The 115343-nt window shown below is 35.9% G+C and carries 98 protein-coding genes, 1 tRNA gene, 2 rRNA genes, 10 pseudogenes and 2 riboswitches (1 of these 113 running past the window's edge); of the genes and pseudogenes, 20 read left to right on the top strand and 91 right to left on the bottom strand.

Annotation, left to right across the window (positions count from 1 at the left end; translation table 11 throughout):
* Nucleotides 1–144 precede the first annotated feature (144 nt).
* From CALKRO_RS14055 to CALKRO_RS13220, 10 genes and pseudogenes are all read right to left on the bottom strand, one after another.
* Entirely contained in the window at nucleotides 145–189 is a 45-nt protein-coding gene (locus CALKRO_RS14055; RefSeq protein WP_083789258.1) for a helix-turn-helix domain-containing protein, read from the bottom strand.
* On the bottom strand, nucleotides 183–590 hold the full coding sequence (gene tnpA / locus CALKRO_RS02000) for an IS200/IS605 family transposase (protein WP_013429453.1): 408 nt from the start codon (nucleotides 588–590) through the stop codon (nucleotides 183–185). Before tnpA ends, CALKRO_RS14055 begins: the two co-directional genes overlap by 7 nt.
* Nucleotides 591–833: 243 nt before the next feature.
* A complete protein-coding gene (locus CALKRO_RS13980) occupies nucleotides 834–968 on the bottom strand; it encodes a type II toxin-antitoxin system RelE family toxin (RefSeq protein ID WP_272940829.1) in 135 nt (44 codons plus the stop codon).
* A gap of 3 nt (nucleotides 969–971) precedes the next feature.
* Nucleotides 972–1337 (bottom strand): type II toxin-antitoxin system Phd/YefM family antitoxin, encoded by a 366-nt coding sequence (locus CALKRO_RS01990; RefSeq protein ID WP_013429452.1) that lies wholly within the window; start codon nucleotides 1335–1337, stop codon nucleotides 972–974.
* A 163-nt stretch (nucleotides 1338–1500) separates the two neighbouring features.
* On the bottom strand, nucleotides 1501–2898 hold the full coding sequence (cysS, locus tag CALKRO_RS01985; RefSeq protein ID WP_013429451.1) for a cysteine--tRNA ligase: 1398 nt from the start codon (nucleotides 2896–2898) through the stop codon (nucleotides 1501–1503).
* Entirely contained in the window at nucleotides 2855–3559 is a 705-nt protein-coding gene (gene epsC / locus CALKRO_RS01980) for a serine O-acetyltransferase EpsC (RefSeq protein ID WP_013429450.1), read from the bottom strand. Before epsC ends, cysS begins: the two co-directional genes overlap by 44 nt.
* Before the next feature lie 41 nt (nucleotides 3560–3600).
* A complete protein-coding gene (gene gltX, locus CALKRO_RS01975; protein ID WP_013429449.1) occupies nucleotides 3601–5058 on the bottom strand; it encodes a glutamate--tRNA ligase in 1458 nt (485 codons plus the stop codon).
* A 168-nt stretch (nucleotides 5059–5226) separates the two neighbouring features.
* Nucleotides 5227–5361: a hypothetical protein gene (locus CALKRO_RS13975; protein WP_272940828.1), complete on the bottom strand. Its 135-nt coding sequence runs from the start codon at nucleotides 5359–5361 to the stop codon at nucleotides 5227–5229.
* Nucleotides 5362–5640: 279 nt separating this feature from the next.
* Nucleotides 5641–6564: an Rpn family recombination-promoting nuclease/putative transposase gene (locus tag CALKRO_RS01970; RefSeq protein ID WP_013429448.1), complete on the bottom strand. Its 924-nt coding sequence runs from the start codon at nucleotides 6562–6564 to the stop codon at nucleotides 5641–5643.
* 133 nt (nucleotides 6565–6697) lie between these two features.
* A pseudogene (locus CALKRO_RS13220) lies at nucleotides 6698–7102 on the bottom strand (UPF0236 family transposase-like protein); the annotation flags it as partial.
* A gap of 574 nt (nucleotides 7103–7676) precedes the next feature.
* Here CALKRO_RS13220 and CALKRO_RS14135 point away from each other — a divergent pair.
* Both CALKRO_RS14135 and CALKRO_RS14130 read left to right on the top strand, forming a co-directional pair.
* A complete protein-coding gene (locus CALKRO_RS14135) occupies nucleotides 7677–7949 on the top strand; it encodes a transposase (protein ID WP_408605133.1) in 273 nt (90 codons plus the stop codon).
* 311 nt (nucleotides 7950–8260) lie between these two features.
* Nucleotides 8261–8383 (top strand): hypothetical protein, encoded by a 123-nt coding sequence (locus CALKRO_RS14130; protein WP_408605132.1) that lies wholly within the window; start codon nucleotides 8261–8263, stop codon nucleotides 8381–8383.
* A 14-nt stretch (nucleotides 8384–8397) separates the two neighbouring features.
* Here CALKRO_RS14130 and CALKRO_RS01955 read toward each other — a convergent pair whose 3' ends face one another.
* From CALKRO_RS01955 to CALKRO_RS01940, 4 genes are all read right to left on the bottom strand, one after another.
* Nucleotides 8398–8616 carry a hypothetical protein gene (locus CALKRO_RS01955; RefSeq protein ID WP_041741510.1) on the bottom strand — a complete coding sequence of 73 codons (219 nt, stop codon included), beginning with the start codon at nucleotides 8614–8616 and terminating at the stop codon, nucleotides 8398–8400.
* Between the two features lie 146 nt (nucleotides 8617–8762).
* Nucleotides 8763–9800, bottom strand: coding sequence for a substrate-binding domain-containing protein (locus tag CALKRO_RS01950; protein ID WP_013429445.1), 1038 nt, complete (start codon nucleotides 9798–9800; stop codon nucleotides 8763–8765).
* 115 nt (nucleotides 9801–9915) lie between these two features.
* Nucleotides 9916–10902 (bottom strand): ABC transporter permease, encoded by a 987-nt coding sequence (locus CALKRO_RS01945; protein WP_013429444.1) that lies wholly within the window; start codon nucleotides 10900–10902, stop codon nucleotides 9916–9918.
* Nucleotides 10903–10939: 37 nt separating this feature from the next.
* On the bottom strand, nucleotides 10940–12439 hold the full coding sequence (locus CALKRO_RS01940; RefSeq protein WP_013429443.1) for a sugar ABC transporter ATP-binding protein: 1500 nt from the start codon (nucleotides 12437–12439) through the stop codon (nucleotides 10940–10942).
* 289 nt (nucleotides 12440–12728) lie between these two features.
* Between CALKRO_RS01940 and CALKRO_RS01935 the strand changes: the two genes are divergently transcribed.
* Together CALKRO_RS01935 and CALKRO_RS01930 are read left to right on the top strand one after the other, a co-directional pair.
* Nucleotides 12729–13508: a DeoR/GlpR family DNA-binding transcription regulator gene (locus CALKRO_RS01935; RefSeq protein ID WP_013429442.1), complete on the top strand. Its 780-nt coding sequence runs from the start codon at nucleotides 12729–12731 to the stop codon at nucleotides 13506–13508.
* 7 nt (nucleotides 13509–13515) lie between these two features.
* Entirely contained in the window at nucleotides 13516–15003 is a 1488-nt protein-coding gene (locus CALKRO_RS01930) for a sugar ABC transporter ATP-binding protein (protein WP_013429441.1), read from the top strand.
* 41 nt (nucleotides 15004–15044) lie between these two features.
* On the opposite strand, the gene CALKRO_RS01925 is transcribed toward CALKRO_RS01930, so the two are convergent.
* The 25 genes from CALKRO_RS01925 to CALKRO_RS13790 form a co-directional block, all read right to left on the bottom strand.
* Nucleotides 15045–15392, bottom strand: coding sequence for a hypothetical protein (locus CALKRO_RS01925; protein WP_011915850.1), 348 nt, complete (start codon nucleotides 15390–15392; stop codon nucleotides 15045–15047).
* A gap of 20 nt (nucleotides 15393–15412) precedes the next feature.
* A complete protein-coding gene (locus CALKRO_RS01920) occupies nucleotides 15413–15841 on the bottom strand; it encodes a DUF3794 domain-containing protein (protein ID WP_013429440.1) in 429 nt (142 codons plus the stop codon).
* A 131-nt stretch (nucleotides 15842–15972) separates the two neighbouring features.
* Nucleotides 15973–16272 (bottom strand): hypothetical protein, encoded by a 300-nt coding sequence (locus CALKRO_RS01915; protein WP_013429439.1) that lies wholly within the window; start codon nucleotides 16270–16272, stop codon nucleotides 15973–15975.
* A 282-nt stretch (nucleotides 16273–16554) separates the two neighbouring features.
* Entirely contained in the window at nucleotides 16555–17055 is a 501-nt protein-coding gene (locus CALKRO_RS01910; RefSeq protein ID WP_041741508.1) for a VanZ family protein, read from the bottom strand.
* A gap of 131 nt (nucleotides 17056–17186) precedes the next feature.
* Nucleotides 17187–17891, bottom strand: a complete 705-nt coding sequence (locus CALKRO_RS01905; protein ID WP_013429436.1) for a phosphocholine cytidylyltransferase family protein — start codon at nucleotides 17889–17891, stop codon at nucleotides 17187–17189.
* A 1-nt stretch (nucleotide 17892) separates the two neighbouring features.
* A complete protein-coding gene (locus CALKRO_RS01900) occupies nucleotides 17893–18951 on the bottom strand; it encodes an iron-containing alcohol dehydrogenase family protein (protein WP_013429435.1) in 1059 nt (352 codons plus the stop codon).
* A gap of 73 nt (nucleotides 18952–19024) precedes the next feature.
* A complete protein-coding gene (locus tag CALKRO_RS01895; RefSeq protein WP_041741872.1) occupies nucleotides 19025–20188 on the bottom strand; it encodes a CDP-glycerol glycerophosphotransferase family protein in 1164 nt (387 codons plus the stop codon).
* Nucleotides 20189–20199: 11 nt separating this feature from the next.
* The gene (locus CALKRO_RS01890; RefSeq protein ID WP_013429433.1) at nucleotides 20200–21606 is read right to left on the bottom strand and encodes a hypothetical protein; all 1407 of its coding nucleotides are present in this window, start codon (nucleotides 21604–21606) and stop codon (nucleotides 20200–20202) included.
* A gap of 327 nt (nucleotides 21607–21933) precedes the next feature.
* Nucleotides 21934–22662, bottom strand: a complete 729-nt coding sequence (locus CALKRO_RS01880; RefSeq protein ID WP_013429432.1) for a sugar-binding protein — start codon at nucleotides 22660–22662, stop codon at nucleotides 21934–21936.
* Nucleotides 22663–23129: 467 nt separating this feature from the next.
* Nucleotides 23130–23345, bottom strand: a complete 216-nt coding sequence (locus tag CALKRO_RS01870; protein WP_148222748.1) for a hypothetical protein — start codon at nucleotides 23343–23345, stop codon at nucleotides 23130–23132.
* Nucleotides 23346–23480: 135 nt separating this feature from the next.
* The gene (locus CALKRO_RS01865; RefSeq protein ID WP_013429429.1) at nucleotides 23481–23756 is read right to left on the bottom strand and encodes a hypothetical protein; all 276 of its coding nucleotides are present in this window, start codon (nucleotides 23754–23756) and stop codon (nucleotides 23481–23483) included.
* A 503-nt stretch (nucleotides 23757–24259) separates the two neighbouring features.
* Nucleotides 24260–25438 carry a glycosyltransferase gene (locus CALKRO_RS01860; protein WP_041741500.1) on the bottom strand — a complete coding sequence of 393 codons (1179 nt, stop codon included), beginning with the start codon at nucleotides 25436–25438 and terminating at the stop codon, nucleotides 24260–24262.
* 452 nt (nucleotides 25439–25890) lie between these two features.
* Nucleotides 25891–26994: a glycosyltransferase family 4 protein gene (locus CALKRO_RS01855; protein ID WP_013429426.1), complete on the bottom strand. Its 1104-nt coding sequence runs from the start codon at nucleotides 26992–26994 to the stop codon at nucleotides 25891–25893.
* 191 nt (nucleotides 26995–27185) lie between these two features.
* Complete coding sequence (locus tag CALKRO_RS01850; protein ID WP_013429425.1) at nucleotides 27186–27935, bottom strand: WecB/TagA/CpsF family glycosyltransferase; 750 nt, start codon at nucleotides 27933–27935, stop codon at nucleotides 27186–27188.
* Nucleotides 27936–27966: 31 nt separating this feature from the next.
* Nucleotides 27967–29352: a sugar transferase gene (locus CALKRO_RS13215; RefSeq protein WP_013429424.1), complete on the bottom strand. Its 1386-nt coding sequence runs from the start codon at nucleotides 29350–29352 to the stop codon at nucleotides 27967–27969.
* Between the two features lie 16 nt (nucleotides 29353–29368).
* A complete protein-coding gene (gene fcl, locus CALKRO_RS01840) occupies nucleotides 29369–30298 on the bottom strand; it encodes a GDP-L-fucose synthase (RefSeq protein WP_013429423.1) in 930 nt (309 codons plus the stop codon).
* A gap of 13 nt (nucleotides 30299–30311) precedes the next feature.
* Nucleotides 30312–31400, bottom strand: coding sequence for a GDP-mannose 4,6-dehydratase (gene gmd / locus CALKRO_RS01835; RefSeq protein WP_013429422.1), 1089 nt, complete (start codon nucleotides 31398–31400; stop codon nucleotides 30312–30314).
* Between the two features lie 25 nt (nucleotides 31401–31425).
* Complete coding sequence (locus CALKRO_RS01830; protein WP_013429421.1) at nucleotides 31426–32088, bottom strand: hypothetical protein; 663 nt, start codon at nucleotides 32086–32088, stop codon at nucleotides 31426–31428.
* A gap of 79 nt (nucleotides 32089–32167) precedes the next feature.
* Nucleotides 32168–34549, bottom strand: coding sequence for an S-layer homology domain-containing protein (locus CALKRO_RS01825; protein WP_013429420.1), 2382 nt, complete (start codon nucleotides 34547–34549; stop codon nucleotides 32168–32170).
* The gene (locus CALKRO_RS01820; RefSeq protein ID WP_013429419.1) at nucleotides 34549–35307 is read right to left on the bottom strand and encodes a tyrosine-protein phosphatase; all 759 of its coding nucleotides are present in this window, start codon (nucleotides 35305–35307) and stop codon (nucleotides 34549–34551) included. The genes CALKRO_RS01825 and CALKRO_RS01820 overlap by 1 nt, the downstream gene beginning before the upstream one ends.
* The gene (locus CALKRO_RS01815; RefSeq protein WP_013429418.1) at nucleotides 35270–36043 is read right to left on the bottom strand and encodes a CpsD/CapB family tyrosine-protein kinase; all 774 of its coding nucleotides are present in this window, start codon (nucleotides 36041–36043) and stop codon (nucleotides 35270–35272) included. The genes CALKRO_RS01820 and CALKRO_RS01815 overlap by 38 nt, the downstream gene beginning before the upstream one ends.
* On the bottom strand, nucleotides 36044–36730 hold the full coding sequence (locus tag CALKRO_RS01810) for a YveK family protein (protein ID WP_013429417.1): 687 nt from the start codon (nucleotides 36728–36730) through the stop codon (nucleotides 36044–36046).
* A 203-nt stretch (nucleotides 36731–36933) separates the two neighbouring features.
* Nucleotides 36934–38157, bottom strand: coding sequence for a glutamate 2,3-aminomutase (gene eam, locus CALKRO_RS01805; protein ID WP_013429416.1), 1224 nt, complete (start codon nucleotides 38155–38157; stop codon nucleotides 36934–36936).
* A gap of 136 nt (nucleotides 38158–38293) precedes the next feature.
* A riboswitch (cyclic di-AMP (ydaO/yuaA leader) is annotated at nucleotides 38294–38441 on the bottom strand.
* Nucleotides 38442–38483: 42 nt separating this feature from the next.
* The gene (locus tag CALKRO_RS14050; protein WP_307189288.1) at nucleotides 38484–38618 is read right to left on the bottom strand and encodes a type II toxin-antitoxin system RelE family toxin; all 135 of its coding nucleotides are present in this window, start codon (nucleotides 38616–38618) and stop codon (nucleotides 38484–38486) included.
* A gap of 75 nt (nucleotides 38619–38693) precedes the next feature.
* A complete protein-coding gene (locus CALKRO_RS13790) occupies nucleotides 38694–38882 on the bottom strand; it encodes a hypothetical protein (RefSeq protein WP_237699113.1) in 189 nt (62 codons plus the stop codon).
* 304 nt (nucleotides 38883–39186) lie between these two features.
* Between CALKRO_RS13790 and mntA the strand changes: the two genes are divergently transcribed.
* The 3 genes from mntA to CALKRO_RS01785 are packed head-to-tail and all read left to right on the top strand — an operon-like array spanning nucleotide 39187 to nucleotide 41108.
* Nucleotides 39187–39618 (top strand): type VII toxin-antitoxin system MntA family adenylyltransferase antitoxin, encoded by a 432-nt coding sequence (mntA, locus tag CALKRO_RS01795; protein ID WP_013429414.1) that lies wholly within the window; start codon nucleotides 39187–39189, stop codon nucleotides 39616–39618.
* Nucleotides 39602–40036, top strand: coding sequence for a type VII toxin-antitoxin system HepT family RNase toxin (hepT, locus tag CALKRO_RS01790; protein WP_013429413.1), 435 nt, complete (start codon nucleotides 39602–39604; stop codon nucleotides 40034–40036). The genes mntA and hepT overlap by 17 nt, the downstream gene beginning before the upstream one ends.
* A gap of 4 nt (nucleotides 40037–40040) precedes the next feature.
* Nucleotides 40041–41108, top strand: a complete 1068-nt coding sequence (locus CALKRO_RS01785) for a DUF1646 family protein (RefSeq protein ID WP_013429412.1) — start codon at nucleotides 40041–40043, stop codon at nucleotides 41106–41108.
* Nucleotides 41109–41201: 93 nt separating this feature from the next.
* On the opposite strand, the gene CALKRO_RS01780 is transcribed toward CALKRO_RS01785, so the two are convergent.
* The 6 genes from CALKRO_RS01780 to CALKRO_RS01755 form a co-directional block, all read right to left on the bottom strand.
* Nucleotides 41202–41411, bottom strand: a complete 210-nt coding sequence (locus CALKRO_RS01780) for a heavy-metal-associated domain-containing protein (protein WP_013429411.1) — start codon at nucleotides 41409–41411, stop codon at nucleotides 41202–41204.
* A gap of 39 nt (nucleotides 41412–41450) precedes the next feature.
* The gene (locus CALKRO_RS01775) at nucleotides 41451–43931 is read right to left on the bottom strand and encodes a heavy metal translocating P-type ATPase (RefSeq protein WP_041741865.1); all 2481 of its coding nucleotides are present in this window, start codon (nucleotides 43929–43931) and stop codon (nucleotides 41451–41453) included.
* 133 nt (nucleotides 43932–44064) lie between these two features.
* On the bottom strand, nucleotides 44065–44484 hold the full coding sequence (locus CALKRO_RS01770) for a DUF134 domain-containing protein (protein WP_013429409.1): 420 nt from the start codon (nucleotides 44482–44484) through the stop codon (nucleotides 44065–44067).
* Nucleotides 44485–44673: 189 nt separating this feature from the next.
* Nucleotides 44674–45072 (bottom strand): NifB/NifX family molybdenum-iron cluster-binding protein, encoded by a 399-nt coding sequence (locus CALKRO_RS01765; protein WP_013429408.1) that lies wholly within the window; start codon nucleotides 45070–45072, stop codon nucleotides 44674–44676.
* A 184-nt stretch (nucleotides 45073–45256) separates the two neighbouring features.
* Nucleotides 45257–45490: a DUF5320 family protein gene (locus tag CALKRO_RS01760; protein WP_013429407.1), complete on the bottom strand. Its 234-nt coding sequence runs from the start codon at nucleotides 45488–45490 to the stop codon at nucleotides 45257–45259.
* A 138-nt stretch (nucleotides 45491–45628) separates the two neighbouring features.
* Complete coding sequence (locus tag CALKRO_RS01755; RefSeq protein WP_041741497.1) at nucleotides 45629–46417, bottom strand: Mrp/NBP35 family ATP-binding protein; 789 nt, start codon at nucleotides 46415–46417, stop codon at nucleotides 45629–45631.
* Nucleotides 46418–46567: 150 nt separating this feature from the next.
* On the opposite strand from CALKRO_RS01755, the gene CALKRO_RS01750 reads away from it, so the two are divergent.
* On the top strand, nucleotides 46568–46939 hold the full coding sequence (locus tag CALKRO_RS01750; RefSeq protein ID WP_013429405.1) for a CBS domain-containing protein: 372 nt from the start codon (nucleotides 46568–46570) through the stop codon (nucleotides 46937–46939).
* Between the two features lie 72 nt (nucleotides 46940–47011).
* Nucleotides 47012–47776, top strand: coding sequence for a tRNA (adenine-N1)-methyltransferase (locus CALKRO_RS01745; protein WP_013429404.1), 765 nt, complete (start codon nucleotides 47012–47014; stop codon nucleotides 47774–47776).
* Between the two features lie 98 nt (nucleotides 47777–47874).
* On the opposite strand, the pseudogene CALKRO_RS01740 reads toward CALKRO_RS01745, so the two are convergent.
* Nucleotides 47875–48057, bottom strand: a pseudogene (locus CALKRO_RS01740) (Rpn family recombination-promoting nuclease/putative transposase); the annotation flags it as partial.
* A gap of 285 nt (nucleotides 48058–48342) precedes the next feature.
* On the opposite strand from CALKRO_RS01740, the gene CALKRO_RS01735 reads away from it, so the two are divergent.
* Nucleotides 48343–49683: a glycoside hydrolase family 28 protein gene (locus CALKRO_RS01735; protein ID WP_013429402.1), complete on the top strand. Its 1341-nt coding sequence runs from the start codon at nucleotides 48343–48345 to the stop codon at nucleotides 49681–49683.
* Between the two features lie 47 nt (nucleotides 49684–49730).
* The gene (locus CALKRO_RS01730) at nucleotides 49731–50306 is read left to right on the top strand and encodes a Uma2 family endonuclease (protein ID WP_041741493.1); all 576 of its coding nucleotides are present in this window, start codon (nucleotides 49731–49733) and stop codon (nucleotides 50304–50306) included.
* Between the two features lie 125 nt (nucleotides 50307–50431).
* Here CALKRO_RS01730 and CALKRO_RS01725 read toward each other — a convergent pair.
* The 21 genes and pseudogenes from CALKRO_RS01725 to CALKRO_RS01630 all read right to left on the bottom strand — a co-directional run bounded on the left by CALKRO_RS01725 (nucleotide 50432) and on the right by CALKRO_RS01630 (nucleotide 79717).
* A pseudogene (locus CALKRO_RS01725) lies at nucleotides 50432–51388 on the bottom strand (Rpn family recombination-promoting nuclease/putative transposase).
* Nucleotides 51389–51540: 152 nt separating this feature from the next.
* A complete protein-coding gene (locus CALKRO_RS01720; RefSeq protein WP_013429400.1) occupies nucleotides 51541–54768 on the bottom strand; it encodes an S-layer homology domain-containing protein in 3228 nt (1075 codons plus the stop codon).
* Between the two features lie 20 nt (nucleotides 54769–54788).
* Entirely contained in the window at nucleotides 54789–55967 is a 1179-nt protein-coding gene (locus tag CALKRO_RS01715; protein WP_013429399.1) for an ABC transporter permease, read from the bottom strand.
* Nucleotides 55968–55970: 3 nt separating this feature from the next.
* Nucleotides 55971–56648: an ABC transporter ATP-binding protein gene (locus CALKRO_RS01710; RefSeq protein WP_013429398.1), complete on the bottom strand. Its 678-nt coding sequence runs from the start codon at nucleotides 56646–56648 to the stop codon at nucleotides 55971–55973.
* A 25-nt stretch (nucleotides 56649–56673) separates the two neighbouring features.
* Nucleotides 56674–58665: an efflux RND transporter periplasmic adaptor subunit gene (locus CALKRO_RS01705; RefSeq protein ID WP_013429397.1), complete on the bottom strand. Its 1992-nt coding sequence runs from the start codon at nucleotides 58663–58665 to the stop codon at nucleotides 56674–56676.
* 33 nt (nucleotides 58666–58698) lie between these two features.
* Nucleotides 58699–59517 (bottom strand): annotated as a pseudogene (locus CALKRO_RS01700) (hypothetical protein).
* 403 nt (nucleotides 59518–59920) lie between these two features.
* Nucleotides 59921–60243, bottom strand: a pseudogene (locus tag CALKRO_RS01695) (transposase family protein); the annotation flags it as partial.
* A gap of 320 nt (nucleotides 60244–60563) precedes the next feature.
* Nucleotides 60564–63617, bottom strand: coding sequence for an S-layer homology domain-containing protein (locus tag CALKRO_RS01690; protein ID WP_013429394.1), 3054 nt, complete (start codon nucleotides 63615–63617; stop codon nucleotides 60564–60566).
* A 160-nt stretch (nucleotides 63618–63777) separates the two neighbouring features.
* On the bottom strand, nucleotides 63778–65919 hold the full coding sequence (locus tag CALKRO_RS01685) for a methyl-accepting chemotaxis protein (protein ID WP_013429393.1): 2142 nt from the start codon (nucleotides 65917–65919) through the stop codon (nucleotides 63778–63780).
* 232 nt (nucleotides 65920–66151) lie between these two features.
* Entirely contained in the window at nucleotides 66152–67288 is a 1137-nt protein-coding gene (locus CALKRO_RS01680; protein WP_013429392.1) for a sodium ion-translocating decarboxylase subunit beta, read from the bottom strand.
* An 18-nt stretch (nucleotides 67289–67306) separates the two neighbouring features.
* The gene (locus CALKRO_RS01675; RefSeq protein ID WP_013429391.1) at nucleotides 67307–67657 is read right to left on the bottom strand and encodes a biotin/lipoyl-containing protein; all 351 of its coding nucleotides are present in this window, start codon (nucleotides 67655–67657) and stop codon (nucleotides 67307–67309) included.
* A 29-nt stretch (nucleotides 67658–67686) separates the two neighbouring features.
* The gene (locus CALKRO_RS01670) at nucleotides 67687–68043 is read right to left on the bottom strand and encodes an OadG family protein (protein WP_013429390.1); all 357 of its coding nucleotides are present in this window, start codon (nucleotides 68041–68043) and stop codon (nucleotides 67687–67689) included.
* A gap of 31 nt (nucleotides 68044–68074) precedes the next feature.
* A complete protein-coding gene (locus CALKRO_RS01665) occupies nucleotides 68075–69466 on the bottom strand; it encodes an oxaloacetate decarboxylase subunit alpha (RefSeq protein WP_013429389.1) in 1392 nt (463 codons plus the stop codon).
* A 338-nt stretch (nucleotides 69467–69804) separates the two neighbouring features.
* Nucleotides 69805–70782: an Rpn family recombination-promoting nuclease/putative transposase gene (locus CALKRO_RS01660; RefSeq protein ID WP_013429388.1), complete on the bottom strand. Its 978-nt coding sequence runs from the start codon at nucleotides 70780–70782 to the stop codon at nucleotides 69805–69807.
* A 142-nt stretch (nucleotides 70783–70924) separates the two neighbouring features.
* Nucleotides 70925–72454 carry a methyl-accepting chemotaxis protein gene (locus CALKRO_RS01655; protein WP_013429387.1) on the bottom strand — a complete coding sequence of 510 codons (1530 nt, stop codon included), beginning with the start codon at nucleotides 72452–72454 and terminating at the stop codon, nucleotides 70925–70927.
* 141 nt (nucleotides 72455–72595) lie between these two features.
* Nucleotides 72596–72709 (bottom strand): annotated as a pseudogene (locus tag CALKRO_RS13465) (Rpn family recombination-promoting nuclease/putative transposase); the annotation flags it as partial.
* 98 nt (nucleotides 72710–72807) lie between these two features.
* Nucleotides 72808–74901: a methyl-accepting chemotaxis protein gene (locus CALKRO_RS01650; RefSeq protein ID WP_013429386.1), complete on the bottom strand. Its 2094-nt coding sequence runs from the start codon at nucleotides 74899–74901 to the stop codon at nucleotides 72808–72810.
* 91 nt (nucleotides 74902–74992) lie between these two features.
* Nucleotides 74993–75844 (bottom strand): carbohydrate ABC transporter permease, encoded by an 852-nt coding sequence (locus CALKRO_RS01645; protein ID WP_013429385.1) that lies wholly within the window; start codon nucleotides 75842–75844, stop codon nucleotides 74993–74995.
* A 9-nt stretch (nucleotides 75845–75853) separates the two neighbouring features.
* Nucleotides 75854–77137, bottom strand: coding sequence for a carbohydrate ABC transporter permease (locus CALKRO_RS01640; protein WP_013429384.1), 1284 nt, complete (start codon nucleotides 77135–77137; stop codon nucleotides 75854–75856).
* A gap of 74 nt (nucleotides 77138–77211) precedes the next feature.
* On the bottom strand, nucleotides 77212–78489 hold the full coding sequence (locus CALKRO_RS01635) for an ABC transporter substrate-binding protein (protein WP_013429383.1): 1278 nt from the start codon (nucleotides 78487–78489) through the stop codon (nucleotides 77212–77214).
* Nucleotides 78490–78709: 220 nt separating this feature from the next.
* Entirely contained in the window at nucleotides 78710–79717 is a 1008-nt protein-coding gene (locus CALKRO_RS01630; RefSeq protein WP_013429382.1) for a LacI family DNA-binding transcriptional regulator, read from the bottom strand.
* Between the two features lie 363 nt (nucleotides 79718–80080).
* On the opposite strand from CALKRO_RS01630, the gene murC reads away from it, so the two are divergent.
* Nucleotides 80081–81448 carry a UDP-N-acetylmuramate--L-alanine ligase gene (gene murC / locus CALKRO_RS01625; RefSeq protein WP_013429381.1) on the top strand — a complete coding sequence of 456 codons (1368 nt, stop codon included), beginning with the start codon at nucleotides 80081–80083 and terminating at the stop codon, nucleotides 81446–81448.
* 50 nt (nucleotides 81449–81498) lie between these two features.
* Here the strand turns inward: murC and CALKRO_RS01620 are convergent, their stop codons facing one another.
* Together CALKRO_RS01620 and CALKRO_RS01615 are read right to left on the bottom strand one after the other, a co-directional pair.
* The gene (locus tag CALKRO_RS01620) at nucleotides 81499–83034 is read right to left on the bottom strand and encodes a DUF3794 and LysM peptidoglycan-binding domain-containing protein (RefSeq protein WP_013429380.1); all 1536 of its coding nucleotides are present in this window, start codon (nucleotides 83032–83034) and stop codon (nucleotides 81499–81501) included.
* Nucleotides 83035–83227: 193 nt separating this feature from the next.
* Nucleotides 83228–83500: a Veg family protein gene (locus CALKRO_RS01615; protein ID WP_013429379.1), complete on the bottom strand. Its 273-nt coding sequence runs from the start codon at nucleotides 83498–83500 to the stop codon at nucleotides 83228–83230.
* 360 nt (nucleotides 83501–83860) lie between these two features.
* On the opposite strand from CALKRO_RS01615, the gene CALKRO_RS01610 reads away from it, so the two are divergent.
* Nucleotides 83861–83953 (top strand) — tRNA-Ser (locus CALKRO_RS01610).
* Between the two features lie 149 nt (nucleotides 83954–84102).
* On the opposite strand, the gene CALKRO_RS01605 is transcribed toward CALKRO_RS01610, so the two are convergent.
* On the bottom strand, nucleotides 84103–84711 hold the full coding sequence (locus tag CALKRO_RS01605) for a hypothetical protein (RefSeq protein WP_237699112.1): 609 nt from the start codon (nucleotides 84709–84711) through the stop codon (nucleotides 84103–84105).
* 609 nt (nucleotides 84712–85320) lie between these two features.
* Here CALKRO_RS01605 and CALKRO_RS13205 point away from each other — a divergent pair.
* Entirely contained in the window at nucleotides 85321–85608 is a 288-nt protein-coding gene (locus tag CALKRO_RS13205) for a transposase (RefSeq protein WP_083789238.1), read from the top strand.
* Between the two features lie 448 nt (nucleotides 85609–86056).
* Here CALKRO_RS13205 and CALKRO_RS01595 read toward each other — a convergent pair whose 3' ends face one another.
* The 9 genes and pseudogenes from CALKRO_RS01595 to CALKRO_RS01555 all read right to left on the bottom strand — a co-directional run bounded on the left by CALKRO_RS01595 (nucleotide 86057) and on the right by CALKRO_RS01555 (nucleotide 93869).
* On the bottom strand, nucleotides 86057–87313 hold the full coding sequence (locus CALKRO_RS01595; RefSeq protein ID WP_013429378.1) for an Athe_2463 domain-containing protein: 1257 nt from the start codon (nucleotides 87311–87313) through the stop codon (nucleotides 86057–86059).
* Nucleotides 87314–87331: 18 nt separating this feature from the next.
* Nucleotides 87332–88948: a hypothetical protein gene (locus tag CALKRO_RS01590; RefSeq protein ID WP_013429377.1), complete on the bottom strand. Its 1617-nt coding sequence runs from the start codon at nucleotides 88946–88948 to the stop codon at nucleotides 87332–87334.
* A 666-nt stretch (nucleotides 88949–89614) separates the two neighbouring features.
* Nucleotides 89615–89838, bottom strand: a pseudogene (locus CALKRO_RS01585) (type II toxin-antitoxin system HicA family toxin).
* Nucleotides 89839–90039, bottom strand: coding sequence for a type II toxin-antitoxin system HicB family antitoxin (locus CALKRO_RS01580; RefSeq protein ID WP_013429376.1), 201 nt, complete (start codon nucleotides 90037–90039; stop codon nucleotides 89839–89841).
* A 117-nt stretch (nucleotides 90040–90156) separates the two neighbouring features.
* The gene (locus CALKRO_RS01575) at nucleotides 90157–91572 is read right to left on the bottom strand and encodes an RRXRR domain-containing protein (RefSeq protein ID WP_013429375.1); all 1416 of its coding nucleotides are present in this window, start codon (nucleotides 91570–91572) and stop codon (nucleotides 90157–90159) included.
* Nucleotides 91573–91834: 262 nt separating this feature from the next.
* A complete protein-coding gene (locus CALKRO_RS01570; RefSeq protein ID WP_013429374.1) occupies nucleotides 91835–92065 on the bottom strand; it encodes a type II toxin-antitoxin system MqsA family antitoxin in 231 nt (76 codons plus the stop codon).
* Entirely contained in the window at nucleotides 92062–92382 is a 321-nt protein-coding gene (locus tag CALKRO_RS01565; RefSeq protein WP_013429373.1) for a DUF4258 domain-containing protein, read from the bottom strand. Before CALKRO_RS01565 ends, CALKRO_RS01570 begins: the two co-directional genes overlap by 4 nt.
* A 283-nt stretch (nucleotides 92383–92665) precedes the next feature.
* Nucleotides 92666–93054, bottom strand: a pseudogene (locus CALKRO_RS01560) (UPF0236 family transposase-like protein); the annotation flags it as partial.
* Between the two features lie 221 nt (nucleotides 93055–93275).
* Nucleotides 93276–93869, bottom strand: a complete 594-nt coding sequence (locus CALKRO_RS01555; RefSeq protein WP_013429371.1) for a class I SAM-dependent methyltransferase — start codon at nucleotides 93867–93869, stop codon at nucleotides 93276–93278.
* Between the two features lie 412 nt (nucleotides 93870–94281).
* On the opposite strand from CALKRO_RS01555, the gene CALKRO_RS13970 reads away from it, so the two are divergent.
* From CALKRO_RS13970 to metE, 5 genes and pseudogenes are all read left to right on the top strand, one after another.
* Nucleotides 94282–94728 carry a S8 family serine peptidase gene (locus tag CALKRO_RS13970; protein WP_272940827.1) on the top strand — a complete coding sequence of 149 codons (447 nt, stop codon included), beginning with the start codon at nucleotides 94282–94284 and terminating at the stop codon, nucleotides 94726–94728.
* Nucleotides 94729–94783: 55 nt separating this feature from the next.
* Nucleotides 94784–95287: a S8 family serine peptidase gene (locus CALKRO_RS13965; protein ID WP_272940826.1), complete on the top strand. Its 504-nt coding sequence runs from the start codon at nucleotides 94784–94786 to the stop codon at nucleotides 95285–95287.
* Nucleotides 95253–95806: pseudogene (locus tag CALKRO_RS01545) on the top strand (hypothetical protein); the annotation flags it as partial. The gene CALKRO_RS13965 and the pseudogene CALKRO_RS01545, both read left to right, overlap by 35 nt.
* Nucleotides 95807–95921: 115 nt before the next feature.
* A pseudogene (locus CALKRO_RS01540) lies at nucleotides 95922–96866 on the top strand (transposase).
* A gap of 279 nt (nucleotides 96867–97145) precedes the next feature.
* Nucleotides 97146–97369, top strand: a riboswitch (cobalamin riboswitch).
* 256 nt (nucleotides 97370–97625) lie between these two features.
* Nucleotides 97626–99899 (top strand): 5-methyltetrahydropteroyltriglutamate--homocysteine S-methyltransferase, encoded by a 2274-nt coding sequence (metE, locus tag CALKRO_RS01530; RefSeq protein WP_013429370.1) that lies wholly within the window; start codon nucleotides 97626–97628, stop codon nucleotides 99897–99899.
* A gap of 70 nt (nucleotides 99900–99969) precedes the next feature.
* Here the strand turns inward: metE and CALKRO_RS01525 are convergent, their stop codons facing one another.
* The 10 genes from CALKRO_RS01525 to CALKRO_RS01480 form a co-directional block, all read right to left on the bottom strand.
* Nucleotides 99970–101478, bottom strand: coding sequence for a response regulator transcription factor (locus CALKRO_RS01525; RefSeq protein WP_013429369.1), 1509 nt, complete (start codon nucleotides 101476–101478; stop codon nucleotides 99970–99972).
* Nucleotides 101453–103243, bottom strand: a complete 1791-nt coding sequence (locus CALKRO_RS01520) for a sensor histidine kinase (RefSeq protein ID WP_041741489.1) — start codon at nucleotides 103241–103243, stop codon at nucleotides 101453–101455. The genes CALKRO_RS01525 and CALKRO_RS01520 overlap by 26 nt, the downstream gene beginning before the upstream one ends.
* 60 nt (nucleotides 103244–103303) lie before the next feature.
* Nucleotides 103304–104206, bottom strand: a complete 903-nt coding sequence (locus CALKRO_RS01515; RefSeq protein ID WP_013429367.1) for a carbohydrate ABC transporter permease — start codon at nucleotides 104204–104206, stop codon at nucleotides 103304–103306.
* A 29-nt stretch (nucleotides 104207–104235) separates the two neighbouring features.
* A complete protein-coding gene (locus CALKRO_RS01510) occupies nucleotides 104236–105162 on the bottom strand; it encodes an ABC transporter permease (RefSeq protein ID WP_013429366.1) in 927 nt (308 codons plus the stop codon).
* Nucleotides 105163–105273: 111 nt separating this feature from the next.
* The gene (locus CALKRO_RS01505) at nucleotides 105274–106920 is read right to left on the bottom strand and encodes an ABC transporter substrate-binding protein (RefSeq protein WP_013429365.1); all 1647 of its coding nucleotides are present in this window, start codon (nucleotides 106918–106920) and stop codon (nucleotides 105274–105276) included.
* 255 nt (nucleotides 106921–107175) lie between these two features.
* Nucleotides 107176–108162 (bottom strand): glycoside hydrolase family 130 protein, encoded by a 987-nt coding sequence (locus tag CALKRO_RS01500; RefSeq protein ID WP_013429364.1) that lies wholly within the window; start codon nucleotides 108160–108162, stop codon nucleotides 107176–107178.
* Between the two features lie 72 nt (nucleotides 108163–108234).
* Nucleotides 108235–109242, bottom strand: coding sequence for a substrate-binding domain-containing protein (locus tag CALKRO_RS01495; protein WP_013429363.1), 1008 nt, complete (start codon nucleotides 109240–109242; stop codon nucleotides 108235–108237).
* A 103-nt stretch (nucleotides 109243–109345) separates the two neighbouring features.
* Nucleotides 109346–109978 carry an AGE family epimerase/isomerase gene (locus tag CALKRO_RS01490; RefSeq protein ID WP_013429362.1) on the bottom strand — a complete coding sequence of 211 codons (633 nt, stop codon included), beginning with the start codon at nucleotides 109976–109978 and terminating at the stop codon, nucleotides 109346–109348.
* Nucleotides 109979–110153: 175 nt separating this feature from the next.
* The gene (locus CALKRO_RS01485) at nucleotides 110154–110798 is read right to left on the bottom strand and encodes a ThuA domain-containing protein (protein WP_013429361.1); all 645 of its coding nucleotides are present in this window, start codon (nucleotides 110796–110798) and stop codon (nucleotides 110154–110156) included.
* 33 nt (nucleotides 110799–110831) lie between these two features.
* Nucleotides 110832–111287 carry a VOC family protein gene (locus tag CALKRO_RS01480; RefSeq protein WP_013429360.1) on the bottom strand — a complete coding sequence of 152 codons (456 nt, stop codon included), beginning with the start codon at nucleotides 111285–111287 and terminating at the stop codon, nucleotides 110832–110834.
* 266 nt (nucleotides 111288–111553) lie between these two features.
* Between CALKRO_RS01480 and CALKRO_RS01475 the strand changes: the two genes are divergently transcribed.
* On the top strand, nucleotides 111554–112501 hold the full coding sequence (locus tag CALKRO_RS01475; RefSeq protein ID WP_013429359.1) for an AAA family ATPase: 948 nt from the start codon (nucleotides 111554–111556) through the stop codon (nucleotides 112499–112501).
* A gap of 45 nt (nucleotides 112502–112546) precedes the next feature.
* Here the strand turns inward: CALKRO_RS01475 and rrf are convergent.
* Together rrf and CALKRO_RS01465 are read right to left on the bottom strand one after the other, a co-directional pair.
* Nucleotides 112547–112663, bottom strand: a 5S ribosomal RNA gene (gene rrf, locus CALKRO_RS01470).
* 73 nt (nucleotides 112664–112736) lie between these two features.
* Nucleotides 112737–115343 (bottom strand): 23S ribosomal RNA (locus CALKRO_RS01465) (it continues 365 nt past the right edge of the window).

The raw sequence follows: 115343 nt of genomic DNA, 5'->3' as shown, positions 1-115343 counted from the left end.
AAATTCTTTCTCTTCTAATTTACCAAATCAATTTCAAACCACAATACCTTTAAAAAATACTAAAAAATGATACACCAGATTTGCTCATATTATGCCAAATGAGATAAATCTGCAACATCCAAAAGTTTTTTCAAAGAATTCTTCCTATGCTTTAGTAGGATATATTCGATATTTATATGCCTTCAGCATTTTCTTTTCTCACCTTGACTTTCAATGTATTTTCTAATTACTTCAACTGGTGCACCACCACTTGTCAGCAAACAATAACTTCTTGACCAAAAATATTCCTTCCATAGTTTTTGCTTAATTTCAGCAAATTCCTTTTTTATAAGTCTTGAAGAAGCACTTTTATAAGCATTTATAAACTTGGAAAGTGATGTTGTAGGAGTTGCATTGAACAAAATATGCACATGGTCTTTATCATGATTCCATTCAAGAAGGGATATGTTGTAATTAGGTTGAATGTATTCAAAGATTTCTCTTAATCTTTTTGAAATTCTCTCATCTATTACATCCCTTCTATATTTTGTTACTAAAATCAAGTGGTAGTAGAGAAGAAACACTGAATGTTTATTAGTATCAAATTTCATTATTATCACCAGTTCTATTATATACCAAACCAAATTGTCATCAACCGCAATTCATCTTCACCTTATAGAAAATGGAGACTTCTTACAGAATATTTATTAAAACTTGGTAATATCAGCGTAAATCTTCATCTTCTAAATTTTTAAAGCTCTTTGTAAACAAATCTTTACCATACTTTTTCTTTTACTTTTCTGCCACCTTATAGCAATATTTACCATCTCTTGGCAACACTGCAACAAAATTCATTACTTTCTTTGATAGAATAAGTGAGAATGTGGATTTTTGCTAACTTTCCATATACCAGCCAAGACTATTTTCTGAGTTTGTTTATCAAGTTTAAAAAGTTCTTTTTTAGCTTCTGGCAAAAAGTTACTTGCCACATTTTATTCTATCTCCACCGATTCTGCTAACTTATCAATTTCTTCAAGTGTAAAGCCAGCTTCTTCAACCACTTGTTCGAAAGTAGAACAATCTTCTTGTTTTAAATTTTCAGTTCTTTTGAGGGCCAGAAGCAGGAGCTTATAGTCCTCATGTGCCTGTATAAGTTGGTCATATAAATCAATAGGTATTATAACTGCCTGTGGCTTGTTGTTTTTGATAACGAGAAAATTCTTTTTCTTTTTAGCAACTTCATCAATAATTTTTGAAGCTCTGCCTCTTGAAAGTTCACTTATCGAAATCATATGCGAAACCAATTCTTTCAAGTTGGAGAATTTCATTTGTTGAGTACTTAATTTGACTTCCGACATTTTAATACTACCCTTCATCGCTCTTCTATTTGAAATTAGACATGAAGTACACATGAATTTCAATAAAAAGTTAATGAAAATTTTCATGATTTTTTAAGATAATACTTTAAAAAAATAGACCGCCAGAGCTAAGATATTTGATATACTGGCAGCCTTTTTTGTTTTATTTTATCCTCTCAATCTTTGTGCCTTGGGGTGTGTCCAAAACTATATAGCCTAAACTCCTTAGATCATCTCGTATCCTGTCCGCTTCAAGAAAGTTTTTAGCTTTTCTTGCCTCGTTTCTCTTTTCAACAAGCTCTAAAATCTCTGGTGGAATTTCATCCTTTTTCTCTTCATATTGCTCTAAGATTCCTAAAATGCTGCAAAGCTCTTTTAAAGTGTCTCTTGCCAAAATCAGTACATCTTTTGAGCACGTATTTGAATGTGTATTTATTTCTCTTACCATCTCAAAAAGATATCCTGTTGCCTCGGCAGTGTTGAGGTCATCTTCCATTGCATCTATAAATTTTGCTTTTAGCTCTTTTAAGACAGCTTTAAGTGTACTGTCGCTACTATTTGACGTTGTTCCGTTTTTAATCAAATATTCAAGGTTTTCATAACATGTGTAGATTCTCTTCAGCGCGCTTTCTGCCTGTTCAATCAAATCAATAGAAAAGTTCAGAGGCTTTCTATAGTGAGCCTGAAGCATGAAAAGTCTCAGAGCCTCTGGATGATACTTTTCTATGATCTCACGCACAGTAAAGAAATTCCCAAGCGACTTTGACATCTTTTCATTGTTTATATTCACATACCCATTGTGAAGCCAAAAACGTGCAAAAGGTTTCCCTGTTGAAGCCTCGCTCTGGGCAATCTCATTTTCATGATGAGGAAAAATCAAATCCTGTCCGCCTGCATGAATGTCAATAGTCTGCCCAAGGTATTTCATTGCCATAACAGAACACTCTATATGCCAGCCGGGTCTTCCCTCACCCCAAGGTGAACTCCATGCTGGCTCACCTTCTTTTTTAGCCTTCCACAGGGCAAAATCAAGCGGGTCTTCTTTCTTTTCGTTCGGGTCAACGCGCGCGCCAGCCATCAGCTCTTCAATGTTCTTGTGAGAAAGCTTTCCATACTCGGCAAATTTTCTTGTTCTAAAATACACATCACCATCAACCACATATGCATAACCTTTATCAATCAGCGTTTGTATCAGGGCTATCATATCTTCTATCTCTTCTGTTGCCCTTGGATTTTTGGTTGCTCGCTTGACATTTAATCTGTCTGCATCTTTGTAATACTCTTGTATGAATCTCTCAGCAAGTTCAAATACGGTTACACCTTCTTTGTTTGCTCTGTTTATCATCTTATCTTCTACATCTGTAAAGTTCTGAATGTAGATAACCTCATATCCTTTGTACTCAAAATAACGCCTTAAAGTATCAAACACAATCAAAGGCCTTGCATTGCCGATGTGGATAAAATCATAAACAGTTGGACCGCAAACATACATCTTTACTTTGCCTTCTTCTAAGGGTTCAAACTCCTCTTTTGTCATTGTCAGAGTGTTGTAAAGCTTCATACTCTTTTAATCTCCTTTCATACTCGGCAAGTTTTTTCTCCAAAGCCTCTATCTTGGCCTCAAGCCTGCAAATCTGCATTGCAAGCGGGTCGGGAAATCTTACTTGGTCAAGCTGTTCTTCAACAGTTGGCTTTTCCTTTTTCTCCTTTCTGACAACTCTTCCTGGTACCCCAACTACTGTTGAGTTGTCTTCAACCTCACGAAGAACAACTGCATTTGCACCGATTTTCGTATTATCCCCCACCTTAAAGGGTCCTAAAACCTTAGCACCAGCACCAATTAAGACGTTGTTTCCAATTGTTGGATGACGCTTACCTTTTTCTTTACCTGTTCCACCTAATGTAACGCCCTGGTAAATTAAAACATCGTCGCCAATCTCAGCTGTCTCACCAATGACAACACCCATGCCATGGTCTATAAATACCCTTCGACCAATCTTGGCACCGGGATGTATCTCAATACCAGTTTTGTGCCTTGCACGCTGGGAAATCCACCTTGCAATGAAGTACATCCTGCGGTTGTAAAACCAGTGAGCTATTCTGTGATATATAATAGCCCACAGGCTTGGATACAAAAGAGTTTCCAGCCTGCTCTTGCAAGCCGGGTCCTTTTCCATGATAACATCCATCTCTTCTTTAATCATCTTGAAAAATCTAAACATACTCTCAAAAACTCCTTTACAAACCTATAAAAATTCTTAATTTAATTATACCACGTTTTGAAGAATTCCAATCGTTTTAGTATGTTTTCTTTCCCCACAATCTCAATTATCTCAACAAGCTCAGGACCGTGTGTTTTGCCAGTCAAAACAACTCTTATCGGCATAAACAGATTTTTGCCCTTGTAACCTGTCTCTTTTTGAATCTCTTTGAAAAGTAGCTTAATAGCTTCTGGAGTCAATTCATTCATCTGCCTTATCTTATTTTCGAATACATTAATTAAATCCTTCACATGATCCCACTTTAAGACCTCTTTTGCTTCATCTTCTTCTATTTTTATTTCATTATTGAAAAATACATCAACTCTGTCTTTGATCTGAGATAGATAATCCAGTCCTTCATACACAGATTTTACTATCTTCTTGAGCCATTCAAATTTGGACTGTGCCTCATCCTCTTTGATATATCCTGCTTCAACAAAGTACGGTATGCACATCTGGGTAAGCTCATCCAATGACTTTAGTTTAATATGCTGAGAGTTTATATAATTTAGCTTATCAATGTCAAATATTGCAGGATTTTTTGAAACTCTTTCTAATGAGAAATTCTCAATTAGATATTCCATGTCAAATATTTCCTTATCTTCTGGTGGTGACCAGCCAAGCAGAGCCAAGAAGTTTATAAGTCCTTCTTTTAAATACCCTTGATCTTTATACTGCTCAACCCAAGTAGAACCGTGGCGCTTTGACATCTTTGTTCTGTCTTTTCCAAGTATGAGCGAAACATGAGCAAACTGCGGAAGTTCAAACCCAAGCGCATTGTAAATTAGAATCTGGCGTGGAGTGTTTGAAAGATGCTCTTCACCCCTTATAACATGCGAAATCTTCATTAAGTGGTCATCTATGACAACCGCAAAGTTGTATGTGGGAATTCCATCAGATTTGACAATTACAAAGTCGCCTATGTCATCACTCAAAAACTCAACATTGCCTCTTACCAAATCATGGACAACTATCTTAACACCTTCTGGCACTTTGAACCTTACAGTTGGTTTTCTCCCCTCCTGCTCAAATCTTCTCTTCTGATCCTCTGTTAGGTTTCTACATTTTCCTGTATACCTTGGCATCTGACCTTTTGATAAAAGCTCTTGTCTTTGAGCCTCAAGCTCCTCTTCTGTGCAGTAACAATAGTATGCGTAGCCTTTTTCAAAAAGAACATCAACATATTTTTTGTAAATATCCACTCTTTCTGTCGACCTATAAGGACCGTAGGGACCCCCTACCTCAACACCTTCATCCCACTCAATCCCAAGCCATCTCAAACTCTCTATTATAACCTTTTCAGACTCAATAGACGATCTTTCTAAATCTGTGTCTTCTATCCTTAATATAAACTTTCCCCCATATCTTTTGGCAAAAAGGTAATTAAAAAGTGCTGTTCTTGCACCGCCTATGTGAAGATGCCCTGTCGGACTTGGTGCAAACCTTGTTCTTACTTCCACTGTATTTCTCAATCCTTTCTTTTTGAGATTTTAAAAACTATTGAAAGGCTATTTATCTTGTTTTGAACGAGCAAAACATCTCTCTTTTTAAAGTATAAACTTTGAAAAATCTGTAGTCAATCCAAAAAATAAGGGCTGAACTTAAAACTCTCCCTTTATTTTGAAATATCATCTCAGATGAGACTCCTCTTTAGACCCTGTAACAAACTTAACTGCCATGTGCCATGCTCTTACCTCTTCAGGCGTATAGTTTTCATGAATGTTTCGATGGTCGTTCTTTTCTTTTATCTTCTCAAATAGCAAATTATATACTTATCTTCTTTGAAGTTTTCTATCATTTCAAAATACACAATATCCAAGGTCCATCCCCCCAAAAAGCCTTTAAAAAGGCTTAAAACTCTTTAAAAAAGCAAAAAACTCCTGCCCGCACGCTTTACGGACAGGAGTTATCAGCCACAAAGTATTTGAACTTCTTGTGGCAATTTAAAGCGAATTTCATCGCCTTAGTATTTAACTTTTCTTCTATAAATTAATTATGCTAAGTTTTGAAAAACAAGCTTTAGGAACTTGTTTTTTTTCAATTTATACCTTCTTTAATTTTTTTATTTCTTCAGGTGTAAGACCCGTATACTTTGAAATAAGCTCTATAGGCTGATTATCTTTTAGCATCTGTTTTGCAATTAATTTCATTGCGCGTTTCATACCTTGTCTCATGCCTTGCTTCATTGCCTCTTTAGCAATTTTTTTCTTTTCTCTCTCAATTCCCTGCTTTATCTTTTCAGCCGTGCTTGAAAACATCTCATCCACCTCCAATCCTGATTTTTTAAACATCTCTTCAGCTTCTTCTTCACTAACACCATAAGACCTTAAAATAACCTCATACAACCAATCAGCTAATTCTTCTCTCTGTTCCCAGTTAAGATGTATTTTCCCTCTTAAATTCAATATCCTATTTAGTACCCTTTCAGGATTATTAGATACTTGGTCAATATACATTGCTATTGCTAGTACGTTTGACGCACTAATTAACTTCTCCTCAGGTATACTTTTGATATCTAAGAATATTATCTTGAAATTTTGTGCGTACTCTGGAAAATCTTCTGCAAATAGGATAATTTCGCTATACTGTTCATTAGGCTTCCAATGACTTATACCATTATACAGCACAATTGGCACAACTACTGGTATTTCACCATTTACTTTGTTCTTGAGCTGAATGAGATGCATATATTCATATAATCTGTGTAAAATTCTCTTGTCCTCTCTACTTTGAAATTCAATAGTCAAACAAAAGAAAGAATCTTTATATTTTATCTTATACACTATGTCTGAGCTTTTCTTTTGCCACTTTTTATTTATCGACTCGGTTGCAATAATCTCTACATCACTTTTTTCTAATCTCTTAAATCTTTCTTCATTTAAAACATTCTGTAAAAACCAAATTAGATTCTCTTTATTAGAAAACAATTTTTTGTATCCTTCATCATACTTTTTATAAGTCTTCATACTTTTCTCCTTTTTGCAAAATCATATTTATTGCAAAAATCAGGCTATTTTTATTATACCTCATTTCAATTATCGATAACAATAAACTTTTGCATCTAGGATAGTGTCAAGAGTTTGTAGGAAAAAATTTTTATTAGAATATACCTGCGTTATAGAAGTTACAACTAATCAAAGACTTTAATGCTCTTTGTAACTGGTTAACTTTACCATTTGCTATAACTGGTATATTATTCCACTTTTCCATACCTTTTCGTACTCTTTTCCCGTTCTTTATAATTCCTTTTGCTATTTCTTTAACTTCTTGCCTTTCTGCCTTCTTGGCTTTTATCTTCTCTAAATATACATTCATAAGTTCAAAACCATTGTATTTTAAACTCAATAACTTTACCATGTTCTCTGCTATATCTTCACTCCATCCTCTTGGTCTTGAACTCATCCTCTTTGCTAATACATGACTTACATGCCCTTCTGCACTACATCCCTTTATATTAACATTCGCTGCTTCTAATATTATATTATCCCAGTGGGGAGTTAAAATAAAATTGTGTCCACTGTATAATTATGTATAATTAGTATTGAAATAATCATCAAGGGGGCTACTTAAAATGAATAAAAACGAAATTTATTGAGCCTGCTAAAAACATGGCTCAAGAAGCAAGTATTAAACAAGTATTAAATATGTATTGCTTCCTGTGATGACTCTATCCGCCAAGCTTCTTTAGCAACTACAAGTAAAACTTGCTCGATTGTTTTATGTTATAGGAAAGATAAGTAACCCTTGCTAAAAATGACAATGACAAAGGCAATGGTTTTTATTGAAGTAAAACTTGCAACACCTGCCCTGTATCTTTAAATCTCTGTCCCTCGCACACGCCCTTAGAATTTCCCACCTTCTATCCTCTTCTTTCCGCTACAAAAGAGTTGATAGTTTGACTGCCTCCCTTCTTATGTCGCAAGTACGTCAATGGTTATTATTGAGCTTTCCCTTCTCAAGACTTTGAAAGCTTTGAATCTTCCATATTCCGAAAATGAAATACTAAAAATCAAAGAAGACCTTAAAAATGAGCTTAAGTTTCTAAAAAAGAGAACTACCAACAAGTGCTTTTGCTCTTATCATCGACGGTTATTCAAAAACGAAGTTAAGGACAATTCTAAAAGCAAAACATGCTACTTGCAATGCCAGCCTCGGTATCGACTCAAGAAAGGTAAAAAAGATATCTTTGGTATTCTGCCCTTTCTTCGGCAAAGAAAATAAGGTTGATTGGATGAAAGTTTTTGACGATTTAATTACAAGAGGTCTTAAAGAAGTTTTAATTGTCACAAGTGATGACTTCCCTGGTATTATAGATGCTGTCAAACTTGCTTACCCTCTTGCTGACCTTTAGCTTGCTTTTGTCCACCTTGAGCGTAATGTCAGAAAACATATGACAAAAGATTTAGCTTTCAGCTTTTAACAAGAGTTTGGATAAAATCAAAATCTCTTCTTCTGATTTCGATGAAGCTGTACTGAAATTTAAAGAACTTTGCGATGGATACCTTTCAAAATATCCTCGATTTTATTGCTGCAATATCAGAAAAAGCAGAGTTTTTTTCTGTTCATATGAAATACCCTGAGGAATTAAGGACGCATATTCTTTGCTACAGAGGCCGCCTTGCGTGTAAACAGCATGATTGAAAAGACAAGAAGTAAATTCAGGTGGATACTTTCAGGGCTTTCATAGTCTTAGAAATTAATATTTACTTAACAAGAAGAGAACTTACGCCGTACAAAATGGAAAAATGGAGCTTTTCAGTGTTAGAAAATGCATCAGTAACATAACCCAACTTTACAACTTACGTTATAAATTGGAAACACAAAATTCTTGACAAGTCTCTAAGTTCAATTGAATATTCCGCTAAATCCTTCTCCCTTTTCACTATCTTCTCTAATCCTTCCTCAAAAGTCTTTAAAAGTTCTTCTATTTTTGATACAATATTTTCAGTCATTTTGCTCCCTCCTTTGGTTTGTTTTTCCTTTTTCTTTTTTATTTTTTTCATCATTATATTCCACATTATTTTTTCTCTTCTACCAAGAGGAGGGAGGTTTTTCCATCAAATGTCCTATAAATATTTTACACTAAGCAAAATAATGGGAGGCTGTTTTGTCTTTAACACAGCCTCCCTTAAACAGACACCAAAACCTTATAATTATGCTAACATTACTTTATCACATTAACCTTATAGAACGCATCAACATTCTGTTTTGTTACAACCATTGTACCTGTGTCGACGTATGGTGGGAGTGGATTTATACCATACTTCTGCCAGTTGTCAACAGGATTTACTATACCATGTTTGAGATAGAACAGGAATGTCATGCCCCAGAATCCCATGTTCCATGTACCTTGCGCGATTGATGCATCAATGATTCCTTGCTTTATGAGGTCAAGTGTTCCTTTGTCAGTGTCAAAGCTTACTATTTTAACCTTGCCAACCTTGTTAGCTTCTTTGATAGCTGTTGCAGCACCAACACCACCAAGAGCGTCTGTGCAGAATATTCCTTTGATATTTGGATGAGCCTGGAGCATAGCAGAAATCTGTCTTGCAGCTTTTGTCTGGTCGTTTTCATCGTTTACAATTGCAACAACTTTAATTCCTGGGAACTCTTTCTTGAGAGTATCAATAAACCCTTGTTTTCTCTGCTCATGGTTGAGCTGTGCAGCAACTGTTGAGATGCCAACCTCGCCTTTGCCACCCAAAAGCTTGCCAAGATATCTTGCAGCCATTGCACCTGCGTTATAGTTTCCAGTTTCCAAAACTGAATATCTGCTTGACTTTGGTGAATCTGCGTCAAATGTTATAACAGGAATTCCTTTCTTAATCGCCTCATCAATTGGGGCTTTTAGAGCGTCAGGGTTTGCACAAGTGACCAAAATTCCAGCTGGTTTTTTAGCAATAACCTGACGAAGAACAGTAACTTCTTGGTTTACATCAAACTGTGGTGCACCTGTGTAGATTGCTTTTACACCGTACAGGTCTGCTGCAGCCTTCATACCTTTAAAGCAACCTTTCCAGTACTCAATACCAGAAACAAATGTCACCATGTAATACTCCTCATTTGGACTTCCTTTTAACTTTGGATTGCCGCTGCTTGCTTGAGTAATGTCCTTTGAGCTTGGAACAAGAGCATAAGCTAAAGACACAATGAGCGCAACCGCCAAAAAGATCGAAAGGTACTTGTAAAAATTCTTCTTCATAGCCTACCAAACCTCCTCAAATATAATTTTTATTTATTTTAACCCCTGTTGCCTACTAACTTTTCTCAATGTAGGCAACAAGAAGCTAAAACCAAACCTTTAATTTTAAAATCTTCTATGATTTTTTCTGATGTGTTAGATAGTCAATTGTCACAGCTGCAATCAAAATTACACCACTTACTAAGTTCTGCCAGTAGACAGAGACGTTCAAAAGCACAAGCGCGTTGTTGATAATACCTACCAGGATTGTACCAAGAATTGCGCCAAGAACTGTTCCTTCACCGCCTGCCAGTGATGCTCCGCCAATGACACATGCTGAAATAGCATTGAGCTCTGAGCCATTTCCAGCTGTTGGTGCAGCAACCGAAAACCTTGAAAGTGTAAATATTCCAGCAATTCCTGCTAAGACTGACATTAAAACATATACAGAAATCTTTACCTTTGGAACATTTATACCAGAAAGCTTTGCTGCATTTTCGTTACTACCAACATAGTACACAAGCCTGAACGGTGCTGACTTTCTCATCAAAAAGTCAAATAGGATTATGAGTATGATAAAAAACAGGATGAAAAATGGAATCCCCAAAACCTTACCCTGACCAAGAAAATCAAAGCCTTTTAAGTTCCCGTAAAGTGAAAGAGGCGAACCTTGAGTCAGAACATACGCAGCACCTCTTGCAATACCCATCATAGCAAGCGTAACAATAAGAGGTGGAATTCCAATTCGCGCTATAAAATATCCATTGAAAAGCCCAATCAGAGCACAGATAACAAGAGCTATAAAAGAACCTATCCAGATGTTCACACCATAGCTAAGATAAAGCCCACCTGCAATGACAGCCGAAAGCCCCAGAACAGAACCAACAGAGAGATCTACCCCGCCTGAGACAAGTACAACTGTCATCCCTATTGCCAAGATACCATCTGCTGCAAGACCTAAAGCTGTTGTTATCAAGTTTTCTGCAGTCAAGAAGTTTGGACTTAGGACCGATATAATAGCGCTTATTACAATTATGATGAAAATCAAAGTAATTTCCCTAAATCCCATCAATTTTTTTAGTAGGCTTTTGTTAGATGATGTATTTAAAGTAGTATTTGACATTTTTAAGATGCTCCTCCTTTCTCGCAATTAAGTTAAATTACTTGTGTGCAGCAAGCTGCATGATGTTCTCTTCTGTGATTTTTTCTCCAGAGAGTTCTCCAGTTATCCTTCCTTCTCTCATGACAAGTACCCTGTCACACATTCCAATTATCTCGGGAAGCTCAGATGAGATTAGAATAATCCCTATTCCGTTTTTTGCAAGCTCTCTTAAAAGACTATGAATTTCTGCCTTTGCACCAACATCTATTCCACGTGTAGGCTCATCCAAAATCAAAATCTTTGGATTTATAGCAAGCCATTTTGCTATCATTACCTTTTGCTGATTCCCACCTGAAAGACTCATAACAAGCTGTACATATGATGAAGTTTTTACATTTAGTTTTTTAACATACTTATCTGCAAGCGAAAGTTCATGATTTTTGTCAATCAAAAGCTTTTTGTAATCATATTTGAGATGTATTGCCGAGACATTGTGCGCAACAGGAAGTTTTAGAAAAAGACCAAACTGTTTTCTGTCTTCTGTAACATAACCGATTTTATGCCTGATAGCATCTTCAAACGAGTTTATCTCAATCCTTTTTCCTTCAAGATAAATTTCCCCACAATGCTTTGGCAAAATTCCGCAGATTGTCTGGGCAAGCTCAGTTCTTCCGCTTCCTACAAGCCCTGCAAAACCTAAAATTTCACCTTCTCTGAGCGAAAATGAAACATTGTAAACCTTGTCAGAGCTAATGTTTTCCACCCTGAAGATCTCTTTGCCAACAAAAGTGCTCTTTGGTGGGTACATCTCTTTGATTTCTCTTCCCACCATCAGGCTTACAACCTGGTCAGGGTTTGTCTCAGACGTATTCAGCGTTTTGATGTATCTGCCATCGCGAAGGACAGTGATTCTGTCTGCAAGCTCAAAAATCTCACGTAGCCTGTGAGAAATGTAAAGAATGCTTATTCCTTTTGCCTTTAAATCTTTTATGATTTTAAAGAGCACTGCTGCATCAGCTTCAGACAAAGCCGATGTTGGCTCATCCAAAATCAAAAGTTTGCAGTTAAATGTAATTGCCTTTGCAATCTCAACAATCTGCTGTTGCGCAACGTTCAAGTTTGCAACCTTGTCAGTTGGCTTTATGTTCACCTCATCAAACAAAGACAAGACCTCTTGCGACATCTTGTTGAGCGTCTTATAATCCACAATCTTTGCTGACTTTTCTGGAAGCCTCCCTATATATATATTCTCAGCAACAGTAAGATGCGGACAGAGCGCAAGCTCCTGGTGAACTATGCTAATGCCAAGATTTTGAGCATCTCTTGGAGACCTGATATTTACCTTCTTGCCCTCAAGGTATATCTCACCTTTGTCTGGAAGAAGGCTTCCTGATATGATATTCATCAAAGTTGACTTTCCAGCACCGTTTTCACCAACTATTGCATGAATTTCAGCTTTGTTTACAGAAAACGAAACATCAGAAAGTGCAACTGTCCCTGGAAAAATCTTTGTAATTCCATGCAGCCTTAAAAGTTCGCTATCAGTGCAGCTTTTCATGCAAATCTCACCTCGCTTTGTTAAAAATTATTGTAGTTTTGTTAAATCTATTTACTCTGATTTATCATTTGCTTTTCTATTTATATATATTCTACACCAAAATCAAAAATCCTTCTTTTTTAATCAAAAAATTTTTATTATTTTGAACGATGTTATCAAAAGTGTTCAGATTGTTGACAGGCTTGATAAAATGTAATACACTGAAGAAAAGAAAACGTATTAAACTTGTTCACATACAACTTTTTCGGTGATATAATTTTCATATAAATTGCAAAAGTGGTGAATATTGATGCTTGTTGCAGAAAGGCTAAAAAAGATAAAGGAAATACTTCTTCAGAAAAAGCACATTGACGTTGCAACACTTGCAGAACTTCTGAGCGTTTCAGAGGTAACAATCAGGCGTGACTTAGACAGGCTTGAGAGCGAAGGATTTTTGATAAAAACTTACGGCGGGGCAATCTTGAAAGAAGAGGCAGCAAAGATTCTATCACCTACAATATCAGAAGACTCTGAAAAAGAAGCAATAGCAAAAGTATGCTCTTACATGATAGAAAGTAATCAGGCGATAATCCTTGCTGGTGGAAATATATTAAGGCTTGTTCCAAAGTATATAAAGGAAAAACAAAACATAATAGTTTTGACAAACGACCTTCTTTTGGCAATAGAGTGTGGAAAGCTTTCCATCCAGACAATTGTGACAGGTGGTTATATTGTTGGAAATACCTTCACCTTGGCAGGGCCTATGCTTGTAAATCCAAATCTTGATATTTTTGTTGACAAGGCATTTATTGAGGTTGACGGAGTGTCTTTAGAGCGCGGTTTTACTGTCAACAATGTTGAGTTTGCAAATGCATATAAGTATTTTAAGTCAATTGCCAAAGAAACAATTATTGTTGCTGACTCCTCTAAGTTTGATAAAATTTCACTTTTTCAGATTGCAAAGGTTGATGAGATCAAAAAGGTTATAAGCGACACAAACGTACCTGATGAGTATAAATCATTTTTCTTTGAAAACGGCACACAGATATTTTGCAGTTTTGACTTTTCTGACCTTGAAAGAGAGGTTTGAAGCTGTTATGTCAATTGTCTTAGAAAATGTATCAAAGAAGTTTGAAGAATTTTATGCCTTAAAGAGAATTAACCTTGAATTTTTTGAGGGCGAAGTGCATGTAATATTAGGTAAAAACGGTTCTGGCAAGACTACTCTAACAAAGCTTATCAACGGAACATACCAGCCATCTGAAGGAAGAGTTATAATAAACGGCAAGGCTTTTTCAAGCCTAAATCCGCTTTTGGCAAAGTCGCTTGGGATTTTCACTGTGCATCAGGAACTTTTATACTTTCCGCACCTTTCTGTTGCAGAAAATATCTTCATTGAAAACAAGCCAAAAAATAGTCTTGGATTTATCAGTACAAAAAAGATGTTAAAACTTTCTTCTGAAATCCTTGCTAAAATGGGTGTTAACATAAATCCAGAGGCAAGTTGCAAAAACCTTGGCACATCTCAGCTTCAGGTGATAGAGATTTGCCGTGCACTTGTGCAAGATGCAAAGGCTATTATATTCGATGAGCCAACAGCCGGCCTTACTTCGTATGAGATAGAAAACCTTTTTAGAATTATCAAGGAGCTAAAGCAAAAAGGAATCATCATTATATTTGTCACAAACATGGTGGAAGAAGCACTCTCTATTGCTGACAGAATAACAATCCTGCGCGACGGCGAGGTTGTGGCATCTGATAAAGTAACAAGCTTTAATCTGAACAGGGCAATTTCCCTCATCTTTGGAAGCGTAAACAGAACATATCCAAAGCTAAAAGTAGAAAAAGGCCCGGTTATTTTTAGCGTCAAAAATTTAACAAAGTCTGGGATAATAGAGGATATATCGTTTGATGTAAGAAGTGGCGAGGTGTATGGAATAGCAGGGCTTGTTGGCTCTGGAAGAAGCTTTTTGGCAAAAGCGCTTTTTGGTGCTGAAAAAGTAGACTCGGGAGAGATTTTTATTAAAGGAAATTTTTTGAAGCTTTCAAGCCCATCCGATGCAATAAAAAATGGCATTGCATTTATGAGCGAAGATAGGATTGGCACAGGACTTTTTAAGACTTTGAACATTGCAGATAACATTATCTCATCTAATATTTGGAATATTGTAAATGGGTTTTTCATTGACTCATCACGTCAAGAGAAGATTGCAAATTTTTTTATAAAGCGGCTTGGGATAAAGCCAAAGGAAATATCTCAAAAGATAGCAACTCTATCTGGTGGTAATCAGCAAAAGGTTTTGATTGCCAAGTGGTTATTTTCCCAATCTTTAGTATTTATTCTTGATGAACCAACAAAGGGTTTGGATTTGGCATCTAAGGTTGAGGTGTATAACATCATCAATGAGCTTGCGCGAATTGGCTGTGCAATCATTTTCATCTCCTCTGAATTTTCAGAGCTAATTGGCATGTGCGACAGAATTTTGGTTTTGAGAGAAGGCAAAAAGGTTCATGAGTTTTCAAAGAAGGAAATGGATTATGATAGAATTTTGAAAAGTGCGATGGGAATTTTAGAAAGCAAATAACAAAAATCTTGATGGTATACCACCACCAAGATTAAAACTTTTCACTCTTCATTGTCATATTGCGGCATAGGATGATAAGGATGAGGTTTTTCTTTCTTTATTATAGTTGCCTTAAACTCTCTTATCATGTCAAGCTTTTTGATTATAATATTTTGCTTTTGAATGAGCTTTTCTAAAATCTCTGCAACAAGCTTTTGAAGACTAAGCAGCTGTGAAAAATCCTCAGCTTTTGGAAGATCATGGCTCGCAACAACTCTTTTTATCTTCTCAGCCTCAGCGTTCATAAGATTTGCAATAGCCATCTCTTCCTTTGCAATAGACTCTAAAATCTCATTTATAATTTCATCTCTTGGCTTTCTGACAAATTCTGGACCACTCAAAGCTATCATCACTCCCTTACTTTAAAAACTTACACTTGGCAGTTAATCAACACTAAAAAGCATCCTTTGATTTTTCTTTTGTCTTCTGCCTCAAGATCAGCCCACTCAATATACATCTTAACATCGCAGCAGCCACAAAAGATTTTGTAACTTTCTTCCAAGCATTTGATGTTTATAAAAGCATCAACATCGTGGCACAAATGTACATTGCGGACAGATTGCTGTGGATTTGCAGCTGTGTACCTCATATTTAAGTTTATTGTACCTGTAACAACTATTTTGTCACCAAGCGGCCCGCAGATTAGCTTGCACTTTTTTCTTGTAATTTGCATCACTACCGACGAAAAATCTTCTATCTCTGGCTTTGACTCTGGAATTTCAAACTCAGCGTTTGTCAGCACTTGTTTATAAACGTGTTTTTTTACATGGTCATACTCATGTGGCTCAATTATCCCCAAGTATGAACAACCTTTTTATTATTTCCATCTTTTTCTATAGACCTTTTTAACATTGTTCTAATGTTGATTTTTGGCAACTTCTCCTATTTTATGATACTAAATTTAGCTAAGTACAGTTGATAGTGCGCTATTTAATGTTGCCCAGATGAAAGGACTGTGCATTTTTCAATTGTTCTTGGGTCAAGAAGTGATACTGTCACGTATTCAATCAGCACGTTGGGTTTCCCAACTAAAACATCGTTTAAAGTAATGCCCAATGTCTGCAGAAGCTGTAATGTGTTTGTGCCAACAGGAATCTTAAGTGGCGCTTCGATAAATGTGCAAAATGGTTCAACTACCTCATACTGGCTGTATCTGTCAAGAGTTGTAAACGTGGGAAATTCAGATACTTTTGCAATCCCTTCGATATTGATAATGTTCTTTAGTATCAACCTATCATCTCTATTTTTATTGTGTTTACATAAGTATAAAATGAAATGGAGCAAAAATGTGTGATAGGAATTTTTAGAAAGAAAAAAGATAATTCTAAAATACTATAAAAAATGAAAGGGGTTTGAAATGTTAAAAGATTTGAAAAATGAGTATAAACTGCTAAACGAAGATGCATAATATGTATTAAAGAAAAATAAAAGGATCAATCCCAGCAATGCCATCGCCCAATTTTTTCAGAGGGTTAAAAAATGGGATTATAATAAGCGTTTTATTGTGGGCAGTTATAATTGTTTTGTTGAAGATTTTGTTTTTAGTGTGTAATATATTTTGAAAATGAATTTGTAAAGTCCAATTCCTATTAAAGCCCCAATACCATCAATTAAAACATCAGTTACTTTTGCCACTCTTCCTGGAACAAATAATTGGTGTATTTCGTCACTTGCGGCATAAAAGAGGCAAAATATTAAAGAAAAAATAAAGGCTTTATAGGCTCTAATTCCACTTATTACAAATGCATTAATAACCAATATGCCCAGCACTAAGTACATTACTACATGGGCATATTTTCTTACAAGGTTGTTGAGTTTATTCATTATATTTTTTCTTGGCTTAATGTAAGTATTCTGTACAATCACCTTTTGTGTTGCTTTAACAATTTGCTTTGTCACACTTTTGCTCAGGTCATTAGACTTTGGGCCTGGCTGTGAGGATAAGGAAAAGATAATGAGCAACCATAAGTGGACTGTTGCCCAAGAAAGAAGTGTAATTATTTTTTTGCTCATATTCATTTTGCCCCTCTGTTTCGGTTAATTTAATTTTTATTACTTTCTAATTTAAGTAATTTTTGCCAAACGAATTTTTTTAAATTACATACTATATGTATAGATATAATGAAAACGGAAATTTATTTTATTTATATAAATATCTCTTCAGCTTTTTTTAAGTCATTAAAATCATCAATTTCTATCCACCTTCCTTTCAAAGGACATGGTGTAAATTTTACCTCTGATAATATTTCGTTAAGTGCCACTTCAGTCCATTGAATTAAATCTTTCTTTATCTCGACGTATTCAATTATTTTATTAAAAAATATTCTCGATCCTTCTGCTGAAAATTTATAAACATCGATAGATACACCATAAGCTTCATTTTTAGGTATCTGTTTACTTATTTCAGTTATTCGCCCCTTATTAAATTTAACCTTCATACTTTCTTCAAAAAACACTCCTTTTTCTACCACAATAGAATCAACATATTGCTCCTTGAGTAGTTCAGCAATTACTGATTCGTCAAAAAAGACATCTCCATTCATGAGCAAAAACTCCTTTCCAGCATAGCTACTTCGTGCTAGATATGCAGAATACATATTATTTGTAGTTTCATATTCATAATTTACAATAACATCTACAAATGGATAGTTTTTATTTAGAGCATTTTTTAACATATCAGCTTTATATCCTGCTACAACCGTAATATCTTTAATACCATTTTGAATTAAATTATCAAGCTGTTTAAAAATAATAGGAACCCCATTTACTTCTACCATACATTTAGGTTTAAAATCTGTTATTGGTCTAAGTCGTGTCCCCATACCAGCTGCAAGAATCAATGCTTTCATTTTACTTTAACACCTCCATAATTTTATAATACACTTCTTCTAGATATTTTTCTGAAAGCTTTATAATATCTAACACTGTAAACCTTTCAGGGCGAGTTAATTTAGCTTTCATCCATGCATCGATAAAAATATCTTTATTAATACCCAACTTATCAGGAGACACATCAACTCCAAAAGTTTTTAGAAAATCAACAATTATTTTATAATCTCTTTTTTGAAAAATACAACTAGCTATACTTCCCAATGCCACTTTTAATCCATGGGGAACATTTATATGACTATAATATTCATCCAATGCATGACTAAACAAATGTTCTGATCCGCTACACGGTCTACTACTCCCTGCTATTTCCATGGCTAATCCACTTAAAACGAATGACTGTGCCAACTGTCTAATGAAGTTTTCATTTTTCAGTTTTTTTTCTGTAGTATAAAGTACTAGATTGAGCGCAGCATCTGAAAGTAAATATGCAAAATCATTTAGTTGTATTCCTTCATATTCACACTGAAGCTTCCAATCGTATAACGCTGTATAATTCGAAACTGTATCTCCTACACCAGCCATTAAAAGATTATCAGGGGCTTCTTTAACAATATTCACGTCAATAATGATTCCGTCTGGTACTTTACATCCAAAACTTTTAGCCCGTCCATTTGTAGTTTTTAACACAGCAATAGGAGATGCAACTCCATCATTACTGAGAATTGTTGGTATACTAATATACTTCTTTTTGCTAACATATGCTGCATATTTTGCCGTATCTAATACTTTACCACCACCAAAACCTATTATCAATTCATAATCTTCTATCAAAATAGTTTTAGCTGCTTCTACCGCAATATCATAAGAACTATCTTTAACAAAGTATAAAGATATGTTTTTTAATTCATCTTTTAATTTTTCGATCACATATTTATACCTATGAAAGTTTCCCTCGGAAGTAAAAAGCATTGTTTTTCTTTTAATTAAATTACCTATTTTTATTTCTAATTCTTTACCTAATCTATTAATTATACTTTCTTCTATTGTTAAAAATATTGGTAAATTAAACAATTGCATTATTAACTACCTCTCATATTTTATAAATAATACTCTTTTAAAATCATGGTCGTTTTTTATGATCTACAGTCCGTTATATATGATTTTTAATTATATTCCATACTCTTTCACAGGATTTATTATCATTATAAACATGAAACAACGTCTTAAAAAGAGTTCTTAGCTCTTTATATGTATCTTTACCAGATAATATATTAACAATTTCATCCTGTAACTCTCTTTGGTTTTTAACTTTTGGTCCTGGAGTCCAAAAATCATAAGGTTTTAATAAAAAACCTCGTTCTTTCTCGTATATATCAATGTCATTACTTATAAACAGTAAAGGTCTGTTCAGAAGAAGATAATCAAAATAAACGCTTGAATAATCTGTTATCAATATATCAGCACTTCCAAGAATCTCATACAAATCTATTGAGTATATCTTTAATACATCTGTCGTCAAAAAAATGAAATAACTGTTGGATATTTTACTTAATTTTTTGATAAATAGTTTTTCTTCAACTGGATGCAATTTGGTAATAAATAGTATATTGTTTTTGGCTAAAAACCTATTAAATTGGTCATAATCAAAATCATCAAAACCAAAAATATTCTTATCTTTTGTAGTTCCTTCAATTCGCTGATTCCCATAATTTACTCTAAATGTAGGCAGATAAAAAACTATCTTATAAGAATCTATAGGTTGTTTTACGATGCTCTGTAACTTTTCTCTTGCATCAGTATTAAAGAGCATATCATTTCTAGGAAATCCTGTTATAACATATTTTGATCCATCTACCCCTACACAAGCATTAAGTAACGTGCTATAAAATTGAGAAGAAGATATAATATAATCATATTCACTAAAATTTTTAACTGATAATTTTTTATGGTTTATCCCTTCTGTCTTATCCATCAGAGTCATAGCTTTTAATGGTATACCATGCCATAATTGAATATAAATTTGCGTTTTTTTAAGTTTTGGATACAAATGTGTTGTAACTACAATATTGGCACTACATACTTCCCTAAAATTTTCAAAAAATACTTTTAAATTCCAAAATGATTTCCATTTTAAGTCATTTTCTGTAAGAAACTTGATATTATTGTATTTTATTGATTTTTTTATAAAATCATATAATGCCTTGGCATTAGAGCCAGAATAAGGTGTTCCATCTATTATCACTATTTTGCCTCTCTCGATTCTTATAAAAACAGCAAAAATACTTTTGAGTAAATTCTTTAGTATAGCTGACATACCCACATAAGTTAACCTCCTCTTGGTATCTTTGCTTCTATTTTTCCTTGTACTTTTAAACTGTAAACATTACCCACTAATATACATAACCAAATAAGATAAATAAATAAATTAAAATACACATACTTAGTACCGTAAGAGTTAAAAGTTTGCAGATATATCAAAAGCAATATACATGAAGCTCTTTGATATAAATCCTTAATGTGACTGATCATAAAAATCAATCCAAAAAGCAGTAAAAGTGAAAAGACATATCCATAAGCACTTCCCAATATTATTGTTGGATTTTCAGGTATAATGTTAACCTTTGCCATCTGCGACAATTCATCAGCAAGCATTGATTGTTTCAAACCATATCCAACAATGAGGTTACTAAAAAAAGAGGTTCTAAAATATTGAATTGCGATAATGCGCGATAATTTTGAATAAACATCATACTTATCTTTAAGAAAGTAAATATATGCACCAATAACAACAAGAAAAATGTAAGGAATGGCTAATAAAATAGTTAATATCTTTTTTTCACTAATCTTTGATAATATGAATAAAGAAACTGTTCCTAAAATTATAGCCAAGAATATTCCTGCTCTACTTATAGAAATTATTGTCATTATAATACCAATTATAACAAACGCAAAATCTTTTCTTTTTCGGGTTATTATAAAAATTGATATTGAAACTAACCCTACAAAAGCATAATTTAACGGGTGCTGAACCAAGCCATAACTTCTAATGTGATTCAGCGAGATAAGCATACTTTTTTTTAACTCAATCAAATCACTCTCAAATATATTCTTGTTTGTTATAAACTCAATAAGGCCTAAGATAAAATTTATTACAATCCCAATTTTCAAAATTCCCAATGAATGTATTATTTCATCAATTCTTAAATTAAGCATAATATACATAATACCTAGGGGAGTAATAAAATTCTCAACTATAATTGCTATACTCCTAAAACCTTCACTCATAATTGACGCCAAAAGTATTATAAAAACAAGAAGAGCATATATACTTAATAATTTCTTATTGCTGTTATATAATTTTGTTTTTGAAAAAAACAGAAAAATTGCAGCATTTAGAATTAGAAGACTAAATAAACTAATTTTAAATATGCCTTTATATTCAGCGCCACTATATGGTGTACCAGTTATAATTTGCTGCGATATAGGAAAAATAGTGATTAAAACTAGCAGAGAAAAATTAAAAATGATGTCTACCCTTTTCATAAAAAAAACGAATATAATGGAAACTAATGCAACTAATACAATTGTTAAAATATTATTCACCCATTCAGAAATAATTATACTGCAATTCATTTTAACATAGGAAAAGTATATTATATAATACATTGTAATAGGTGCCAAGTATAAAATTATGCGTATGGAAGCAATTTTCAATTCTCTTTTTGGTAACATAAAACATACCCATCCCTTCAATAATAGATACATGTTTATAAACTATAATTCTCACAGAACTTCTTGTGAATTTATTTATACTTCGCATATCTTTTCCAATTATAATACCATTGTATATTAACTTACCTGTAATTACTTTACAAAACTTAACAAGAATAAATAATATATCATTTTTGCAATCACGCCAATAATAAATTGTAATTAACTTGCTGAATAAATCAATATGGAAATATAATCGTTCACACCCAAATGTATTAAATTTTATATCGCATATTAGTAAATCAGTCTTATAGAAAAATGGCAAAACGCCTTTCCAAAAACTCATCCTTACGCCTTATCTCTTATATTATTCTTAATAAAGTTTAATTTAATTAATTCAAATTTTTCATAACCAATAATATTTATCACCATATTTCTAATCTTTAATTTTATCTTGTCTTTTAGCGGAAGCCAAGAACCTTGAAAATGATGGATAGTATATGTATTATCTGTGATTATCAATTTGTTTTTTTCAAGATCATAAGGGCAAAACCATTCCTTAGGGTAAATGTGCATATCATGTTCTAAAACCTGGTACTTACCATTCAACTCCAAACCATACTTCTTCATGAGGTTGCTTATTATTTGCGTATTTGTTTTTAATTTATTGGCGTCAAAATCTTGTCCATTATACCATTCTAATAATTCTTTTAAAAATGGATGTCCTTTTTCCGAACCCATAATTCCAGTTACTGCAAAATTATTACTTTCAAACCCAGTAAAAAATCTATGGCAAAGAAATCGGTCCAAGTTTTTCAGGACTTCAACATCTGTATCCATATATATTCCTCCATAATTATATAAACTCCAAATTCTAACATAATCTGATACAAAAGCATATTTTTTCAACTTATATGCTTTTGTTGTGAATTTAGTAATATGTATATCAAAATTTTGTTCGTTCCACTCTATTATTTTATAATCAGGCAAACATATTTTCCACGTATTTATGCACTTTTCAACCAATTTATTTTTTTTTCCGCCGAACCAGCAATAATGAATTATTTTTGGAATCATTCCGAGTATTCAGCTCCTTTCACAACTACAAATTCTTGATAATCTACCTTTTTCACTTTCGAAATTTTTATTCCAGTAACTACTGGAAGTAGCCAAATAAAATGCAAACATAGAGACTATAGAGGCTATTGATTGTTTTTCTAAATAATTATCTAATATTAGCAAGATATATATCAAACTTATCATTAAGGAACATACTTTAAGCATATTTTTCCCTCTCTTATATTTGATTTGCCTAAATCCACTTTGCTGACTTATGTAAAAGATTACAAAGTAAAATATTAGACCAATTATTCCTGTCTCAGCAAACACCGAAACCCATCCTGAAAACGGATAAGATAAAATACCACTGTGGAATCTTTGCATTTTAAAAATATTCATAAATCATCCCTGACAGCTACAGGTAAGCATATTAGATAACTTCACTCTCAATAAAGTTAGGTAATACAAAATTTGAGTCTCCTTTATTACATATAATCTTTGGCAAGAAAATTGACTGCTTTTGACCCGTAAGTTCCTACTCCCAAACCAATCAGATTTCGCGGAAACTTAATACTTTTCAACGCATTAGTCAAGGAGTAATACTTTAAATTTGCCGTGCCATCATACATATACATTTTCAAATTTACATTTACGTAATCTTTAAAATTAGAAATTATCCTGTCATTATAAATGTAAATCACCCCCTCAATAAATACAATAAACAATATTTTCCTGAAAATGCTAATAAGTGTTTATTATTTCTAAGCTGACCGAAAAATAAAGAAATAGGCATACCACAAAAGAAACTATCACGTGCTTAGCATCAGCAATATACGTTAAAAAAACAATACTCCTACATAGATAATTTTTCTAAAAATCGTTATATCCTTATTGAAAAAATAATATAACATACTCGCAATAAAGAAAATACCTGTTGTGCGAGCATCTTCTAATGTTCCTTTATATAAATCACCTAAAAATATGTATTTGTCCTTATATAAAATATAAGTTACATTAATTGGAATAACTTGTAATAGCATCAATTTAGCCATTAAATCAGTGTAATATTTTATCCCTTTGTCTTTAATACTTATATAAACAACTAACGTCAAAATAGGTATCCAAAACGTAATAAAATACGCAATTACCCCCTTTCAACTCGCTCCAAATATTATATTAATTGCCGTTCCTATCATCATATAAGCATAAAAAGCAAATAGCATCTTAACATTGACATTATCTTTGAAATCTTTATTTTTTTGAGGTTTTTTGCAATGAAATATGTAAATATAATGAACTTAAACACATAATAGGGTGTAAACAAGGATAAAATCAATAGGATGCTATCATCAGTTTTGAATTTAATATTCCAAAAAATAAATAAATAGATACAACAAAACTGTTTAAACCAAACTGTATCAATAACGTTAAAATCAAAATGTATATCAACAACTTTATGTCTTGTTTCGAATTACCAACCATATAGTAAGCCTCCATGTGCACAAAACATTATTCTTGTGGCCTTATAAGGGTAATATTGTTTTTTACAGTTTTCCAAAAACATTAAAGCATAAAAGCAAAATACATATTTCTTAACTTTAGAAAAACTCCATTTTCAGCAACTTTTTAAAACATCGTAAACTCTATTGGCAATAGCTGAAGGCGACCGAGCTAAAACCGATTTGATACAGTTCTCTTTATACTTGTCTCTTCCTTCTCTTAATATCTTAACAATAGCTGTTGATATTAAGACTGGATCATATCTTTCTACAACATAGCCGTTGTACCCATCTCTGATTATTTCCTTAACATCTCCAACGTCCACGGTTACTACAGGAACTCCCATGGCTAAAGCTTCAACAACACAGACTGGTGAACCTTCTTTTAAAGATGTTAGCACAAATACATCTGCTTTATTAAGAAAGAAACGAATTTCTTCTCTTTTTAAATACCCTGTAAAAATAACATCATCTTTCAAACCGCGCTCCTCCACATACCTTTCTAGCTTAATTCTTTCTTCACCATCACCACAGAGTATCAATTTCACATTCTTTTTTTCTTCTCTAACCAACTTAAATGAATCAATTAGAAGATTTAAATTCTTCACTGCTGAAAGCCTACCAACAAAGATAATTATTTGGTTAGTCTTTTTAACGAGATTATCTTCCTCACAAAGACAAAATAAACTACTATCATATGGAGACGGGATTACAATATTTTTTTCTTTCGAATACTTTTCCCCTAAATAGCTCTTTAATGCTTTTTGAGAAACCCATATAACTTTTTTACTCTTCGTAATAGCTATTTTAATTATTGTATTGTAAAGAAATGAAAATATGTGAAATCTAAAAATGCTAAATCTTGAAACCTTTAATGTATGTTGAGGTTCCCCATGTACATGATACACAACTACAGTTTTATTATCTCCCAAAAAAGGCAAAATCAACTCAGGACAATGTATATACAAAATATCATACTTTTTTTTCATTATTTCCTTTCTAAATTTTAATAACCCCCAAACCATACGAAACCTAAATGGAATCCTTGTTTTTTCTTTTTCTCTAACTTCTTTAAACACTGGAAAAAAATTGTATTCCTTTTCTCCTATCGATCTTTTTTGCCAATTGCCAACATTTTCATTTAAAGAATGTGTCATCCCTATTAAATCTATCTCTAAATCTTCATATTTCCATTCCTTTAATATACTTGTTAAAAAAGAAACTTCGCCTCCTGGAGGAAAATCTATAAAGTCACATATAGCAATAAGACCTACCTTCTTTCTCAAAAGTTTCATCTCCTTTTGCCCCTTATCTTCATATTGAAATAAACTTCACTTAATTTTTTAATAACACTTAGTCTAACTTAACAATAATTTCTATAAACATTTGATAGCAATCTTAAATTTCCTTATTGAGCAGCTCATTTTTATATCAAGTGTATTACCACATATTTGTTTTTCATTAGTACTACGATATTAGTGAATTCTTTTTTATCTCTAACTATAATAATTACTCGATTCTTTTACAATTTCAGACATTCTCTCAGATTACTTGTCAAAACATATATTACAATTCTAGTAAACTCTAATAAAAACCGCTTCAAAAGTTTTAAAACAAAATTTAGAAAACCCTAGATTTTTCATTCAAATTAATTCTAAAACTTCTTCTGGCAAAGTTACAGACATACACATAACCGTATTTAATGTGCAGTATTTTTTATTATACAAGTACATGTATAATAGCACAACTACACATTATTAATTATTCTATCAAATACCTCTGAAGTTTTTAACGCTGCATTATGCCATGTATACTTTTTTACTAGCTTTGAAGCTTCCTTTTTAATCGACTCTAAATCCACAATATTTTCTTCTACAGCGTAAATGGCTCTAGCTATATCATTTGGATCATGCGGATTGACAAGAACTGCAGCATTTTTATATATCTCTGCCAAACTACTACAGTTTGAGCAAATTACTGGAACATTAAATCTCATAGCCTCCAAAGGTGGTAGCCCAAATCCCTCTATTAAAGGGATAAAAATGAACATCTTTGCATTTTTATAATATCCATTCAACTTAGCATCTGATAAATTGTTAACAAATTTAATATTATTGAAAGCTCTACTATCTATAATCTTATATCTATCAGGATTTTTAACACCACATATTATCAATTTAGTTTTGTTATTATAGTTGTTATAATAAATTTCATATCCTTTTAATAATGTTTTTAAATTTTTATGAGGTAGCTCAGATGTAATAGCAAAAATATAGTCTATTTCACTAACCTCCTCTACTTTTACATTAGTCTCGACTCCATTGTAAATTACATTTATTTTATCCGGATCTACTTTAAATCTGTCAATAATATCATACTTCGAAAATTCAGAAACAGTAATTATTTGATCAGCCGCTTTAACTGCTTGTGTTATTCTCCACCTTACATAATAGTTTTCCATCCTATTAAAGTGGCTTTTAAAATTCTCATGATAATAAAAAGGTATAAGATCATGGATAGTAACACAAACTTTGCAAACTTTAACTAATGGTATACTTCCTTTGGGAGAAAAATATACATCTGCCCCAAGTTTCAACAAATACGCTGGTAATACTATTGTTTCCCACATTATTCTATTAACTAACTTAGTTGGATCAGCTTTAATTATTTTTAAGGTAATATTTTTATATTCAAAGTCATGTAAATTTTTATTGTTACACAAGATAATCACTTCATTATTAACAGATAACATTGGTACCAAATAATTTAATATGTTTTTTGCATAATTATAAATACCTATACTTTTACCTTTTCCTTTAACCAAGGTATAGCAATCAATAACAATTTTCATTTTTCTCACCTAATCTAACCTATGGCGAATATATTAACTTTACAACTTTAAAATAAGTATTTCTACACTTGAAACAACTGCACCAAAATCAGCTTCTTTTTTTGTAATATCCCCGTAGCATCATAAATAGAGCTTTTCTGGCCATCTATAATCCTTATTATATCTCTGACTTTATTAATTTTCCTATAATCTCATCTTGAACCACGAACTAAAGTTTCAGTAACCAAAAGCTTGATAAACTTCAAGTTTGTATATAGATATCTTCTCCACAATCTCCTGGGCTCCTTTATAAGCCTGTACAACCATTCAAGCCCCATTCTTTGCATCCACAACGGAGCTCTTTTAATTTTACCGGCGTGCATATTAAACGCTGCACCAACTCCTATCATCACAGCATTTATCTTTCCTTTATTCTTGCTCATCCAAATTTCCTGCTTTGGACAACCAAGGCTAACGAATAATATCTGTGTCTTGCTTTGATTTATTTCTTCTAAAATCTTTTCTTCCTCTTCTGGTGTGAGGTCCCTAAATGGTGGAGAATAGGAATAAGTAATTTTCAAAGCACTAAACATTTTTTTTAGATTATCTATAAGTGCATTCAAAACATCCTTTTCACTTCCGTAAAGCCCTATCTTCAAATTATTTTCCTGAGCATATTTGCAAATCTCTAACATCATTGATGGTCCATCAAGTCGCTCTTGGTCATGTTCCCCCTTCCTTTTTAGCCACCATACTAATGGCATTCCATCCGGGCATACTATGTCTGCCGAATTTACAGCTTCTTTCACCTTCTCTGATTCAACACACTCAATATTCATATGGACGTTTGCAAAACAAACAACTCTACTCTCATTTTTTCGTGCCCACATACCTATCCTTTCTAATAGTTCTTCTTTACTTATTGAATGCAATTTCATATTGTTAAGCAAATATTCTTTCATAGTATTGATTCACCTTTAAAAAGTATTTACTCTACTTTCCATTCAGTTTTATTATTGCTAAAAAAGTTTTGAATATTAAGTACAAATCCAAAAGCAGATTCTTTTTAGTTATATACTCATAATCCATCTTCATCCACTCATTATACCCAACATCATTTCTATTGTGAGTGGTCTGCCAAATACATGTTAAGCCTGGTTTTACTGAATGTCTTATATGATGTTCAAATTCACAGCCGAGGGCTTCTTTGGTCTCTAAAGGTCTTGGTCCTACTAAGCTCATCTCTCCTTTCAAAACATTTATCAATTGAGGAAGCTCATCAAGATTTAGTTTTCTTAATATCTTTCCTACCCTTGTTATTCTTGGATCGTTAGTTATCTTAAAAACAGGTCCATCCATCTCATTATATTTCATTAATTGATCTTTCATTTTATCTGCATCAGGTATCATAGTTCTAAACTTTATAAGTTTAAATCGCCGACCATTTAGCCCAACACGTTCTTGGACAAAGAATACAGGTCCACCTGGAGAATCAATTTTTATCAATATCGCAATCAATAAAAACAACGGTGCTGTAAGTACGAGAGCTACCAATGATATTAATATATCAAGTACTCGCTTAACAAATACATATGCAAAGCTTGTTTCAACTGTCTTAAATTCAAACACAATATTATTGCCATCAACACTTAATTGAGCCTTTTCAACTCCTATATCATTCTTATAAACAACTCTCAGTTTTCGTCCACTTATTTTACAAATTTCAATAATTTTCTTTAAAAATTCATTATTCAAGTTAAACTCTGACAAGAGAATAACTTCGTCTACTACCGAATATTTGATCAAACGACAAAGATTTTCAATTGCATATGAACAAGAATTTTCATTCTTAGAATTGAGCTCAATCGTAGTTATCTTGTTTTTCTTGTTATAAAAGTTCAACAGATTGCTGTTTTTTATTAATTTGATAGCTTCATTTGTTCCTATAACAACAAAATAATAATCTCTTATTAAAGATTTAAACAAAATATCCTCAATTTTGGTAAGAACAATTTTTAGTGCAACACCAACTAAAAAGTAAATTAGAATAAAAGTGCCGATAACAATTCTACTAAGACCAAGTTTTGCAATAAAATCTATACAAGACACATAGATAAATATAGCTATTGATCTTTTCAACGTATTTAAAACAATCTCTTTTACTCCAATTTTCTTTAAATTCAATTCTTTTGAAACCTTGAGTACTAATATAAACCAAAACAATATAATAAGACCATATGTCAAAAAATATAATTTTTCATTGAAGAAATCAACTTTATTGAACCTAAATCGATAAGCAGCAAAATATGCCAAAGTTAATGCAATAAATCCTGCTAAATTATAAAGTACCTTTCTCCATATTTTCACTTCATCAGGCACTTGAGGTCTCTCCCTTTTATCTATAATTCTCAACATACCATTCATATGTCGACATCAAACCATCATATAAGCTAATCTTTCTCTCCCAACCAAGGCTTTTAAGTCTGCTGATGTCAAGTAGTTTTCTCGGTGTCCCGTCTGGCATGTCAGGATTAAATAATATTTCACCTTTATACCCCGCAATTTCTTTTATCATGTTAGCCAACTCTGCAATAGAGACCTCTTCGCCGCTTCCCACATTTATCCATATCTCATCATCGTAATTCTTCATTAAAAACAAGCACGCATCAGCTAAATCATCGACATGTAAAAACTCCCTCAGTGACTTTCCTGTTCCCCATACTTCAACATAAGGTTTGTTGTTGATTTTAGCTTCATGAAACTTGCGAATCAAAGCAGGTATCACATGTGATGTATGCAAATCAAAATTGTCATTTGGGCCATACAAATTTGTTGGCATACAGCTTATAAAATTTGCTCCATATTGCCTCTTATAATATTGACACAGTTTAAGTCCTGCAATTTTAGCTACTGCATACGCCTCATTTGTAGGTTCTAAATACCCAGAGAGTAAATATTCCTCTTTCATCGGCTGAGGACATTCTCTTGGATAGATGCAAGAGCTTCCTAAGAACAATAATTTTTTTACACCATACTTGTAAGCACTGTGTATCACATTGCACTCAATCATTAAATTCTGATATATAAACTCTGCAGGGTATGTTCTGTTTGCATGAATTCCTCCAACTTTTGCAGCAGCCAGAAAAACATATTCTGGTCTTTCTTTTTCAAAAAATCTTTCAACCTCTTCCTGGCGAGTCAAATCAACTTCTTCTCTGCCTTTCAAAACAAGGTTTGTATAGCCTTCTTTTTGTAGTCTTCTTACTATTGCGGAGCCAACAAGCCCTCTGTGCCCTGCAACAAATATCTTGCTCGACTTTTCCATCTTTTAAGACCCCTCATTCTAAATATGATGGTTGATAAGCATAGCCATTTTCTTTGTTGAAAAGTTCTTTTTCAGCTTCTTTTAAATCGCTTTGCATCATAATTTTTACAAGCTCATCAAATGTAACTGTTGGCTGCCACCCAAGAACCTGCCTTGCTTTTGTTGCATCACCAACTAATATATCAACTTCGGTCGGTCTGAAGTATCTTGGGTCAACTTCGACCAAAACCCTTCCTGTTTTTGCATCTATTCCTTTTTCATTTACTTCTTGTCCAACCCATTCGATATCTATATCAACATACTTGAAAGCTTTCTCCACAAACTCCCTAACACTATGTGTCTCACCTGTAGCAATTACATAATCATCTGGTACGTCATGATTCAATATCATCCACATAGCTCTCACATAGTCTTTTGCATAGCCCCAGTCTCTTTTAGCATCAAGATTGCCTAAATAAAGCTTATCTTGCAATCCATATTTTATCCGAGCAACTGCTCGGGTTATTTTTCTTGTTACAAAAGTTTCACCCCTAATAGGTGATTCATGATTGAACAGTATTCCGTTGCATGCAAATATTCCATACGCTTCACGATAATTTACAGTGATCCAATAAGCATATAGCTTGGCAACAGCATATGGACTTCGTGGATAAAATGGAGTGGTTTCTCTTTGAGGAATCTCTTGTACCTTCCCAAAAAGCTCGCTGGTTGATGCCTGATAGAATCGAGTTTTGTTTTCAAGCTTTAATATTCTAATTGCTTCGAGCAGCCTAAGTGTACCAAGTGCATCTGCGTTTGCAGTATATTCAGGCGATTCAAACGAAACCTTTACATGACTTTGAGCAGCCAAATTATAGATTTCATCAGGCTGAACTTCCTGGATTATTCTTATGAGGTTTGTGGAATCTGTTAAATCACCATAGTGCAGGTAAAAACGTCGGTTCTCAACATGCGGGTCTTCATAAAGATGATCTATTCTTTGGGTATTAATTAATGATGTTCGTCTTTTTATGCCATGAACTTCATAACCTTTTTCAAGCAAAAACTCAGCTAAATATGCACCGTCTTGACCTGTGATGCCAGTAATTAAAGCTCTTTTCATAAAAGAACACCTTCTCTTAAAAGAATCATTTATATTTGAAATATAGCTCCTTCAATCTTTTCTTCTGCTCAGGTGACAATCTCTGCTTCAAAATCATAACCCCTCGTTGTATAGCCTCATTCTTTTTGCCTGATTTGTATAAGCTCACAAGTTCTTTTATCTCAGCCATTGACATAACAGAAAGGACAATCTTAGCAGCTTCTAACTGGTCAGAGGTTGAAATATTCAATTTATCGTGTTTTGGTGAAGAAGATGTTTGCTCTTCATTTTTCGGTGTATCTTTGTTTAAGCTACTTTGGGAACTGTTATTTGTGCTTGAGTTATTTGATAGTTCTTGTTTTTTAGAATCTTGATTGTTAGTCTTGCCTTTAAGCTCATTGTTTCCTGTAGAGGTATTTTTAGTGGGAGCGTTTGAAGCATTGGCTGGTTCGCTGCCACCCTTAGCTTGTTCCAAATCCTTTTTTACTTGGTTTTGCTCATAAACTATACTTTGAACATCTTTGGCAATGTTCTCATCGTTTATTAAACTGCTAAGTTCTTTGTTCAGACTTTTATCATTTAAAAGTTCTTTTACCATCTCAGGTGGCAAAACCGAATTCAAAGCTTTTTCAATTGCTATTGCAAAGAGTACTGCCATTAAAATTAGCGAAATGGCCAATATAAGCAATACTTTTCGCTTTCTTTTCAATCACACCACACCTTTTTAGATACCCTTGAGGTCCCAGCGTCAAGAGACCTCAAGGGTGTTTAATTCTTTTTAAAGAATTTTACTTCATCAAAGCTCTTACAATAACTGTTGCAACCTCAGCCCTTGTTGCGTTAGCCTTTGGTGCAAATGTAGAGCTGCCTCTTCCTTCCATAATTCCATTTTCAACAACAATAGCCACATACTTCTTAGCCCAAGCTGAGATGCTTGAGTCATCCTTGAAGCTAAGCGTTGGTATAGCAGATAGAGAAACTTTTCCTGCTTTGACAAGTGCGAGTGATATCATCTTTGCCATCTCTTCTCTTGTAACTGGTGCGTTTGGTGAAAACTTGGTCTCGCTTCTACCATTGATGATTCCCAAGTTGTACAGAGTTGCAACATATGAATAGAACCAATCTGTAGATTTCACATCCTCAAATTTTGTTACTTCTTGGCCAGTAGTATCAAACTGGAATGTTTCAACAACCATCTTTGCAAACTCTGCTCTTGTAACGTTGTTGTTTGGTCTGAATGTTCCGTCTGGATAGCCATCTGTTATACCCTTTGCAGATATTAGCTGAACATTCTTGTAATACCAAGCATTTGAATCAACATCTGAATATGTCTTGTTATAGCTTCCTACATAGTACGTGCTAAGAGACTTTCTTTCAACTAAAAAGCTATTTATTGTTGATACATATATGCCAGGAACAATCTCTGTTTTGCCATCTGATACTCTATAAACAGCTACTTTTGATTCATCTGAAATTTTATTGTTGAGCTTGAGCAGGAGCACAACTGGCTTATCAAATTTTTCTTGAACATTATCTCCAACAACAATGTTCACATCCACTGCTTTAGAAAGTGCGTTTGATACCTGTTTGGGTATGATTTTAATTTCAAATTTGTCTGCAGTTAAAGTCGATTTCGGAATTACAACGCTTGTATTTTGAGTCTTTATAAGTATATTTGTGACCTTACTATCGCTCTTTATTTTATCGATAGATTCTTTATCAAACATAACAGATATATCCTTGCTTGATATTGCATTAATAGCAATTGAAACACCCGCAAAATTTAATGATTTTTTTACAGTTGAATTAGTAGTTTGAATACCTGATGCGACCTCATTTGCTTTTGATATAGCTAAAGCAATGTCATTCGCACTCACTTTGAATGTCACTTTTGATGTGTCTTCAGTTTTTTGTGGAGTTACTGCAGCTGCCTCATAAGCTTTTAAAAGTAAGCCTGCTGTTTCAAACTTGAGGCTTTCAAGCTGGAGTGACTTTTCAACAGTAGATAGTGATTGCTTCTGAATATTTGACGCAACTGTATTTATAGCATTTGTCAAACCATTCACAATAGATTTAACTTGTGAAACATCAGAAATTTTATCAAGAGCAGTTGCCACTTTCCCTGAAATTTCTTTTAAACTTGACACTGCTTCCTCCGTATTTTTCATAGCTGCCAAAACTGATGCTAATGCATTAACTGCCTCACTTATCTGAGCAGAGTTACCTTGCGCTATTGCTTCATCAAGTTTTTTAGATAAATCTGAAAGTGTTGTTTGCTGGGTTTGCTGGCTTGGCTGCTGAGCTGGCTGAGTTGCTTGCTGTTGTTGCTGGCTGGTTGTAGGTTGGGTTGTTGTTGTACCACCACCTGTGCTTGGTACTACCCCACCACCTGTTGATGGAGCACTTTCTACATACAAAAGCCCGAGTGCTTGAAGTAGCGCTTTTGCACCAAGTTTTTCTGTCGGGTCTGCAATAGAGTTGACTGCATTGACTATTGTTTGAAATGCATTTTTCAAATTAGCTTTGTTCTCTTCCCCAGTAATTTGATTACCTAAAAGCGGATTTAAAAGGCTAAACAAATTGTTGAATCCTGTATCATATACACTGAAATTGCCAGTTGAATCATATTTTATTGGTTTATAACCACCTGGAGTACCATTAAAAAGCATTATTGCCGCATTGATTTTGTTCAGCTGATATTCAGCCTTGTAAACATCTCCACCGACTGTTTGAATATACTTATTTACAAGGTCATTTGCTGCAGTATCAAGTGCACTATTCAGAGCATCCCCTGAAAGACTTACCAAATTTACAAACCAGTTCTTGCCGCCTCCACCTTGGTAACTTGCCATCCAATCAAGAAGCTGACCCAAAGTTGTTGGGTTTAACCCCAGTGCACTTTCAAGTCTTTGAGCAGCTCCAGGACCCTGCGCTATTTGGTTGAAAGCATTCACAAGTACAGTTCTCCCACTGCCACTTATAAACTTGCTTATAACTTCAGCTGTTTGCTGTGCAGAGCCAGAAGCTTTTATTTTATCTACTAACTGGCTCAAAAGTGATTTTGCTGCCGACTTGCAATTATCAAGCGGTGTTGCTGCAAAAGCAAGGACATTAGCCAGTAGAAATACAGCTACTACTGCTAAGCTGACTGTTCTTTTAAATCTTTTCATTATCCATACCTCCCTATACTTCCTAATAACCTTTTTAAAAAGTTTTTTCTTGTAAGGCGTTGAGCTGTAAATTCCCCACTTCCGTTTAATATAGCTTTTTGGTTTTGCTCAAATAATAGGTCAATTTGCCAATGTTCATTGTAGGTATCTTTTAGATATTTTTTCGCCTCTTGAAAATAAAACTGCCTTGAGCTTTTGTTGTGAGCATCTGACGCAATAAAATGACAAAGCCCTCTTTCAAGCAACTCTTCTGAAAACTTCTTAATTTGCCTGCCAAATGCACCGATAAAGCTTGCCGCCGTCAGTTGAAAGTAAACATTCATTTCTGCTAACTTTTTTAGCTTGTCAATATCCTTTTTCTCAAACGACCTTTCTGGATGAGCAATTATTACTTCATAACCACAAAGTTTTAGCTCATAAACCTGATTTAGTACATATTCTGCCAGAAAACCTTGGGTAATTTCGATCAGCACATAGTCAGAACCACCAAGTGTAATCAGATCACTTTTTTGAACTAAAGCATCTTGAAGTTTGTATTCACACCCTCTATGTAGCATCACCCCTTCCTGAAGGGCTATTTTTTGAATCTCTTCAAATTTATTGTCATATATAACTTTGAGCCTTGAGGTATAATGTGGTGTCACTATTATTTCATTTATACCCTCTTTCTTTGCAAGCTTAATCATTTTTTTTGCTTCATCCAAATCTTCTGCACCATCATCAACGCCCACCATCAGATGGCAGTGTATATCTATCATCTTTCTTTCTTCTCCTGCCTGTCTTCTTTTTCTTGACAACCTCTCCGTTTTCATCTTGGTAATAATAGTAGTAGTAATAGTAATAATAGTAGCTTGACGTTTGTCGTTTTACTTTATTTAAAACAACACCTATTATGTTGGCATTGACCTTTTGCAAGTTCTCCTTTGCCTGCTGGATTGCTTCAATCTGTACTTCACCTGCAGCTGCTACCAAAATTACACCATCTACAATTCTACCAATAATAGCTGCATCTGTTAAGCTTCCACAGGGTGGCGTATCTATGATTATGTAATCGTAACTTTGGCTAATTGTATTTAAGAAATTTTCAAATTTCTTGGAACCCAGAAGTTCAGCTGGGTTTGGTGGAATAGGTCCAGATGTTATCAAATCCAGCCCCTCAACACCATCTTTTTGAACTATCTCTTCAAAATTTTTATTTTCAACAAGAAGATTTGTAAGTCCCACTTTATTACTAACACCAAATACTTTATGTATAGCAGGGCGCCTTAAGTCTGCATCTATGACCAATACTTTACTCCCCGCTTGGGCCATTACAACTGCCAAATTTGCGCATGTAACTGTTTTTCCTTCTGATGGTCCAGTGCTTGTGACAACTATGGTTTTTATGGGCTTGTCCAAACTTGAATATTGAATGTTGGTTCGAAGCATTCTGTAGCTTTCTGTGATGGGCGAGCGAGGATTATATAGTGCTATGACTTCTTTGACGGCATTCATCTAATTTTTGCCCCCTTCATCCAAATCAGGAATGACAGCTAAAACAGGCAGCTGCAAGTACTTTTCAACATCGTCAGGTGTTTTGATGGTATTGTCCAAGTACTCAATGAAAAATGCAATTCCTACTCCTACCATTAAACCCAATACAAATGCCACTGCCGTGTTCAAAAGTTTTTTTGGCTTTTCTGGCTTGTCCGGAACAACCGCTCTGTCAACTATTTGGACATTTTCTATCTTCATAATCCTCTGAACTGCTTCTATAAACACTTCTGCTAACTTGTTCGCAATAGTTGCAGCAAACTTTGGATCTTTGCTTTCAATATTTATCATCAAGATACGGGTGTCATTTTTTAGCTGAACAGAGACCATACTCCCAAGCTCTTCAGGAGTCATATTTAGATTTAACTCTTTTATGACTCTTTCCAAAACTGTGCGGCTGACAGCAATCTCTCTGTAGTCTTTGACAAGCTGCTGCCCGAGCAAAACATCACTGTATAATGCCTGAATACTATCATTTGCACCATCGCTGTTAGTAGAACGCCCCGCAAAAAGTGTAACAGTTGCTTTGTAAATGGGTGGGAGAATGTAAAAGCTTAAAATTGCAGCAATAAGAGTGGATATTAGGGTAGTTGCAACAATAAGAGGTAACCTTTTTCTGATTATAAGTATGTATTCTTTTATTTCCAATCCCAATCCTCTCCTGTTTTAAAATTTACGTCAAAAAAAATTGCCACCTTTTTGTAGAGTAGAACTGTTAATATTATACTCCACTTGGTGGCATTTTATCAACCCATTACACCATTTTTAAGCATAATTTTGCATAATTCGCATTAATATTTTCACATTTTTGTAATATTACTGTAATACTTTTAACACAGATTTACAAACTTCTATCCATTCTCCACCTCAAACATCTCACCTTCCCAGTTTCTAAAAACCACTTTGTCTTTACCAAAGTAAAGAAGATAATTTGGCATGATTGGAGTTTTTCCCTTGCCCTTTGGTGCATTTATGATGTATGTGGGAACTGCCATGCCTGAGGTTCTTCCTCTAAGGCTCTCAATAATCTCCATACCCTCTTCAATCGTCACCCAAAAGTGCGATGTCCCTTTTACTCTTTTTGGATGAAAGATATAATATGGCTTTACTCTGATTTTTAAAAGTTCTTGATTGAGTTTTCGAACAACATACTTATCATTGTTGACCCCATTTAACAAAACCATCTGGTTGCCAAGTGGCACTCCAGCGTCTGAGAGCATCTCACAAGCTCTTTTTGATTCTTTTGTTATTTCTCGTGGATGGTTAAAGTGGGTGTTTATATAAATAGGATGATATTTCTTTAGCATATCAACAAGCTCTTTTGTAATTCTTTGCGGTAGAGTCACAGGTGCTCGTGTGCCAATTCTGATTATCTCAACATGAGGTATTTGCCTGAGTGACCTTAAAATCCAATCCAAAACCTCATCAGATAGCATCAGGGCATCGCCACCTGTGATAAGTACATCTCTGATATTTGGATTCTGTGCCACATATTCAATTGCATCAGTAATGTCATCTAAGGATGCGTGTGTGTCAGTCTCACCGATGAGTCTTCTTCTTTGGCAAAATCTGCAAAACATCCCGCATATGTTTGTAACCTTTATTATGAGCCTGTCTGGATAGCGCTGGGTAATTATCTTGGTGGGGGAGGTGTGCTCTTCGTCCATTGGGTCAAGCTCTCCTTTTTCTATAAGCTCAAATGAGCTTGGGACTGATTGCTTTTTTATTGGGCAGTTTGGATTATCTGGGTCAATTAGCGATAAATAGTAAGGTGAGATTGCAAAGCGGTAACTCTTGGCCACTTCTTCTATTTGCTCTGCTTCTTTCTCATCAAGATTTAAAAGTTCTTTTAGTATTTTGGAAGAGGCAACTCTATTTTTCAGCTGCCACTTATAATTTTCCCAATCTTTTTCGCTTGCACCAAAATAGGAAAGAATCTTTCTTTTTTGATATTCAATCTTTTCTTCATCCTCGATGCCAGTTTTGATTGTGTCTTTGACTTCTAAGTAGTCTTGAATTGCTTCTTTTAACTTTTCAAACCTTTCGTTGTTGTTGATAACATTTAACTTTTCCATATCTATAAAACCTCCTTTCAAAATTTTTGCTGAAAATAAAAGCAGCCAAACTCCATAACCTCGGAATTTGGCTGCTTTGAAATCAAAGGCAAAGGAATGCCTTCCCTTTTAAAAAAAGGCATAAAAAAACTCCTTTTGCCTCCCCTTTCAAAGCTTCCGAGGTTAGCTGACGGGTTCGGGCCGAAAGGGTTAGCCCTACAGAAGCTTTTGGCTTCTGATTCACCCCAAAAAGGTTGGGTCCCCCGTATCCCAAGGTTCACTTGGGAATTCAGCTTTTCAAAAGGAGTACAAGACTATCTTTACTTTATTTTTTCTGGTACAAAAACTTATTTATATATGTCTCCTCTCGGTCCAATATCATAGACATAAATTATAAGTCTATCTTTCTCTACCCTATATATTATCCTGAGATCACCTTCTTTGTATCTGTAAAAACCTTCTAACTTCCCATGTAGTCTTATAATTTTGGGAGAAGAAAGAGGGCCTAATATTTTGTGGCAATTTCTGCAAATACTTATATGCTTCTTTAGAAAATATTATATTGAATTTGTCGGATGTTCCCATCTAACGCCGCCACCTGTTTTAAATTCATTTTCTGCTTCTTTTAATCTATTCATAAGTTCATCATCGAGGCAAATTTCAGCGGTCTCTGCCCATTCATCTAACTCTTTTTTCAATTCAGGAGCATAAAAAGTAACAGGTATATTTTTTAGAACCTCTAACAAGGAAATAGTAAACGCTAATATATTTTCCTTTTCCTCAATCTTTAAGTATTTTTAAATGAGTTCTATCTTTTCTTTCATTTCTGCTATACTATTGTCTGCACTATGAAAACTTACTTTTTTCTTTGAAATCATCTATTTACACCTCTAAAAGCTTATAGCTATCTCTGTTATTTTAATTATACCACATCCATTAGCTTTGTAACAACATAAACAACTGAAAATCAAACTGGACATAATATTATTGATTTTTCAATTTGTTTCATGATAAGATTAATTAGAGTTTCTAAAGAGGCTGGTGTTTTCTGTGTTGAACATAGAATCAAAATTGCCAAAACTAATTGAATATTTTAGCTCAACACCTGAAATACTGGGTGTATGGATAATAGGCTCATATGGAACAGAATTTCAAACAGAAGACAGTGACATAGATTTGGCAATTCTATTTGACAAAGATATGAGCATTTTCGAAGAGATTGACATTGAAATTAAAATTTGTGAAATACTTGAAACTGATATGGTTGACATCGTCAACTTAAATAAGGCACCACTTACTTTGCAGTTCAAAACAATCAGTGAAGGAAGACAAATTTTTGAAAGAGATTTTAAAAAAGTTGCAGATTTTGAAGAACAGGTTTTAGACCTATATCAAGACCATGAATATTTCTACAAGGCTTTTTGGGAAGATTTTAAAGCTTCACTATCAAAGGAGTCGAGTAATCATGCAAAACAACCTTGACTTAGACAAAATTTCCTTGAAAATGAAATATATCAGAGAATGTTTATCAAAACTTGAACATCTCAAAAAATTAAGTTACCAAGATTTCATTGCTGATTTTAGGAATATCACAAGTTGTAAGTATCTATTACAAACATCAATTGAAGCTATTATTGATATATGCAATCATATCGTTTCAAGAAAAAAATTAGGTAAGCCTTCAAGTTATTCTGATACCATCAAAATTTTGCTTGAAAATAGTTATATTTCAACTAATTTAGCAGAAAAATTAATCCGAATGGTGAAATTTAGAAACAGAATAGTTCATTTGTATCTTGAGGTAGACAACCAAACTTTATATGAAATCCTCCAAAACAATCTTAGTGATTTTGAACTGTTTTGGAATGAGATTTCAAGCAAAATTTTTAATGAGGAGTGATGACATGGACTTTTTGCTGATATTAATCTTAGCTCTTGTTTTCATTTTGCCATTCGTGTTTAAAAAGGTGGAGCACAATTTAGAAATTTTTCTTTTTTTCATGGGAATTTTGGCAACAATCGTTTCAAGAACTTTATCTGTGCATTTGATTGGACATATTCTCTCAAATTATCTTCTCTATGTTGTCACTGCAGTAGTTTTAATAATGGGCTTTCTCTTTAATCTCTCGGTTAACAAGCTTAAAAATGCTATTAACCTTTTACTTAGCAAGATAAACCTTGAAATCTTTATATTTTTGGTTTTGTTAATCTTGGGACTTTTCTCAAGCGTAATTACTGCTATTGTTGCAACACTGATAATGGTAGAAATATTACATCTGCTACCTTTGAGACATTCATCAAAATCAAAAGTTGCAATTGCTGGGTGCTACGCAATTGGCTTTGGCGCTGCACTAACACCAATTGGCGAGCCTCTTTCTACAATTGTTGTAAGTATATTGAAAGAAGATTTTGCTTATCTCCTTCGTCTTGTGGGTCACTATATTATACCTGTGATACTTGTCATGGCTTTGCTTGGAAGCTTTATTGCTAAAAGAGAAAAGAAATTCTTTTATAGAAAAGAAGAGATGTCTGAAGAAGACAGAAAGTATTTTGAAATAGAAGATCAGCATATAAAAGAAGTTGAAACACACAAAGATGTAGTGATAAGAGCAGGTAAAATATTTTTGTTTATAGTGGCATTAGAGCTCTTAGGAAATGGATTTAAACCGTTTATAGACAAATACATTGTAAAGCTTGGTGACAAGTTATTATTTTGGCTTAACACTATATCTGCCGTTTTAGATAATGCAACAGTTGCAGCTGCTATAATCAGCCCAAAACTTACCTCAAGCCAAGTAACTGCTATTCTTCTCAGTCTCTTAGCAAGTGGTGGAATGCTCATTCAAGGAAACATTCCAAATATTATTGCGGCAAATAAACTCGAAATAAAAAGCAAAGAATGGGTTAAATTTGGTTTTCCTATAGGTCTGGTTTTATTGACAACCTTTTATGTTATTTTGTTCGTAATATAAAAGAAGGCTCCATTAAAAAGAGAAAAATTTAGAGCTGGGTAATACCATGAGGATTTGATTACCCAGCCCTGCTTTTACTTTTACAATATATCCCTATTCAATTCTCACAACCTCATACCCAGCATCATCAATTGCTCGAACAAACTCTTCATCTTTTACATCTTTACTTAGATCAACGGTTGCAACGCCTTCTTGCAGGTCAACCTGCACAGAGGTTACACCTTCTATGGCTTTTAGGTTGTTTTCCACTCTTCTTACGCAGTGGTCACAAGTCATGCCTTTAATATAAATTTTCTTTGTCATTTCAAAACCCATCCTTTCTTTCAATTTTTTATATAAATTTTAATTTACAGGTTTAAATCTTTTTAACCTCAGAGCGTTTGAAACCACAGAGACTGAAGAAAACGCCATAGCAAGCGCTGCTATAATCGGATTCAAAAGTGGTCCACCAAATATGTGCAAAACTCCTGCTGCAATCGGAATGCCCAATGTATTGTAGAAAAATGCCCAGAATAGATTCTGTTTGATGTTCTGTATTGTTTTTTTGCTAAGCAGTATTGCATTTACAACGTCCAATATATCACTTTTCATAAGAACCACATCAGCAGACTCGATTGCAACATCTGTTCCAGACCCAATTGCTATACCCACGTCAGCTTGAGCTAAAGCTGGTGCGTCGTTGATACCATCGCCCACCATCGCAACCTTTTTACCTTCTCCCTGAAGTTTTTTTACTTCATTTGCCTTATCCTGTGGCAAGACTTCCGCTAAAACCCTATCTATTCCAACCTGTTTTGCAATTGCTTTTGCTGTTTTGCTATTATCACCTGTTATCATTGCTACCTCAATACCCATGCTATGCAAAAGTTCTATTGCCCGTTTAGCATTTGGCTTTATCACGTCTGATACTGCTATGATTCCAGCAAACTTTCCATTCAGCGCTATAAACATAGGCGTCTTTGCCTGCTGTGAAAGCTTTTCTACATCAAGTAAGAAATCTATCTCAATCCCTTTATCTTTCATAAGTTTTTCATTACCAACAAGAACTGTTTGTCCATCTACCACTGCCTCTATTCCATGCCCTGAAATTGCTTCAAACTGACTTACGTCAAAAAGTTTCAGATTCTTTTCCTTTGCTGCCAAGGCTATTGCTTCACCTAAAGGATGTTCAGAGAACCTTTCTGCCGACGCCACTATCTGCAACAGCCTTTTTCTTTCCCACCCATTTGCTGGAATTATGTCAGTTACTTTTGGCTTACCTTCAGTGATTGTTCCCGTTTTGTCGAATACAACCATTGTGATTTTGTGCAAGGTTTCTAATGCGTCACCACTTTTTATCAAAATTCCATGTTCTGCGCCTTTTCCTGTTGAGACCATAATAGCAGTGGGTGTTGCAAGACCCAAAGCGCACGGGCATGCGATAACTAAGACGGTAATAAATATTCTCAAAGCAAAAATAAATGAACTGCCAGCAAAGTACCATGCAGTCGCTGAAATTACAGCAATGAGAATGACAACTGGTACAAAATACCCTGAGATTACATCTGCCAACCTTGCAATTGGTGCTTTAGAGCTTTGAGCATCCTCAACCAGTTTTATAATCTGTGCTATGACTGTATCCTTGCCGACCTTTGTAGCTTTTATCTTTAGCGTGCCATTTTTGTTTATTGTAGCCCCAATAACCTTGCTTCCAGGTGTTTTTTCAACAGGGATGCTTTCACCTGTCAGCATTGATTCATCAACAAAGCTTCTACCTTCAATTACTTCTCCATCAACGGGAATCTTTTCCCCGGGCTTTACTAAGAGTATATCGCCTACTTCAACTTCTTCTATTGGAATGACTATTTCATTATCACCTTGAATAACTACCGCAGTTTTTGGGGCAAGTCCCATTAATTTTTTTATGGCTTCCGAGGCTTTGCCTTTGGAAACTGTTTCTAAGTATTTGCCCAGTAAAACAAGGGCTATAATTACACCTGCAGTCTCAAAATACAGTTCTTTTACATACTGGTAGTGACCAATTGCAATTTGGTATATAGCAAAAAGACCATAAAGAAAAGCAGCTCCTGTCCCAACTGCAATTAATGAGTCCATGTTTGGGTGAAACTTGAAAAGCCTGCTAAAGCCTACCGTGTAGAACTTATACCCTGCAATGACAATTGGAATTGCCAATATTGCTTGTACAAGCGCAAAATTCAAAGGATGTTTTTCAGGCAAAATTATCTCTGGCAGCGGAAGTCCCACTAAATGTGCCATAGCAATCAATAAAAGTGGAACTGCAAATATGCTTGCAATGACAAACCTTCTAAAAAGATTATTTATCTCTTTTTGTTTTCGTTCTTGATGCAAATCTCCATAATATGTCTTCTCAATCTCAAGTGGCGTATATCCGGCTTTTATTATCGCATTTTTTATTTCAGACAGTCTCAACTTAGATGAATCATACACAACTTTTGCTTTTTCACTTGCAAGGTTAACACTTACCTCTTTTATTCCATTTAGCTTTGAAATTGATTTTTCGATTGCTCTTGCACATGAAGCACAAGTCATGCCTGAAATGGGAATAGTTACTTCCCTGATAGTTGCCTCCTCATCATCCAAAACACCATAGCCGGCTCTTTCAACAGCTTCTCTTATCATCTCAATGCTGGCTTTGTTCTCATCAAACTCAACAATAAGTTTCTCAGTGGCAAAATTAACCGACGCACTACTTACTCCTTCTAATTTGCTAACACTTTTTTCAATCGCTCTTGCACAAGAACTACATGTCATACCCGTTATACTCAAAGTTTTTTTCACATGTAACACCTTCTTTTTTAGCATATGCCAATCCAATTTCATTATACTCAACTATTTCTATATGTCAAGTAGGAATTATTTAAAAAATAAATTTTTCTTTCGCTTTTATTATACCCAACTACTAAAAAATACTATCAGCTATCTTTGCTTATCATCATCACCCTCCGTTGTGCCTGAAGCAGTGTCCTCTTCCTTTTCCTCTGTGACATACAACATGAGAAGAGTGGCATTCTGGGCACTCACACTTTTCTGATTCAAAAACTTTTCCACAATTTAAGCAAGTATACTTGCAATTTCCAAAAACGTAGTTCCCACCTTCAATTCTGATAGCTTTGCCATTGACAAGCGCATCGGCAACCTTCTTTCTCGCCTCTTCTAATATGAGCTGAAATGTCTGGCGGGAAACCTGCATTTTTTGTGCACATTCTTCCTGCATGAGCCCTTCTAAGTCTTTAAGTCTTATTGCTTCAAGCTCTTCAACCTTCAGCAAAACCTCATCGTTTGAACCCTCATGTGGTAAAAAATATTTAAATCTTGGCAGAAATTCAACTTTTCTGCATCTTATTGGTCGTGGCAAGTCAAATGCCTCCTTTTTCTGAAAATTATTATGAACAAAAAGGCAGGATTTTAACCCTGCCCATCTTAATTGTTACATTTTCTTCTTAGCTCTTTTAGGCTCATTTCAATTATACCATAAACTAAAGAGCCTATGTCATTAATTTTTCTCATCTATTTTCAAAACGTCTCTAACGGTAATTTATAATGACTATGAAATATGACGGTGCTGGTGAGAGTGTCCATGCGAACGATGATGCAATCCCTCTTCATGCTCATGGATCTCATTTGCAAGTGATTCATTTGACTTCAGCTGGCCTTTTAATAGCTTTTCAACTGCTTCATCTGGATGGCCTAAGACACCGATGAAATACTTAATACCAAGATTGTCAAATATATATCTTGCTCTTTCACCCATCGAACCTGTTATCACAACATCTGCTCCTTTTTCCTTTATAAACTTCGCAAAAAGCCCAGCCCTGTGCTCTGGCATGTTAAAATATTCTTTTGCTACAACATTGTCGTTTTCGACTGTATATATACAAACCTTTTCACTTCCCCCAAAATGTGGACTTATCTGATTGTCTACCATCATTACTGCTATTTTCATCTTTTTTCCTCCTAATCCTTTATTCTTCTTTTTTTGTTTTTAAGCATACTCTTCATAACACCCACCAAATTTGAGTAGCAAACTTAATCTTATTAAAGGTAATTTTAGTTTAACAAATTGGGGGGCACATAACACATAAAAATATTCTGCTGTGCCCCCTTCTATGAAGTTTCTTTAAGTTCCTTTACTCTTGCTTTTGTTCATTATATTTTAGAAGCTTATCAATTAGCTTCAGTCTTTGCTCTAAAACTTGTTTTTCAAACTCCAAAGCATCCTTGACATTTGGTGCATAAGAAGTGCTACCTAAGAGAACCCATTTGCAAATCCCAAGACCTTTGCCAAAGCCACCGCCAAAACCTCTGCCAAAGCCTCTTGCAGCATTACCTGCGCCAAATCCTGGTCCAAAACCCCAAGGCATAGCTTTCACCTCCAAAAATGTATTATTGGCATTTGCTAATAATAATTATAATCTATTTTTGGCATATGTCAATATCTTTTTTCAAAAAATTTATCCCTGCTTTTTGCAAGGGTAATTTCGACAATGAAAAGTTCTATGTCATTCTTCTTTAAGCTCACTTTTTAAAACCTCTATACAAGAATCCAAATACAGATTTTGTGCCTTTTCAATTTCGCCACTGTCACAAAGGGCTGTTAGTTGCGGGTCTATCGGAACACGACCTAAAACTTTTAAATTCAGCTTTTCTGCCTCTTCTTCAAGCTTGCTTTTGCCAAAAATATTAATTTCTTTGCCACAATGAGGGCACACTGCATAGCTCATGTTCTCAACAATTCCTACAATTGGTATATCCATTTGTTTTGCCATGTTATATGCCTTTTTCACTATTAGAGAAACAAGGTCCTGCGGTGAAGTTACCATTATAATTCCATCTATCGGCAAAGATTGAAAAACTGTAAGCGCAACATCACCTGTTCCTGGAGGCATATCAATTAAAAGATAGTCTAAAACACCCCAGCCAACTTCCGTCCAAAACTGCTCTATTGTTTTTGCAATGAGCGGTCCTCTCCAGATAACAGGAGCATCTTCTTTGCTAAAAAGCAGGTTCATTGACATAACTTTTATATCATTGTGAGTTCTCACAGGATAGATTGCTTTTGAATCTGAGTCAATTTTAGCACCACTCACCCCAAACATCTTGGGAATGGACGGTCCAGTTATATCTGCATCAAGTATTCCAACCTCATAACCTTCTCTTCTCAAACCAACAGCAATCAAAGATGTAACCAAACTCTTCCCAACCCCACCTTTGCCACTGACAATGGCATATATCTTTTTCACATCAGTAAATTCATTTTTCGGAATTGGATGCATTATATTCTGCCTCAATTTTCTCTCTCCTTCTATAAATTTTTTCTTTTTATTTTACTTTTATTTTTGGCATAGTTCAATAATAATTGTTGTCTTTTTTTATTAGAAACGGGTATATAATTATTGATAAGATAAAAAATTTTTAAAATAATTCTGGAGGAGAAAAAGATGCTTGCAAATGTTATCAACCGCGATTTTATAAAACTTCTGCCAACTGATACTGTCAAATTTGCACTTGAACAGATGCAAAAAAGAAAAAAAAGTGTTGCAGTTGTGGTAGATGAGAATGATTTTCTCAAAGGTATTATAGTGAAGGTAGATATTTACAGATTTTTGAGTCAGCCGGGACACTATGAAACATACCCTGTTGAGCTTGCCATGACAAAAGCTGTTATTACAGCTTCCCAAAATGATGATATAAAACAGGTGGCAAAACTTCTGCGTGAACATGATATCTCTGCTGTTCCTGTTGTGGATAATGGCAAAGTTATTGGTCTAATTGGACTTGAAGACATAGTTGACTATTTTATCAACATGTAGTATTAAATATTCTCAGAAACATTGCAAATTCAAAAGCAATATATTGGTATATTGTGCTAAAGGAGGCATAAGATGGAGCAATCATTTGATACAAAGAGAGTAATCATTGGTCCAGAAGGGTTTAAAAAGGTTGTTGATATATCTGTACCAAAGAGAGTTAACCTTCCAACAGGATACATTGAAACAGACAAAATTGCGCAGATTTCACCCGGCGGAAGCTTTTTTGCAAACGATGTTGAATACTATGTTTTTCCGTGCGACATATTTGACTATGTTATGCACTTTTTGAAGAGACACACGCAGATAGTCTATCCAAAAGATGGAGCATATATTCTGATGAGACTTGACATACACCCTGGAAAAAGAGTTGGTGAGGCTGGGACAGGCTCTGGTGCGTTTACGATTTACCTTTCGATGGCTGTTGGTCCGGAAGGGAAAGTGTATACATATGAGCAAAGAGAAGAGTTTTACAAAATGGCTGTGAAGAATATAAAAAATTTTTCAAAGTTTGACAATGTGGTTATGCACAACAAGTCAATAGTAGAAGGAATTGAAGAGAAGGATTTGGATGCATTCTTTTTAGATATCAGAGAGCCTGAAGAAGCAATTAGCGCTGTGAGAGAGGCTTTAAAGCCTGCAGGGCACTTGGGAATACTTGTTCCAACAACAAATCAAGTGGCAGAGACGCTCACAGCCTTGCAAGCGCACAGATTTTATGTCTCCGAAGTTGTTGAAATTATGATGCGCCAGTACAAGCCTGTGCCTGAGCGCCTTAGACCTGACGATAGAATGATAGGGCATACTGCTTATATGATTTTTGCAAGGAAGATTTTGTGATACGACCCCTTTTTCTTTTCCTTTTTCTTCAGCTTCTTTGTAATACTCCTGCATCAGTCGCTGAACATTAAATACAAAATCACCCATATCTATCTAACCTCTTTTTCAACAAACTCATCTTTTATAAAGCTTCTGTCTACAAACTCAAGACTCTGCAGGTCTATTTTATCAACCCATGGTCTTTTGATGGTTGATTTTAGAAAGTTCAAGAATACTTCTTTGAAACTAAATATCCTTTTGAAAATCAGATCATACTGGTTGTAAGGAGGTTTTTGTCCCACTTCCATTTACTCCCATCTTCAAATAATAAACTGAAATTAAACACTGGATGATAGTCTGAGCTGCCGCTGAAAGCTCCTTTGTATTTTCAATTTTATTATACCACACTCTCCTCTTTTTTGACATAGCAACTTAGCAATTGACTGCGGTGAAAGTCTACATAATATCATTTAGAAAATCAAAATATTTCCAGCAAAAACTTACAACATAATTAAAATTTTGAGAAGACCAAATTAAAAAGTTGTTATATGGTAAAGATATAAGAGCTTTATGGCGGAGGGATTAGGATGATAATAAATATTACAGAGCTTGGGGCAAAGCCAGATGGAATAACCTTCTGTGAAGGTGCAATTCAAAAAGCAATTGACATGTGCCATGAAAAAGGTGGTGGAAGGGTAGTTGTGCCAGCAGGAGTATACCTTTCAAGACCAATTGAGTTAAAGTCAAATGTGACCCTGTACTTAGAAGAAGGTGCTATCTTAAAAGCATCACCTTATATAGAAGATTACTTTAAAATTGGGTATTATCACAACGAATGGGGAGATGTGACTTCATTTTTATTTGCAATGAACCAAAAAAATATCTCAATCGATGGCAAGGGCACAATTGACCTCTCTGGAAACAGCTTTATGGACTTTTCACAGGCTTTTAACATTTTTGATGAACTTCAAAATCTCACACCTGAGCAGTTTGAAGAAACAGAGTGCAAACCAAAGTTTCGACCAAACCAACCTATATTTTTCTACAACTGTGGAAACATAAATCTTTCTGGAATCTCAATTATAGATTCTCCATGCTGGACAGTTTGCATTCACTCTTCAAAGTTCATCAAGATAAACTCAATAAAGATTGTGAACAATCTTAGAGTCCCAAATAGTGATGGAATTCACCTTTGTTCATGTGAAAATGCTATTATTACAAGCAACTTTTTTGTATGCGGTGACGACTGCGTTGCTTTAAGTAGCATCACCAACTGGGAAAAGCCATGTGAAAATGTGATTGTCTCAAACTGCATCATGCAAACACGCTCTGCAGCTTTGAGAATGGGCCATTTAGATAGTAAGATCAAAAATGTAATTGCTTCAAACCTTATAGTCCTAAACTCTAACAGAGGCATAGCAATATTTGCAAATGGCAAAAATGGATACGTAAAGCATGTGACCATTTCAAATGTGACAATGTCAACCAAAATTTTTGCAGGTACATGGTGGGGAAAAGGTGAACCCATTGTCATAGCAGCACCAGAAGAAGGAAATTTAATTGAGGATATTACAATATCAAATGTAAAGGCATTTTCTGAAAATAGTATTGTTGTTTATGGTAAAAATAAAAATATTAAAAATGTAACTTTGAAGGACATCGATATATATCTTTCATTTGGGAAAAACAGACCTCAGTTTGCCAAGAGAATTGACCTCCTTCCCAGTGAATGTCCAGATTTTACTGAGTACATGAGAAAAATTCCATGGATATTTGCAAAAGATACTGTAAATCTCAAGCTTTTGAATATAAACTATGGATATGGTTTGAACAGTCCCAATAAAGATTACGATATAGAAGGTCTTTTTGAGAACCTGACAAATTGCCTCTTTTCTAATGTGGTAAAGAGCGAAAAGTTTGTGGTATAATTATTAAAAGAGAGAAGTCTTGTGTTTTGAGCAAAGGTGGGTATAAGTTGGAGACAAGCTTCCCCAATAAATATGAGTACTACACATATGAAGAATTTTTGACTCTTCAAAAAGAGGAAAACCGATTTAAAATTGAATACGACAATGGCTTTATCTTTTCTATGGCCCCTGCTCATCCAAACCATGATAGAGTAAAGAACAAAATCGCAACAGCGTTTATTAATCATTTTGGGTTTGGTGGCATGTGTGAAGTTTTCACAAATGATATTGCTGTTGTCTTTGAAAATCAAAATGAAATTTACGAATTTCAGCCAGATATAATGGTATGCTGCAACACTAAACTTTTCCACGGACCTAAATACAAGGGAAATCCCCGCTTGATTGTTGAAGTACTATCATATTCGACAGAACACCCCGACAGAACAATTAAACTGTCTGTGTATGAAAAATTTCAAGTACCTGAGTACTGGATAGTTGACATTTCAAATGAGTGTATAGAAGTTTACAGCAATAATATTAATGGGAAATATTGCTCTATAAATAAATACAAAAAAGGTATGACAATAAAGGTATTTGATGATCTTGTTTTGGATGTTGATGAAATATTTAGCGTGATAAAATAAGATGTGAAACTCGAGGGTGGTCTTGTTGGTTTCATTGAGTATTTTATCTATTTAACACCGCGGACAACTTCATTTTAAATAGGAAGTTTGGAACATCATTAAATCATTTATCTATAAACAACTTTCTATTTTTTATTTGCAATCTCTTTTCGAAGCTTTCTTATCTCTTCAACTTCAAGCTCTGTAAGTTCTGCAATTTCATCATCGCTATAACCTTTTTTAACAAGCTTTTTTGCCATTTCAACCTTGGCTCTGTAAATTCCCTGCTGAATTCCTTGCTGAATTCCCATATTAAACTCTTTTGTCTTTGTCTCATCAAGCAGCCTTGCAACATTGGATACAAAATCACCCATTCTGCCTGCACCCCCTTCTTTTATCCTTGCTACTATTTTGTCATACTCTGCTTTGAGATCCTCTGCAAGTCTTGGCCGTATAATATAATGTGCCCAGTTTAAAAATCGGTCAATATTTCTTCTGCTCAAACTCTTTAAATTGCTTCTATTTCGTATAGCCTCTTCACAAGCTCATCTTTGTCTTCTCTTACCTGCTCTAAATAGAATACTACTGGACCAAGGACATCTTCTTGTTTTTCCAAAAACTTTTTCATATCAAGCTCTATAATATCAACTACCCGGTATTTAAATATATCATCCCTGAATATATCAAAAGCCTCCATTAAGTTTGTTGATATATTCCATCTTTCGTCAATTCCGTTATAAACAACTATAGGTATAATTGCGGGCAAAACTTCTACTCCTTTTCTTATCTCTTGTGCCCATAAGCTTATCATGTATCTTAATATTCTAAGCTGCATATCCCTCTTTACTGTTGACTGATTCTCTATCAATATGTAAAAATACTTCCCGTTCACTCAACCTTGCTTTTGCAATGACATCAGCTTCTATCTGCATAAAATCCTGTGTTACATAGTTTGTTTTTACCAGCTCAATTGAATCTTCATCTATCATCTCTGCCCATTTGTACTTTAGTATATCTTTTATTAAAAGAAGTATATCCTTTTTCTCTTCAAATAAAAATTTAAATGTGGAATCATGTTCTTTTGGAGGCAAATTTTCACTCAAAACATTTGCTCCTTTCATTTTTACATTTTTTGCTTCAAACTGATTTTATTATTCAATTATTATTATACCACAAATTCTTTATTTTGTCTTAAGAGAAAAGGCCGCCCTCTCTACCGAATTGGCGGCCTTTTGAAAGCTATTATTTAATTTAGTTACGGATTTACCATTGCAACAACCTTGCCATCGTAGCCCAAAAGAATATATACTCTTTGCCCCGTCTTGAATGTATCTGACAAAATCCATGAGGTGTCACAGTTTTCGCTTATATCATACGTCTTTTCAACAAGCTTACCTGAAGCTAAGTCATACACACTCACAACTATCGACTTTGGAGTAAACCTTGTCGGCTGGTAGCTTTTCAAATAACAGTCTATCTTGTTGTCCACTATCAGAATATAACTATTCTTGCCCCATATATCCTTTACTTCATAAACTACATTATATTTTTGAATATAGCTATAATCTACAACATCTCCATCTTTTATAAATTTCTTACTGCCACTTATATCCAAATCCCCAATCTTCAGGGTCATATATGTCTGATCCCCTGCAATGTATGGTTTGCTGTATACAGGGTCAAATATTACACAGTAGTCATAACCTTTTTTCTTGTTTGAAAGCCCAAACACAAGCGATGTTGACATCTGAAGTTTGCTAAGTGCTGTTGAAAAATCAATCTTTGAACCATTATAGTAATATGTTATATTTTGAGGCAATATCATATCAACTTGACTCCCGCCTTTGTCAACTGTCACTTTGTTTGAAATGGCAGAAAGCACTGTCACTCCTTCGGTCGAATTAAGTTTCTTGTACACAAGGGTTATCTGGTTATCATTATCAATATAAAGCCCATACTTTGATCCAAGATCTAAATTTACATTCTGGTTTTCTGGCAATGTCAAAATTCCCTGGTCTGTTAAAATTTCATCTACATCAAGTCCTTTTGTAGTTGAATATGTCCCCAAAATCACTGTCTCTACATATTTTCCATAGCTGTCGTAGTATGGGTCTTGAATTATTGCATACTCATACGAATTTCCTGCTGCGTTGTATCCAAAATAAATCTTTTGCCCTGATTTTATTATGTTTTTCAAACTATTGTAGTCAACCTTACTTCCATTGTAATAATAAACAGGTTTTTGTGGCAGGAAAGTAGAGCTGCTTGTGCTGCCTTTTTTGAGGACAACATTTGTGTCGCTTATAACCTCTGTAACCTCTGCTGTATCGACGCTGTTGAGCTTCTTTACAACCTTTGTGATTGTATCATTCTTGATGTACACACCATACTTTGCTCCAACTATCAGCTTGCCAGCTGTTGATTTAACAGCATATATTCCTTTGTCTGTCAAAACCTCGTTTGTAGATAACTTATCAGATACAACCGCATCTGCCAGAACTATAACCTCTGTATATGCACCGTATTCAGACGAATATGGGTCTTGAAGAACAATATACTCACAAGTTTTCCCATCCTTTGAGTATCCAAAATAGATTTTTTGACCTGATTTTAACGCGTTTTTCAAATCACTGTAGCTAATTTTATTGCCGTTATAGTAGTAAACAGGTTTTTGTGGCAGGATTATGTTCTCCTGGCCTTTTGATGATTTTAACTTTACATTTGTATCACTAACAACATCTGTAATCTCATACAAATTCACAGTATTTAATTTTTTTACAACTAATGTTATCTTGTCATCCTTAACATAAACACCATACTTTGAGCCAATCTCCAGTTTTGTGTTTATATTAGGTAAATAAAATATACCTTTGTCTGTTAAAACCTGATTGTTTTCTAAAGCAGGGTTTAAAAGTGCATCCTGCAGGATTATTGCCTCAATATAGTTTCCATACTGGGTGCCGTATGGGTCTTGAATAACATATGCCATAACCTTGCCTGTGTCAGGGTCTTTTGATACATAGAGTATCTGGTCTTCTTTTAAAACGTTCGAAAGAGAATCATAGTTCTGTTTTGTTCCCTGATAGTAATATAAAGGCTTGCTAGATAGCTGAATCTTCTGTGTCTTGCCGTTTTGCTGAACATCAAGTGTGTAATCATCTATATTTTTGATTGTAAACTTGTCGGATACCCACACTTTTTGCAAAGCTGTAGTGATTGTATCATCTTTTATATACACTCCATACTTTGCTCCAATTTCAAGGTTTTCAGGTTTTATTGAAGATGCAACAAAGTATATTCCCTTGTCTGTCTGAACCTGGTTTGCCTCTAACGACGATGATGTTTTAGGAGTTGCCAAAATCAGCACCTCATCGTAGTTTCCATAAACCTCTTGTGCATATATGTCTTTAATTACAATATAGTCCACTTTGCTCCTATCTTCAGAATATATAAAGCTTATTTTCTGGTTCGGTTTTAGCACATTTTCTATTGCATCATAGCTTTGCTTTGAGCCGTTGTAATAGTATGTTGCCGAAGATGGCAAAGTTATTGATTTTGTCTTTCCACTTTCCTTGTAATATACAGTCTTGCTGCTTACCTTTGTGCTGACAATCTGGAAAGAGTCAGCTTCAGTGCCAAACACTTTCGTGATTTTATTGCTATCGACCTGAAGCATGTACTTTTTCCCAACTTCAAGTTGCGTTTTTGTTGTGTTCACAAGCACTCCGTTGTCTGTCAAAACCTCATTTGAAAGAAGCTTTGAAGAAGTTTTGCCGGTATCAAGCACAACATACGATTTGTAAAGCCCAACATACTCAGAAAATTTTGTGCCGCTACTGTTTTGTGATGAAGCTGATACGCCACTTAAAGCTGACTGGCCAGATTGAGCTTGATTTCCACCGCTTTTGACCTCAGTGTCAAGAAGCCTTGATAACATCAGTGCCGCAGCCCAGCGCGGAACCTTTTGCGACGCAGAAAGGTTTATTCCTTTTATAAGCCCAAGCTCTGATGCCTTGTCGATGTAGTTTTGCGGCCAGATGCCAGAAAGATCTGAGTCAGAGTACCTAAGCATCCTAATAATGGCAGTTGTTGCCTGGGCAAAGGTAAGCGGGCTGTTTGGATTAAACTTGCCATCTGCCATTGGTGTCATGTATTTTTTCTTTACCGCCCAGTTGACATATCCGCAAAGGACGGTATTTGGCTTTATATCAGGATACTGTGAATATCCTTTCTGAAGATTTGCCTCATCCTCTGCATTTGAAATCTTGACAATCGCAGCTGCAAACTCGCCGCGTAAGATAGCAGTGTTCGGCTTGAAATAGTCCTTGTAAACAAGAATTCCAAGCTTATTTAACTTTTCTACAGCCTGTTTGTAGCTTGCATTTGATGGAATATCCTTGTATGCAGCAAAAGCAGAAGACAAACCAAAATTTACAAGTATAAAACCAAGTAGCAAAATGACTGTCAAAAGCTTTTTTCTCATCTTTCAAATCCCCTCCAAGCTTATTCGTATCTTAGCGCTTCTATCGGGTTGAGGCGCGATGCTTTTGATGCCGGGAACAGTCCAAAGACTATCCCTATAGCAAGTGAAATTGTAAATGCAAGAATGGCCCATGGTATTGAGAATATGGCTGTTGCAATATTAAGTTTTGACATTACTCTTATTGTCACAAATCCCAGAATTATACCCACCACTCCACCAAGCCCTGTCACAACAGATGCCTCTATCAAAAACTGAATCAAAATATTTCTCCTCTTTGCACCGATTGCTTTTCTGATTCCAATCTCTCTTGTTCTCTCTGTCACAGACACAAGCATGATGTTCATGATGCCAATTCCACCAACAATCAGCGAAATCGCAGCAATTCCGGCAAGCATAAGCGTGAGTGTCTGGGTTACACTGTTTAATGTGTCAAGTAGCTGGGCTGTATTGAAAACTCTAAAAGCTGTAGAGTCATTGTAAATCTTCATGAGAAAGTCGTTCAGATAGTTCATTACAGCTTCACTTCTGTTACCATCCGTGATTTTTATCGCAAAGTTTCGGATTATTGCGTTTCGTGTGAGCCTTTGTGCAACTGTTACAGGGACTATCACCTGGTCATCGTCTGACTGCTCCTGCGAATTTGCCCGCTCTTCTAAAACACCAACAACTGTGAATATCTGCCCGTTTATCTTTATCTTTTTCCCTATCGGGTTTTGCCCGTTAAATAAATCCTTTACGATGTACGTCCCAACAAGCGCAACCTTTTGACGATAGTCCACATCAATTGGCAAAATAAACCTTCCGCTGCTGACGTTGACGTCTCTGACAGTGCTGTAGTCTGCTGTTGTTCCAACCAGGGTTGTATCGTGGGTGTTTGTTCCATACTTGAGCGTGACAGAGCTCGATACAGTTGGAGCTATTGCCTCAATGTCGTCTTGGTGCTGCTCGGCAAACTGCTGAAGCTCTTCATATGTGACGTTCCTGTTACTGTTTCTTCCAGTGATGTTTATTTGAATGAGATTTGTTCCAAGCCTTTGCAGCCTGTCTGTTATGCTTTTGGTGCTTCCCTGGGCAAGCCCAACAACCGCAATCACTGCCCAGATGCCAATGATAACACCAAGCATAGTAAGAAAAGACCTTAGCTTATTTGAAAGGATGCTCTTTATTGCCATCTTGAAAGCCAAAGCAAACTGAGCCACCTGTCAGCTCACCTCCTTGTCTTCTATTATTTGACCATCCTGAATCCGCACAATTCTTCTTGCCTGAGCTGCTATGTTGTTGTCGTGTGTGATTAAAACAATTGTGCTACCCTGTGCATGAAGTTCCTTAAATATTTGAATTATCTCAGCACCTGACTTTGAGTCCAAGTTTCCTGTTGGCTCATCAGCAAGAATTATTGCTGGGTTTGTGACAAGCGCCCTTGCAATTGCAACTCTCTGCTGCTGACCGCCAGATAGCTCTCTTGGTCTGTGGTGCATTCTATGTTCCAAGCTAACCCTTGCAAGAGCTTCTTTTGCAAGCTTGTGACGCATAGAGGCCGGAACACCTTTGTAGATTAAAGGAAGCTCAACATTTTCAAGAGCTGTGAGCTGGGGTATTAAGTTAAAGTTTTGAAACACAAAGCCTATCTTGCTGTTTCGAATCTCTGCAAGCTGGTTGTCGTTGAGCCTGCTGACTTCATGACCATCCAGTATGTATGTGCCAGATGTTGGTGTGTCAAGACAGCCTATGATGTTCATAAGAGTTGATTTTCCTGAGCCGGATGGTCCAACTATTGCAACAAACTCGTGAGCATTGATTTTTAGGTTAATACCGTTTAAAGCATACACCTCATTTTCGCCCATTTTGTAGATTTTGTAGATATCATAAAGTTCGATCATAGCAAGCTTTCACCTTCTTTTTTTATTACCTGTTTGTGTTACTTCCCTGAGAGCCAGACGACTGATTTGTTCTGCCAGTACCGCTTTGGTTTTGTCTGAACTGTCTGAACTCGCCTGGCATTCCACCACCTGGTCCGCCAAACCCGCCCATTATGTTAAAGCCCTGCTGAGTTTGCGTCTGGGTGCTTGTTGAGCCTGTAGAAAGCGGTGGCAGGACAACGATATCGCCTTCGATAAGTCCGCTTACAATCTCGATGTATGAGTCATTGTTTATACCAACCTCAACAGGTCGCAAAACTGCGCCTTTGTAGTAACTGTTGTTAAGTAAACTTGCCATCCTTCTTGTTCGCAGCTGCGAAGAGCTACCTGTGCCTTGACTATTTTGCGACCATGAACCTCTTGACTGGCTGCTTGTCGACTGCTGCGTATTTTCTGTGCTGCTACCTTCTTGCTGCCATCTTTGTCGCCAGTTTTGTGAGCCTTGAGCAGAGCTTTGCTGATTATTTCCAAAACCTCCCTGCGGGAAAAATCCGCCAGTTTGCCCTTCTTGAGTGCTATTTTGACTTGAGCTTTTTACAAACACAAAGTACCTGTTGCCGAATTTCTGGACAGCTTCAAGCGGCACCATCAAAACATCTTGTTTCTGGTTTACTATTATCTCAGCATTTGCGTTCATGCCAATCTTGAGGTTCTTGGGGTTGTCAATTGAGATCGTAACAGAGTATGTTGTAACGCCGTTCTGGGTTTTTCCCTCAAGCGGGATTTTGGATACTTTCCCTGTCAGCGGGTTTGTCTGTGTCTCTGGTAGAGCATCAACTGTTATATTTACTTTTTGTCCTACTTTTATTTTAGCAATATCAAGCTCATCTATGTCAACCCTAAATACTAAATTTTTGTTATCAAATACAGTTGCAAGTACCTCTCCCGCTTTTATGTTATCGCCTTTTTTGAAGTTTATATTGGTCACAACACCGTCAAACGGAGCTTTAATGTAGTAGTTTTCCAAGTTATCCTCTGCATCCTTTAGCTGGTCCTGCAAGTTTTTAAGCTGTGTCTGGTAGTTCTTGAGCTGTTTTGACAGGTCATCGTTTGAAAGTTTTAAAAGCACAGCTCCTTTTTCAACAAACTGGTTGTTTCTTGCAAAAATCTCTTCAACCTCACCGTCAACCTTTGCCTTGACATTTTCTTTGTCTACATACTCCAAGGTTGCATCCTGCGTGCTAAGATATACTTCGGTCCCGACCTTTATCTCAGCACTTGCCTTCATACCTTCCTGTAGAGCGCCGGGGTTTGAGATTGTGATCTCAACATCAAAAACTTTGCCACCATAGTCATTTGTGTAAGTTGTGTTTCCAAGATAGCTTACAGTACCCTGTACTGACTGTGATATGTCAGAAATGTAAACAACTGCTGGCGCACCTATCTTGACCTTGCCGAAAAGCGCTGCTGAAAATGGCAACGTGACTTTCAGCTTTGATGTATCAATTATTGTTAAAATGGTTGAGCCTTTTGAAACCCTGTCTCCTTCTTGAACGTTCAGATTTTTAACATATCCGGAAATGGGTGCAGTGATAACAAGGTTTTTGATGCTTTCCTGAACATCTGCAATTGAAGAGTTTACATCGTCAATCTGGCTCTTTATTGAGTCAATCTTGTCCTTTGCATCCTGGCTTTCAAGCTCAAATATTACATCCCCTTTTTTGACAGAATCCCCGTCTTTGAAAAATACATTTGTGATGGTTGAGCTCACAGTTGATGTGAGATCAACGCTCTGGGCAGACTCAATCGGTCCTGAACCGGTGACACTAACGGTTATATCGCCACGCGTCACTCTTGCAGTCCTCTGCTGAACTGTTTGATTTTGATTTTTTCTTCCCTGGACAAACCTGTATATTCCAAACCCTGCTCCTGCTAAAATTGCAACAATTACTATGGATATTATAACTCTCTTTAAAACCTTGCTTTTTAAACTGAACTTAAACTTTGAAGTTTTTAGCGGTTTTATTTTCTCTGCCATATGCACACCCTTCCTTTCGCTTTTTTTACTGCTTTATTTTGAGCTCTGGCTATATGTCCCCATAACCATAATCCTTTTTGCAGTTGTCTTTTTGCTGTCAAAATACCAGATGTACACTATATTGTTTGTTTTCAAATCCTTAACTGTCAGCTTCTTTTCTGTTATCTGACCATTTTAAAATGTTCTTGTAACAATCACTGTCGACTTTGAAATTGCTATTGTCTTTGTTTGGCTTGATAGCTTTAGATTCATCATGCCTCTGCCAAATCCACCTTGAGGTGGCTGAGAAGCCATTCTTTGCTGAGGTTGATTGTTTGATGTGTTTTGCCTTGGCTGTGGTCTTTCCATTGTTGCGACTGTGATGGTTATTCTGCTTGATTCAACATTTTTAATAACACCTATCAGCTCTGGGGTTTGATATGGATCATATGTTCCCTGAACAAGTATTTTTGAGACGGTTGTCTTTTTGCTATCTGCATACCAGATGTACAAGATGTTGTTTGTCTTTAAGTCCTTTGTTAATAGCTTTTTCTCTGTTACCTGACCATTTTGAAATACTTTTGTTACAATTGATGTTTTGCTTGAAACTGTGATTGTCTGTGTTTTGTTTGTCAGCTCAATTCTACCTCTTCCAAATCCTCTACCATCGCTTTGAGAAGAGAGCTTTGCGATGTAGATTGTGATTTTACTGCCAGATAAACTCTTTACAACACCAATTAAATCTGGCTGTGAATTTTGAGCACTGTTCGATTGGGCATATGATATATTCCATGATAAGATCAACACTGCAATTATAAAAGTCAATATTAACATAAGGGACATATGAGCTTTTAGGCTTTTTGGTACTCTCATTTTTGCTTTCTGCCTCCTTCTGTGAAGATTTTCCTCTTTAAAATATATTAGCAACAATTTTTGAATAAATTTTTAAATTTTTATAAACATATTTTAATTAAATTTTAACGAAACGTGAAAATTGTGAAATGCGGAAAAATAAAAAAGGTGAGCTAAATGCCCACCTCGCTTTTAGTCACAACCAGAAAAATTTAGGGAAAATAATAACAATATCTTTTTTTTGAATTTATAAAAATACTGTAATTAAGATAAACAATCCTTCTTGGTAAATAATCATTCAGAATTTAGTTTCCAACTTTCTATTTTTTGGTATTACCATTTTAATATTTTTTATGAATAAATTTTTAATAAGCTGGACAAAATTTAATACTTGAATATATTGATCTGATTTTTCTGGTTCAAAAATGTATGCTTCTAATCTATTTGTTATTGATTGTCGCTTACCCAAAAACTTATCTGTTCAAAAAATTTCTTTCCACATTCTTTGCAAACATATCTTCGCTTTCTTAAAACTAAATATGTTCTCTTACCCATTATTGGTACGTCCTTTACTCTTTGGACACGATAATCATGTATCTTGCTTGTGATACTACCACACTTAGGACACTTGTGAGGTTTTTGCGTCTGACTTATGTGCAGTTCTACCTCCTTTTCGCTTTCTACTACTTGGTGGAGAATGATATCTTTTGATTTCAAAAGTTCTGTGATATAATTATGATTATGCACCTATTCTGGATGCCTCCTTTCTTTTGTGTATTTTTTTATACCTAAAAACAATTTTAATTATAGCAGGCATTCAGAATAAGTGCTATATTTTTTTTTCTTACCACCCCAATATTTATTATAGAGCCTTTTTTATTTACCAACCCTAATATTTATTATAGAGCCGAAAAATAAAGGTGGGCTAAATTCCCACCTAGGTTTTTGCCATCAAGGTATTAAAAGTGCAGTATATTTAAGAATAGCAAGTCAATTACATGAATAAGAATCTCAAAATAGGAAGGGTAGGCATATATTGCCTACCCTTCATTATTCCAATTTGCCTATTACCAACTTCCTGTTACACTTGTCTGAGCAAGTTCATTTGGTGTTGATGCAGTGTCTTTAACACGATTGCTTGCATCATAGTCTGGTATATAATCAACTTTAATTGATTTATATCTATGGTCAGCATTGCTAAATACAAACTTTATCTTAGAAGGATCAGATTTATCAATTGCATTTGGTGCAGTTAAAGTTCCACCAATATAAACCTTAAACTGTGCTTTTATTACATCATCATTTAATGACCCGAGGTTAACATTCTCACTGAAAGTAACTGTTACATATGTTGCATTTGTTACACTGTCATATGATGCTTTAACTGAGGAAATACTTGGAGCAATACCGTCCACAACTGTAAATGATGGTGATGCAATTCCAATCGAATCTCCAAATAAATCCTTCGTTATAGTTGTGCTGCTTTTAAGTGTAAGTATTAATGGATTTTTAACATTGCTAACAGTATATGTGGCATCAGCATTTATTGAAGTACCAAGAGTCAGTGTAAGTTTCTTATTAGTAGCATCCCAATCAGAACCAATAGCGTTTATAGTTGTTGAACCAGCTGAAATCACAAAGTCACCTGGATATCTTGTATACTCATTAATTATTCCATCTAAATAAACCTCAATTTTGTTTGTTGCTACAGCTTTTGCCCCAGTAACTTTTACTTGTTGTGCAACCAAAAATTCACTATTAGGTTTTGCAACTGTTAATTTATTACCAGCTGCATCTGCAACATTTACTATTTGTAGATAAACTACTTTGCTCCATACAGATGTATTTGCTGAATCATATGGTATTGTAAGTTTTACAATCTTATTGCCAGCCATAAGCGATACGGATGCACCACTAAATTCTTTCAAAGTGAACGTGTTATCAAGATATTTATAATTTGCAAGTGTTGTTGCGCTTGTAGCATCCAGTGTCTTATTAAACACAATATATACATATGTCTTCTTATTAGATGGATCTTCTTTGTAAACTATTGCTTGAACAGATGGAGCACTTGTATCAGCCAATGTAGCAGATACTGTTACAGGTAAACTTGCATTCTTAAGTGGAGTATTGTCTTGAACACCATTTACTTCCACAGTTACATTGCCTGCTGGCAAATCAGATGCAAGTGTGACTTTTAAAGTATTATAAATATAATTACCATTGCTGTCTTTATCCCAATCGGTGTTGGATATTACTTTTTGATTGCCATCTTTATCCTTAACAACAATAGTACCACTAACTCTTACATCTTCACTAAATGTTATTTTTACTGTCTTGCTATCTGCTACTACAACAGACTTAACAATTGGTCTTTCATTATCAACTGTTGGCACTACATATTTTGTAATAGTTGCGCTTTGACCATTATAATCAGTTACAGTTGCTGTTACATTAGTACCTGAAATTGGTATACACTTTGTTAAGTCATCATTGTTGGAATAAATTATTACATTTTCACCATCTACATCAACTTTCACAATCTCACCATTAGAAAGTGACACAGATGCATTTGCAATAGGCTTGTTGAATGTCAAAGTAACTTTGCTCAATGTTGCTGTTGCAGCTTTTAATTCGATTGGTGAAGTATCAGCTTTTACTTCAAATGACCATGTAGGATTAATAACACCATATCCTGCTACGTCTGTAACACCACTTATAGTAATTGAATGATTAGCTACTGAAAGCGCTGAATAAAGATTTAGTATTAATACATTTGGATCTATTGACTTATCTTCTGCAAAACTCTTAGCCTCTTTTACCAAATAACTACCATCAATTGTATATTTTGCAACATCTGTGTAATTGTTAATCGGCTCATTAAATTCAACCTTAATTTTTTGTGGTGTTAAAGCCACAACAGACTTTATAGATGGAGCCGCAGAATCTACTACTGGTCCTACAGTTTGTGTATAATCAGCTGTAAGTCCAACATCTTTCTTTATTGTCACTGAAACTTTATCTTGATTAGCCAAATTGTCAGTCAAAATTAATGTTGCAACCTTTTTATCGGTGCTCAATCTTACTGCTCCAACAGTTTTCGAACTATCGCCTACTTTAACAATATAATTTGCCACATTAGTTCCAACATCTTCTTTTACATCTCTATTGAATGTTACAACAACTTGCTTCAAGTTTGGTACTTCAACTTTTGCAACTTGTAGCTGTACTGGCACACCTACAAATGTCTTACCTGTATCATTACCCTTGTAATACAGTTTATAAGTAGCACCTTCTGTTTGAGCCTGTGTCTTTAATACAAGCTTTCCTGCTCCAAAGTCAGATGCCTGAGAATCAATTAATATTACAGCAATTGTCTTTGTCTCATCAGATGCAAGCTTGAGCTCAAAGTCAAGAGGAATTACATCGCCATCTTCAAGTGTTGCAGGCTCATTTCCAAGATATGCATCTACATAAACTTCAATTGTGTCATTTGCAACTGCTTTAACATCTTTAACAACTATAGTCTTTTCTGGTTGGAAGAATGCATTTGCGAACGCTACAGCTGCTTGACCTCTGATTACAACATCACCAATTCCAACTTCATCTTCGATTCCATTGAAAAGTCCAAGGTCAAGAGCTTTTCTTACATAGTTGAGAGGCCATTTTCCTGCTGCTGGGCTTTCACCTTTTGCAGCAACAAGCATCTTAGCAAGCTCTTCAAATTTGACTGGTTTGTCTGGCTTGAATGTTCCATCTGGATAGCCGTTTACAATGCCGAGGTCTTTTCCTGCCTCAACATATGCAAATGCCCAGTGATCCTTTGGAACATCTGTGAATGATGGCTCTACATCCTTGTAGTCATTGATGACATCTTCTTGACCTGTTGCTCTGATAATCATTGCCAAGATTTCTGCTCTTGTGAGTGACTTGTCGAGCATCAAATCGCCTTGCTCATTACCTTTCAGAATACCTTTTTCGACAAGCACTTTTGCTGCCTGGTCATACACAGAACTTGTTGATTCTGTTGTTGATTCGTCCTGTGCAAACGCAGGCGCAATTATTGAGAGGGCAAAAAGCAATACTGTTACGATAGCGATGAGTCTTTTGAATTTTTTCATAACTACTCACCAAACCTCCTTGTATGATTTTTTAGTGATGAGGCTATACTATTTTTTATAGCCTCATCACTTACAGCTAAAATTTTATCAAGCGGTTTTTTAATAGTCAATAGCTCTGACTAAACTGTAATCAAACTGTAAAATTGGTGAAACAATTTTATTACACTTTGAAAACCTGCATAGCCTCTTTTAAATCCTGTGCAAGCTTATTGAGGCTTTCTGCCATAGCACGAAGCTCTTCAATTGCAGCAAGCTGCTCCTGAGTTGATGCAGAAACCTCTTCTGAGGATGCAGCAGTTTCCTGTGATATTGCCGAGATATTTTCGATGCTTCTCACAATAGTATCTTTTTCTTTATCTATTGACATAATAGATTGATTAATATTTTCAATACCATCAATTAGATCATCCATAGCAGATTTTATGCTTGAAAATGCTTCTGAAACATTTTTAACAGCTTCATTTTGCTTTTCAATAACATCTTCTACTTTATCAGCAACGTCCTGAGCAGCTTTTGTTTGACTTACAATCCTTTTTATCATATCCTCAACTTCTCTTGTTGACTCTTTTGACTGGTCGGCAAGCTTTCTAATCTCACTTGCAACAACTGCAAAACCTCTTCCTGCCTCACCTGCTTTTGCAGCTTCAATTGAGGCGTTCAGAGCCAAAAGTTTTGTTTGTTCTGAGATGCTGCTTAAAACTTGAATAATTTTGCCAATTGATCTTGAATATTCTGCAAGCTGGTTAATAGTTGAGATCATTGTATTTGTAATGTTTTCTGTATCAAGCGAAACATTGCTAAGTACCTCAACAGCATTTTTACCTTTTTCAGAAAGATTAGATACCTCTTGGGTCAGTCTTTCCATTTTACTGGATGATTCAACAATAGTTTCTATTTTTTCACCAAAGCGTGAAACTACCTCAACAACACCTGTTGCTTCTTTTGCCTGATTTGACGCACCTTCTGCAATTTCTGAAATTGCTTTTGCAACTTCATTTGAGGCTGCAGCTGTTTCACCAGCTACTGTTGATAAAGTAGAAATTGCAGATGTTACCTCACCGCTTAGGGTTACACCTTTTTCTATAAGCTGTTTAATATTTTTTGTCATATTATTGAAACTATGTGCCATAAGACCTATCTCGTCATCACGCTGAATATCTAATTTTACTGTCAAATCGCCTTTTTCTGCAACTTCAAATGCCTTTGTTATCTTTTCTATGTCGCTAACAATTCTCAACGCAAAATATATTCCAAGAACAAGTGCAAGCAAAGTAAATATTATTGTAAGAACAATTGAAATGACTTCTAATTTTCTTGCACTTGTCATGAGCTGTGAAATAGGAATCATACCTATAACAGCCCACGGTGTATCTGGAATCAATGAATAGGTTATAAGAAATGGTTGATTTGAATATACTGTATCAAAAGCTCCTGATTGCTTATCAGCCTTCATATTTTCTAAAACCTTTTTTATAAAATTGGTATCTTTGTTTGGTATATTTTTGAATTTGTTCTCCCATTCAGTTGGTAGTACAACCTGCCCCTGAGAAGAAACTGCAAGCATAAATCCACCCTGTTGAGAAATCTGAGATTCCTGAAGCTGGTCTCTAAGCCAGTTCTTGCTTACATCAAAGAGCATCACACCAAGAGTTTCATTTGTTGCAATGTCTTTAAACGGAAGTCCTATACAAAAAGCATACTCAGGAATATTTGTATTGTTTTTTTTGGCAACCTCATCAAATTCCTTATCATGCGCTTCAATTATTGTAGGTCCTCCAGCATCAAGTATTTTTTTGTACCATCCTGTATTTTTTATTTTTTCATAATCAAGTTCAAATACTATTGATGGATTAAACAACGATTTTTCTTTGTTTACCAATATGTAAATCCCTGCAATCATGTTATTAGAAATTAATACATTTTGCATAGCTTTGTTTGCATCCGTCTGCAGTGTTATTTTTTCGTAGTCTTCTAATGCCGCCTGTTTACTTTCAGAGTAGTACCTTTGAATAAGCTCATTAGACATAAGTTGAGTTGCATTGTTCTGAGCAGTTTTAATTGCAAGCTGAAAGTATTTTGCAGTTGAGTCTGTTGCAGCAAGATATGATTTCTTACTTTCATTGATAACCGAATTTACTGACATTGATATCGACAAAATATCAATTATTACAATTGGAACAATTACTATACACGCAATCAACAATGCAAAGCGTTTTGCAAGTTTTCCACTCTTTAAAAATGAAATAATCAGGCTTTGTAGATTAACGTTATTTCTTGATTTGGCAATACCTTTCTTTTTCACAAGTACTCCCACCCTTATAAATTTTGTATGTTAATTTTGATTATATCTTATTTTACCTGCCAATACAATAATAAGTCATTTTTTATTAATAATTCGACAAAATATTTTCTCAAAATTATTTAACTTTGAATAAACAAAATAACTCAAATAATTTCAATTAAATATACTAATCGGATGGTAATTTAAAACAAAACCCTGCAAAAGACATCCTCTTTTGCAGGGCCATCAAAATTTATTTAAACAGCGTCAAAAGAACCCCTGCTGCAACCGCCGAGCCAATAACCCCGGCAACGTTTGGTCCCATTGCGTGCATCAAAAGAAAGTTTGACGGATTCTCCTTTTGTCCTACAACCTGTGAAACACGTGCTGCCATTGGAACAGCTGAAACTCCTGCAGAACCAATCAGAGGATTTATCTTGCCGCCAGAGAGCTTGTACATAATTTTGCCAAACACAACTCCGCCAACTGTTGCAAATATGAACGCCAAAAGACCTAAAAAGATTATTGCAAGCGTCTTTGGATTTAGGAACCTGTCGGCTGTTGCAGTTGCTCCCACCGAAAGTCCTAAGAAGATTGTAATGATGTTAATCAAAGCATTTTGGGCTGTGTCAGATAACCTTTCAACAACTCCGCATTCTCTAAAAAGGTTACCAAGCATCAGACATCCTATCAGCGGTGCAACAGATGGCAAAAGCAAAGATACAATTATTGTTACCGCAATTGGGAAAACAATCCTTTCAAGCTTTGAAACTTCTCGAAGCTGCTCCATCTTAACCATGCGCTCTTCCTTTGTTGTCAAAAGTTTCATTATAGGTGGCTGAATAAGAGGAATTAAAGCCATGTAAGAGTATGCTGCTATAGCAATTGCACCAAGAAGGTGCGGTGCAAGCTTGGTGGTGAGGAAAATTGCTGTTGGACCATCAGCACCACCAATTATGCCAATAGATGCTGCTTCCTGCGGTGTAAACCCGATAAGAAGCGCAACCATAAAAGCAAAATAAATTCCAAACTGGGCAGCAGCACCAAGAAAAAGACTAATTGGCCTTGCAATCAGTGGTCCAAAGTCTGTCATTGCACCGACGCCCAAAAATATGAGCGGCGGGTAAATGCCAAGTTTTACACCCTGATAAAGATAATATATAAGTCCGCCCTTTTCATGGCTTGATAAAAACGAAAGTGGCAGGTTTGCAAGCATCATACCAAATGCAATAGGAAGCAAAAGAAGCGGTTCAAATTTTTTACCAATTGCAAGATATATCAAAATACATGATATTGCAAGCATTATTGCCTGACCCAATGTTATTTTGGCAAAACCAGATGTTGTTAAAATATCTGATATTGCCTTTGTTATCATATGGAAAAACTCCATCTTTTGTTTTCCTCCCTTTTACTTTAAGATTGCCAGTATATCACCACTTGCAACCTGAGCACCTTTTGATACTAAAACTTTTTCGACCGTACCATCTTCTGGCGCCATAATCTCGTTTTCCATCTTCATTGCTTCTAAGATAAAAAGCACATCGCCTTTTTTGACTTTCTTCCCTTCTTGAACGTTGACAGACAAAATCTTGCCAGGCATTGGTGCAGAAACTTTTATCCCGCCTGTGACTACCTTTGAAATCTCATCACTTGAAACTTTTTTGGAAGCTGTGGAAGCCTCAAGCTGACCATTTCCATTTGAAACCCTTTCAACCTCAACTTCAAACTTTTTGCCGTTGATTGTTACAATGTATTTCATAATTAAAATCACCCTCCGCAGAAAATTTTTTATTCTTTTACAGGTTTTATTGATTTTATTTTAAGCTCAGAAAGAGGAATATCGCACTCAAATGCAACTGCTGCCAAGATTGCTGCAATTTCTTCATCATCTGCATCTATAACATTCGCCTCGCCAGATGTAAAACCTGTCTTTTCAACAGACTTGTACTCTTGTGTTTCGTCTATTTCAAGAGAAGGTAGTTCATCCTCAGCAGCTTTCTTTGGCTTTTCGAATCTTTGCAAAAAGCCTGACAAAAGACTTATAATCCAACACAAAAGCGCAAGTACAGCAAAGACAATGAGCATCCCGATAACCGTCACTTCAAGCCCAAGGATGAATCTTTGACCCAAGGTAGAGTATTCCATTTTTCTTTTCACCTTCTTGCTCAGAAAATTTTTATGATATTCCTTCTATTGTATATTCAATCTTTCTTTCTCTTGGCTCTTTCTTTTTGCCTCTGTTTTTCAAAAACTCTTCAGCAACCTGAGGGAAGAGAATGTAAGACAAAACATCCTCATCAGTTTTTGCAAAGTCTTTTATCTGTTCTTTTGTCTTTTCGAAAATTGGCTCTAATGTGTCTGCAAACCTTCCTTCAATTGGCTTTTCATCTCCAAGAACTTTTTTTACAAGCTCAGGATTTATTTCCCCAGGCGGTCTTCCATACTCGCCTCTTATATATGCCTTTACCTCTTTCAAAATCACCTTGTATCTCTCACAAGAAAGCACATTTGCAGCAGCCTGTGTCCCAACCATCTGGCTCATTGGTGTGACAAGCGGCGGATAGCCTAAATCCTCTCTTACCCTTGGTACCTCCATTAAAACCTCATCAAGCTTACCCAAAGCGTTTTGCTGCTTTAGCTGAGCAATGAGGTTTGAAAGCATGCCACCTGGAATCTGATAAATTAACGCATCTGTATCTGTTGAAAGAACAAAAGGATTCAAAATTCCGTTTTTTATAAACTTGTCTTTTACAGGCTTGAAAAAGTCGTTTATCTCTTTTAAAAGCTTATTATCTAAATTTGTATCATACCCCATCTGCTTTAGTGCGTAGCTTAGCGTCTCTGTTGGAGGCTGGGATGTACCTCCAGAAAAACTTGAAATTGCTGTGTCAATCCCATCTACACCAGCTTCAATTGCTTTGAGGTATGTTAGAATTCCAAGCCCTGTTGTTGAGTGTGTGTGAAGGAAAACTGGCACCTTTACATTTTCTTTTAAAGCCTTTACAAGCTCATAGGCTTCTTTTGGGCTCATGATACCAGCCATATCTTTTATGCAGATGGAGTGAACACCCATACTCTCAAGGTCTTTTCCAATCTTTACGTACATCTCAAGGCTGTGGATAGGGCTTATAGTATACACAATTGTGCCCTGTGCATGGCCGCCTGCTTTGATTGTCTCATCAACTGCAACTTCAATGTTTCGAAGGTCGTTTAAAGCATCAAATATCCTTATTATATCCATTCCATTTTCGATAGATTTTCGGACAAACATCCTCACAACATCGTCTGGATAGTGTCTATAGCCCAAAAGGTTTTGCCCGCGAAGAAGCATCTGGAGTTTTGTGTTTTTCACTTTTGATCTTATCTTTCGCAAGCGCTCCCAAGGGTCTTCATTTAAGTACCTAAGACATGAGTCAAAGGTTGCACCGCCCCAGCATTCAATAGAATAATACCCCGCCTTATCTATTTTCTCTAAAATTCCATCAAAATCTTCATAAGGCATTCGCGTGGCAATTAAAGATTGCTGGGCATCCCGCAAAACTGTCTCTGTGATATAAATCCTTTTCATTTTTGTTCAACCCCTTTTACCACCTGAATTGAATTTTGCTGCCAACTTTATTGTTGGTCAATTTTTTAACAAAAGACGCATAGTATTAATTGTAGCACCTTTGCTTAAATTTTTCTACATTAAACTCTACAAACCTGTTTGTAAACATTTCACATTGAGAGTCTTATATCTGCGTCTACTACTTTCAATTACATGGCAAGATTGTTATATATATGCATGAAAATCTACAAAAATAAAAGGCGCTTTGAGTCTACCACCCCAAAACGCCTTTGTTTTGGAGAATGTTTGAATTTGTTGGCTTTATTATAACATAGATATTTACATATAGCAAAGGGGAATTAAGAATATTTCGTATATTCTTCTCTTATCTTCTTTATCCTCTCAATTTCAACTCCAGTTGCTTCAGCTATGAAATTATCATCAAACCCTTTTTGAATAAGCCTTCTAACAATTTCTTCTTCCTTTCGCTGTATACCTTTCTGTATACCTTCCTGTATTCCTTCTTCATAGCCTTTTTCTTTGCCTTTTTCTTCTGCTTCTCTGTAATACTCCTGTATCAGCTGCTGAACATTGAATATAAACTCACCCACATCTTCCACCCCCTCAGCTTCTATCTTCTTTAGCAGTTCATCTATCCTGCTTTTCATCTCCTCTATCACTTGCGGTTTTACTATCCTCAAAAGCCATGAACAAAACACTTTTAGCTGCGATTGTGGTAACTTACAAACATATTCTGACACTTCATTGAGCTTTTCTACAAACTCCTCTGCATTTCTTCTTGACTTTTCTAAATACAGAATAATACTTAAAAGGTCTAATCTACTTTTTAGCTTTTCATCATCAAGCCTGTTAACATCAACCAGGATATAGTTAAACATATCATTCTTGAATATATCAAAACCTTTAAATATCTGGGTCGGTATATTCCAGCTACTTCTACCATTGTACAGCACTATCGGAACAATTGGCGGTAATAACTCGTCTGCTTTCTCTTCCATGTGCCTTTTCCATACCAAGCTCATATACTCAAACAATCTTTTCGGCATACTTTTGTCTGCAGTAGATTGTGGTTCTATTAAGACATAAAAGTATATGTCCGTATCTTCTAATCTTGCTCTATATATGACATCTGCTTCTTTTTCTACAAACTCGTCCTTAATAAAACTCCTGTCAACAAACTCTAAACTCTCAGCATCTATCCTGTTTACCCATTCTCTATTTATATTGCCCCTTAAAAAGTTTAAAAATACTTCCTTGAATTGAAATAATCTCTTGAATGTTAAATCATACTGGTTATGCGGTACTTTCTGCTGCATCTACTTCATCCTTATAATTAATTTTTCTCCAGCTATAGTTTTTTCTTCTGTTTAAAATTATACCACAAAGACAAAGACCATACAATCTTCATATCACTATTATTACTTAACCTCACAAACCTGTTTGTAAACATCTCACTATTTACAGCTTTATATCTGCACCTATCACACCCAAAAGCTTACCAATACCGTCATATACAGGCATAGAAACTGTAATGCAGTAGTTTCTTGTTATAGCTGAGATGTAAGCTGAAGATACATATGTGTGACCTGCCACTGCTTTTGTGAACCATTCCCTGACTTTTGCGTTTTCTATGCCCTCCGGCGGATTTGAGTAGATGAACGTTCCATCAGGGTTGTTTGTCCACAGAGCCTCAAGTATATTAGAAAACTTTTGAAGACTCTGGTCTATAACCTCTTTGTGATTGAGCTCTTTCTGCCAGCTTAAAACAAGCTGCGGAATCACTTCATTTTCAATTATTTCAATAGCTTCTGTAATGCGCTGCTGGTTTACTTCTATCTCTACTCTCTTTGTAATTTTTACTGAGATGTCATTTCTGACAGACTCAAACTCCCTGCACATGTCAACAAGCCTGTTCATAAGCCGCATAAGCCTTTCTGCGGTTTTTTTACTTACCTCTACAGAACTCAAAATTCTGCTGGTGCTCAAATCGACAGCGATGTAGCTATTTTCCAGTCTTGTTACATAGTGCTTAAGGTCATTCACAATAGAGTACTGGACAGAAAGTTTCTCTGAGGCTTGTGAAATCTTCTTGTTTGTGTAGTCAACAAGCTGAGATACTTGATTTAGTCTCTGGAAAGTAGTCTTGCCATATTCTACCTGCCTTGATATAATATCCTTACTTTTCTCACTGAGACTTGAAATTCCATCAACTATGCCAGAAATCTCTATGATAAAGTCTCTAATCTCGTCTGCAGTTGATTTTGTGTCATTTGAAAGTTTTCGAATTTGGTCAGCAATTACATGAAAACCTGTTTTGAAATTCTCGCCAAACACACTTTCAAGCTTTGCAGATTCAATAGAAGCATTCAGCGCAAGGATATTTATCTTTTCTGAAATTTTCACAATTGTGCTAAGAAAGTCTTCTACCTTTTTGAAAACAGTCTTGAGCTTGGTTATTTGATCCGCCATTTTCTGGGTGTATGATGTATTTTCTGAAACCATATTTTCCAAATCGCTTGAAACCTCTGCAAGCAGTTTTTGAATGTCTTCTTGAATATTCTGGTTTTTTTCTCTGAAATGAGCCATGAATTCTTCAAGGTCAGAAACATTTGTGTATGCACCTTCAATATGCTGAAGCACAAGCTTTAAACCTACAAGAAGCCCTGAGATGGAACTCTGAATGTCCTTGGTGTTTGAAAGTACAAGGTTGGATTGCTGCTGGTTCTTTTCTGCGCTTGCTTCGATGTCATAAGCAACAGACAAGATCTTGTTGTACGCAAGGTCGATTTCTTTAAATATCTCACTTAGAAAACTTTGAAAAGATACTGCCCAGTCTTTCACAGGTTTCAAAAAGAGCTTTTCAATTGCGCTGAGGTTGTTCTTGCCCTGCAAAATTGAAAGTGTCTTGTCAACAAAGATTTTTAAAATCAGAATTGAAAATACGACTGATAGTACAAGCGCAGTCAAGATAGTCAATACAACCTGCATCTTGCAAAACCCCCCTGAAAAAAGTTTTACAAAAAATTAAAGGCGCTTTGAAGCTCATTGCCCCAAAACGCCTTTGTTTTGGTGGAAGTATAAATTTTTATTTTTATTATAACACAGACATTTGAGAATAGCAAAGGGGAATTAAGAATATTTCGTATATTCTTCTCTTATCTTCTTTATTCTCTCAATTTCAACTCCAGTCACTTCAACCATAAAATTATCATCAAATCCTTTTTGAATAAGCCTTCTCAATAATCAATTTTTATCCAACATAGTTTTTTCATTTGTTTAAAATTATAACATAAAGAAAAAAACCATACATGCAACATTTAAGTATAAAACTTTAAATTACTTTAATTTTCAGTTATAAAGCGTGATGTTGTCGTATCAAGTTCCACTGACAATTTCCTTATTTCTTCTATCATATTTTTAAGTTCTTCTATTGAAGCAAGCTGTTGCTGGGTTGCAGCTGATACCTCTTGTGCCGATGCAGCTGTCTGTTCTGTAACTGCTGAAATGCTTTCCACACTGTTGAAAATTCTATCTTTTTTGTATTCTATGCTTTCTAATATATCTAATGACTTTTTCAAATTTTCATAAAGTTCTGAGATTGCATCTCTCATCGCCTTATAAGAAACCTGTACATTTTCAAGGGCATTCTCCTGAAGTTTTATTAAACTTTCAACATCAGCAGCAACTTTATCAGAAAACTTTGCTTTTGACAGTATATTTTTTATAATATCTTCCACATCTTTTGTTGATTCTCGCGATTGCTGAGCAAGCTTTCTAATTTCAGCTGCAACAACAGAAAATCCTTTTCCTGCTTCGCCTGCCTTTGCTGCTTCAATCGCTGCGTTCAAGGCTAAAAGTTTTGTTTGCTCTGAAATGCTTGAAAGCAGGTTCATTATCTTTCCTATTTTTTCAGCCCATTCTATAAGCTCTCTAACATTGACAATCATACTCTTTGTAGTATCTTGGGATTTTCTTGCAACCTGATACAGCGTTTCAATTGCTGAAAATCCTTCATTAGTCTGAACTAATACATTTTCTGAAACTTTGTTCATATTCTTAAAATCATTTACCATACCGCTGATTTCATTTGAAAATTCTGACATCTGCTGAGAAATTGCTGTAGCTTCACCTGCTTGCTGCGATGCACCTTCAGCAATCTCCGAAACTGCTTTTGTAACCTCATGTGATGCAGCTGCAGTTTCAGCAGCAACACCTGCAATTACTGATATTGATTTATTAACCTTCTCTGAAAGCTCTTTAATTTTTATGATCAGTTCTTTTAGTTGCTGCACCATGCTGTTAAATCCCTCTGAAAGCATACCTATTTCATCATTGGTAGAAACTTTGGCTGTCATAGTTAAATCCCCGTTTGCCGCTCTGCTCATTGAATCAAGAAGGATTTTTACATTTTTGGTTATCCTGAGTGTTACAAAGAGCCCCAAAATTATTCCTAAGACACCAAATATTAAACTTACTAAAATTATAAAAATTTGCAATCTCACAATCTTTGAATTAATATCGCTGACAGGTACAAGTGAAACGTACAAATAACCACTATCAGGACTTTTTGAATAACTTACAAGCCATTTTCCTGCAAGGTTTAGCTCAAAATTGTCAATCTCTTTTTTGTCAGCTTTCTTAAGCAAATTTGCACTCAGAGTTTTTAAATTTTTCTTCAAATTATCGTTCATATTATTTGGAAAAATAACATTTGCATCCGGTGTGACAACAAAAGATGTACTGTTTTTGGTTACCTTTATGTTCGAAAGCATTTCATCAAAAATATCTTTTCCAATGTCAACAACTATTAATCCAACTTTGTTGCCACTTGAAGAATCATATAAAACTCTTACAACTGATGTAGCATAGTCTCTTATATCAGAACCAACTTCTTTTAAAATATCATTAAAATACTGGTTGTGATCAGAACACCGTATAAACCCCTGTTCATTTTCAAATGCTGCTTTTGCCCAGCTACTGTTCATAAGATTTTTGAAATTTATATTATCAAAACTCAATGTAGGATATCCTAATGATGATTCTTTATCAATTAAAATATAAACACCTGATAAAAACTTGTTTGCAGAAACAATGCTAAGCAACGCTCTTTGAGCATTCTTCTTCCAGTCCAATTTTTCATAATCATCTTTGCTTATCCTTTGCACATTCAAATACTTTTGTATAGTCTCATTTGTAGCAAGCTGAAAAGATAAATCTTTTGCGCGCTCAAGTATTTGGTCAAAGTATTTACCCGACTGAAAAGTAGAAGTTGAAATACTACTCTGAAGATTTTGTCTCAAAGTAGATGTAGATGATGTTACAGCAAAAATGTCTATCGCAAGAACCAAAATCAAAATCACAGAAAATATCAAAAGCGAAATTTTTCCCGGTAATGTTGAAAACAACTTTTTAAATTTTTTAATATCCAAAGACAACTTTCAACCCTCCTGAATACTCAATATCATGAAAATCAGGGCTATCTAAAAATGGGCATACATTCCATTTTAGACAGCCCTGCTGCACAATCTATTCCTTTACAGCACCAGCAGTAAGACCTGATACAATCCTTTGCTGGAATATAAACACCATAAGTACCAGTGGAATCATAACAACTATTGCAGCTGCTGAAATCTCATCCCATGGAATTGTATATCTTCCCTGGAACATAACAATCCCAACAGATACTGTTCTCCAGATATCGTCTGTGTTTATGACCAGGGCAAACAAGAACTCATTCCACGCAGATATAAATATCAATATCGCTGCAGTAAAAATCCCCGGTGCTATAAGCGGGGTTATTATTTTATAAAATATCTGGAATGTATTGCAGCCATCAATCTTTGCTGCCTCATCAATTTCATGAGATACACCTTGGTAAAATGTTGTCAGATACCAGATTGCAAGTGGCAGTGAAAATGTGGTGTATGGAATTAAAAGCCCAAAAAAGCTGTTTCTAAGCCCTAAGTTTTTTACCATAACGTAAATAGGAGATACAATTGTAATTTGTGGAAACATTGAGACAGCCAATGAAAGACTTAAAACAATGTTTTTTATCTTAGGTGAGATATTTGTCTTTGCAATTGCATATGCTGCAAAGCTGGCAATCACAATTGATATAATTGTTGTCTCAAGACCAATTACAAAACTGTTTAAAATGTATCTGGCAAATGGTCTTTCAGTAAACACCATCTTGTAGTTGCCAATATGAGGCTTTAGCGTTATCAGGGATGAAATATTGAATATTTCACTTTTTGGTCTTATAGAGGTAAGAAACAACCAATAAAACGGAAACAAAATTACAATCAAAGCCAGCACAATTATTATGTTCATAACAATCTTTGCAATCTTTTCGGCTGTCAGTTTCTTCTTGTTTTTCATTTTATCCTATCACCTCTTTTGATGTGAGAATACCTCAGCGCCAAGGATTTTTATATAGATAAAGCTTATAATTGTCACCATTATAAAAATCAAAACTGCCAAAGTCGAACCTCTTCCAAAGTCAAGCTGGTTAAATAGAGTTTTGTAAGTGTAGATAGAGACTGTCTCTGTTGAGTTTGCAGGACCGCCACCAGTCAAAACATAAATCAGGTCAAATACTCTAAATGCATCCAAGGTTCTAAAAAGCAGGGCAACAAGTATGGTTGGTTTTAACATCGGTAGTGTAATCCTGAAAAACTGATAAACTGCATTCGCACCATCAACTTTTGCAGCTTCATAAAGCGATTCTGGAATTGTTTGAAGCCCTGCAACAAGCAAAATTGCAATATACGGTGTTGTTTTCCAGATATCTGCTGTCATTGCCGCAATCATCGCGTTTGTAGTGCTCGATAAAAGATCTGCCGAGCTTTTGATAAGTCCAATGTCTGCAAAAAACTTTGCCAAGATGCCAACCTGACCGTCATACATAAACTTCCACATCAAAGCTGATATCACTGTTGGAATAGCCCATGGCAAAAGAACAATGCTTTTGAAAACATTTTTCAAGTTTGCTACTTTGTGCATAACAACTGCAAGCATCAGACCAAACACAAGTTCAAAAAATACTGTTATAACTGTGAACAAAAGTGTATTTTTTACGGCTGAGAAAAGCCTTGAATCTTTTAGATAGTAGCTATAGTTCTGAAGACCAACAAAGTTTGGTTTTACTATAACCTGGTCAAATGCTAAAAGCGCCTGTTTTAAATCATTCATCTCTTGCGTGTTTGGCAAAGAGTTTGTAAGGTCCATGATTTTCTTAAAATATGTATTATATTGATTTATCTCTTTAGCAGCCACTGGTAGATATTTTAGTTTGTTATCTACTGGGTGAAAGTTATTTAAAAGTTCATTTACCTTGTTGAGCCTGTCTATTCTGGTCTTTGTATTAAAAATGCTTTTCTCCATCATAGCCAAGAGATGTTTTATTCTTGAAATTGTCTTTTTTTGACTATCATTCAAAGCTTCCATATTTATACTATCAATTATTGAAGTAGCTGTAAAAAGAGTATTAGCATAGTTTTCTACATCTATCTTGTATGAAAGTGAAACCTCGCTTTTTGTTGGGTTATTTAGCTGAATGTCAAATAAGCTGAAGACGAAAACCTGCACAAGTGGAATCACCGCAACAAAGATGAATATTAAAACTGCAGGTAGTAAAAACAAATATCCAAACACTTTTTCCTTTCTGTCCATCTTTTCCCTCCCCTTTAAACTTGATTGGCAGGCTCAAGAAAATCTTGAACCTGCCAATGAAATAACTATTAGAATTACTTTGAAGTTTTTACAACTTCTTTTAATTTCTTGTCCATATCAGCAACAGCTGTTTTTACATCCTTCTTACCGTTTACAATATTTGAAAGTTCAATTTGCATAACATCTGAAATCTTTGGGTAAATTGGCGACACAGGTCTTGGAACAGCAGCTAATATAGCTTCAATAAATTTCTTATCACCTATTAGTGGGTTAGCTTTTATAACATCTTTATCATTGAAAAGCGGTTTGTAAACAGGAACATTTCCATTGTAAATAGCCATAAGTTTCTGTCCTTCTTTTTGTACAAGGAACTTTAAAAGTCTCCAGGAAGCTTCCGGATTTTTTGAGAATTTGTTTATACCTACCATCCATCCACCAAGACAAGCTGCAGACCCTTTTGAACCTTTTGGAAGAGGTAAAATTCCAACTTTTCCTCTCACTTTTGACTGTGGACTATTTACCATTGCCCACATGTAAGGCCAGTTTCTTGCAAAGACTGAAAGACCATTTATGAAAGCTGTATGTGTTTCAACTTCTGTGAATGTATTGATGTTTGGCGGAACAATCCCGGATGTTATAACTTTTCTCATCATGTTAAGTCCATCAATTGTTCCTTGATTGTTGACAACAATGTTTCCACTCTCATCAACAACCTTGCCACCATAAGATGCTATATATTCAATCGCATCACAAACAAGGCCTTCATATTGCTTTGCCTGCATTAAAAATCCGTACTTTGTTCCGTTTTTACCTTTATATTTCTTAGCAACTTTAATCAAATCATCCCATGTCTTTGGAAGTTCATTTTGAGGAACAATGTCTTTTCTGTAATAAAGAAGTCCTGCATCAATAAATCTTGGAAATGCCCACATCTGCCCTTTAAATCTTGCAGCATCAATTGTTCCTTTAATGTAGTCATTGAGATTAATCTTGTCGCGCTTTATGAATCTGTCAAGAGGAAGTGTGTAACCTGCTTGAGCAAACTCAGCTGGCCAGATAACGTCCATGTCAAACACATCAATGTCAGAACCACCAGCACTCAGAACTGTTACAAGCTGGTCGTGATTTTGGCCTGTGTCAGATGGATTTTCTTTGTAGATTACCTTGATGTCTGGGTTTTTCTTCATGAACTCTTTGATAATCTTTTCTGTTGCGTGTGTTTCGTCCTTGCCTCGAACATAGGTAATTGTGACCTGTTTTTTAGAAGCGGCATTAGAATTGGCAGGACCAAAGGCTAAAAACAAACCTACACTAAAAGCAATTAAAACCATCACAGCTATAAATCTTTTCATTACAAAAATACCTCCTTTTAATGAGTTTTATGATATAATATAAATTGGGAGTTGTATATTATCCCATATGATGGGATAATACCTCTTTTATGCCTGGTCTGATTCTAAATAGTTTTGTGCAGACCAGGCAATTATTTTTGCCTTCCATCGTAATCGTTTACGCTAAATAAAATATATTATATCTTGTTCAATTTGTCAATAGGTTTTTAAAAAAAGCTATTCATTTTGTGATATTTGCATTTTTGGTCGAATCTCTTGGAATTATTGAAGTGTCAAGGATATATTTGCCTTTTGAAACTTTTTCTCCTGTTAATTTTTTTATCAAAAGTTGTGCAGCCAGCTTCCCCATTTCATATCGGGGCTGATGAACTGTGGTGATTTTTGGTGTTACTATTGATGAAAGTTCAATATTATCAAATCCCATAATCCCAAGTTCATCGGGAATGGAAAAACCCAGATCTTTTGCTGCATCACATGCACCAATTGCCATTTCATCGTTTGAGCAAAATATTGCATCCGGACAAGGTTTTGCATTTAAGAGTTCTATTGCAAGCCTGTAGCCACTTTCGTACTTGAAATCACCATATTTTATGTATTTTTCATCTCTATCTAACCCTAAGTTCTCAAGTGCCATCCTATATCCTTTCAATCTGTCTTGAGATAGTATCGATCCAATTTTCCCTGTTATTTTAGCAATTCTTCGATATCCACATTTGTACAAAAACATGGTAGCATCATATGCAGCTTTGAAATTGTCAATACACACAGTCACAAGCTCGTCTGAAAAATAGTCAGAAATCACAACCATTGGAAACTGTCTGGACATTTCAATAACCTTTTGAGGCCCACTCAAACTTCCAACAATCAATATCCCATCTGCTATCTGCCCTTTCATCATCTTGTAGTACTCTTCTTCAATTTCCTGAGAGTCTGAAAAATCGCCAAGGATGATATTATAACCTTTTTCACGCGCCTCTGCTTCAATACCTTTTATTAGCTTATTAAAAAAGTAATTTTCTATATCTGGTATCATCACAAGAATATTTTTTGTTTGTTTGCTCCTTAGTTTCCTTGCACTCTGGTTTGGAATATATCCAAGTTGGTCTATGATTCTCAAAATTTCATTTCTTTTTTCCTCACTTACTCCTTTTTTTCCGCTCAGTGCTCTTGAAATTGTTGCTACAGAATAACCAGTCATCTTTGCTATATCTTTTATGGTATACTTCATCTTTCTCATCCTCTTCCATATAATTTTGTTTTTTAGTAATCGATTTCGCCTATAGACATGAATATAGCAGCTAATCTGGACAAAATCAATACATATTTTGTATGAAATGTGCTAAATTTTGTTGAACAATGATAACAAAAAGCTGTATCTAAATGTTTACTTAATTAATAAGATTTACAGTTTGCGAAATTAATGTATAATTATAATGATTTTAAGTGTTACAAAGAACAGTCTGTTTAGATTGATAAAAGATAAAGAAGTCCTTACAAAAATTTTTAACAAGCCAATCAAAAAGGAAGTATAATATAGAATGTAGAAATATTTCAGCATTAAAACTTTCAGGTTGGAGGTAATTTTTTCAAAATGAACAAGTATTTTTTTATAGGTATTGGCGGAATATCAATGAGCGCAATCGCTTTAATACTCAAAAACCAGGGTTTTTGTGTTGAAGGTTCTGACATTCAAGAAAGCGCTACTACAAAAATGCTAAGAGAAAATGGAATAAATGTATATATTGGTCATGATGAAAGTCATATACACGGCGATGAAACTGTGATATATACTGCAGCAATTTCAAAAGACAATCCCGAACTTTTAGCTGCAAAGAGGATGAATCTGAAAATCTATGAACGGGCAGAATTTTTAGGGCTTTTGATGAGAAATTTTAAAAATGTCATTGCAATCGCAGGTACACACGGAAAAACAACCACAACTTCTATGATTGGTTACATCCTAAAAAAAGCAAATTATAATCCTACAATTTTGGTAGGTGCATTTGTAAAACAACTCGGTGGAAATTTTGTGATTGGTTCAAAAGATTATCTGGTTGTTGAAGCATGTGAATATGTAGATAGCTTTTTAAAGTTCAAACCTACAATCGGAGTTATTTTAAACATTGATAATGATCATTTGGATTATTTCAAAGACATAGATTCAATAAAAGAGTCTTTTAGAAAGTTTGCAATGAAAATTCCAAGTTCAGGGTTTATAGTTGCAAACTGTGACGACAAAAATGTTAAAGATGTTATAAGTAAGCTTCACACACAAGTAGTTTGTATATCTACAAAAGAAAAAGCTGACATTTTTGCCGACAATATCAGTTACAATGACGGATATTATGAATTTGACGTTAAAAACAAAAACAATGAGATTTTAGCTCATATAAAACTCAATATTCCTGGTTTTCATAACGTCTATAATGCGCTCGCTGCATTTGCAGTTGCGTCAAAGTTGAGGATAGAAAGTTTCACAATTGAACAAACTCTCTCTGAATTTTGCGGTGCTTCCCGTCGGCTTGAAAAGGTAGGAGAGTTTAATGGTATATACCTCTATGATGACTATGCTCACCATCCAACCGAAATCAAGGCAACACTTGCTACCCTGAAAAAGATCTCTGAAGGAAAGGTTCTTGCCATATTCCAACCGCATACATTTTCAAGGCTTAAAACTCTTTTGAACGAATTTGCTGAGAGCCTGAAATTGGCTGACAAGGTTATTGTCACAGATGTATATGCCGCACGTGAAAAAAATGTTTTTGGAATTACATCTGAAAAGCTTTATTTGAAACTAAAAGAAATTGGAATTGACTGTGAGTATATAAGCAACTTTGAAGATATTGCCTGTTATGTAGTAAAAGAGGCTAAAAAAGGAGACATTATTGCAACTATTGGCGCAGGTGACGTAAACAAATGCATAGATATCATCCTCAAAAAAGCTCCTGTAAAATCATAAAAAATACTGCCTCATTTGGAATTTCACTTCTAAATGAGGCAGTTTAGTTTCTATTTTACTATTAAAAGTTTTTGCCCAGGGACAATTTCTTCTTTTTCTATTTGATTAAAATCAATAATTTTTTCTACTGTTGTTCTGTATTTTTTTGCAACTTTCCACAGAGTATCACCTTTCTGGACAGTATAAATGTACACGCTTGCAAGTCTCTCCTCTTCTTTTTTTATCTCTTCTACAAGCTCTAAATCAGACAAAATCTCTTTTGATAGCGCTCTTTTTATCCACACTTCAATTGCAAGATGAATCCGCAGTTCAATTTCAGATGTAGAAATTATAGAAAATGATATGTTTTCTATCTCAATATTTGCAAATGTTCTGTCGGTCTCTTCTACCCCTTCTAAATCTAATTTCAAATCAAAAGGAATTTGAGATGTCGTATTCTTTATAATGTCCTGCTGGTCTTTTGAAAGATAAATCAAAAAGATAACAGCAACACCTTTTACATTAACTTTATTCTTTTCTGGCTTTATAACATCCACCTCTATCCTGCCAGAGACTGAAAATACCTGTTCAGGTTCAATAGGTAGTGTAATTGTATCTTTTAAAAGATGCATATGCCGAGCTTTCCCAACAAATTGTTCTATGCTGAGAAGTTTTTTAGAATCTTTTATCTCATACGCTGTCGAATATGCATCCACAATGGGTTCAATGGTTTTTACAGCATGAAATGTTATCTCAGCTTCAATGGTTATATCATACTCTATCCTGCGAAGTTCGCCTATTTCATCAGTCTTAGGCAAAACTCTGAAGCTTTTGATATAAAATTTAACAACTGGTTCTACATCATCGGGACTGTCTGGAAGTTCAGAGTAGTGCTGAATTAATACCTCATGTTCAACCATCTCAATAGGATTTTGACCAATATCTGGTGAGTAGAGGGTTTTTAAGTCTACTTTTAAGTCAAAGGTCATCTTTTTCCTGTCAAACTTGATGTTCCTGTCTGAAAGCCTTGCAAAACATCGCAATATTTCTCTGATTGAAGGTTTACCTTGAGGTATCTCTAAAATCTCTCTTTTTGAAATCTCCTCTGTCATGGTACGAGGATTTGAAATTGAGATTTTTTCTTTTAAATACTTTATTGAATCTTCTTCAATGTCGGCAAGATACTCAACAGTAGCTGGGGCTTTTATCAAAACGGTAATCTCTGCAATTGCCTTGGCAGAAAGTTTGCGTGGACTCAAAAGAGAGCAAAAGGTATAAATGAGATCATCTTTGACCTCATACGCCATTGTAGGTCTTACTCCCAATATATCAAATGTCTTTGAAAACTCTGCTGAACTTGAAACAGAGACAACTTTCCTCTGCGGGTCAGATGAGAGATAAATCACTTTAAATTCTATTTCACCTTGAACAATTACCCTGTCATTTAAAATTTCAACATTGGTAATCAAAACCTCACTGTCAGTTTGAAGCACTTTTAAAGCATCTGGTTTCATCTCTGGAAGCAAAATTTCTCCTTCAACAATTACTTTTTGTGAATCTGTACCATAAACATTCATGTATTCAACCTTTTCAAATCTCTTTTCCAACTCTAAACTTGCCTCCATTTGTTGTTTTCAATCTTCTTACTATAAAATATATGCAGGGATGTCCCATGAATATGTAAAACAAAAAAGAGCTTACTCTAAAAAGTTTTAGAATAAGCTCTTTTTGAGTAGTTGACAAATCAGTATTTTTGATTATAATAAAAACGTACAGGAAAAGTTGATTAAACCATAGAGTTTACATAACGCTTACCTTTGTATTTGTCCTACAAAGTATAATTTCTACTGTATTTGTAATGAGATCTGAATATGTGTATGTCACACACCTGAACTGTTTGCATTCTCTGTCAACTGGAAACTTGACAACAAAGATGTTTGAATAAGTGTTCTCTAAAATACCTTCAACCTCAATCATCTTTTTGCGTCCTTTATTTGCACGAATTAAAACCTTTTCACCTTTTAGGGCTTCGATATCTTTTTTCAGCTGTTGAAGGTGAAGTTTATCAACCACCTTAACATCACTGCCCCTCTAAAAATATTTAGTTTTCAGACTGCATAAAAATTCTTATTTTATTACATTCAAAAACAATATTATTATATCACTATTCTTTTTTTTTGTAAATAGAGGGGGTAAATATTATAAAGGCTTTTTAAAAAGTTGTCAAGGACTTAATTTCAGAGTTTTTGTCGAAAATATCGATGTAAATACAACAAATTTATCTCTTTTTATTTCTTTTCTCATAAATAGAAGCATTTTTGATTTTTTAAGCAATATATTTTTAGTTTTATTAATTTTTATTAAGTAACTTTCCCATTGTCAAAACTCAAAATATGCCTTATAATAGATAAAGTGAAAAGGGAATATAGTAGCGGAGAGATGGCCGAGTGGTCGAAGGCGCACGACTGGAAATCGTGTGTACCCCCAAAAGGGGTACCGAGGGTTCAAATCCCTCTCTCTCCGCCATTTTTATTTTGCTGATTTTGTGGCCTATACTGCCGGAAGGTATCAGGTTTCCAGTTGATTTTTTTAACATTTTTCTAACATCAACTACTGGATGATTTGTCAAAAAAAGCAAAGGAGCGCTTTTCAAGCGCTCCTTTGCTGGGTAAGATTCAGCAGATAATCGCCAATTCCCTTAAATTGGACATCTTCCCCGACAAATATGCTGCCACATCTCCTTTTAATGCTCCTTCTGTAATGTAAACAACACCATCAGTGCAACCACCTGTAAAATACAAGTTTGCTTCTGCCGGTGTTCCGACATTTTTGCTGTTCGATGAAGAGAACCAGCGGTATTTTGAAAGTGCTGGCTCATTCATTCCGACGAGTAACCCAACTATCTGCCTTTCAAAGTTTCTGACTGGGATTGCATAGCCCTGGTAAGGTTTATAATCCCACTCCCCAATAGTTTTGTGCTTGAAAAATCCAGGAATACCTTCCAAACCGTAACCTTTTGCTTGCAGAGTTCTACAAATCTCAAACCTTTTTTCTTTTTCTAAAAAGAGTGTTTTGTAACCTTTTGCCCTGATAGCTACTTTGGACAAACTAGGTCTGAGCAGGTCTGCTTTGTGTTCTTCGTTTAACTGTAACAACTTCAAAAACTCTCTATAGACTTTGTCCCTTGTTTCTGGTGGTGCAATGTATTTTGGTTGCGTTTCTCCGCCTTGAAGTTTGTACTTTATATGGTGCAACCTTTGTGAACCGGATGCTATTTCCTGCACAAGTTCTCTGTAAGCTTCCCTGGTATCCTGATTTGTAAGGAGTGCATATAAGAGTTGCGGGAGTTAAAATAAAATTGTGTCCACTGTATAATTTGTATTGAAATAATCATCAAGGGGGCTACTTAAAATGAATAAAAACGAAATTTATTGAGCCTGCTAAAAATATGGCTCAAGAAGCAAGTATTAAATATGTATTGCTTCCTGTGATGGCTCTATCCGCAAAGCTTCTTTAGCAACTACAAGTAAAACTTGCTCGATTGTTTTATGTTATAGGAAAGATAAGTAACCCTTGCTAAAAATGACAATGACAAAGGCAATGGTTTTTATTGAAGTAAAACTTGCAACACCTGCCCTGTATCTTTAAATCTCTGTCCCTCGCACACGCCCTTAGAATTTCCCACCTTCTATCCTCTTCTTTCCGCTACAAAAGAGTTGATAGTTTGACTGCCTCCCTTCTTATGTCGCAAGTACGTCAATGGTTATTATTGAGCTTTCCCTTCTCAAGACTTTGAAAGCTTTGAATCTTCCATATTCCGAAAATGAAATACTAAAAATCAAAGAAGACCTTAAAAATGAGCTTAAGTTTCTAAAAAAGAGAACTACCAACAAGTGCTTTTGCTCTCCATCATCGACGGTTATTCAAAAACGAAGTTAAGGACAATTCTAAAAGCAAAACATGCTACTTGCAATGCCAGCCTCAGTATCGACTCAAGAAAGGCAAAAAAGATATCTTTGGTATTCTGCCCTTTCTTCGGCAAAGAAAATAAGGCTGATTGGATGAAAGTTTTTGACGATTTAATTACAAGAGGTCTTAAAGAAGTTTTAATTGTCATAAGTGATGACTTTCCTGGTATTATAGATGCTGTCAAACTTGCTTATCCTCTTGCTGACCTTTAGCTTGCTTTTGTTCACCTTGAGCGTAATGTCAGAAAACATATGACAAAAGATTTAGCTTTCAGCTTTTAACAAGAGTTTGGACAAAATCAAAATCTCTTCTTCTGATTTCGATGAAGCTGTATTGAAATTTAAAGAACTTTGCGATGGATACCTTTCAAAATATCCTCGATTTTATTGCTGCAATGTCAGAAAAAGCAGAGTTTTATTCTGTTCATATGAAATACCCTGAGGAATTAAGGAAGCATATTCTTTGCTACAGACGCCTCCTTGCGTGTAAACAGCATGATTGAAAAGACAAGAAATAAATTCAGGTGGATACTTTCAGGGCTTTCATAGTCTTAGAAATTAATATTTACTTAACAAGAAGAGAACTTACGCCGTACAAAATGGAAAAATGGAGCTTTTCAGTATTAGAAAATGCATCAATAACATAACCCAACTTTACAACTTACGTTATAAATTGGAAACACATAATTCTTGACAAGTCTCTGACTGATTGTCCGTTTATCTTAACAGAAGTTATCCTTGCAGCATACTTTGTAACGTCGTCTCTTGTGTAGTTGAAAGCCTTGTAATAGAGTTTATTCCTGTTTGTATACCAATAGTCTGTCATTTTACCTGTGATGTCAATGTACAGTACAGGGTCATAGTTAACAGCCGGGTCATATTTAAGTGTACCATCGCTATTCTTAACAAGGTAACTCTGGGATGTAACTTTATAGCTCATACTGTCAGTTGTAACCTGAGGTTTTGCTCTTGGTGGAATACCATCATATGTCCTGTAATGTATCCAGCCATCAGCTTCCTGCAGAACAAGAACTACCTGAGCACCTGCATATGGTGTTGCGTTCGAAATCATTGCATAATCTGCAAGCATGGACGCTGAGCTTATCTTTGAACCATATTGTGTTTGTGTTATGTTTATGGCATCTGCCAGAGTCTGTCCCTTCATATCTTTGAACCTAGAAAGTGCGCTCCAGACCTGCGTGATTGCGTTTGGACTGACATTAGAAGGGTTATATGAATCTGCCACTGCACAAATCTGTTTTGCTGTTGAGTTCTGCCATGGCTTGTACAAAATTTTTGTACTGGATGTTACAGGTACATAATCTCTATCAGGTGGGAAATCCTTATCAGACTGCACTGCGCCGGTCTGGGAAAATCCCCAGTATCTGAAGTATCCTCTAACTCCATTGCCAGGTGAAGAAAGATGATAGTACTCATCTGCACCGAGTGTGGCGTAGAAGTATCCATTAGACACCTGCTTGAATCCCGGTTGTGCTTTTGTGAAGTTGTCCGCCACATCTTCTGGAATACCGTATATCGCATAACCCCTGTCTATTGTTGCTTCTACGTTAAGGGGAATGATGTAGTATGTTTTATTGTCTTTTATTTCTATTCCATAACCGTACACACCTGACTGGCACTTTTGCTTGGCATATGAAGTAAGATTGTCTGCAGCTGAACTAGTTGATGGTATTTTGATTTCCTTAAAAACCCCATAACTTTCTGCGCACTTATCACGTGTTACACCTTTGTACTCACTGAAATTTGAACCACCTTCATAAACCTCATCTCTTTTGTCTGAAAAATTATCAGCCATTGTTTTAACTACTGGTGGGAAAACAGGGAACAAACTCAGTAAGATTGAAAACACCACAAGAAAAGAAAGAGCCTTTAACAGGCTCTTTTTACGTCTCTGCAATTAAATTCACCTCCCGTTTTATTTGATATTCGGGTCAGGTTTTGCATACAGAACTTTTGCTTTCTCAAAATAACCTTTGTATGTGGGGTTCGTTGTGCACCAGTAACCCACATTGTCTTCTCCATTGAGGTTGACATACCATATACATACATCACCGTACCACTTTACAATACCATCCGCCGGAAGTTTGGTTTTTGGGTTGGTATAATGCTTTGCGTCAGCTATTGCCTCTTTCTTGTATGCAAGAGGAACTAAAAGATAATTAAAGTCCATCTTGTAATACCATGGTTTACGATAAAACGGCTTATCTTCCCATGGAATAATGGAACTGTCAAAAACCCACGGCATAATAAATTCTAATCCAGCAAAGGAATATCTTACGAATGAATCCCCTATTAAAGGGTCTGAAACATTCTTTATAGCCTGTTTGATTCTTGCCAGCAACTTCATTTCGTCCATTCTGAAGGTTAATATTGGTTCACCAAATTTGGGAGTATCGCTACTTTCGAGTCTGTCGTACTCATTCTTGTTGTAAATACTCATCATTGGTCTGTAAATTCGTTTATATTCATCCCAGTAGTATTTGATTCCTGTTTTCATATCCACGTAGCTTCTCAGTTGCCATTTAAACTCGTCATATACTTCTCGTTTTGACTCATCGAACACTCTTGAAATCATTGCAACTGCTTCTGCTCTTGTGAGCATCTTTGCAGGATTAAATCTTATCTTTGACACGTACAGTGGTGACATTTCAGGAGTTATGATACCAAGGTCGGCAAGTCTTAGCATTGGCTCTCTGTATGCTTGCGGTATTTTTGTGTAATCATCTGCCATCTGTGCAAACCTCGTATGGTCAAGTGCAAACTTGCGTGGATGGTTCTTGATATATTCTTCAAGATACTTGTTTGCACGTGGGTCGTAAGCTATATTCCATTCTCTGCCACCAGAATCCTTAGTACGAATAAGAATAGGGTAATAAGACTTTGGGTCAAAAGACAATTGATAATAATAGCTTTTAAACTCCTTATCATACTTTATATATCCACCTTCAGTTTTAGGAGCAAATTTCAGCTTATCAGGACATTTCTTTGCAAAGTCCTGCAGGAACTTGGCATAATCATCTCTCATGACATAACCTTTTAGTACGTCCCAGACATACTTTGTCTTAACCCTTCCATCTGCATAGTAATAGTCAATTATGAGCAGGTCAGACCAGTACAGCACAAAGTCAAGGTCTGTCATATAGTCATACAAGTAACCTCTACCTCTCAGTGTTAAATCCCATGGTGTGAGTATTTCGGTTTTGACAGGTATATTCTTATCCTTAAGCTCTGGCACTGCATTGATGAGCTTCCACACAATGTAGCTTGCCTGTGCTCTTGTAAGTGGCTTGTCTTTTTTGACCTCACCCGGTATCAAGCCCATAGTCTGAGCTTTCCCCCAGTAGTCTGCTATACCATTGGGCTTTACATTCGCACCCAGCAAGAGCGATGTCACAAACTCACCTGCTGTGATGTAGTCTATTTTGTTTATTGCTGCCTGTACTTTCTGTGTGATTGTTCTTGCCTGTGCTACTGGGAAGGCAAGACTCAAAAGCAGGCTCAGGATGATTGCAAAGCTCAAAAGTTTTTTCATGACTATATCAGCTCCTTTTTGCTTAAGTTCTTTCTCATTATATTTATACCATGGTTTTGAAATTTACTGCACAGAAATTTTGTCTGCTAAAAAACAAAAAACCACGGCAAATTTACTTCCTAACTTTTGCCGTGGCTAACTTCTTTTTGATTTTACTTACCTTCGTTTTACTCACATAAAAACTTTGACACTCTTTATAAACACCTAAAAGATACATTTGTGGCAATTTGTTCTGTATATATTATACCACTATAGGTTGAAATTGCAATAACAAAAAATTTGACACTCTGTATAAACACCTACAAGCTACACTTTTGGTAAATGTTTTAAGTATATTATAGCAGGTTTTTGCTTGATTTGCAAAAGCTTAATATAGCAAAGCAATGAGTATTTGAACGACAAGCATTACAAGCATCAAGAAAAAGAGGATAACTTCTGGCAGGAGCAGTTTTAAAATTTGAAATTCTTCCCGAATACAAAGCCTTGATGGTCTTTTTGGCATTTTAAACACCTCGAAAAAACAAAAACCGCAGATTCTTCTGCGGTTTGGTTTTTATTTTTTACATTTTTGTAGACGCATTTTGAACATGGTTTTGCTAACTGTTTTTATTATATATCCAATTTTCAGATTTTGCAATAATTAAGCCGCTGGAGATTAACAAAAACCTAAAGAAGTTCCAAAAACTCTTCCAGACTTATTCCTGCTTGTTCCAGAATACTTTTCAATGTTCCTCTTGCAACTTCTTTATGCATTGGGATAATTACAATTCTTGTCGGATTTCCTTTTTTGAGCTTGAGATGACTACCCCTTTGTGATACTTCCTTGAACCCTGCTTTTTGAGTGCTCTTATTATTTCCTGTGGCTTTAGTATAGGATATTTTGATGACATTTATACTGCCACCTCTATGGTAGTTATCAGCGGTGGCATCTGTGGTCTTTGTATCTCTTCTCCTTCATAGTAAAGTTCAAGAGCTTCTTTTAAATTGGCTATTGCTTCTTCTATGGTTTTTCCCTGGGAAGCTACACTGTTTTCTATGCACTTAGCTATATACCAGTTGTCTTCTTTGCTTACTACTACTGTAAACAACATAACGAAATCACCTTTTTCGTTTAAAATTTTTGTTTACAACTTTTATCACAAACTAACGCAGAAGACTCCATCTTCTTTAAGATGGAGATGAATGCGCTGTTGGTAACAAGTGGGTTCTTAACTGTGGTATAGACTGTTGTACATGACAACTATTCCTTCGTTGCGGAGTATACGTTTGCACTCTTCTGGTTTGACGTATGTCTTCCCCACTATTTTCTCCAGCTGTGGCGAATACAAATACTTCTGGGATACCACACCTGTTGTTACAAACCTCTTGCCTGTTGGTTCGTGAACCCATACTTCACCTGCAATGGTCGGCATTTCTTTTCGCAGTGGGTTAAGAATCTTTGTACCGGGATACACCTTGAGTTTTCTTTGAATTTCCGGCGGCAATGGTGATATATCTGCAAAGGACGGTTCTTTCTGGTCTGTCCTTTTTCGTCTGTTCTTCGCCACAATCTTACCATCAACCTTGTACAGTCTGTCTCTTACAGCGTGTATTCTTGCCCTGTTGTGTCTTCTGAACTTTACCATGTTCAGTTCAATCATGTGTGTTCTGTCAGTTTCTGTACAGTTGCAAAAGACCGCTGCTGTTGCCAGAGCATCGTTTGCATGTCCTTTCTCAAGACCCAGCCTTTTTCTCATCTGTACCACATCAGATGCAGGTACAAACTTCAACCATGGTATTTCTCGCAAACGTCCTATTATTGCATTGACTGTACCCAGTGCACGCCACTGCTTGACACCATCTACCGGGATATACACCCTTCCAGCATGGACATCTTCATGACAGTCCCTGCAAAGGTATACCACGTTTTCCTGAACGTCTGTACCACCACATTTGCGCTGTATCAAATGGTGTTTCTGCAGATTGTCTTCTGTACCGCAGAGAATACACTTCTTCTCTGCTGGAACTCTGGGTGATTTTTGATACCCTGTACCATCTGTCTTACCCCACGTCATTGTTCTGACATCAAAGATGTTGTCTTCCATAACGAACACAAACTGCTCTACTGGGAATGGAAAAAACTTTAAGAGTTTTTTGTAAAGGTTAAGGTGGGTTTCTATGCCATGTCTAAGTGTTGCATTTGTTCTATCCTTTGTTCTTACATTTCTTGGTGCTTTGAATTTTGTCAGGACTCTACTCTGTCTTTTGGACATTCGTTTTTTCCTGCACCTTGAGTGGTACCTGCGGTTTCGTCTGTATCCCCTTCTTTTGGTCATCAAGTCCTTAATTTCAGGGATTCTTGTTTCTAAAACCCCTATACAGTAGACAATCAATACGCCCCAGCGAAGTTCGCATACTGCAAAGCCTATGTGGTGGTATCCCGGGTCAAGTACTACAAAGAGACGTCTTTCTATCGTTTTGGTGTAGTCAAACTCCCTGTCGAGGAACATCACAACCGGTGGTTTGCCAGAAGTTCCACCACCAATGATTTTTGCTCTACCCTGCTTTACCAGTTTTCTTACCATATCAAATCTTCTTGTTGGGTGTCCTGGTCTTCCATGTTTGTCAACGGTGAAGATTACCAATATTCTTCCCCTCCTTGTTCAGGAGCCCTGTGATCTGGGCACCCTGAAGGGTGGTAGGTCTCCCTGAGGCGTGCTGTAGCACCCTGTGTAAGGCTGCGGGATTGCACCGCTGTCTCCCGGAACTGGGAGTGTCGTCCCGGAACGTCAGGTTCCGCTACAGCATCACCCACATTCAACTACCTGCCAGCAGGCAGACCTGTCAGCAGTTCACCCCTGCTGACAAGCCCCCGCTCCTATGAGCGGTGGGTAGTTGACTATACCACTATGCAGCTATTTCTGAATAATTTGCAATAACAATTTCAGTCTTGCTTTTTAATAGTTCATCTACTATCTTTTCAAGTTTTTCAGCAACTTCGTCATCAAGGAATGACGCTCCACATTGATGGCATACAAGAGCGGGAACGTCCTTAATAATGATAGTTTGTTTTTCCGTGTCTACAATATGTTTGACTTTCCCTTCTATCATGCTTGCACCGCACAATGAACATTTCATTCTTTCTTCCTCCTTGTTTTGAAATCATCACACCACTCATCTTTTGAAGGATAATAAGTGGTTATAAGCCATAACCATCCTTCTCCAACAGCACAAACAACATGCAACACATTCCCCTTTTTGGTTCTGCCCAATATTAAGCAGCTCGGATAAGGATAATCTTTATCGTATTGTTCTATAATTTCGCCTTCCTGTATACATTCCAATACATCTGTTCTTGTTATATTTCTTTCTCTCATTCTTTGTATCATATGGTTTTGCCATTTTATTTTTCTTTCTTTAGCCAGTTTCCTTATCTCATCTATAACTATTTCCATTGTTGTAAGCTTTATCTCCTTTTTCTTTTTCTCATTAAAAACTTTTATCTGCAAACTACCAAAGAGAGGCTATCTAATAATGATTATACCATAAACCAGTGTATTTATGCTACAAAAAGCAAAAACCACAGCTTTTGCTGCGGTTTGATTTTTATTTTTACATTTTTGTAGACAGGTTTTGAATATGGTTTCCTCAACTGTTTTTATTATACATCCAAGTTTCAGTTTTTTTCAACACAATTTGAATGCAGATAGTGTCAAGAGTTTGTAGGGAAATTTTTAATTAAAACACGACTGCATTTAAGGAAATCTCCAGTACTTAGACCTTTCAGCACTCTAAACATCAAATCAACTTTTCCTCTTGCTAAAATTGGTACATTATTCCTTATCTTCTCTATATGTTTTTTTATCTTCTTGACATTTTTTCTCACAATTTCTTTTAATATTTTATCTTCTTTCTCTTTCTTTGTACAAATTTCTTTTAAATATACTTCTTTCAAGTTTACACCATTATACTTAAAATTTAATATCTTTACCATCACTTCTGCTCCTTGTTCGCTCCATCCTCTTAGTCCTGAACTCATCCTACTCTGATAATAGACGGCTTACATTTTCTTTTGCACTGTGTTTCTTTATATTAACATTTACTGCTTTTAATGCTATATTATCCCAAAATCGTAAGGGGTTAAAATAAAATTGTGCATGACATATACCTGATACATTATAGTGTTATAAGGGAAGTTGGCTCAACGGATAAAAATACCTGTGAAACTGTTAAAAATTCAGCCATAAAAAAAGTATTAGACCAACATTGTCATTAGCAAGATTTTTCTTGTCCAGCTTTGAAAAACTGTCGTTTTTCTTATCAAGTTAAAAGATTCACTTTCATCAATTTAGAGATTTTTCTTTTTCAAGACAATTGCAAAAATTTCACCATTATCAATAGTCTCTATATTAAAAAAATACTCCTTAGCAATCATTTTGATGAAATAAGTATTAGGAAGAAAATGATTATTCACGGGAGCAGGCAAACTTTTGTGAAGTTGATTAATAGCCTTTCTTGACTGTGAATGAGCAATTAAAAGAATTCCACCATTTTTAAGCATTTTATGCAGCTGTTTTAAAACCTTTTTCTTATCTTCAAAATGTGGAAATACCGAATAACAAATTATGTAATCAAAATAGTTTTTGAAAGTTAATAAATTTACATCTTCAACTATAAACTCAACATTTGGAAAATCATTAAATTTACTCTTAGCTATGTCTATCATCTTTTCTGAAAAATCTACACCAAAGACTTTACCTTCACTTCCAACCCTTTTTAACAAATGCTCTGTCAAAACACCTGTACCACAACCCACATCTAAAATATATGAACCTTTTTTAATTTTTAGAAGACCTAATAAAAACTCTATCTTGTCAATATCATGCTTTATAAGTACATCCCATTTATCTGCTAAACTGTTAAAATATTCTTTTGTATTCAAAATAGAAGACCTCCTACTGAGACTTTTAATCTTATTTAAATTTCTATCTATATATTTTCGCACATTTTTTAGCTGTAGTAAATATCTTTGTACTATGGGAAAAATTAGATTTATTTTTAATCTGACTTTTGCAGAAAGTTCAAATAAAATTTGTTTACAACTCATGATAAATATTGTAGACAGGTTGAGTTTTGGTTAAAAGCTATACTAAAGTTATTCTTAGTTTTTAAACAATTCCATTTATTTAAACTCTTTACATTAAGAAAATAAAATTTATTTAATTTGCCTTTGGCGTTTTTTATATAAGTATTTATAGCTATTTTATCCATTGAAAGGGGTTGATAACTATCATTATGCTTATCACCTCTTAAATACTTTAATCCTATTTATTTTGTTAAGAGGTTCTAATTTGTTGTGCAAACACAAGAAGCTTCTTTTACTGTCAGGTGCTATCTTTGCAATATTATCATCAATAATTGCTGCCAATCTCTACATGAGTAATAATCCTTCTACTCAAAACCCTCAACAAGCCTATAAAAAGCAAATTATTCCATGGAGCTACAAAAAACTTGGTATCACAAAAATATGGAAATTTACAAGAGGCAAAAATGTTAAAATTGCTATTCTGGATTCCGGTATTGACCTGAACCATCCTGATTTAAAACATGCAAATATCATCAAAACTATTAACTTTATAGAACCAAACAAACCCGCATCAGATGAAACAGGACATGGAACTTTTATCGCAGGTATAATCGCAGCTCAAAATAATAACTTTGGTATTGTCGGCATTGCACCTGATGCTGATGAAATTTTCATCTTAAAAATCTTAAATAAAAAACTTGAAGGAAAAAGTTGACCTCGTTTTACATGCTCATGACTTTTGTATTAAAAACAAGATTAACATTGTAAACATGAGTTTTTCTACCTCATCTGATAATCCAAAACTCAGAAAAGCTGTTTTAAAAGCAACAAAACATGGAATAATCATTGTTGCCTCGGCAAGAAATTCATTCGGTTCAAAAGCAGGCTTTCCAGCATCATACAATGAGGTTATATCTGTTGTTTCTGTCAACTGCAAAAATCAAATATCTCAGTTTTCTTCTCAAGGCAAAATTGATTTTTGCTCTTATGGTGAAAATATTTTGTCCACAGCTCCAAACAATAGCTACAAACTCTCAAGTGGAAACTCTGTGGCTGCTGCACACCTGACAGCAATTATCGCTCTCATCTTAAGCAAACCAGAAAAGTGGGGCTTGCCCCCTAAACACAGCATAAACAAAGATAAAATCTATAATGTATTGCTAAAACTTTCTGAAGACCTCGGTGAAAAAGGTAAAGATAATATATTTGGCTTTGGTCTTGTGAAATTCAAATTTTCTTATCAATTCTGTCAGCTTTGCAAAGCCAAGATATGATGTTTGGAAAGTAAAATAAAAGTCTATGATATTGACAAAAAAATTAAAGCAGCAGAAGCTGAGTATTAAGGATACAAGTATATTGCTACACTTGACAAAGATACAAATGAGATAAAATTAAAAGTCAAGCCAACTGCTGGTAAAAAGTTTGATAAAAGTTTGGACACATCAAGCCTAGAAGAAAGAAACTTTTCTGTAAAAGTAGAATACTTTGATGGTGAGAATTTAAAAGCAAAATTGATTGATGAAAAAACAAAAGAAGAGTATAATATTGGTGATTCTGATACTGTCTTGGCACAGTATGTTATAGCTCTGCCATGGGCATTAGGACTTCTTGAATCTCTTTTGTATGCCATTCTTGGTGTAGCCGGCATTATTGTAGTTGGTGGAGCAACTTATTACTTAGCTGAAACATTAGTTGATAAAATAAGAAACAGCTTATATGACTACTTTTTAGCTTATATTTCTGACGACAAAAAACTTTACGTTGGACCAGCAGTAGATTTTGGCACAGCTGAGGTTGTTGAATAAAAGAAATAACCATATAGAGTAAACATAGTAACAAAAGAAAAAAGCCCCTTGTGTTATAATTTTAATTTAAGAGAAAACCACAACAAAACACAAGGGGGAAAAAATGACTAAGAATATTAAAACACAAAATAAGAAATTTTTAAAGCTGCTTTTTGTAATAAAAAAGGTTACTGAAGTTTTATCGAGGAAGATAAAGCAAAATAGAAGGGGACGACCGGGGAAATTTAATCTGTTTCAGATAATAGCTTGTTTGGTTTATAAAGTTAAAAAGGGGATAAAAAGTTTCAGAAAGTTAGAATATCGAATAAATCAAGACACAGAGTTTAAGCAAGTAGTAGGTATAGAAGAAAGTCCGGACTATTCATATTTTGCAAAGTTGTCAAGAAAAATAGAAGAAGAATACATGCAAGATATAAGAGAGATACTAATAGCTGAAATAGAACCTGATATTAGTATAGCGATAGTAGATTCTACACCTTTGAGAAGTGCCAAAAATGATTCAGAAGCAAAAATAGGTATACATATTACAATAGGATTTTACAGGGGATACAAATTACATCTTTTGTGTACAGGTAAAGAAGAAGTAATACCACTTTTCTGGATTTTAACAGGGGCAAATGAGTAGACTTGCGACAAGAAGAGCTTTTGTATAGGGCATGGGGCTTTGTCTGTGAGATTGTATTAGCAGATGCGGGATACGATTGTAGCAGATGGTTTAATATAGCAAATAAGCTTAAAGTTAAATTTGTTGCTGGGATAAACAAAAGAAACATGAAAGATAAAAACAATGTTAGCAATAGTTTTAGAAGCAAGAACATAAGATTTTTAGAAACCCAAAGAGGGTAAAAAGCTATACAAACAGCGAACAAAGATTGAAAGACTATTTAGTAAATTAAAAGGTGAATATAATCTTGAGAATGTAAGGCTCAAGGGCTTTAGAAATTATAAAAGGTATATTGATTGGATACTAATTACTTTTCTATTTGAGCAACTTCTTAGAAAGTTAGAAGGTAAGAAGTTTTCTTTCGCTTATGAATGGAATCAATAATTTGTGTTTGTTTTATGTATTGTTGGTAATGTTTTCGTTTAACTACCTAATATTATAAATTTTAATATCCTCATCCATTTTTCAATCAAATCTTAAATAGAAATAATTTTATAATCTGTGCCGAATTTTAGATAAAAATTTCCGTAGTCTTTTTATATATTGACAACTCCTAACTTTTCAATTAACATGTTTGATATAAAATGCATTGCATAAATGCAACTATCAATTTTCATCGCAAATATACAATACAAATTTGAAAAATTGAATATTTGCAACAGGCCTTTTACCTATCAAGCAGGTGCTGCCATGCGGCGGCTTAATAGGGAAAGCGGTGAAAATCCGCTGCAGCCCCCGCTACTGTGAGCACTGACAAGCTCTCAATAAACTTTTGCCACTGGAAGGTGTAGTTCCTCTTTTGAAAGTGGAGCTTGCCTTCTGGGAAGGCCAAAGAGAGTTTTGGATGAGGTGCGAGCCAGGAGACCTGCCTGCTTGAGATGCCTTGTACTGTCTTCGGTGGGAAGTACAGTCAGGGTGGTAAAGACCGGAGGGGTGTTTTGTCATTTTTAACCTCTGCTACACCTTATTTCTCAAAGCTTTTTGTTTCTTTAAAAAAGCACCTTAAAAGTACAAGCTTTTTGAGAATGGTAAAAACGGGTCTTTACTGCCTTGACGCACATGTGTCTTTTTTGTTGGCAGTAAAGACCCATTTGTTTTTCTGACGGCAAATAATATTTTTATTTGGGAGGTAGAAAGCGTAAGATGATTTCGGTTGTTGGTTTTCCAAGAATAGGACAGAACAGAGAGCTAAAAAGATGGGTAGAAAACTATCTTGACAAAAAGATTTCAAAAGAGGAGCTCATCCAAAATTCAAAAAACTTGAAAAAGACTCACTGGCAACTTCAAAAAGAATATGGTGTTGACCTGATACCATCAAATGATTTTTCGTTCTATGACACTTTTTTAGACCATGCAATGCTTGTAGGTAGCATACCAGAGGAGTTTAAAAAAGTTTTTTCAGATGAGCTTGACCTATACTTTGCCCTTGCAAAGGGGTATCAAGACAAAAACATTGACCTTAAAGCTTTGCCAATGAAAAAGTGGTTCTTTACAAACTACCATTATCTTGTGCCTGAAATCACTGAAAACACTAAATTTGAACTTTCATCAACAAAGCCCTTTGATGAATTTGACGAAGCACTTTCAATAGGAATTAAGACAAAACCTGTGTTAGTTGGTGCTCTGACATTTTTAAAGCTTTCTAAAAAATCAAATGTGGATATATACGACAAATCTTTCTGGGAAAAGCTACTTGATGTGTATATTCAAATACTAAAAAGGTTTGAAGAGTTAGGGGCTGAGTTTGTTCAGATAGATGAGCCAATACTTGTCACTGACTTGAGTACAAAAGACATAGAGCTTTTTGAAAGTTTCTACCGCAGCCTTCTTTCTCACAAAGGAAAGCTAAAAGTACTTCTTCAGACTTATTTTGGAGACGTCAGAGACTGCTTTGAAAAGATAATTTCTCTTGACTTTGACGCAATCGGACTTGACTTTGTTGATGGAAAATTCAATTTAGAGCTCATTAAAAAATTTGGTTTCCCACATGAAAAGCTTCTGGTTGCTGGAGTTGTAAACGGCAGAAATGTGTTTAAAAACAACTACCAAAACACTCTTGAGCTGTTAAATATTCTCTCTTCTTTTGTTGTCAAGAAAAACATTGTACTTTCAACATCATGTTCTTTGCTCTTTGTGCCATACTCTTTAAAGTTTGAAACAAATCTTGACAGCAATAAAAAGAAGTTTTTAGCATTTGCTGAAGAGAAGTTAAAAGAACTGTCTGAGCTAAAGCTTTTATTTTCTCAAGAAAACTTTACTGCAAACAATATATATATTAAAAATGTTCAGCTTTTTGAAGAACTTGAGAAAAATAAGCTCTCAGATGTCAGCACAGCTGTAAATAATCTCAAAGAAGATGATTTTGAAAGAAAGCCTTGTTTTGAAGAGAGAATCAAGCTTCAAAAAGAGGTTTTGAATTTGCCACAGCTTCCGACAACAACAATTGGGTCATTCCCACAAACCCAAGATGTAAGGTCAGCGCGAAGCAAACTCAAAAAAGGTGAGATAACATTTGAAGAATATGAAAGCTTTATAAAATCCAAAATTGAAAGGGTAATAAAGCTTCAGGAAGAAATCGGACTTGATGTGCTTGTCCATGGCGAATATGAGAGAAATGACATGGTAGAGTTTTTCGGTGAAAATTTAGAAGGGTTTTTAATCACTCAAAACGGCTGGGTTCAATCATACGGTACAAGATGTGTAAAACCGCCAATTATATTCTCAGACATAAAGAGAAAAAGACCGATTACAGTTGAGTATATAAAATATGCACAGAGCTTAACAAAAAAACCTGTTAAGGGAATTTTGACAGGGCCTGTGACAATCCTCAACTGGTCGTTTGTGCGTGAAGACATACCATTAAAAAATGTTGCTTTTCAGCTTGCTCTTGCAATAAAAGAAGAGGTTCTCGAACTTGAAAAAGAAGGTGTAAAGATTATCCAGATTGACGAGGCAGCTCTGATTGAAAAGCTTCCGCTCAGGCGCTGCCAGCACAGTGAGTATCTGTCTTGGGCAATAAAGGCATTTAGGCTCTCGTGTTCAAAGGTAAAACCAGAAACGCAAATCCACACTCATATGTGTTACAGCAACTTTGATGAACTTTTAGACGAAATTGCAAAGATGGATGTCGATGTTATAACTTTTGAAGCCGCAAAGTCAGACTTTACACTTTTAGATAGCATAAAGAAAAGTAATTTAAAGTCTGAGGTAGGACCCGGTGTTTTTGACGTTCATTCACCAAGGATTGTATCAAAAGAAGAGATGAAAAAGCTTATTTTAAAGATGATAGAAAAGGTTGGCAAAGACAGACTTTGGATAAACCCTGACTGCGGTCTTAAGACCAGAAAGGAAGAAGAAGTTTTGCCAACATTACAAAATATGGTTTTAGCTGTGTGGGAAGTTAGGAACAACTTGTAACAAATCTTCCTCCTCAAATAAAACAAATGAAGGCTGGGAAAACGTTTTTTGCAAAAATCCCAGCCTTTTTTTATACTTTTCTGTACTTTTTTCTAAACTGGTTGGGCGTCATATTGCAAAATTTTGTAAAACACTGGATAAAATAGTCTGTGTCGTTGTACCCAACTGCCTGTGAAATTTCGTATATCTTCATATTTGTTGACATCAAAAGCCTTTTTGCCTCTTCAACGCGTATCTTTTGCAAATAAGAGTTGAAATACATCCCATAATGCTTTTTGAAAAGCTGACCCAAGTATACAGGATTTAGATAAAACTTTTGCGCAACAGATTTCAGCGTCAGGTTCTTGTTATAGTTTTCTTTTATATACTTTTCAAGCTCACTCATGATACCGTTAGATAGGCTTGTTTTCCACTGTCTGAACTTGTTCAGTATCCCTTCGCAAAACTTAAGCATACTTTTTTCTATATCCTCAACGTTTGAAAATTCCAGCCTCAAGCCTGAAAAGTACTCTATCTCATCTTCTAAATTTAGTCCCATTCTGCTAAAATAAGAACTTATAGATACCACCACAAAGCTCAAATACGTTTTCAAAAAGTCAAGCTTATACCTTCCTTTTTTAATATCCTCCAACATTTCTTTAATTATCTTTTGTAGGTTCTGGCTATTCTCTTCTTCGATAGCCAAAATGAGATTTTTGTCATATTCTTTCGAGTACAAAAGCTCTTTTGAACTGGGCAGACTGCTACTATAAAATGTAATTCCTGTTTGATTATAAAAAAGTGCAAAGTTTAAAGAGTATGCTGCCTCGTATATAGCATCAAAAAATTGAGCCCATTTTGTAATCCTTCTTGAAAAAGCAAATACAATCTCTGTCGCAAAGTCCACCATCTCTTTTATGCTCTGATACGCCTTTTTTATATCTTCTTCAGATGTTGTAACTACATAATACTTGCCATCAATCTCTGAAAATTCATACATAAGTCTTTCTTTTTTTAGTTGTTCAAAACAACCATTTATCCTTGACAATATATTTTCTATTCCCTCATCAAAATAAAGACTAAGCCAGCTCGACATTTCTATAAAATAGACTATTCCAACATAAACTCCATTTTCTATTTTGATATTGTTACTTTCTATCGTTTCTTTAAAGCTTCTCTCAAGTGCAAGTAGACTCTCGCCTTTCTTAATTAACTCCCTCTTTTTGAGTTTTGACTTTACTTTAATGAGCGTATCAACAAGCTCTTCTTCTTCAATAGGCTTTAATATGTAATTTACAACTCCATGCTGGATAGCTTTTTTTGCATACTCAAAATCTGCATACCCGCTGATGATTATTACCTCAGGCAGGTTTTTTATTTCCCTTTTAACCCTTTCAATAAGGTCAAGTCCACTTAATAGCGGAACCTTGATATCGCTGATGAGCACGTCAACCTGCATTTTTTTCAAAAACTCAAATGCCGAAATCCCATCTTCTGCTTCGCCAACTATCTCAAACCCAAGTTCTTTCCAGTCAATTAGGTTTTTTAGCCCTTCTCTCATAAATACCTCATCTTCAACTATCAACACTTTGTACAGCATATTCAAAGTCCCTCTTGTTAGGAATTTTTATCACAACTTTTAATCCCCCAAGCTGGCTTCTTAATATCTCAAAGCTAAAATCTTTGTTATAAAAAAGTTCAAGTCTTCTAAAAACATTTTTAAGTCCCACACTACTTACCTTGTCAGATGAAAGTCCTTTTACAGAACGCAAGAGTTCTGTTATCTTATCATCTTCTAAGCCTATTCCATTGTCCTCAACATGTATTGCTATCATATCACCTTCTTTTAAAACCTTGACCACAATCCTTCCTTCACCTTTGCTGTTTTCTACCCCATGAACACATGCGTTCTCAACAAGAGGTTGTATGGTCATCTTCGGTATCTTTGTTGACTTTACATCCTCCTCAACCTCAATCTCAAATTTCAGCTTTTCCCCAAACCTGTACTTTTGTATCTCAAGGTAGTCATAAATAGCTGAAATTTCCTCTTCAATTGTTATAAGGTCGTTTTCCCATCTTATACTTCGCTTTAAGAGCTTTGCAAGAAGTTTTATGGCATTGGCTGTTTCAAATTCTTTTTTGAGCATACTTCTCATGCGGATTGTTTCTAATGTGTTAAAAAGAAAGTGGGGATTTATCTGGCTTTGTAGCGCATTTATCTCTGCCTGTTTTTTCTCCAGTGCCAGTTCTTTTTGTCTAAGCTCATATTTTATTTCCTTTTCGAGAAGCTCTTTTATTTTTTGTGTCATGATATTGAACTCTTCTATAACCTGGCCTATCTCATCTTTGCCAGCTTCAATATTGATACTTTCAAACTGCTGTTTTCTTGCCTTTTTTATGTGTCTTGCTAAAACCGAAAGTCTACTTACCACCGAATTTACTATTAAAAAAAGTGCAAAAAACGCAAGCGTAAAACATAAAACCACAATTGCAAGATAATTTCTCTGATGTTCAAATAGCCTCTTTGATATTCCACTATTGTTGGTTGTCACAATGTATCTCCAGTTTTCAAAGTAAGGAAGCTCTGTTGATAGAAGCTTTTCAAACACAATTGTTTGATTTTTCTCTTCCTTCAAAAGTTCGCTGAGTCTTCCAACCTGATTGTAATACAAAAGGTCACTAAAATATACAGTCCCCTTTTTATCTGCTATAAATATGTGACCATCTTTAAACGTGCTTAAAATACTGTTAAGATAAACTCTGTTCAGGTCAATTCTTAAAAACTTTTTAATTGTGCTCTGCTGGTATTTGGGAACATATTGCTCATAAAAGTTGAGATTTAGCACAATAGAAACATACGGCTTTTCATTCTCAAGACCACTTAGCACATAGAGGTTTTTACCCTCTTTTTCTCCTTTTTGCAAAAACTTTTTATATTCATCTGTCAAAAACGCAAGCCCATCTGCATTCAGTATAGTAGGATTGTCACAGTATATTGTTATTTGCGAAATCTGCGGATAGAGTATTCTTGCGTTTTGAAGTATAGGTTTTATGTTCTTCTCGTATGCATCATAAAATTCTTCAACAGACATGTACCGGGTATTTACAGTTTCAATTATTCTCGGGTCCGAATATATGGTATATGCAAGATTGATTGCAAGCTCAATTGCTTTTTTAAAATTTGAAATTGTTATGCTTGAAGCATTTTCAAGCTGGCTGTGGAGCTTATCGTTTATATAAAAATCAATTTGCGAGATAAACTGGCTGCTCAAAACCAAAAGAGGTATAAAAACAAATATAAAAAATATGGAAAATATCTTTTTAAACAACGGAATATCGTTTACAATCTTGACACTTCGACGCATGAATCTTTTCATCTTTTTTAAGCTAAGAAGAATATTGATTTAATTATAACATATTCTTCTTTACTCTTTTATACTACCAATTGTAAGACCATGTATAAAGTATCTTTGTAGGAACGGATATACAAAAAGTATGGGCAGTGTTGCAACTATTGTCATAGTTGCACGGATAGCAGTTGGTGTTACAGTCCTGCCAGAAGATGTAAGTGATGCTGAAAAGTCGGGGTTTGTTGAAGCAGACTGAACAGACTGTAAAATCTTTTGAAGCTCAAACTGCAAAGTAGAAAGCTCTGGCTTGCCGGAGTTATACAGGAATGTATCAAACCATGCATTCCACTGACCAACCGCCACCCAAAGTGTCACAGTTGCCAAAACAGGAAGGCAAAGCGGCATTATTATCTGGAACAGTATCCTATATTCGCTTGCACCGTCAATCTTAGCTGACTCAATAAGACTTTGAGGAAGCCCGTCTATATAGCTTCTTATCACAATTATATTGAACGCGCTTACCATACCAGGCAAAATGTACACCCAAAACGTTCCAACAAGATGAAGATTTTTCATAAGAAGGTATGTGGGTATAAGACCGCCGCTAAAATACATTGTAAACACGATGACTCTTGAGATAAACTTTCTGAATATATAGTCCTTTCGACTAATTGCGTATGCAACCATCAAACATGAAAGAACGTTTGTAATGCTTCCTATAACAGCTCTCAAAACTGATATGAGCGTTGCATGGTATATGTCAGGATTGCTGAGAATGACTCTATAGTTGTTAAGTGTAAATTTTCTTGGCCACAGATATATTCCACCTCTTATGGTATCAAGCGCATCGTTAAGAGAAATAGCAAGTATATTCCAAAAAGGATATAAAGTAGCTATCATCACGATTATCATAACTGTGTATACCACAATGTCAATGACTAAATCCTCTGTTGTCCTATACTTTGCTGACGTTTGCACTTTCTAAAACACCTCTCAGTAAAGTTTTTTTAAAATACCCTTTCACCTTCACCAATCTTAGATGCTACTTTGTTTGCAGTTGTAACAAGAATAAGGCTTACAACAGAGTTGAAAATACCAGCTGCTGTTGCATATGACCATCTTCCACTTCCAATACCATATCTTAAGATGTATGTCTCAAGGATATCTGAATAGTCCAATGTTGATGGTCTTTGCAAAAGGTACATCTGTTCAAACCCAGCATTCAAAATCCATCCAACGTTCATGATAAGAAGAATCTTGACTGTGGGTAGAATACCTGGCAAGGTTATATACCATATTCTCTTTAGCCTGCCTGCACCGTCTATGCTTGCAGCTTCATAAAGCTGCGGATCAATGTTAGTCATTGCAGCCAAGTATATAATTGCATTCCAGCCCATCTCTTTCCAGACCTCAGTCGCAGGGGCTATAAACCAGAAATATTGGGGCTCACCAAGGAAGTTTATAGGCTCTTTTATAATGTGAAATTTTACAAGCAAGTCATTTATAATTCCATAATCAGGTGACAAAACTGTATATACAATATTTGCTGCAACAACCCATGAAACAAAGTGTGGAAGGTAGGAAATTGTCTGCACTGTTCTTTTAAATAGCATGTTTTTGATCTCATTTAGAAGTATTGCAAATGTAATGGATGACAAAAAATTGAATATTAGTTTCAAACAGCTTATGACCAGGGTATTTCTAAGCGCCTGGAAAAAATAAACGTCTGAAAATAGGTCTGCAAAGTTTTTAAATCCAACCCACTCTGAATTTTGAAAACCAAGATACGGTTTGTAGTCTTTGAAAGCAAGTAACCAACCCCACAGTGGAAAGTAGTTAAAAATTAGCACCATAATTAAAAAAGGAAATGTAAGAACAATTAGCTGGCGTTGGTTGTAGATTGTTGAAAAGATTCCTTTCTTAGATGACTGCATTTTTCTTTTCCTCCTTAAAAGCTTGTAGCGTCAACTAAACTAAATACTCACGGAACACCTTTAGAATTAGGTGTTCCGTGAGCTTTAAAATGTCAAACTTCAAAATACCAATTAGTTCCACTCTTTGAGTCTTCTCTGAATTTCTTTTTGTCTAAAGTCAATTACCTTTTTGATAGGAATGTTCTTCATCTTGTTGAGGTATTCATTCCAAATCTTATCGTACTCACCCGGTTTTGCCATTATAGCTTTTGTGACGTACCTTCTTTGCAAGTCATCAGCCTGGTTCTGGATTGCCTGCAGGTCGTCTGGGAGCTTGATATCCCAGCCATATCCGTACGGTGAGTTCCATGTTGGTGAGAACAAGTCTTTGAACGACTTAATCTTATAAGCTTTCAAAACTTCCTTTTCATATGGTTTGTACCTTTGTTCTAATGCCTGGTCTGAATAGTCCCAAGAAATCTTTCCACTCTTGTCTGAATATGTCCAGTCAAACGGTGGTCTTGGGAATGCAAACCAGATATTTCCGCCAATGCCCTGTTTCTTTCTGTAATCTGGGTTCATGTAGTTTTGAATCTGTTTTGCGTCCTTGTACATCTTACCATTCTTTACATAGTAGTCCTGGCCCTGAATACCCCAGTTGATGAGTTTCAAGATATCCTCGCCAGCCATTCTATCTAAGAACTTGAAGGCTGCAACCGGATCCTTGCACTTTTTTGTAATTGATATTCCAGCACCTGTTCCCATTGTAACCACGTTGTATCTATCTCTTTTTACACCTTTTTTGAGCACTGGCATTGCAATTGGAATTCTGTCATAAAGTCCTTGTTTTTCAAGAGAATCTATTGCAGATTGTATCTGCCATCTCTCATCATAAAAACCAATAACTCTGCCCGACGAAATCTTTGCTAAGTACTGATCATAGTTTTGTGAGAACATCTCTTTGTCAAGCAGACCTTCGTTCCACATCTGGTTGAGTATCTTGTAATATGTTTTTGCATATGGCATTGTATAACTGTCTTTTACAACACCTGTTTTTTCGTCAATAAGCCAGCCACCATCGTTCGGATAGCCTTCAAGTCTCAGCGGCTGTTGCATCAGTACATAAATTCTCCAGCTATCAGTCAGCGCTGTAAAACCAATTGTTGGCTTTCCATTGTATGTTGGATGTTTCTTGACAGCGTCTTTTACAATCTTGAAATATGTGTCAATATCTCTTACAACTGGCCATTTGTTCTCTTTGAGAACGTATATCGGTAGCCAGAAGCCAGCAAACGAATATAGCGGGTCAGATTCTTCTCTGAAAGGTGTGAGATAGTAAATGTGCCCATCCTTTGGATATTTGATTTTTTTAAGCGCTTTTGCATCATACCACTTTTTGATGTTCTTGCCGTACTTAGCAATGTAATTATCCAGCGGAACTAAAGCTCCTGCTTCAATAAACTTGTTTACAACATTGTGCGCATTGATTAAGTCTGGCAAGTCGCCACTTGCAAGCATGATACCTGCCTTTGTTTCCTCATCACTGCCGACAATAAATTCAAATTGAAGCCTTACACCTGTTATTTGTTCAACCTTTTTACCAATTGGTGTTTTCCACACATCAACCGGCTCTGCGTTAGAATCACCCCAATAAATCTTAAAAACTATTGGGTTTTTAGATGCTGCTACTGCCTTTGTTGGAGCACTGAAAAACCCCGGAACAATGATGGTCATCAAAAAGGCAATAGCAACCAATAAAGCAACTCTTCTTTTAAACATAATCAATCCTCCTTTCTAGAATGTAATTTTTGTATAGAAAAACTGCAAAACAACTACATGTTCATTATAAAATTTATGGTGCATATTTAACAACCCGAGAAACTTAATATTTTATACCGCAGATTTTAGATTTTACTTTACCAGTAAATAAACTAATTTCAAGTTTGAAAATATCACAAAATCAAAAAGACCAGCAGCTTTGTTCTGCTGCCGGCCTTTTTTTGTATGTTTTTATCATCAATATTAATATTTTTATTATTCCTGGCTTTCCCTCTTGAGAAGTTCAATTATATCCTGAACATAAGCAAATGCAAGGTTCACGACAGTATCAGCACCGCCATAGTATATTGCAAGCCTTCCTGTGCTAGCGTCGCACAGTGTTGCACATGGGAATGCTACGTTTGGAACATCGCCAACACATTCATAATACTCCTGTGGCGAAAGAAGATAAGATTTTGATCTTGCTTTCACAATCCATGGTTTTTCTAAGTCCAAAAGTGCTGCACCAAAGCTGTATACATAACCATTGCATGAAAGAAGTACACCGTGATAAATTAGCAGCCACCCTTCGCTTGTTTCAATTGGTGTAGGCCCTGCCCCTATTTTGAGCGACTGCCATGGAGTATAGCCTGCTGACATTACATGTCTGTGGCAACCCCAGTGAATCATATCAGGGCTTTCGCTGTAGAATATGTCGCCAAAAGCTGTGTGCCCCGTATCTGATGGGCGAGAAAGCATCGCGTATTTACCGTTTATTTTCCTCGGGAAAAGCACACCGTTTCTGTTGTATGGCAAAAATGCATTTTCAATCTGATAGAACTTTTCAAAGTCGAATGTATAGCCAACACCAATTGTTGGCCCGTGATAGCCATTACACCATGTGATATAGTATCTATCCTCTATGAAAGTTACTCTTGGATCGTACTTGTACTCACTTACAAGTGGGTCTCTTGTCTGCTGGATGAAGTTGATTGGTTCATCGTCAATCTCCCAGTTGTAACCATCCTTGCTAAACCCACGTCTGATGTTCATTCTTCTTGCCCTATCATCTACTCTAAAAACTCCTGCAAAAGCATCTTTGAAGGGAACAACTGCGCTGTTGAAGATACTATTTGCATCTTTTGCCTGATTTCTCTTGATAATTGGATTGTATTTAGACCTCCATACAATGTCCTTGCAGTCTTTTGGCCTTTCTTCCCATGGCATGTTTGGAAGTGATTGCCCAATAATTTTAATATCCATTAGCCCTTTCCTCCTCTATATTTTTTGAATTTATGTGAATTTAAAATCTTTTTAGATCATGTTAACAAAGCGTTATTTCAAAGCCTTGGCAGATTCTCTTATGATAACCTTGCCTTTTATGAGCATCTTACCATAATGCTTTTCCCCTTGCTTTATCTTTTCAACCATCATCTTGGCTGTTCTTCTGCCCATCTCTTCCAAATTCACACGGACGGTGGTAATTTTAGGCTCTGAGAGCACTGCGTGAAGACTGTCATCAAACCCCACCACTGACACATCGTCCGGCACCTTGTAGCCACTTGATTTAAGCTTTTCTATTGTAAGATAAGCAGTCTTGTCACAGTTACAGACAAATGCCGTTGGAAGGTTTTTGGGCAATACAATATCTATGAAATTGTTGTTGTCATCCCTGTCTTTTATTATCCAGTCTTTGTTGAGATCTATCTTGTTCTCCAAAAGCGCCTTGTAAAAGCCCAGGAACCTGTCCTGGATACTGCTTGTTGCGTAGATGTTCCCTACAAACCCAATTTTGGTGTGACCCTGCTCTATTAGCATGTTGGTTATCTCGTATGTTGCGTAAAAGTTGTCTGTGATGACACAGTCAACGTTGAACTTGTCACAGTAAAAGTCTAAAAATACTGTCGGATAGTCGTAACTTAAAATCTTTTGAATGTAGTCAAGATTCATCTGACCTAAAATAACAACACCGTCTACCTTCTGTTCCAAAAGCGCGTTGGGTACAGAAAGCTCATTTTCGTCTGACTGGCTTATAATGTTGAAGGTTGTTGTAAAGCCAAGCTTCTCTAAGCTGTTTGAAAGATGTTTGTAAAGGTCTATATAGAAATAGTCGTCTTTGCCATAATACTTTTCTGACGATATCACACCGATGGAATACGTTAGGTTTTCTCTTAGCATCCTTCCCTTTGCGTTGTAGATGTAACCCATCTCCTGAGCAGTCTTTATGATTTTCTCTTTCAGGGATGCACTAATATCAGGGCTATCTTTGAGGGCCTTTGACACTGTTACCTTTGAAACACCAAGCTTTTCGGCAATATCTTTCATGGTAACTCTCTTATCCATTGTATCCTTTTTCCCCTTCAAATAAGGCTTTACAAGCCTTTTCTTTTTTACTTTCTATTATACTTTATTTCTCTGTAACTTTACAGGGTCAAGCTCGAAACTTTTAGTCAACCCTTTTTATTATCTCCAAACACATTCTACCGTTGTGATATGGACACTTCCACGGTTCAACAATTGGCATATCCAAAGCTTTTAAATCCTCACTTACTTTCCATAGCCACTCAGAATTTTTTCTTTTGTCAACAAGATACTCTTTTATAAACTCCCATGTTTTGATGGTTGCATCTAAAAATTTTTCCTCTTTTGACTTTTGATATGCATTGAAAAATCCAACAACAGTCTCTGCCTCAACCCACCAGATTTTGCTCCTGTCAATTTTGTCCTCTACCTTTTCATTTATAAGGCTTTGTCCATCAAAGGCTTCTTTTAAAGTTACTTTGGCAACCTCTAATGTAAGCTTTTCAACTTCCTCTTTTAATTTTTCATCTTTCAAATATTTAGCAGCTTCATCCAAAAGCCAACTTGCATTTTTCAGGATATTGTAACATGCTGAGAAAAACCATAATATCCTCGAGTTCAAAATGCAACCTTTTTGAGCTTCCCTATTAATATTGAGATTAAAGCCCATGTATCCATAGTAGCCGCCAAATTCGTCGTCCTTTAAACTTTGCCAAAATGGTACAATCTTTTCTTCAAGATGTGCTTTTAAATCTTCCTTAAACCTTGTAATATCCATTTTTCACCAGCTCACTTAAAAGTTTAGTAATTGGGTTACTTAATCGTTCACTTTATATTTCTATATTAATTGTTTTTTTATATTCTGTCAATTGTTTTTTAAAAAAGGGCTCATCCAAAGCTGTAGCTGGATAAGCCCTTGAAAACTTTTATTTATTATTTATATTTTGAAAGTCCTACTTGAAAAGAAAGGTCAAAACTGCTTTGAGAAGTTCCTGGAAGTTATTATCTAAAAGCCCATCTTCTCTGTGAGCAGGAGTTAATGCAACCACTTTACCCTTGCCAAAATTGTGCCACCATCCTGCAATTGAACTGCCGTCTTCTGATTCAGAGTAAAGATAGATGTTAATATTTTCTTTGTCGCAAAAAACAAAATAGTGTTCATCTATAATTTCAAAATCAAATTTTTTGCCATCAAGAGTAGCTTCATGTAAAGAATGATATCTCACAAGCTTGTGCTTATCTGGATGAAACTTAAAATATCCTTTTACAAGTTTGAAAAACTCTCCTTCTTCAGGGTATGAGGCAAGCCCTGAGTGCCATACAAAAAGCCTTCCACCGCCTTCAACATACTCTTTTATTCTCTTTTCTACCTTCTCTGTCATCCAGCACTTTACAATTTCGTCTTGTGGATTTACCCTGTTTTCTGCAGAGATTACAATTGCATCTGGATTTTGAGAAAGAAACTCCTCAAAGTTTTCAATTGATGCATCTATTATCTCGCAGTTATCTAAAGCAGTACTTGTGGCTTGCTGTAAGGCTTTGAGCAGGTTGTCATGACTGTGGTAAAAATCTCCAAGTAAGGCTAAGATTTTTTTCATAATTATTTCTCCCCACTTCCCTCAATAAATATTTTAAAAGTTTTCTAAAAGTTCCAAGATAAATTTGAGCTTATTGGTACTTTCCATGTAAGCATACCTTCCACCTGTGTAATCCCCTTTTTGAAGAACCTCAATTCCTTCTTTTTTAAAATTTTCAATCTTCTCATCCATGTTCTTTACAAATACACCAATATGGTGAATACCCTCGCCATGATTTTCTAAAAACTCTCTCCATGTAGAAGGATTTTCGTCTGGTTCAATTAACTCAATCTCTACGTTTTTGAAATTTCTGAAAAATGCAAGTTTTGCTCTGGCATTTGTAGGTTTTCCTCTGTACTCTGTGTGTGTTTTCTCATACTCTTCGGTTTCGATAATCTGTGGAACCTCAACTCCAAAAAACTGTGCAAAGTCTTTTGCTGTCTTTTCAATGTCTTTAACAATTATTCCTATCTGGACAACAACATCTGTTCCCAAAATCTCATTTGCCACCTTTTATGCCTCCTTTGAAATTGTTTACATGACAATATTGTATCTCACTTTGTTAAGTTATGGATATACAAATTTCTGCTTTGTTTTTGCACATTTTTGATAAAACAACGCTTTATATTTTGTAGATTTAAAGAGTTAACAGTTGATTGAAATAGCTTTTTAAAAGAGGTAAAATAATTTTATAGGCAGACTATGTAAGTTTAAATAAAACATAGAAAGGTCAAAATTTTTAATATAAAACACAAAAAGGAAAGTAGGAATGAAAAATGGAGATAGCAAGTGTAGCAAAAAAAATTATTCAAAATATATCAAAAGTAATTGTTGGAAAGGAAGCTCAAATTGAGCTTGTAATAACATCTCTCTTTGCCGGTGGGCATGTTCTTTTAGAGGATGTCCCGGGCACAGGAAAAACAATGCTGTCAAAGGCTCTTGCAAAATCTATAAATTGTAGTTTCAAAAGAATTCAGTTCACGCCAGACCTTCTGCCATCAGATCTGACAGGTATATACTACTTCAACATGAAAACACAAGAGTTTGAGTTCAGACCAGGTCCAATTTTTACTAATATACTTTTGGCTGATGAAATAAACAGGGCAACGCCAAGAACACAGTCAAGTCTTCTTGAATGCATGGAAGAAAGACAGGTGACAATTGACGGTATCACACATAAGTTAGAAGACCCATTTTTTGTTATTGCTACTCAAAACCCTATTGAAATTCAGGGAACATATCCTCTCCCTGAGGCGCAGCTTGACAGGTTTTTGATAAAGCTCAGTTTAGGATACACAAACAAAGAAGAGACTATAAAGATGCTCACAAGGTTCAGAGAAAAAAATCCTCTCGATAGTATAGAACCTGTGGTAGCAAAGGATGAGGTAATAAAGATTCAGGAAAAGATAAAAGAGGTGTATGTAAACGAAGATATTCTATCTTATATATACGAAATTTGTCAAAGCACAAGAGAACACGAAATGGTTCAGCTTCCTGCAAGCAACAGAAGCTTCATTGCTCTTATGCGTGCATCTCAAAGCCTCGCTGCTGTCCGAGGCTACGATTTTGTTCTTCCTGATTTTGTCAAGTACTTAGCTCCTTTTGTCCTCAGCCATAGGATTCTTCTCAAGAATCAATATATAATCAAAAATGCAAAATCGTCAGATGTGATAAACGAGATACTTGAAAAGGTACCAGTGCCAAGTGAAAATTTTGCTTTTTAAAACAATCGAAAAATTAAGACAAGAGAGACCATCTAAAAATAAAAAATCCGGCAGCCACCTACTTTCCCGTGCCGTCTCCAGCACAGTATCATCGGCGTTGCGAGGCTTAACTTCCGTGTTCGGAATGGGAACGGGTGTTTCCCTCGCTCTTTCGCCACCGGATTTGTCAGCTTATTCATTTTCTTCAGCAGCTTTCTAAGCAGCCTCGCAAGTGAATAGGGAGAAAGCTCCTCTTTCGGTCAAGCTCCTCGGGCCATTAGTACCGCCTTGCTCAACGCCTCACAGCGCTTACACATGCGGCCTATCTACCTGGTAGTCTTCCAGGACCCTTACCACCTTTGAGGTGTGGGGTATCTCATCTTGGGGTGGGCTTCACGCTTAGATGCTTTCAGCGTTTATCCCTTCCGGACTTGGCTTCCCAGCCGTGCCCCTGGCGGGACAACTGGTAAACCAGCGGTCCGTCCAACCCGGTCCTCTCGTACTAGGGTCAGCTCCCCTCAAATACCCTGCGCCCGCGGCGGATAAGGACCGAACTGTCTCACGACGTTCTGAACCCAGCTCACGTACCGCTTTAATGGGCGAACAGCCCAACCCTTGGGACCTACTTCAGCCCCAGGATGCGATGAGCCGACATCGAGGTGCCAAACCTCCCCGTCGATGTGGACTCTCGGGGGAGATCAGCCTGTTATCCCCGGGGTAACTTTTATCCGTTGAGCGACGGCTCTCCCACTTGAATACCGCCGGATCACTAAGCCCGACTTTCGTCCCTGCTCGAGATGTCTCTCTCACAGTCAAGCCACCTTACCGCCTTTGCACTCCTACCGCACGATTTCCATCCGTGCTGAGGTGACCTTTGGGCGCCTCCGTTACCTTTTAGGAGGCGACCGCCCCAGTCAAACTGCCCACCTGACAGTGTCCCATCACTCGGTTCAGAGTGTCTGGTTAGTGCCCCAGTGCACCCAGAGTGGTATCCCACCGTCGGCTCCATGGATGCTGGCGCACCCACTTCTCCGCCTCCCACCTATCCTGTACAGGGCACACCAAAACACAGTGCCAGGCTGCAGTAAAGCTCCACGGGGTCTTTCTGTCCAACCGCGGGTAACCAGCGTCTTCACTGGTACCACAATTTCGCCGGGCACACCGCCAAGACAGCGCCCAAGTCGTTACGCCATTCGTGCGGGTCGGAACTTACCCGACAAGGAATTTCGCTACCTTAGGACCGTTATAGTTACGGCCGCCGTTCACTGGGGCTTCGGTTCGGAGCTTCGCCCTCTTCAGGCTAACCCCTCCCCTTAACCTTCCAGCACCGGGCAGGCGTCAGCCCCTATACCTCGCCTTTCGGCTTGGCAGAGACCTGTGTTTTTGATAAACAGTCGCTTGGGCCTATTCCCTGCGACCCTGAGCTCTTCACCCAGGGCACCCCTTCTCCCGAAGTTACGGGGTCAGTTTGCCGAGTTCCTTAGCGGTGCTTCACCCGTCCGTCTGTGGATCCTCTCCTCGCCCACCTGTGTCGGTTTCCAGTACGGGCACCTGCCTTCGCCTACGCGACGCTTTTCTTGGCAGTGTGAAGCTCGGCACTTCGCCTACTATTACTTCGGCTCCCCATCACGGCTCACGGTTGCCGAGTGAGCGGATTTGCCTACCCACTCCCGCTCGCCGCTTGGCCGGGGTCTACCAACTCCCCGGTTGCCTGCTCCTCCTGCGTCCCGCCTCGTAGGTTAACCTCCGGCAGGTGGCTCAGGATTATCAACCTGATACCCATCAGCTACGCCTTTCGGCCTCGCCTTAGGCCCCGGCTAACTCTGGGCGGATTCGCCTTCCCCAGAAAACCTTGGGCTTCCGACGGGCAGGCTTCCCACCTGCCTCGCGCTACTTATTCCGGCATTCTCACTTCTGCCTCGTCCACCCTGGCTTTCGCCTTGGGCTTCGCCCTAACGCAGAACGCTCCCCTACCGCTATAGCCACACCTTCCCGTGGCTATAACCCGATGCTTCGGTGTGTGGCTTTAGCCCCGAGTATTTTCGGCGCCCAGCCGCTCGACCAGTGAGCTGTTACGCACTCTTTAAAGGAATGGCTGCTTCTAAGCCAACCTCCTGGTTGTCTTCGCGGCTGAACATCCTTTGCACACTTAGCCACACCTTCGGGACCTTAGCAGTCGGTCTGGGCTGTTCCCCTCTCGACCACGGACCTTATCGCTCGTGGTCTGACTCCCAAGCTTAAAACCGCCAGCATTCGGAGTTTGATAGGGTTCGGTAACGTTTTTGCGCCCCTAGCCCAATCAGTGCTCTACCTCCAGCGGCTACAAGCTTGAGGCTAGCCCTAAAGCTATTTCGGGGAGAACCAGCTATCTCCGGGTTCGATTGGAATTTCTCCACTACCCTCAGCTCATCCGACGCCTTTTCAACGACGACCGGTTCGGGCCTCCATGTGGTCTCACCCACACTTCACCCTGGCCAAGGGTAGATCACCCGGTTTCGGGTCTACTTACGCATACTAATCGCCCTCTTCAGACTCGGTTTCCCTGCGGCTCCAGCGCTCTCTCGCGCCTTAGCCTCGCATGCGTAAGTAACTCGCCGGACCGTTCTTCAATAAGTACGACGTCAGGGACTTCTCGCCCCCTCCGTCTGCTTGTAGGCACAGGGTTTCAGGCTCTATTTCACTCCCCTCCCGGGGTTCTTTTCACCTTTCCCTCACGGTACTTGTGCACTATCGGTCACCGGTAGTATTTAGCCTTGGAGGGTGGTCCCCCCTGCTTCACACCAGCTTCCACGGCACTGGTGCTACTCAGGATCAGAAGCACCACTCTACCGCACTTTTCGCCTACGGGGCTGTCACCCTCTAC

The sequence above is a fragment of the Caldicellulosiruptor kronotskyensis 2002 genome (assembly GCF_000166775.1).
Taxonomy (GTDB): Bacteria; Bacillota; Thermoanaerobacteria; order Caldicellulosiruptorales; family Caldicellulosiruptoraceae; genus Caldicellulosiruptor; species Caldicellulosiruptor kronotskyensis.
The sequence above is the reverse complement of the archived record's forward strand: the minus strand, read 5'-3'. Positions and strand labels throughout refer to the sequence as shown.

Bases quoted from the DNA above. Each gene is read 5' to 3' on its own strand.
- CALKRO_RS01570 (WP_013429374.1), bottom strand. From the start codon at position 92,065: ATGAAATGTTCATTGTGCGGTGCAAGCATGATAGAAGGGAAAGTCAAA.
- CALKRO_RS01940 (WP_013429443.1), bottom strand. From the start codon at position 12,439: ATGAAAAGCTGCACTGATAGCGAACTTTTAAGGCTGCATGGAATTACA.
- epsC (WP_013429450.1), bottom strand. From the start codon at position 3,559: ATGTTTAGATTTTTCAAGATGATTAAAGAAGAGATGGATGTTATCATG.
- CALKRO_RS01930 (WP_013429441.1), top strand. From the start codon at position 13,516: ATGTCAATTGTCTTAGAAAATGTATCAAAGAAGTTTGAAGAATTTTAT.
- CALKRO_RS01860 (WP_041741500.1), bottom strand. From the start codon at position 25,438: ATGAAACTTTTGAGAAAGAAGGTAGGTCTTATTGCTATATGTGACTTT.
- CALKRO_RS01510 (WP_013429366.1), bottom strand. From the start codon at position 105,162: ATGCAGTCATCTAAGAAAGGAATCTTTTCAACAATCTACAACCAACGC.
- CALKRO_RS01580 (WP_013429376.1), bottom strand. From the start codon at position 90,039: ATGTTGTTTACAGTAGTAGTAAGCAAAGAAGACAACTGGTATATAGCT.
- CALKRO_RS01660 (WP_013429388.1), bottom strand. From the start codon at position 70,782: ATGCAGCAGAAAGTACCGCATAACCAGTATGATTTAACATTCAAGAGA.
- CALKRO_RS01705 (WP_013429397.1), bottom strand. From the start codon at position 58,665: ATGGCAGAGAAAATAAAACCGCTAAAAACTTCAAAGTTTAAGTTCAGT.
- CALKRO_RS01935 (WP_013429442.1), top strand. From the start codon at position 12,729: ATGCTTGTTGCAGAAAGGCTAAAAAAGATAAAGGAAATACTTCTTCAG.
- CALKRO_RS01525 (WP_013429369.1), bottom strand. From the start codon at position 101,478: ATGCTGTACAAAGTGTTGATAGTTGAAGATGAGGTATTTATGAGAGAA.
- CALKRO_RS01765 (WP_013429408.1), bottom strand. From the start codon at position 45,072: ATGAAAATAGCAGTAATGATGGTAGACAATCAGATAAGTCCACATTTT.
- CALKRO_RS01990 (WP_013429452.1), bottom strand. From the start codon at position 1,337: ATGTCGGAAGTCAAATTAAGTACTCAACAAATGAAATTCTCCAACTTG.
- CALKRO_RS01720 (WP_013429400.1), bottom strand. From the start codon at position 54,768: ATGAGAAAAAAGCTTTTGACAGTCATTTTGCTACTTGGTTTTATACTT.
- murC (WP_013429381.1), top strand. From the start codon at position 80,081: ATGAACAAGTATTTTTTTATAGGTATTGGCGGAATATCAATGAGCGCA.
- tnpA (WP_013429453.1), bottom strand. From the start codon at position 590: ATGAAATTTGATACTAATAAACATTCAGTGTTTCTTCTCTACTACCAC.
- CALKRO_RS01760 (WP_013429407.1), bottom strand. From the start codon at position 45,490: ATGCCTTGGGGTTTTGGACCAGGATTTGGCGCAGGTAATGCTGCAAGA.
- CALKRO_RS01855 (WP_013429426.1), bottom strand. From the start codon at position 26,994: ATGAAAATTGTTATTGATTGCTATACCTTGGTTAAAGGAAAAGGTAAA.
- CALKRO_RS01905 (WP_013429436.1), bottom strand. From the start codon at position 17,891: ATGAAAGCATTGATTCTTGCAGCTGGTATGGGGACACGACTTAGACCA.
- CALKRO_RS01490 (WP_013429362.1), bottom strand. From the start codon at position 109,978: ATGGATATTACAAGGTTTAAGGAAGATTTAAAAGCACATCTTGAAGAA.
- metE (WP_013429370.1), top strand. From the start codon at position 97,626: ATGATTTCGGTTGTTGGTTTTCCAAGAATAGGACAGAACAGAGAGCTA.
- CALKRO_RS01635 (WP_013429383.1), bottom strand. From the start codon at position 78,489: ATGAAAAGATTTATAGCTGTGATGGTTTTAATTGCTTTTAGTGTAGGT.
- CALKRO_RS01520 (WP_041741489.1), bottom strand. From the start codon at position 103,243: ATGCGTCGAAGTGTCAAGATTGTAAACGATATTCCGTTGTTTAAAAAG.
- CALKRO_RS01775 (WP_041741865.1), bottom strand. From the start codon at position 43,931: ATGCTAAAAAAGAAGGTGTTACATGTGAAAAAAACTTTGAGTATAACG.
- eam (WP_013429416.1), bottom strand. From the start codon at position 38,157: ATGGAAAAGTTAAATGTTATCAACAACAACGAAAGGTTTGAAAAGTTA.
- CALKRO_RS01850 (WP_013429425.1), bottom strand. From the start codon at position 27,935: ATGAAAGAATATTTGCTTAACAATATGAAATTGCATTCAATAAGTAAA.
- CALKRO_RS01645 (WP_013429385.1), bottom strand. From the start codon at position 75,844: ATGAAAAACAAGAAGAAACTGACAGCCGAAAAGATTGCAAAGATTGTT.
- CALKRO_RS01505 (WP_013429365.1), bottom strand. From the start codon at position 106,920: ATGTTTAAAAGAAGAGTTGCTTTATTGGTTGCTATTGCCTTTTTGATG.
- gmd (WP_013429422.1), bottom strand. From the start codon at position 31,400: ATGAAAAGAGCTTTAATTACTGGCATCACAGGTCAAGACGGTGCATAT.
- CALKRO_RS01735 (WP_013429402.1), top strand. From the start codon at position 48,343: ATGATAATAAATATTACAGAGCTTGGGGCAAAGCCAGATGGAATAACC.
- CALKRO_RS01590 (WP_013429377.1), bottom strand. From the start codon at position 88,948: ATGAAAAAACTTTTGAGCTTTGCAATCATCCTGAGCCTGCTTTTGAGT.
- CALKRO_RS01475 (WP_013429359.1), top strand. From the start codon at position 111,554: ATGGAGATAGCAAGTGTAGCAAAAAAAATTATTCAAAATATATCAAAA.
- CALKRO_RS01880 (WP_013429432.1), bottom strand. From the start codon at position 22,662: ATGATTCCAAAAATAATTCATTATTGCTGGTTCGGCGGAAAAAAAAAT.
- CALKRO_RS01710 (WP_013429398.1), bottom strand. From the start codon at position 56,648: ATGATCGAACTTTATGATATCTACAAAATCTACAAAATGGGCGAAAAT.
- cysS (WP_013429451.1), bottom strand. From the start codon at position 2,898: ATGAAGCTTTACAACACTCTGACAATGACAAAAGAGGAGTTTGAACCC.
- CALKRO_RS01910 (WP_041741508.1), bottom strand. From the start codon at position 17,055: ATGAGCAAAAAAATAATTACACTTCTTTCTTGGGCAACAGTCCACTTA.
- CALKRO_RS01785 (WP_013429412.1), top strand. From the start codon at position 40,041: ATGGACTTTTTGCTGATATTAATCTTAGCTCTTGTTTTCATTTTGCCA.
- CALKRO_RS01495 (WP_013429363.1), bottom strand. From the start codon at position 109,242: ATGGATAAGAGAGTTACCATGAAAGATATTGCCGAAAAGCTTGGTGTT.
- CALKRO_RS01655 (WP_013429387.1), bottom strand. From the start codon at position 72,454: ATGCAGGTTGTATTGACTATCTTGACTGCGCTTGTACTATCAGTCGTA.
- CALKRO_RS01630 (WP_013429382.1), bottom strand. From the start codon at position 79,717: ATGAAGTATACCATAAAAGATATAGCAAAGATGACTGGTTATTCTGTA.
- CALKRO_RS01745 (WP_013429404.1), top strand. From the start codon at position 47,012: ATGGAGCAATCATTTGATACAAAGAGAGTAATCATTGGTCCAGAAGGG.
- CALKRO_RS01680 (WP_013429392.1), bottom strand. From the start codon at position 67,288: ATGGAGTTTTTCCATATGATAACAAAGGCAATATCAGATATTTTAACA.
- CALKRO_RS01815 (WP_013429418.1), bottom strand. From the start codon at position 36,043: ATGAATGCCGTCAAAGAAGTCATAGCACTATATAATCCTCGCTCGCCC.
- CALKRO_RS01780 (WP_013429411.1), bottom strand. From the start codon at position 41,411: ATGACAAAGAAAATTTATATTAAAGGCATGACTTGTGACCACTGCGTA.
- fcl (WP_013429423.1), bottom strand. From the start codon at position 30,298: ATGGAAAAGTCGAGCAAGATATTTGTTGCAGGGCACAGAGGGCTTGTT.
- CALKRO_RS01690 (WP_013429394.1), bottom strand. From the start codon at position 63,617: ATGAAAAAATTCAAAAGACTCATCGCTATCGTAACAGTATTGCTTTTT.
- CALKRO_RS01750 (WP_013429405.1), top strand. From the start codon at position 46,568: ATGCTTGCAAATGTTATCAACCGCGATTTTATAAAACTTCTGCCAACT.
- CALKRO_RS01820 (WP_013429419.1), bottom strand. From the start codon at position 35,307: ATGATAGATATACACTGCCATCTGATGGTGGGCGTTGATGATGGTGCA.
- CALKRO_RS01670 (WP_013429390.1), bottom strand. From the start codon at position 68,043: ATGGAATACTCTACCTTGGGTCAAAGATTCATCCTTGGGCTTGAAGTG.
- CALKRO_RS01825 (WP_013429420.1), bottom strand. From the start codon at position 34,549: ATGAAAAGATTTAAAAGAACAGTCAGCTTAGCAGTAGTAGCTGTATTT.
- CALKRO_RS01675 (WP_013429391.1), bottom strand. From the start codon at position 67,657: ATGAAATACATTGTAACAATCAACGGCAAAAAGTTTGAAGTTGAGGTT.
- CALKRO_RS13965 (WP_272940826.1), top strand. From the start codon at position 94,784: ATGAGTTTTTCTACCTCATCTGATAATCCAAAACTCAGAAAAGCTGTT.
- CALKRO_RS01565 (WP_013429373.1), bottom strand. From the start codon at position 92,382: ATGGAAATAGTTATAGATGAGATAAGGAAACTGGCTAAAGAAAGAAAA.
- CALKRO_RS01485 (WP_013429361.1), bottom strand. From the start codon at position 110,798: ATGAAAAAAATCTTAGCCTTACTTGGAGATTTTTACCACAGTCATGAC.
- CALKRO_RS01500 (WP_013429364.1), bottom strand. From the start codon at position 108,162: ATGGATATTAAAATTATTGGGCAATCACTTCCAAACATGCCATGGGAA.
- CALKRO_RS01945 (WP_013429444.1), bottom strand. From the start codon at position 10,902: ATGTCAAATACTACTTTAAATACATCATCTAACAAAAGCCTACTAAAA.
- CALKRO_RS01900 (WP_013429435.1), bottom strand. From the start codon at position 18,951: ATGCAATTGTTTAATTTACCAATATTTTTAACAATAGAAGAAAGTATA.
- CALKRO_RS01955 (WP_041741510.1), bottom strand. From the start codon at position 8,616: ATGTGGAATATAATGATGAAAAAAATAAAAAAGAAAAAGGAAAAACAA.
- hepT (WP_013429413.1), top strand. From the start codon at position 39,602: ATGCAAAACAACCTTGACTTAGACAAAATTTCCTTGAAAATGAAATAT.
- CALKRO_RS01665 (WP_013429389.1), bottom strand. From the start codon at position 69,466: ATGAAAAGGATTTATATCACAGAGACAGTTTTGCGGGATGCCCAGCAA.
- CALKRO_RS01640 (WP_013429384.1), bottom strand. From the start codon at position 77,137: ATGGACAGAAAGGAAAAAGTGTTTGGATATTTGTTTTTACTACCTGCA.
- CALKRO_RS01925 (WP_011915850.1), bottom strand. From the start codon at position 15,392: ATGATAGCTTTGAGTGGTCCAGAATTTGTCAGAAAGCCAAGAGATGAA.
- CALKRO_RS01970 (WP_013429448.1), bottom strand. From the start codon at position 6,564: ATGAAGACTTATAAAAAGTATGATGAAGGATACAAAAAATTGTTTTCT.
- CALKRO_RS01950 (WP_013429445.1), bottom strand. From the start codon at position 9,800: ATGAAGAAGAATTTTTACAAGTACCTTTCGATCTTTTTGGCGGTTGCG.
- CALKRO_RS01895 (WP_041741872.1), bottom strand. From the start codon at position 20,188: ATGTCAGCTATACTAAAGAATTTACTCAAAAGTATTTTTGCTGTTTTT.
- CALKRO_RS01890 (WP_013429433.1), bottom strand. From the start codon at position 21,606: ATGTTACCAAAAAGAGAATTGAAAATTGCTTCCATACGCATAATTTTA.